Consider the following 114,290-nt stretch of genomic DNA (forward strand, 5'->3'; position numbering starts at 1 on the left):
CACGCAGCCCGTACGTCGCCCGCCCGGACGCCCCGCCGCGGCGCCCGACGAGCTGGAGCCGGGAGGTGGGGGGCAGCACCCGGCGCTCGATGAGCTGGGTGCACACCTGACGGCCCACGTCCCCGGTCGCTCCCAGCACGGCGATGTCCACCCCGTGAGCCTAAGGGCCGGGCCGCAGCACCCCGCTCGGACGACGTCGAGTGCGCGTCGGCCGGGGCGCACCCACGGGGCTGGAGGGCTTCAGCTCCCGAGCGCGTCCCGGACGTGATCGACGATCGCGTCGGCAGCGGCCTCGATCTCGGCGAGCGTCTGCTCGAAGACCTCCTGCGGGCCGTACCAGGGGTCGTCCACGTCCAGCAGGTGCTCGGGACCTCCGGTGGGCGCCGAGGGGTCGAACGAGCGGTACAGCCGCACGTCGACGTCAGTGCCGGCGATGCGGCGCAGCGCACGCGCATGCCCACTGGTCATGGCCAGCACGAGGTCCCGTTCGGCAAGCTCGGCGGCCGTGACGCGGCGCGCCCGGTGCTCGGGTACGCGGTAGCCGTGCGCGCTCAGGGTGCGGCGCGCCCGCCGGTCGATCGGGTTGCCGCGCTCCTCGTCGCTCACCCCGGTGGATTCCACGGTCACGCGGTCGCCCAGGCCGGCGGACTCGAACCGGTCGCGGAGCACGACCTCGGCCATCGGGGACCGGCAGATGTTGCCGGTGCACACGGTCATCACGCGGTAGGTCATCGGACCATTGTGGCGGGCCCGCGAGCACCGCTCACGTGATGCCACGGGACGTCGCGGGCACGGAACAGCCCGTGGGCTGCCGGTCTGCGACCGACGTGTCGCGCTGGACGAGGCGCGACCCCCACGGGCTGCGGTGACTGCCGGGAATTCGCTGCCGCCGGTGCGGCAACCCGGAGCCGGTCCGTCCGTTGCTGGCGGCGACTAGCGGACAGCCACCTCACGCGTCCTGGAAGACTTCACTTCTGGACCACCTCCTTTCCCGTGTCCGCAGACCGTACGTCGCGCCGAGGCCCGGTGCCAAGGGTTAAGTCACGTATCGTCGACGGATGCTTCGACGACACCGGCGGCTTGCCGCCGCGGTCGCACTCGCAGGACTGACGATCGCAGTGGCCGCGTGCACCGCGAACGAGCCCCCCGTCACCGAGCGCTCGAGTACGACCCGCTCGACCACGCCACCGCCGCAGCAGCCGGACCTCCAGCTCCCCTCGGCCCCCACCACGGTGCTGGACGACGCGACCGGCGTCGCCGCCAGCCGGGCGCTGTTCGCCGACGCCCCCGTGGTGGTGCTGGCTCCGGCCGACGACACGGCGGCCCAGCTCTGGGCCGCGTCGGCCGCGGTAGCGCTCGGGGCACCGATGCTGCTGGTCCAGCCGGAGCCGAGCTCGACCGGGACGGTCGGCCCGTCGGCCGCCACACCTGCGGACGGCACGTCCTCGGCCGGCACGTCCTCGGCCGGCGCGTCCTCGGCCGGCGCGTCCTCGGCTGGCACGTCCTCGGCCGCTACCCCCTCCGCGTCGCGGCAGGCAGCGGAGGCGCCGTGGCGCGCGGAGGTCCGCCGCCTCGGCGCCAAGGCCGTGCTGGCGGTGGGCGACCTGCGCCCGTCCCTCGCCGGGCTGACCGTGGTGCACGCACCGGATCCCACGGCGTTCGACCCGTCGCTCGGGCTCGGGTCAGGGACCGCCCTGCGGGTGCCGGTCGGCGACGCGGTGGCGGCGGTGGCCGGGCTGGACCGGGCGCACCCCGCCCTCCTGGTCCCCGCAGGCCCCACAGGGGGGCCGAGCGTGAGCCCGAGTGCCCCCACCTCGGGCGCTCCCACCCCCAGCGCCCCCACCTCGGGCACCCCCACCTCGGGCACCCCCACACCCAGCGCCGCAGCCGGGCCCGCCCTGCCTCGAACCACGCCCGCTCCAGCCCCCGGCGACGGGGTGCTCCTGACGGACGGCGACGCGAGCACGCTCGCCGCCGTGGCGACAGCGCGTGCGGCCGGGCTGCCGGTCGCGACCGTGCCCGGCGGCGACCCCCGCGCGAGCAGCGCGACGGTTCGGGCCGTCGCCTCCGTCACCGACCGGAGCAGCCATGTCCTGGCGGTGGGCCCGGCCTTCTCGGCGCTCGGTGGGGCAACACAGGTGGACTGGCGGGTCCGCACCGCCGCGACCGGCACCGAGCTGCCCGGCGGCGGCCAGCTGGTGTTCTCCCACCGCAGGCTCGTCGCGCTGTACGGCACGCCGGGCGACCCGAGACTCGGCGTCCTGGGTGAGCAGGACCTGCCGGCCACCCTTGAGCGCGCCGACGACCTGGCGGGCACGTACCAGGGGCTCACGAAGGACAGGGTCGAGCCCAGCCTGGAGATCATCGCCACCATCGCCTCGCGCGGGGCTGGGCCGGACGGGAACTACTCGGACGAGCGGCCTGCCGCTGACCTGCTCCCGTGGGTCAAGGCAGCCCAGGAGCACGGCGAGTTCGTCATCCTCGACCTGCAGCCAGGGCGTACCGACTTCCTCACCCAGGCCAAGGAGTACGAGGAGCTCCTGTCCTACCCGAACGTCGGTCTCGCGCTCGACCCGGAATGGCGGCTGAAGCCGGACCAGGTGCACCTGCGTCAGATCGGCTCGGTGGGTATCGACGAGGTCAACGCGGTGGTCACGTGGCTGGCGGACCTGACCCGGCGCGAGCAGCTGCCGCAGAAGGCGCTGGTGCTGCACCAGTTCTCGCTGTCGATGATCCACGACCGCGAGAAGCTGGACACCTCGCGCCCCGAGCTGGCGATCGTCGTCCACGCCGACGGCCAGGGCGGCCAGCCGGCCAAGGCCGGGACCTGGCGCGCACTGCAGCGCAACGCGCCGAGCGGGCTGCACTGGGGATGGAAGAACTTCCTCGACGAGGACCACCCGGTCCTCACACCGGAACAGACCTACCAGGTCACGCCCGCCCCGGTGCTCGTCACCTATCAGTGACGCGCGACCTCACGCAGCGGGCTGCCGGGGGACGTAGCCGGCGGTCGCGAGCTGTCCGGCCATCGCGGCCCAGCGGGCGAGCGTGGCAGGCGGGACGGAGAGGTCGTGGAGACCCGCGGTGATCTCGTCGAAGCTGGACTGGGTTCCCGTGAAACCGTTCTCCGGCATGGCTCGCGCCTCTCGTTCGGCAGCCCGGCTGACCCCAGGGGCCCCGTGGCTTTGCGTCCCCGCCTCTCGACGGGTTTGCCTTGTCGCTGACGTGCCAAGGTTAGCCACCTGACCTGGGAAGACGTCTGTCGCGGCGGCCGACCACCCGTTCGGAGCACACATTTCACCCACGCGTCTCCGCGCGGTTCACCCGACCGGACGTAGCGGCGGTACGGCACAGCCACCCGTCCCCACCTCTCACACCGGGCCCGCACCTGCCGATGGGAACCCTGTCGAGAGGGGGCACGTGGACGCCATCACCGCGATCAACCAGCGCATCGCCGAGATCCAGGCCACGATCGACGGCCTCGCCGCACGCCCGGTGGGCGCCGTGGCGACGTCCTCGGCCAGCTTCGCCGACGCGCTCAGCGCGGTGAACGCCACCGACTCCGTCGCCGGCCTCGCCCCCGTGGGTGCTGCCTCCCTGACCGACGTCGGTGCCGGCGGGTCGCGGGTCAACGCCGACAACGTGCCACTCGCCTACCTCCCGTACGGCAACGGGAAGGTCCCGCTGTCCCAGCTGAGCCCTGTCGAGGGGACCTCGGCGCGGCTGTGGCCGCCGGCGGCGCGCTCGTTCGAGGCGATGCGGGCCGCCGCCGGCGCGGACGGGATGTCGATCGGCGTCACCGACTCCTACCGCCCCTACGACGCGCAGGTGGACGTCGCCGCGCGCAAGGGCCTGTACTCCCAGGGCGGCCTCGCCGCCGTGCCGGGAACCAGTCGGCACGGGTGGGGCATGGCGCTGGACCTGAAGCTGGATGCGGACGCGCAGGCGTGGATGAGCCGGCACGGCACCGAGTACGGCTTCGTCCAGGACGTCCCGCGCGAGCCGTGGCACTGGGAGTACCAGCCGAACCACTGAGCGGACCGGTCACGGCCACTCGGACGGCAGCGCACCGGGATCGGCGCGTCGGGGGCTGTCAGAGGACCAGGACGGAGACCCTGCCCTTGCCGTAGCCGCTGATCGAGAGCTCCATGTCGACGCGGCGCACGAACGCCAGCACCCACTTGGACACGTCGGCCGGGAGCTGCTCCCCGGGCCGGTAGGACTGGTAGAGCTTCACGTGCGGCGCGTCGTCCGCGTTGAACACCGACGCCGCGACGTTCAGGACCTCGGCGACGTTCTCGTACAGCGTGTCCGGCAGAACGCCGTCGTCGGCGGCCACCTCGGCCTGCACGACCGGGATGAGTGCGATGGCGGCGCCGGCGTGCGCCGCCAGGGACAGCTCGAGCAGGACGATCGCCCGCAACGCCATCCGGTCGTCGGTGTACACGCCGACGACGGCGCCCGGGGCGGTGCCAGGGTTGACCGCCCCCGTGCCGATGGTCGCCTCGACCTCGCGGCCCAGCAGGCCCTCGAACAGCTCACGCACCGCCGGCGCGGAGGGCAGTGGTGTTCCCGTCATGGTGCTCATCGCCGTCTCACGCGAGGAAGGGGTCGATCGTCTCGCGGAACGTGTCCGCCGTGAAGGGCTTGGCGATGAGGAACAGCGCCCCGGCTGCCTCGGCCTGCTCCCGCATCTCCGGCGAGCCCTCCGAGGTGACGAAGCCGAGCGGGATGTCCATCCCGGCTGCACGCATCGCGCGGAGCATGTCGATCCCCGTCATCTCGGGCATGTTCCAGTCCGAGAGCACGAGGTCCGGATCCACGTCCCTGGCGAGCTGGAGCGACTCGGCGCCGTCCGACGCCTCGGTGATGTCCCACTCGTACCCCGCCTGGCGCAGGGTGCGGATGACGATCTGCCGCATCACACGGCTGTCGTCGGCGACGACCACTCTCATGCTGACCACCCGTTCCTGATCGGCCCCACCTCGTGGGCGGGGGTCCCAGCGTCGATCACGGCAGGCTCCACAACGAGATGCCGAGAGGCCGGCCGCGCCACGCGAACTGCGCGTCGTGGAGCAGCACCGCGCCGTCGGCCGGCGGCTCCGCCGCGACCTGCGGAAGCGTGAGTGGACCCGGATCCGGGACCAGTGCCTTGACGTTGCCTCCCACGACGTTGGCGATCTCGCCCACGGCGTCGACGAAGTCCGCGTCCGAGACCTCCTCGTCCTGCGCCATCATGAGGAGCGCCCGGGTGAGCAGCATCGCCGTCTCGTGCTCGGTGCCGAGCATCACCCGTCCGGGATGCTCCCCGTGGACGTCGACCCACGCGTACGTCGCGTCGGCCGGGGCCTCGACGTCCTCGACGGACGGCTGGAGTGCGCCGGGCTCCGGGTCGATCATCGCCGAGAACACCTCCTCGGCGATGGCGAAGACCGTCTCGGAGAACACGCTCATGTCGATCGCGGCGCTCATGCCGACTCCTCGTATTCGACCAGCCCGAGCAGCTGGAGCTTGTCCCGGATGGCGTCCGGGGTGAACGGCTTGATGAGGTACTCGTGCGCTCCGGCGGCGAGTGCCTTGACGATCTGGCTGTGCTCGCTCTCGGTCGTCACCATCATCAGCGTGATGTCCCGCCAGTCCGGGTTCTCCCGGGCCGCGACCACGAACTCGTAGCCCGTCATGACCGGCATGTTCCAGTCGATGCAGGCCAGCTCGACCGGGCCCTCCTCCTCCAGGACGTCGAGGGCCGCCTGTCCGTGCTCCGCCTCGAGCGTCTCGAATCCCAGCGCCCGCAGCGCGGCCACGACGATGCGCCGCATCGTGCGCGAGTCGTCGATCACCAGTGCTCTCATGCTGCCCTCCTGGCTGCGAGTCGGTAGACGGAACCACGCTCGTGGCTGACCCGCTCCCAACCGTCGTCGATCCCGATGGTCGTCTCGGCCGCCCCCAGCAGCAGGTAGCCGCCCGGTCTGATCGCCTGACTCACCCGGCGCAGCACGTCGCGCTTGGTGGCCAGGTCGAAGTAGATGAGCACGTTGCGCAGGAACACCACGTCGAAGGGGCCACCGCCGGGCGGGGCCTCGAGCAGGTTGTGCCGCGCGAACGTGGTGGCGGCGCGCAGCGCGGCGGCGACCTCCCAGTCCGCGCCCTGCCGGGTGAAGTGCTTGACCAGCATCGGCGCCGGCACCCCACGGTTGACCTCGAGCTGGTTGTACCGGCCAGCCCTGGCCCGGTCGACCATCTTCTGGTTCAGGTCCGTGCCCAGGATCTGCACTCGCCTCGTGGTCACCAGGTCCTCGAGGGTCATCGCGATGGAGTAGGGCTCCTGGCCGCTCGAGCACGCGGCGGACCAGATCTTGAGCACGGCACCGGGCCGCTGCGCGAGCAGCTCGGGCACGATGTGCCTGCTCAGCGTCGTGAAGGGTTGGGCGTCGCGAAACCAGGACGTCTCGTTGGTCGTCAACGCCTCCACCACCGCCTCGAGCGAGGCGGGGCTGGCGACCTGCCGCACGCCGCGCACGTAGGCGTCCACGTCCATCGATCCGGTGGCCCGCGCCAGCGGCATCAGGCGACTCTCGACCAGATACTCCTTGCCGGCCTCCAGCTGGATGGCACTGCGCCTGCGCACCAGGTCCGCGACCCAGGCGAAGGTGTCCGGAGCCAGGGTCATCGCGGGCCTCCCACGTGCTGCTGATCGGGGAGCCCGACGCCGCGCAGCACGGCCTGGGCGATCTCGGTGATGGGCAGCACGGCGTGGGCGAGCCCCGCAGTGGCGACCGCTCCCGGCATGCCCCACACCACGCTGGTGGGCTCGTCCTGCACGATCACCGAGCCGCCGGCGGCCACCAGCGCCTGGCTGCCCGTGCGACCGTCGGAGCCCATGCCGGTGAGCACCACGCCCAGCAGGTCGCCACCGAAGACCACGACCGCGGACCTGAACATCACGTCCACGGCCGGGCGGCAGAAGTTGACCGGGGGATCCTGCTGCAGGTGCGTCCGGGCACCCGACGCGGTGCGCCGTACCTCCAGGTGCTGGTCGCCCGGGGCGACGTACACCCAGCCGGGCTGCAGGTCCATCCCCTCGGTCGCCTCGACGACGCGGTTCGGACCCAGCCGGTCCAGACGGGCGGCGAGCTGTCGGGTGAACACCGGCGGCATGTGCTGGACCACGAGCATGGGCACCGGCAGCGGCCGGTTGAGCCCGGTCAGGACGGTGGACAGCGCCTCCGGGCCCCCCGTCGAGGAACCCAGGACGACGGCCCGCGGCCGGGACGGCCGCGCCGGCGCCGGACGCAGCCGGACGGCGCGCTGCACGGCCGGGTGCGGGACGGGAACGGCTGACTGCCGGGGGGCCGCTGCCCGCGGGAGGCCGGGTTTGCGCACCAGGGCCTTGAGACGGGGGATCAGCTCGTCGGCGACCCGGGCCAGGGACTCCTGCACGCTCCCGACGTTCGCCGGCTTGGTGACGTAGTCCGTCGCACCTGCGGCCAGGGCGTCCAGTGTGGCCGCCGCGCCGCGCTCGGTGAGCGTGGAGAACATGATGATGGGCATCCGATGGCCGTCACGGCGCAGGGCGCGCACCGCCTCGATGCCCGTCATGACCGGCATCTCGATGTCCATGGTCACGGCGTCCGGCTTGAGCTGGGCCACCTTGCTCAGCGCGATCTGGCCGTTCGCCGCGACGCCCACGACGTCGATGGCAGGGTCCGAGGACAGGGCGTCGGTGACGAGGCGGCGCACGACGACGGAGTCGTCGACGACCAGCACCGTGATGCGTGACACGCGCGCCTCCTCGTGAACGCCGCGGCTGGTCCGCGGCAGGGATCCGATCGGCCGTGACGGGCCGGTGTTGAGTGGTGGGTCAGAAGCGGAAGCTGGCCACCTCGGACCGCAGCGCGTCGGACATCGCCGCCACGCCCGCAGCGTCGTCGTGCAGCCGTGCGGCGACGCCGCTGGACTCCTCCGCGCCCTCCGCGAGCCCCCCGACGGCGCCCGCGATCGCGACGAAGCCCTCGGCCGCGTCGTTGATCTGGCGGGACATCTCGATGGCGGTCGCGCTCTGCTGGTCGACCGCCGCGGCGATCGCGCTCTGGTACTCGTCGATCCGCCGCACGACCTGTGCGATCTCCTCGATCACGCTCACCGCGGCCACCGTCTGCGTACGGTTCGCGTCGATCCTGCGGGCGATGTCCTCGGTGGCCTTGGCGGTCTCCTGGGCGAGCTCCTTGACCTCCCCCGCCACCACCGCGAAGCCCTTGCCGGCCTCCCCGGCCCGCGCAGCCTCGATCGTGGCGTTCAACGCCAGCAGGTTGGTCTGCTCGGCGATCTGGGTGATCGCCGTGACGACGTTGCCGATCTCCGCGGCGCTGTCACCGAGGGCGCTCACGGTCCCGGCGGCATTCCTGGACGCCTCGACCGCCCGGGCGGCGTACCCGGCGGCCTCGGTCGCCGAGCGCTGGATGTCCTCGATCGAGGAGGCCATCTCGCCGGCCTGGGCGGACAGCTGCTCCACGGTGGTCGAGGCCTCGGTCGCCGCGCCCGCGACCAGCTCGGCCCCGGACGTCGCATCCTGGGACTGCGCGGCCACCTGCGCCGAGCCCTCGTCCAGGTTCCGGGCCGTGCCGGCCAGCTCGGACGCGCGCTCGAGGACCCCGGTCAGCGCTGCGCGCAGCGCCCGCTGCGCGCTCGTCAGGGCCTGAGCCATCTGGCCGATCTCGTCCCGGGAGGCCAGGTCCGCCTGCACGGTGAGGTCGCCCCGCGCCATCGCGTCGAGCGACCCCTTCACCACGGCGACCGCCCGCCGGATCGACCGGGCCGTGAGCAGCCCGAACCCGGCCAGCACCAGGACGCCCAGGCCGATCAGCGCGAGGACGAGACGCAACGCCTCCGCCGAACGCGTGGCCGCCACGGCCGCCGCGTCCCCCATCCGGGTGGTCACGTCGTCCAGGGCCTTGGCGATCGCCTCCGTGTACGCCCGGGAGAGCGGTTCCGCGGCGCTGCCGAGCACCGTCCCGTAGGCCGCCATGTCGTCCGACTTCGCTGCGGGAAGGAGGTACGTGTCCCGGACCTGCAGCCACTGCTGGTGCGCCTCGACGAAGTCGGACCACCCTTGGAGGTCGCCGGCGCCGGCCTTCTCGGCCGCGGCGATCTCGGCCGCGATCGTGGTGTCCATCGTCTGGAGCCTGGTCAGCCAGGGGCTCTGCAGCGTCGCGCTCTGCGTCGCGGCGATCTGGGCGACGATGCCCTCCGAGGTGGCGAGGTCGACCCGGATCTGTGCGACCCGGGCCGCCACGTCCCGCTGGAGCGCGGCGAGGGACGCCGTCCGCGCGGCCTGGTCCTGCATCGCGGCAACCGTCGCGACGCCGACGCCGATGGCCAGCAGAGCGACGACCGCGACCAGCACCAGGATGCGCGCCTGGATCGAGCCGCGGGCCGTCACGCCGCGCGCGGCCCGGAGCGCGGTCCCCAGAACGCGGCGCAGGTGACTCGGACCCGCCTCGCCGTCCGGTGACTTCCTCGGTCCACGCATCGTCGCGTCCCTCTCCTCGTTCGTCGGGGAGGCGGCGACGTGGGCCGGCAACGCGCCGCGGGACACGGGGACTCCTGGGCGCCGTGCAGGGCCGTTGTCGCGGCCTCCGGTGGGGATCAAGCGGCCTGCGCGGTCGCCTTCTGGACGTCGAGCGCCATGAGCAGACTGGTGGGCAGCTTGTAGGCGCCCACGATGAGCTCGCGCAGCGCGGGGTCGAGCGTGTCCGGCGGGGTCTCGAACTGGGACTCGGCGACGTCGATGACGTCGCCGACCTCGTCGACGAGCAGGCTGATCGGCTCGCCGTCCACCTGGACGACGACCATCATCGGCTCGGCGTCCTCCGCGAGCGGCGCCAGCCCGAGGCGGTGGCGCAGGTCGATCGAGAGCACCACCTCCCCGCGCAGGTTCACCAGTCCGGCGACACCGGACGGGGCGAGCGGGACCGGGGTGCGGTCCTGGGACCGCAGCGCCTCCTGGACCAGGAGGACGTCGACGCCGTAGTGGGCGCCGCCGAGGACGAAGGTCGCGAGCTGTCGGCTCATGTCACACCTCCACGAGGGCGAACGCGTCGGCCGCCTCGTCGTCGAAGAACATCGGGTCGGCCGCAGCCACCGCGGCTCGGACGTCCAGCAGCTCGGTGACGCGGTCCTTGAGGACGGTCGAGCCGACCAGGCCCATGTCCCCGAGCTCGCTGTGCTGGGTGACGGTGTCGTCGACGATGTCGACGATCTCGTCCACCACGATCGCCACGGCACGATCGCCGCGCGTGTAGACCACCACGACGATCTCGTCGCGCTGGTCGGACATCGAGCCCAGCACCCGGTCCAGCCGCACCACCGGCGTGATGGAACCGCGGTACTGCATGACCTCCCGGCTGCCCACGTGCTCGAGCACGTCGACCGGCAGCCGCTCCAGGCGGGTGACCGCGGACAGCGGGATCGCCACACGGCGCCCGTCGCCGATGCCCGCCACGAGCACCTGCTCGACCTCGGCACGCACCGCGTGCTCGTCCTCGCTCGACCGCCGCGCCTGCTCGACGCTCTCGGAGGCGAGGCTGCGCCGGGCCAGGCCCTGGATGTCCAGGATCAGGGCGACCTGGCCGTCGCCCATCAGCGTCGCACCGGCGTACAGGCCGATCGCCTTGAGCCGGCCGGACAGCGGCTTGACGACGATCTCCTCGGTGTTCAGCACGCGGTCCACGAGCAACCCGAAGCGCACCGTGTCGGTCTGGAGCACCGCGATGGTCGCGTGCGAGCCCTCCCGGCCGGGGCGGCCGAACACCTCGCGCAGGTCGACCAGCGGCAGCAGGTCCCCCCGCAGCCGGTAGACCGGGGCCGAGCGGATGTACTCCACCCCGCCCTGCTCCGCCTCGACGTCGAGGGCCACCAGCTCCAGCAGGCTGACCTGCGGGATCGCATAGGTCTGCCGGTCGCACTCGACCGTGACCGCAGGCATGATCGCCAAGGTCAGGGGGATGCGCAGCCGCCACGTGGTGCCACGTCCGGGAGTCGAGTCGACGTCCACCGCGCCGCCGATCGCCTCGATCTTGGTCCGCACGACGTCCATGCCCACCCCGCGGCCGGACACGTTGGTCACGGTGGCGGCGGTGGAGAAGCCGGGCAGGAACAGCAGCTGGAGGAGATCGGCCGGAGCCATCTGGTCCACCTGGGCGACGGTGCGCAGGCCCTTCTCGACGGCCTTGGCGGCCACGACGTCCGGGTCGATGCCCTTGCCGTCGTCGTTCACCTCGACGATCACCTGCCCGCCGGCGTGGTACGCCCGCAGGGACAGCACGCCCTGGGCGGGCTTGCCCGCAGCGGTGCGGTCGGCAGCCGCCTCGATGCCGTGGTCGACGGCGTTGCGGATGAGGTGGGTCAGCGGGTCCTTGATCGCCTCGAGCAGGCTGCGGTCCAGCTCGGTGTCCCCCCCGATCATCTCCAGCCTGACCTGCTTGTGGCAGGCGGCAGCGAGGTCACGCACCATGCGCGGGACCTTGGACCACACGTGCTCGATGGGCTGCATGCGCGTCTTCATGACGCCCTCCTGCAGCTCCGAGGCGATCAGGCTGAGCCGCTGGGACGCGCGAGCGAGGTCGATGTCGCCCTCGTTGGCCAGCCGCGCGATCGCGTTGCGAGCCAGGACGAGCTCGCTGACCTGACGCATCAGCGCGTCCAGCAGGTCCACGTCCACCCGGATCGACGTGTCGGTCGCGGTCCGGGCCGCGTGCTCGGACTCGCCCGACGGCGTGATCGGCTCCGACGCCTCGTGGGGGTGCGGCACCTCGGGAGCCGGGGGCGCCGGATCCTCGGTCAGGACGGTCGTCCCGGGCATCTCGGCGGACGCGCTCGGCGCCGCACGCTTGGTCGCGCGCTTGGCGGCGGGCTTGGTGGCGGCCTTGACGGCACGCTCGGGGGCTGCGGCGCGCTCGGACTCCATCTGCTCCTCCTCAGCAGGCGCGGCCTCAGACGCGGTCTCGGCCACGGGCTCGACGACGGGCTGGGCGACGGGCTGGGCGCTCCCGTCGGTGGTAGGCGCCTCGGACACGTGCTCACCGGCGAGCACCGCCTCCAGCAGGCGGACCGTCGGTGCGACATCCACGGAGCCTTCGCCACCGCTGCGCTCGATCTCGCGCAGCAGCTCACGCACGCCGTCAACCATGCGCAGCAGCACGTCAGTGGTCGGCTGGTCCATGGACCGCTTGCCGTCCCGGAGCTCGACCAGCAGGTTCTCCCCGACGTGCGTGAGGCTCTCGAGCTTGCCGAACGCCAGGAACCCACTGGTCCCCTTGATCGTGTGGATCGTGCGGAAGACACTTCCGAGCAGCTCACGCGAGCCCGGCGCGCTCTCGAGGGCGACCAGGTCCGAGTCGAGCTGGTCCAGGTTCTCGTGGCTCTCCACGAGGAACTCGTGGACGATCTCGTCCAAGTCCTCCACGTCCGCCTCCCAGACACCGCTGACGGGTTCTCCCGTCGTTCGGTGGCCTGATCGGTCGCCGGGGCGCCGTGATGAGGCGTCGTCCGCGGTGGGCGCTCAGGGACCTGCCCGGCGCCGCGACAAGACGGCACGAAACGGACGCCGGGCGCCCGGCTGCTCACCCGGATGCCGCAACCCGGCGGCGTCGCTCAGGTCGTCGGCGGCCGCAGCGCTCGAAGTGACTCCACCGTCGCCTCGTCGCCCCCGGAGCGGGCGGCTTCCTCGTTGGCCCGCTTGACGGCCTCGAGGACCTCGGCCCGGTTCACCCGGACCGACCGGGGCGCGTCGATCCCGATGCGGACCCCGTCGCTGCGCACGTCGATCACGGTGATGACGATGTCGTCACCGATGATCAGGCGCTCACCGACGCGGCGCGACAGGACCAGCATGCACGGGAGACTATCTGCTCAGGTGCGTGACGTCGCCGTTCGCGCCCGATCAGTCCCAGCGGGCGTCGTCCGCGAGACGCTCGCCGAGGACCGCCGCCCACACCACGGGGGAGGCGGGCAGGCCGTCGAGCCAGCCCACCGGGACGCCGAGGTTGAGCACCGTGCCGGGCGCCTGGGCGTCGAACGTGTGGGCCGCGGCCACCGCGTCGAACGGCCTGCGGGCCCCCACGGCGCGCAGCCACCGCCGGATCTGCACGCCGCGCAGCCGCGCGTCGACCGCCGCCCACGCCTCGTCCGGTGCGAGCGAGTCCAGCAGCAGAGCGCCCGCAGCCGTGCCCGCGACTCCGAGGGCGACCACGAGCGGAGCGTCCTGCGGGACGCGCTCACGCAGCCGGCCGGCCGCCGCCGTCGTCTGGACGCGGCGCCCGTGCCCCGGCAGGGCGTCGACCTCGCCTGCCAGCACCACGTCGTGGGGGGCCAGCCCGGCGCGCTGCGCCATCTGCGTCGCGGTCCGCACCGCGAGCTCGGCAGGCCCGGCCACCACCACCATGGTGCCAGGCACGAGGTGCGTGCCCCGGGGCCGGTCGAAGGTCCGCACCAGGCCGGAGAGTGGGACGTCGGCGTTCGGGTCGAACGCAGCGAGCAGCCGGGTCGGGATTCCGAGCTCGAGCAGCGCCGCGACGCTCGCCCCGGGCCGGACCTCGTCCGGGACGGTCGGACCCGCGTCCCAGGTCTCGGCGGCGTCGGAGGGTCCGGCCCCGGCGGTCTCACCGGGACCGGGCTCCGGGGGCGAGGAGGGCGCGGAGGCGGCTGCGGAGCCTCCTGGCCGGGCGATCCGGGGGGGCGCAGGCGCCGGGGCCCAGGCAGGACCCGGGTCGACCCGCTCGGCGCTGCCCGACCCGGTCCCCGCGTCGGGCGTAGCCGGCCCGGTCCCCGCGTCGGGCGTGGCCGGCCCGGTCCCTGCGTCGGGCGTAGCCGGAGCGGCCGGCGCGTCGGAGGCTGCCGGCGCGTCGGCCTGCGGCTCGGCCGTGATGCGCTGGACCGAGGCGAGCACCTCGGCGAAGGCAGACCCGGCCGTGGAGACCCGGGGGTCGGCCTCAACCGCGTCGGCGGCCGCGAGCAGGGCGTCGAGCCCGACCGGCTCGGCCGTTGTTCCGGTGGGGCGGTGCGCCTGCTCGGGTGCGGGGCGGGCGCGAGTACCTCGCCGCGGCTTGTCGGGCACCTCGACCGTCAGCTCGTAGTGCTCGCGTGCGAAGAACCCGGCGATGCCGCCCGTCCGGACACGCTCGGCACGCACGATCTGGGCGTCCGGGCCCATCTCGTCCCGGACCCGGAGCATGAGGGAACGCAGATCCTGCCCGTCAAGCAGCAATCGCGTGGACATCGGTCACCACACCCACCGTCTCGATCCGCAGCCCCGCCCCCGTCACCTCGCTGTAGGACAGCACAGGAAGGGTGGGAAGCGACAGCACCACGGTACGGCGCAGCGCGGGACGCAGGGCGGGGGCGCACACCAGGACCGCCTGACGGCCCCCGGACTCCGCCTGAGAGACCTGGGTGCGCAGCGAGGACAGCAGGCTGTCGACCCGCGCGGGGGGGAGCAGCAGCTGCGCGCCGCCGTCCGCCGGCCTGATCGCCTCGACCAGGCTGTGCTCGAGCGTCGGGTCCAGGGTGATCACCCGCAGCACCCCGTCGCTCGCGTACGGCGCGGCGAGCGCCGGACCAAGACCGCCCCGGGCGGCCTCCACCAGGCCCTCGGGGTCCGTGGAGACCTTGGCGCGCAGGGTCAGGGCCTCGTAGATCCGGCCCAGGTCCCGCACGGGGACGCGCTCGACCAGCAGTCCCTGCAGGACACGCTGCACCTCGCCCAGGGTCAGGAGGTTGGGCACCAGCTCGTCCACCACGGAGGGGTTGACCTGCTTGACGCCCTCGGTGAGCACCCGCACGTCCTCGCGGGACAGCAGCCGCGGCGCGTGCGCGTCCACGATCGCACCCAGGTGGGTGATGAGCACGGAGACCCGGTCCACCACGGTGGCGCCCACCAGCTCCGCGGAGTGCCGCAGCTCGGCCGGGATCCACTTGCCCGCCAGCCCGAAGACCGGCTCGACCACCGAGGTCCCCGGTAGCCCGTCGAGGCTGTCGCCCAGCGCGAGCAGCCGGCCGGACGGCGCCTCGCCGCGACCCACCTCGACGCCGGAAATCTTGACCACGTACGTCGAGTGCGGCAGGTCCACGGAGTCCCTGGTGCGCACCGGGGGGACCACCACGCCCAGCTCGAGCGCGATCTTGCGGCGCAGTCCGCGGACCCGGGCGAGGAGGTCACCGTCCCCGCCGCCGCCGACCAGGTCCACCAGGTCGGGCGCGAGGAGGATCTCCAGCGCCGGGACCCGCATCTGCTCGATCAGCTGCTCGGGGCTGTCCGAGGACGGCGTGGTGGCGACCTCGAGCTCCTGGGACTGCGCGGCAGCCGTCTCCCTGGCCTTGGCCGCCTTGATCCGCTGCGCAACGATCAGGAGCAGGCTGCCGACCAGCACGAACGGCACCTTGGGCATGCCCGGCACGATGGCGAGCCCGATCGCCGCCGCACCTGCGATCAGCAGCGCGGTGCGGCTCTGGGTCAGCTGGGAGCTCGCTGCGGTCCCCATGTCCGACTCGGCCGTCGCCCGCGTCACGATCAGACCGGTGGACACCGACATCAGCAGGGCCGGGATCTGGGAGACCAGGCCGTCGCCCACGGTCAGCAGGCTGAAGCGGTTGATCGCGTCGCCCGCGGACATGCCCATCTGGAGCATGCCGACCGCGAAGCCACCCAGCAGGTTGATGACCGTGATGATGATCCCCGCGATCGCGTCGCCCTTGACGAACTTGGAGCCGCCGTCCATCGCCCCGTAGAAGTCGGCCTCGGCGGCGACCTCCTTGCGGCGCCGACGGGCCTCGTCCTCGTCGATGAGGCCCGAGTTGAGGTCCGCGTCGATGGCCATCTGCTTGCCGGGCATCGCGTCGAGGGTGAACCGGGCGCCGACCTCGGCCACCCGCCCGGCACCGTTCGTGATCACCGCGAACTGGATGACCACCAGGATGAGGAAGATCACCAGGCCGATCACGAGCGAGCCGCCCACCACGTAGTGCCCGAACGCGTCGATCACGTGGCCGGCGTAGCCGTCCTTGAGGACCAGGCGGGTCGAGGCCACGTTCAGCCCCAGCCGGAACAGCGTGAGCACCAGCAGCAGGGACGGGAACACCGAGAAGTCCAGCGGCTTGGTGACGTACATGCTGGTCAGCAGCACCACGAGGGACAAGGCGATGTTGGTGACGATGAGGACGTCGAGCACGTAGGCCGGCAGCGGCACCACGAGAAGCAGCACGATGCCGACCACGCCTGCGGGCACGGACAGCTGGGTGAGGTTGGTGAGCTTCATCGTCGGGCTCCTGGGTCGAGGGCCGGGCTGGTGAGGCGGGCGGTGGTCATGCGGCCACCGCCCCGTCGAGCGTGGTCGGGCCGCCCGGGGCTCGGTGGATGCCCTGGGCGGAGCCGCGGCGGCGCAGCGCCATGACGAAGGCGAGCACCCGCGCGACGGCGACGTACAGGTGCGCCGGGATCTCGTGGCCGATCTCGCACGCCGCGTGCAGGGCCCGCGCGAGCGGCACGTCCTCGACCATCGGGACCCGCTTGTCCGCGGCCTCCTTGCGGATGCGCGCCGCCACGTGGCCGGCACCCTTGGCGACCACCTTCGGGGCGCCGCTTCCCGGCTGGTAACGCAGCGCGACGGCGACGTGCGTGGGGTTGACCAGGACGACGTCGGCGTCCGCTACTGACGCGATCATCCGGTTGCGGCTCATGGCGAGCTGCCTCGACCGGATCTGACCCTTGACCAGCGGGTCACCGTCGGACTGCTTCTGCTCGTCCTTGATCTCCTTCTTGGACATCCGGGTCTTCTTGCGGTTCCGCTTGGCGATGACGAACACGTCGAACGCCGCGAGCACGAGACCCGCCAGGACGGCGGTGCGCACCAGGCCCGAGACGCCGCCGGACGCGGCAGTCAGTACCGAGGACAACGAGTGCGTGCCGGAGCCGAGCATGAGCGGCACCATGCCCTGGACCACCGACCAGAGCACCGCGCCGATCGCCGCGGTCTTCAGCGCGGCCTTGGCGCCCTGCCACAGGGACTGCATCCCGAACACCCGCTTGGCGCCCTTGGCGATGTTGAACTGCTCGAACTTCGGCTTGAGGCGCTTGCCCGAGACGTGCACGCCGCCCTGCGCCGCGGAAGCCACCACCGCCGCGAGGACGACCGCCCCGAGCAGCGGCGCCAGGGTCGAGATGATCGATCCCAGCCCGTCGCTCAGCGCCTTCGTCGCCGACCCCACGTCCGGGTTCGCGATCACGTCCCGAACCGTCTCGAGCTGGCGCCGGCCGGCGCTCGACGCCGAGGACGCCACCATCGGCAGCACGAGGGCGCCGACCCCCACGCCGAGCCAGGCGGACAGGTCCTGCGACTTCTGCAGCGCACCGTCCCGCCGCAGCTCCTTCATCCGCTTCGGGGTGGCCTTCTCGGTGCGCTCCTGAGCGTCGTTGCTCACCGGCCCACCCCCATGAGGTCGGACACCGAGGTGTCGGTGAGCGCCTCGACCACGTGCGGCAGGGCCAGGTAGGCCGTGACGCCCAAGGTCAGGGTGAGCAGGATCTTCAGCGGGAAGCCCAGCGCGAAGGCGTTCAGCGCCGGGGCGACCCTGGTCAGCAGGCCCAGGCCCACGTCGGCCAGGAAGAGCACTGCGATCAGCGGGCCGGCGATCTGCAGCGCGGACACGAACAGCTGCGTCACCCCCGTCGTCAGGGCGTGGGCGAGGACCGACAGGTCCAGCCCGGCCCCCAGGGGCAGCGCGTCGAACGTGCGCGCCAGGCCCGCGAGCACCACCTGGTACGCGTTCGACGCGAACAGGAGTGCCAGCGTGGTCAGCTGGTAGAGGCGGGACCACTGCGCGCCGGAGGTCATGGACATCGGGTCGAACGCACTGGCGAGCTGGAAGCCGCCGAACAGGTCGATCGCGGCCCCCGCGGCCTGCACGGCCGCGAACACCATCGCGACGACGAACCCGAGCGCGGCCCCGGTCACGACCTGGAGCACCACGTCGCCCAGGAAGGTCGCGGTCCCCGACGCGATCTCGGTGCCGGCCGGCGCGCCCGCCGCTGCCGCCGCACGCGCCGCCCGGGGCGCCATCGCGAGAGCGAGGCCCATCGCAAGCATGGCCTTGACGGTGCCCGGCACCGCGCGGTGCGCAAACGGCGGGGCGATCACCAGGAACGCCGCGATCCGCACCCCGGCGAGCATGACGACCTCGACGGTGGCCAGCGGGAAGACGAGCTGCACGGCTCAGCCCCCCAGCAGGGTCGGGATCCGGCCGAACATCTGGGTGGTGAAGGACACCACCTCGCCGATCATCCAGTGCCCCGCGATCAGCAACGCGATCGCCACCGCGATCGCCTTCGGCACGAACGACAGCGTCACCTCCTGCACCTGCGTGATCGACTGCAGCAGGGAGACCGCGAAGCCCACCACGAGCGCGGTGATGAGGATGGGCGCGGCGAGCTTGCCCGCCAGGATCAGTGCCTGGAGACCGATGTCGAGAACGGCGGAGGTGTCCATCAGCCGAAGCTCCCCAGCAGCGACGTGACGACCAGGCCCCAGCCGTCCACCAGCACGAACAGCAGCAGCTTGAACGGCAGCGACACCATCACCGGCGGCAGCATCATCATGCCCATGCTCATCAGGGACGCCGAGACGACCAGGTCGATGACCAGGAACGGCACGAAGATCACGAACCCGATGAGGAACGCCGACCGCAGCTCGGAGAGCATGAACGCCGGGATCAGGGTGGTCATCTCCACGTCGGCGGGCGTGTCCGGGTTCGGCCGGTCCGCGGCCCGCTCGATCAGGGCGATGTCCGACTCGCGGGTCTGCCCGAGCATGAAGGTCCGCAGCGGACCCTGACCGACGTCGACGGCCTCGGAGAACGTCATCTCACCGTGCAGGTAGGGCTGCACCGCGGTCGAGTTCACCTCGCTGAGCACGGGAGCCATCACGAACAGGGACAGGAAGAGCGCGAGCCCGGCGATCACCTGGTTGGGGGGCACGCCCTGCAGCCCCAGCGCGTTCCGGGTCAGGGCGAGGACGACGAAGATCTTGGTGAAGCCCGTCATCATCAGCAGCAGCGACGGCGCCACCGACAGCAGGGTGATGGTCAGCAGGACCACGACGGGGCTGCTGGGCTGGCCGTCGATGCCGTTGATGTCCACGCTCACGGTCGGGCCAGGCGCGCTCGGGTCTGCCGGCGCGGTCGGCGCGGCGGGATCCGTGGGCGGCGCGGCGGCGTAGGCGACCTGCGTGCTCAGGACGGCGAAGCCGATCGCGAGCAGCAGGATGAGGCCGAGCACCGTCAGGCTCGGGCGCCGTCGTGCGGCGGAGGGCCGCCCGGGGCGAGCGACCTGCTGGGCAGTCAACGCCGGATGGTCCGTTCCTGCACCGCAGCCACCGCCTGACGCCAGGTGGCCGGCGCCAGGATCGATCCCTCGAGGGGGCTGCGGGGCGTGGGAACCGCGGGCGTCCGTGCCGCGGGGGTCGACGGGTGGATGGCGCGCGCGGCGGGCCGCGTGCTGGACGCTCTCGACGACGTCGCGAGCGCGAGGACGGACGTGGCCGGCTCGTCGTCGGTGACGTCGTCCGCGAGGACCTCGTCGAGGTCGACCAGCCGTGCGAGGTCGGCGGGGTCGATCTCGGTGCGCGCGTCGGGCTCGACGTCCTGGACCGCGGTGAGCTCGGTGAGCAGCGAGACCCCCTGGTCGGTGACCCCCAGCAGGAGCCGGCGGCCCTCGACCTCGACCACCGTGACGCCCGCGTGCCGGCCCAGGCTCTGCCGGCCGACCACGCGCACGGTCGCGGCCTTGATGCGCGTGCCGCCGGAGGTCTTGCGGGCCAGCCACCACAGCAGGCCGAGCACGACCGCCAGCGCGAGCAGCACGCGCAGGCCGAGGACGAGTCCGGAGGAATCCATCAGGAGGCGCTCTCCGTGACGATCTCGGTGATCCGGATGCCGTAGTCCTCGTCCACGACGACGACCTCACCGCGAGCGACGAGGCGGCCGTTGACCAGGACGTCGGCGGGGGCCCCGGCCGCGCGGTCCAGCTCGAGGATCGTGCCGGGCACCAGGTCCAGCACCTGGCGGACCGGGAGCTTGGTGCGCCCGATCTCCGCCGTGAGCGTCATCTCGACGTCGTGCAGCAGGCGCATGCCGTACGAGTCGGCGCGCGAGCCGGCGGCGGGGGCGGCGGCGGGGGCGGCGTCGCGCTGGTGCGGGACGTCGGAGACCGTCTGACGGATCCGCAGACCGAACCACGCGACGGCGGTGCCCAAGGTGTCCACGAGGGCGAAGGTGCGCACGTCGGGCGCCGCGAGCGCGTCGGCGACCGGGGCTTCGACGGCCTCGTCGAGCACGCCCGTCCCGAGGGTCCGGCCCGCGGCCTCCAGCGCAGGCCGCACGGCGTCGGCCAGCGAGAGGCCGACGGCCGTGGCCAGCGCCGCCGCGACCGCCTCCCCGGCGACGGCGACCAGGTCGGCGCTCGTGGCGCCCACGAACCCGGCTCGCACGGAGGCGGCGTCGGGCTCCGGCATCCCGGCCTGGGTCGCGTCGACGACCTCGAGCGGAACCGGCGAGGGCAGCGCGGTGGCGAACGCCTGGGCGGCCGCCTCGGCGGTCGCGACGTCGGTGGGGACGGACATGGTGCTCCTCAGTGCTCCTTGCGGTCTGCGGCCACGACCAGGCAGGCCAGCCGCTTGCCGTTGCTCCCGATGGCCGCCTTGGCCAGCACGACGTCGTCCACGACGACGTCCAGCGGCGTGTCGGACCGGTGCTGCAGCCCGATGACGTCGCCGACCTGCAGCTCGCCGATCTCGTCGGTGGTCACCGTCAGCGGCTGGAACCGCACGGCGACGCCCACCGGGACGTCGCGTACCTGGGCGGACAGCGCACGGACCGCCGCGTCGTGGTCGCGCAGCTCGTCGGGTGTGCGCGCATCCGTGCCGTCGGCTTCACGCAGCGCGGCGAGCACCGCGTCGGCGGGCAGCATCAAGGTGGCCTCGTCGTGCCGGTTGCCCAGCTCGATGACGAACGTGGCGACCAGCACCGTCTCCTGGGCGGCGGCGGCCTGGACGAACTGCGGTGCGTACTGCACCGACTTCGCGGTGAGCTCGAGGCGGGTGACGGACGTGAACGCGTAGGCCAGCTCGTGCAGGCCGGTCTGCACCAGCTCACGCAGCAGCTGCCACTCGATCTCTGTCATCTCGCGGTCGGCGGGACCGATGGGCTGGCCCGGGCCGCCGAGCAGGTAGTCGACCCAGACCATCCCCGCGTCGACGGGAAGCTGCAGCACGCCCGTGGCGCGAGCCGGCTCCACGCCGCACAGGATCATCAGGCTGGTCGACGGGAGCGGCCGGATGTACTCGTCATAGGTGCGCAGCTCGACCCCGTCCAGGGCGATCTGGGCGACCACGCGGGTGCGGGACGTCAGCAGCGTGCCCCACTGGCGCGCGAAGGTCTCCATCGCGACTTCGAGGATCCGCGCGTGCTCGCGCGCGAGCGTCATGGGACGCCGGAAGTCGTAGAGCTCCGGCTCCGCCGAACGCTGGCGGCGCTTCGCAGGGGCTGCGTTCACGCGCTGCCCATCGGCCGGTTGCGGGCAGGCATGAGGCGTCGCGAGCCACAGGTTCGGCGCAGGCGTCGAATCACCCGGCAAGGTGCCCCACCGGCGTACCGTCGGGGCGGGACCGGTCACGGTGGACCGGTGATCGGACCCGGGCGTCGTGCCCGGTAGCGGGCCCGGGCCTCCTGCCCGGGACGTGGGTGGCCGACCGGTGGGGCCGGCCGCGCGAGGGCCGCTCAGCCCCCGCGCGTCGTCGTCACTGCGTGACGAAGTCCGTGAAGTAGACGTCCATCACCTCGCCCTCGTAGGCGTGCTCGAGCTCGGCGCGCAGCTCCGCCTTCAGGGCAGCGCGCTTGGCGACGTCGTTGACCGCGTCGAGCGGCTTCTGGGAGAACAGCGCGATCGCGAGGTCCAGGGCCTTGGCGGTCTCGGGGTCCTGGTGGACGCTGTCGGTGAGCTGTAGCGCGATGCCCAGTCGCAGGTAGTGCCCACCGGCCAGGTTGATGCTCACCGAGTCGATGACGAGCACCTTCCCCGGCTTGTACGTGGGAGCCGCCGATGCGGCCGGCGTCCCGTGCGCGGAGGCTCCGGCGGACTTCGGCTTCAGGACGAACCAGTAGCCGGCGCCGGCCGCGAGCAGCACCACGACGAGGATGATCGCGATCAGCGCCTTCTTGCCCTTCTTGGCGGGCACCTCGTCGGCGCCACCGGCCACGGCGCCGGATCCGCCCTTGGCACCGATCTTCTTCTTGTCGGAGACCACGCGCGTCTCGGTAGCCATCGGTGTCACCCCTTCTTCGCTGCGATCTCGGGCAGGTACTTGCGGATCTCGTCCGAGACCGAGGTCAGGATCACGAGGTCCACCCTGCGGTTGGCGCTGTTCGGGTCGCCGTGGTCGTGGGAGACCGGTCGCTGGTCGCTGAAGCCGGTCGCGGAGATTCGGGCGCCCGGCACGCCGCCCGTCTCGACCAGGCGGCGCAGGACCTTGACGGCGCGGTCGGCGGAGAGCTCCCAGTTGGTCGCGTAGAGGCGCCCGTCGGTCGGGTTGGAGTTGGTGTGGCCCTCGACCGAGAGCTCGTCGCCGATGCCGCGCAGCACGGGGGCCATCGAGTCGAGCACCGCCTGGGCGGTCGCTGTGAGGGTGGCCGAGCCCTCGGAGAAGAACACGTCGTCCGCCTTGAGACCGACGACCAGGCCGCGGGCAGTGACCTGGTAGGACACCCGGTCGCTCAGTCCCTCCTTGGCGAGCCGGGCGGCGATCGCGTCGGCGATCGTGGACAGCCGGCCGTACTCGGTGACGGCCAGGTCGTAGTTCTTCTGCTCCTGCGTCAGGTCGGTGGTCGGGGTGGGCGGCTGGGTGGCCTGGGCGTCCACGACCGACGACGTGAAGTCCGGGGAGATCTGATACGTGTCCAGGCCGCTGAGCACGCCGCTGCCGCCGGCCATCATGGACGGCGCCTTGTGCCCGAAGCCGATCGCCAGGGACTGCTTGAGCTGCTCGAACTTGATCACGTCGACCTTGCTCATCGCGAACAGCACGATGAACAGGCCCACGAGCACCGTCATCATGTCGGCGTAGGAGACCGCCCACCGTTCGTGGTTCTCGTGCTCCTCATGCTCCTCGCGCTTCGTGCGGGAGCGCCCGTGGCTGCCGTGTCCGTGGCCGGAGCTCATGCGGCCTCCTTGACGGTGCCGGGCGGCATGAGGCTGCGCAGCCGCTGCCCGACCAGCCGCGGGTTGGCACCGGCCTGGATGGCCAGCAGGCCCTCGACGGCCATCTCCATGTGCGCGACCTCGAGCTCCGAGACGCGCGCGATCCGGGAGGAGATCGGCAACCAGATCAGGTTGGCGGTCAGCAGGCCCCACAGGGTCGCGACGAACGCAGAGCCGATCATCTCGCCGAGCTGCTCGGGGTTGGACAGGTTGCCGAGCACGTGCACCAGGGCCACGACGGTGCCGATGATGCCGATCGTCGGCGCGTAGCCGCCCATGTTCGAGAAGAACTTGGCGCTGACCTTGTCGGCCGCCTTCTTGGACTGGATCTTGGCCTCGAGCATGTCCCGCAGGTCGTCCGGGTCGGTCCCGTCGATGGCCGACTGCAGGCCCTCGCGCAGGAACTCGTCCTCGACGCCCCTGGCCGCCTCCTCGAGGGCCAGCAGACCCTCACGACGAGCCTTGTCCGCGAGCTTGACGATCGCATCGACCGTCTCGTCGCCGTCCGGGAACTTGTACATCAGCCAGGTGTTCAGGCTCTTGACCGTGCGGAGCACGTCCTTGATGGTGCTGCTGGCCAGGCCGGCACCGATCGTGCCCCCGAGCACGAGCACCATGGGCGGGATGAGGATCACCGAGGTGGGGCTGGATCCCTCGAGGATGATCGAGAGGATCACCATGCCGAACGCGAGCGCGATCCCTGCGAAGGTTGCCGGATCCATCAGTCACCGTCCGGCACGGGGCTCAATCCGCGGGAGCCGGGCCGGAGCTCGGTCACGGCGGCGACCTGCTCCGCGTCGGACTCGTGGGCGAGGACCATGGTCTGGGCCACGACGCGCGCGCGGTAGGCGACGACGAGCTCGGTGACCTCCTCCATCGACTCCGCGACGATGTACTTCGTCCCGTCGATGAGGGTCAGGATCGTGTCCGGGGTGCTCTCCACACGTTGGAGCAGGTCCGGGTTCACCGCGAAGCGCGGTCCGTTGAGTCGCGTGACGACGATCATCGTGTCCATCCCTGGTCTGCATCCGGGCCCTTCCATGAGCCCTTCGGAGGTCTGATCGGCCGGGGGGCGCGACCCCTGAGGGTTTGCCGACGGCCGCCTTGGCGCCCCACGCCCCACCACGCCCCACGCCCCACGCCCCACGCCCCCACGCCCCCACGCCCCCAGAGCGTGAAGCGATTCCGTCGGATAGCGACGGTTTCGCTTCACCCCCTGCCCACGCCGCAGCCAGCGCCGCACGGGTGAGGGGTGCCCGCCCAGCCACGCGCCGCGAGCGCGGTAGCGACCTGGGCCGCGGTCCGGCACGGGGCGACGGCCACGTGTCGCCAGCGGTACCGCAGCGTCAGGTCGCCACGGGCGATCAATACGGCGTTGTCCCGCCAGACGTCGGCGTCGCGGCGTGCTGCTGCGTGCCAGAGGGCACCGTCGAGTTCGACAACGACGCCGAAGTCGCGATAGCGCGTGTCAGCACGGACCCACTGGCCGTCGACGACGTCACGCACCTGGAGGTCGGCGGTCGGCAGCCGGTGACGCCGCTCGACGTCGCGGTGGTACCGCAGCTCGAGGGGCGACTCGACGCCTGCCTCCGCGAGCCCGCACAGCTCGAGGGCCAGAGCGCGCCCGCGGACCGTCGGCCGATCCAGGAGCGCCTCACGGACCTGCGCAGGCGGGGCACCGGCCCGCGAGGCGTCCGTGAGGAGCCCGACGACGTCGTCCGTCGAGTCCGCCCCCGCGATCAGGTCCACGATCGTGTGGACCAGCTCGACCGTGCGCAGGCGGCCGAACGCGGGGGGCATCGGTTCCCGGCGGTAGATCCGAACCCCGGCCGAGGGGCGCACGGCGCGCGAGCGCGGGATGCTGAGCTCGATCGGCCGCGGCGGACGGTCGAGCATCTCGTGGCGATAGGCCGCGCTCCGGTGGCTCAGCGCAGCCCCGGCACCCGCGTACAGGAGCGCTGCTCGCGCCGAGGCCTGCCAGCCCACGGGTCCGCTGAACGTCGCCAGCACTCCGTGGTGCAGGCGCTGCCAGTGGCCGGCACGAACCCGCCGGTCGAGCCACGAGCCCGAGAAGCCAAGGCTGAGCGCCTGCCCCGTCGTCACGACGCCGTCCTGCCGAGCCGCCAGCCTCGCCAGCGCGTCGTCCGTCCTCGCCACCCCCCGAGCCAACCGCCGTTCGCCGGATCGCGGGGGTGCCTGTGGACAACGCGCCCCGGAGCGTGCAGCAAGAGCGTCGGATAGCGACGGTTTCGCTGCACCCTTCGCAGCCGAGGCATGGGCGGGTGGGGGTGCGATCGCACGGCGCAAGCACGGCCCGGCACCCGGGTCTCGGGTGCCGGGCCGGCGTCCGTGGCGCGCGGCCTGCGGCTGCGCAGGTCAGCGCTTGAGGTTGACGAGCTCCTGGAGGACCTCGTCGGACGTGGTGATCACGCGGGAGTTCGCCTGGAAGCCGCGCTGGGCGATGATGAGGCTGGTGAACTCGGCCGAGAGGTCGACGTTGGACATCTCCAGGGCGCCGCCCGTGAGGGTGCCGCGGCCGTTCGACCCCGGCGTCCCCACCTGCGCCGCGCCGGAGTTGACCGTGGTCCGGTAGCTCGACCCCCCGGCCTTCTCCAGGCCGCCCGGGTTCGAGAACGCCGCGAGCGCGATCCGGCCGATGGGCTGCTTGAGGCCGTTCGAGAACGAGCCGAGCAGCGTGCCGTCGGCCCCGATGGTGAACGACTGGAGCGTGCCCGCGGCACGGCCGTCCTGGGTCTTGGACTCCACGGAGGTGATGCCGGCGTAGCCGGTCAGGGTGGACAGGTCCACCGTCATCCCACCGGCCAGCGCCAGGGTGCCCCCGGACGCGAGCGTGCCGTCGGCGTTGAACGTGAGCGAGCCGGTGCCGGCGTCCGCGCCGGTCGCGGCCACGTCCCACCCCGCAGCCGTCCGGGTGAAGGCCAGGTTGAGCTGTGCCTTGTTGCCGGCCGCGTCGTAGGTGTCGATGGACCGGTTGAGCACCGTGCCGGCCGGCGCGTCGGCAGGGAGGTTGCCCTCGAACGAGGCGTTCAGCGTCGGCGCCGCCCCCATGAGCGTGGCGATCGGCAGCCGCAGGTCCGTCAGGGGACCGTTCGTGTCGACGGCGCCCGCAGCGTCGGCCGCCCAGCCCTGCACCAGCCCACCCTCCGGGGTCACCAGCTGACCGTTGGCGTCGAAGCTGAACGACCCGGCTCGGGTGTAGAGCGTCTCCGTGCCCGAGCGGACCGCGAAGAACCCGTCACCGGAGATCATCATGTCGGTCGAGCGGTTGGTGAGCTGGGCCGCCCCCTGCTGGAAGTTGGTCGCGATGCCCGCGGTGCGCACGCCGAGACCGATCTGCGCGGGGTTGGTGCCGCCGGTGCCGTTCTGCGGGGCGCCGGCGGCGGCGACCAGCTGCGACAGCGTGTCGGAGAACATCGCCTGCGACGACTTGTAGCCCGTGGTGTTGACGTTCGCGATGTTGTTGCCCGTGACGTCGAGCATCGTCTGGTGCGCGCGCAGGCCGCTGATGCCGGAGAAGAGCGAGCGGAGCATGTCAGTTCCCTTCGATGGTGGCCGGCGTCAGGCGGCCGGGGTGGAGGTCTGGGTGTCGGAGGAGCCCGAGGAGCTCGAGCCGGACGTGGACTCCGGTGCGACGGTGCCGATCGAGCGCACTGAGTCCAGCGGCACCGTGGCGTCGCCCACGGTCACCATGGGGGTCTTCCCCGCGAACGAGACACCGGAGGCGACATCGGTGTGCGTCACACCGTCGGAGTCCGTGTAGCTCACCTGCTGGCCCACGAGGCCGGTCGCGGCGATCCTCATCTGCAGCGCGAAGCTCTCGCGCGTCGTGTCCGCCAGGGTGGTGAGCTGCTCCATGGAGGCCAGCTGGGTGGACTGCGCCATCATCTCGTTCGTGTCGAGCGGCGACGACGGATCCTGGTTCTTCAGCTGGGCGACCAGCAGGGTGAGGAAGCTCTGCTGGTCCATCTGGGTCTTGGGCGCAGCGGCCGGCGTGGAGCCGGCGTAGAGGCTCGTGCTCGCCGAGGTCGCGGCGGTGGCGCCGTCGATCATGGACGTCTCCTAGAGCTCGAGGTCGAGGCCGCCGAGGGAGCGGCCGGGGCGGATGGTGGCGACGCGCGGTGCGCCGACGGGGATCGGCTCCCGGCGCGGGGCGCCGAAGCCCCGCGACTCGGCACCGGCACCGCCCCCGGAGTGGTCGCCGAGGTCGAGATCGGCGGACATCCCGGTGGCGGCCAGGTCGCGACGCAGGTCGGGAAGGGCCTGCCGCAGCGCGTTCCGGGCCTGGTCGGTGGCTCCGAGGAGCTCGATGCGCACGCCGTCGTGCGCGATGTGCGCCACCACGCGCACCGGGCCGATGCTGTCCGGCTCGACACGCATCGTGAGCACGTGGTCTCCGAGCGGCGCGGTGCGCAGGGCGCCCAGCCGGACACCGAGCTGGTCGGCCAGCGGCGGCGGGATGGCCGCGCCGGCGGGCGGTGCCGCCGGTGCGGTGGCCGGCGGCTGGGTCGTCGGCTGCACGTGCTGCACGGGTGCCGCCGCCTGGACCTGGGTCGCGTCCGGCTGCACCGGCCCCTGCGGTGTCGACGGCACGGGCTGCTGTCCGGGGACCTGCGGCCCCGGGGCCTGGGCGGGCGCGGCCTGCTGGGTCGGCACGGCCGCTCCGTCGGCGCCGGAGGTCGAGTCATGGTGCTGGGCGGCGACGGGGTGGCCGGGGCCGCCCGTCGGCGCCGCGTCTCCCGGACCGGCCGCGGCCTGCCCGACGGCCTTGTCCTGCGCCCCGACGCCCGGGTTCGGGCCGGGTGCGCCCTGGGTCGCCGGGGCCTGGGTCGCCGAAGCCTGGGTCGCCACGGTCTGGGTCGCCGAGGCCTGGGTCGCGCCGTGGGTCGCCGAAGCCTGGGTCGCCGCGGTCTGGGTCGCCGCGCCATGGGTCGCCACGGTCTGGGTCGCCGCGCCATGGGTCGCCGCGGCCGGTACCGACGTCCCCGTCCCGGCAGCCGACGCGTGTCCGGCTGCCGCCGGGACCGCAGCCGCCGCCGCGCCGGCGGCACCTGCCTTGCCGGCGGTCGGCGTTCCGGCCGTCACGGCGGACGTGCCCGAGCCGACCTTCGAGCCCGCCGCGACGCTCGTGCCACTCCCGGCGGAGGCAACCGCGGCGCCACTCGCGGCACCCGCCAAGGTCGCCGCGGCAGCGCGGACCACATCCGCACCCTGCACCGTCGCCCCGACCTGGGTCGGGACCGCCGTCGCCCCGGCCTCGGAGCCGTGCTCCGGGTGGGTGCCCGCACCGTCGGACGAGCCGCCCGCCGCGTCGCCGTGCTTCGCGTCCTTGGAGGCACCGTGGGCCGAGCCGTGCGCCTGGTCCGTCCGCGACCGGTTCGCGGGCTCGTCGGCCCCCGAGCCGGCCGCCTTGTCGGGCGCGTGCTTCGGGCCCCGGTCGGCACGATCCGTGGCCGGTCCGCGGGTGTCGCCACGCGGTCCCTGCACCGCGTGCGCGGCGCTCGGCGGGTCGTCGTGCGTCCGACCGCCGTGGTCGGCGCTCATCGCGGCCATGGTCGCGTCGAACGCCCCGGGGTCACCGGCGGGCGCCGGCGTGCGCGGGGCGCGAGGGGGGGCCGCCGCCGGGGCGGCTCCGCACGTGGCGATCATCGATCCTCCTGGTCGGTCAGGTCGTCCGGGCGGCGCCGGGCCGCGGCCTCGTCGAGCGCCTGCTGCTCGACCCGCTCGTCGTCGGCCCGCACCAGCTCCTCGTGACGTTCGGCGAGCTTGTCGAGCATCGAGACCTTCGTGCGCGACACGGTCCACGCGTCGGCCGCGAGCTCCGCACGACGGGACGCGACGTCGAGCGCGACCGTCGCCTCGTCCACCAGCCCCACGAGAGCCGCGCGGGCCGCGACGGCGCTGCGCCAGACCAGCTCGTCGCCGTGCCGGGGGAACACCGTCCCCGCCATCAACGAGCCGAGCTCGTCGCGCTCCTCCTCGGCCTGCCGCGCCGACGCGTTCGCGCGGGCCAGATCGGCCGCGGCCTGCTCCTCCTGGAGCCGGCGGAGCCGCAGCAGGCCGGCCAGCCGGAATCGGCGCTGCATCAGCGGCCTCCCATCGCGGCGACGAGCCGGTCGAGTCGCGCCCACGAGTCCCCGGCGTCGGCGATCTCGTCCATGCCCTGGCGCAGGAACGCGTCGATCGCGTCGGCGTTCGCCACGGCGGCGTCGACCAGGGGGTTGCTGCCGGCGACGTAGGCACCCACGTCCAGCAGGTCCTGCGCGCGACGGCGAGCGGCCAGCACCTGGCGCAGGCGGACGGCGAGCTCACGCTGCGCAGGCGCCGTGACGCGGGAGGCCACCCGGGAGACGGACCCGAGCACGTCCACCGAGGGGAAGTGCCCGGCGGTGGCCAGCTCGCGGGTGAGAACCACGTGCCCGTCCAGGATCGACCGGGCCGCGTCGGCGATCGGCTCGTTGTGGTCGTCGCCGTCCACCAGCACCGTGTAGATCCCGGTGACCGAACCGCGCTCCGCGGTGCCGGCGCGCTCCAGGAGCTGGGCGAGCAGCGAGAACGTGGACGGCGGGTAGCCGCGGGTGGCGGGGGGCTCGCCCACCGAGAGGCCGATCTCCCGCTGAGCCATCGCGACGCGGGTCAACGAGTCCATCATCAGTACGACGTCACGACCCGCGGAGCGGAACTCCTCCGCGATGCGGGTGGCGACGTACGCGGCGCGCAGTCGCACGAGCGGTGGCTCGTCGGACGTCGCCACGACGACCACGGACCGGGCGAGGCCCTCGGGGCCGAGGTCGTCCTCGAGGAACTCGCGCACCTCACGTCCGCGTTCGCCGACGAGCGCGATCACGGACACCTCCGCCTCCGTGCCGCGGGCGATCATGGACAGCAGGCTCGACTTGCCGACCCCGGAGCCGGCGAACAGGCCGATGCGCTGTCCGCGGCCGACGGTGGTCATGGTGTCCAGGGCGCGCACACCCAGGCTCAGCGGGGTGTCCACCCGGGCGCGTGCCAGCGCGCTCGGCGCCTGACCGGTGATCGGCTCGCGGCGGGCGGTGGCCAGCGGCCCCAGCCCGTCGGCCGGACGTCCGAGGCCGTCGAGCACCCGGCCCAGCAGCCCGTCGCCCACCGGTGCCGTCAGGGCGCGCCCCGTGCCGCGGACGGGCAGGCCGGTCCGCAACCCGTGCACCGCCCCCAAAGGCATGCAGCGCAGCGTCGTCGCGGTCGAGGCGACCACCTCGACCGGCACGGACGCGCCCGGCTCACCGACCTCGAGCATGTCGCCCACCGCTCCGGACAGGCCCGTGACGTCCACGGAGAGCCCCACCACGGCCTGCACGCGGCCCACCCGCTCGGGCGCGGCGACAGCGCAGGCACGGTCCAGCGCGCCGGCGCCGAGCACGGCGTCGAGCAGGGAGCGCGACGGTGCGAGGAGGCTCACGAGTCCTCCCCCAGCAGCGCACGCCGTGCGCGATCCAACGCGGTGGCGACCTGGGCGTCCAGGAAGCCGTCGGCCAGCTCGCTGACGGCGTCGCCCGCAGCGACCCGCGGGTCCGCGACCAGAGTCACGTCCTCGGGAAGGGCGACGCCGGCGGCCAGCAGCGCCGCATGGTCGGCCGGCGCGAGGCGCACGGCCTGAACGCCCAGCGAGGGCTCGGCGGACAGCGCGCGGTCCAGTGCGGCCCGCGCCGACGTGGGACCGTCCGAGAGCTCGCGGCCCAGCACGGCCTCGGCGAGCTCGAGCGCCGCGTGGGCGAGCACCCGCCGCGCGTCGGTCACCACCGGGATCACGCGGTCGTCGGCTGCCCGGGCGGCCAGGCTCAGCCGCTGGACCGCGGCCCGGACCTCGTCGTCGCGACGCTGCTCGGCCGCCTGGTGCTCGGCCGTCAGCCGAGCGCGGACCTGCTCGCCCTGCTCGGCGGCCACGCGCGCACCCGCCGCCCAGCCGGCGGCATACCCGGCCGCGCGCTCCTGCTCGCGCGTTCCGCGGGAAGCCGCCGCGAGCGGCGCGAGGCGGAAGCTGGTGGCGTCAGGAGACATACTCGTCCTCGCCCTCGCGGCGGATGACGATCTGGCCGGTCTCCTCGAGCTGGCGGATCGCCTGCACGACGGAGGCCCGCGCCTCCTCCACGACGGACATCCGCACCGGACCGAGCAGGTCGATCTCCTCGACGAGGTTCTCCCGCGCGCGCTCGGACAGGTTGGCCAGGATCTTGTCCCGGACCTCGTCCGACGCACCCTTGAGGGCGGTGGCGAGCGAGGACATCTCCACGCCGCGCAGCACGAGCTGGATGGCCCGGTCCTCGAGCATGGTGATGTCCGCGAACACGAACATCCGGCTGCGGACCTCCTCCGCGAGGTCCTTGTCCCGCTGCTCGAGGCCCTCGAGGATCGCCTTCTCCGTGGTGGGGTCGGCACGGTTGATGATCTCGACCAGGGGCTGCACGCCGCCGATCGCCGACGCCTCGGTGGGTGTGAGCACCGCAGAGGCCTTGCGCTGCAGGGTCTCGGCGACCACGCTCACCACGTCCGGCGAGGCGCGCTCCATCAACGCGATCCGGTGCGCGACCTCGGCCTGCACGTCCGGCGGCAGACCGGTCATGATCTGCGAGGCGTGCTCGGCGCGCAGGTGCGCCATCACGAGGGCGATGGTCTGCGGGTGCTCGCCGTTGAGCAGGCCGACGATCTGGCGTGCGTCGGCGTACTGCAGGAACTCGAACGGCTGTCCCTGGAGCGAGGACGCCAGGCGCTCGATCATGTCGGCTGCCCGATCCCGGCCCACCGACGCCTCGAGGAGCTGCTGGGCGAACGTCAGGCCGCCGCGGCCCACCAGCCCGCGCGGGCCCATCGAGGCCTTGTAGAACTCCTCGATCACGGACTCCGCGGCGCTCGCGTCGATGCGCTCGAGCCGCGCGATCTCGGTGGTCAGCTCCTCGATCTCGGACTCGTCGAGCTGGGCCATCACGCGGGCCGCCTGCTCCTTGCCGAGCTGGACCAGCAGCAGCGCAGCCTTCTGGGTGCCCGTCATCAGGGCCGCGGACATCACGACCTCCCTGCCGTGAGCCAGCCGCGCAGGACCTCGGCGACCTCGGCCGGCTGCTCGGCGGCCATGGCCAGGACGTCGTCGCGCTTCGAGTCGGGAACCACCGGGGCCTGCGGGAGGGCCCGTGCCTCGCCGGCCGCCTCGAGCGCCTCGGCCTTGGCCGCCTCGAGCAGCTGAAGGTCGCCGAGGTCGATGGCCTCGCGCCTGGTCTGCCGGCTGCGCCGCATGCCCATGACGATCAGCAGGATCAGCGAGATCAGTACGACGCCCGCGATCGCCCCGGTCTTGACGAGCTCGGTCTGCCGGTCTGCCGTCGCCTGCTTGTCGGCCGCGGCGAGCGCCTGCTGCGCCTGGGCGGCCGCGGTGGTGTCGAACGGCATCTGGGTGACCGAGACGACGTCGCCGCGGGTGGTGTCCACGCCGGCTGCGGCCGCGATGGACGTCTGCAGGTCGGTCAGGTTCAGGCCGGTGAGCTTGTCGGACACGATCACGGAGACGGACTGGCGACGGACGGTGCCCGGTGCCGTGACCATCTTCTCCGTCACCTTGTTGAGCGGGTTGTTCACCGTCGCCGACTCCTTGTGATAGGTGCCGGAGCTCCCCGTGCCGGTCGCTGTGCCGGTCCCCGTGCCCGTCGCCGACCCCGTGCCGGTGCTCGGGGTGGTCACGGCGCCGGTCTGGCCGAGCACGCCGCCGACGACCTGGCCGTTCCCGGCGTAGTCCTCGACGGTGGTGGAGGAGTTGATGGGCGGCAGGGTCGGGCTCGGCGCCGAGTAGGACTCGGTGGTCCGCTGGGTCTGGTCGAAGTTGAGGTCCGCCGTGACGCTGACGACGGCGTTGCCCGGGCCGAGCACCGTGTCCAGCATCTGCTGGACGCTGTCCTGGACGCGCGCCTCGTAGTCCGAGACCTGACCGTTCTGCAGCACGCTGCCGCCCTCGCCGCCCACCGCGGACAGCACGTGCCCGGCCGCGTCCACCACGGAGACGTCGGACGGCTTCATGTTCTCGATGCCGGCGGAGACCAGGTGCACGATGGACTGGACCTGGTCGGCCCCGAGCGTCGCGCCGGGGGCGGTCTTGACGAACACCGACGCCGTCGGGTCGGACGTCGTGGACACGAACACGCTCTTCTCCGGCAGCGCCAGGTGCACCGACGCGGTCGTCACGCCGTCGATCGCCGCGATCGTCTTGGCCAGCTCGCCCTCGAGCGCGCGCTGGTAGGTCACCTGCTGCTGGAACTCCGAGGAGGTCATGCCCATCGAGTCCAGCAGCGAGTAGCCGCCGCCGTCGGAGCCGGTGGGCAGGCCCGCCGCCGCGGCCGAGAGCCGCAGCTGGTAGACCTGGTTGGCCGGCACCATGATCGTCGAGCCGCCGTCGGTGAGCTGGTAGCTCACGCCCTTGGAGGTGAGCTGATCCACGATCGCGGACGCGTCCGACGCGGACAGGTTGGCGAACAAGGGCGCCATCGTCGGCTTGGACAGCCACGCGGACAGCGCGAGGCCCCCGAGCAGCAGCACGGCCACGCCGATCACGGCAAGGGTGCGCTGCGCGACGGAGAACTCCCGCGCGGTCCTGGTGAGGCGGCCCAGCAGGCCGCTGATCGGGGCGGGCATCAGGCCTGCATCCTCATGATCTCGGTGAACGCCTCGATGGCCTTGTTGCGCAACGCGCTGGTCAGCTCCATCGCCACCGACGCCTCGGAGGCCGCGATGGTGTAGTCGTGGATGTCGTTCAGGTCACCCGTGACCGCCTTGACGGCGAGGCCGTCGGCCGTGGACTGCATCGCCTGCAGGTGGTCCACCTGACCGGCCAGGGTGCCGCCGAACACGGCTCCCGACGTCGGGTCGGTCGGGGTCGTCGCGGTGGCGCCCCCGACTGCCCCCGGGCCCGGCAGACCGCCGAGCGCACCGATCGCCTGGATGCTCATCGTCAACGTCCGATCTGCAGTGCTGCGGTGTAGGACTCCTTGGCCCGGTCGATGACGGCCGCGTTCGCCTGGTAGGCGCGCTGGGCCATGATCAGCTGGGTCATCTGGGTCGACAGGTCGATGTCCGGGTAGCGCACGTAGCCCTTGGCGTCCGCGAACGGGTTGTCCGGCTCGTAGACCAGGCGTCCCGCGGCGGAGCCGAGCACCATGCCGTCGACCTGGGCGCCAGCGGGCCGGCCGTAGTCCACGGCCGAGGCCTCGACGTAGCGGGCCCGGAACGCCTCCTGGCTGGTGGGGCGCACCGTGTTGAGGTTCGCCAGGTTGTCGGAGATCGCGTTGAGCCACGTCTGGTAGACGCTCATGCCCGACCCGGCGATGCCGATCGCGTCGAAGGTGCCCATCAGATGCTCTTCATCGCCGCGCGCATCAGGCTGAACTCCTGGTTCACGGCCTGGGTGGCCAGCTGGTAGCGCAGCTGGGTCTGGATGTTCAGCACCGTCTCGGTCTGCAGGTCGACGTTGTTGCCGTCCTGGCGGGGGGCGGCCAGCGACTGGCTGGTGGTGATGTCACCGACCCCGGAGCCGTCGGCGACGGCAGCGGCGAGCGAGTCCTCGAAGGTGACCCGGCCGGCCAGGAAGCCGGGGGTCTGGATGTTGGCGACGTTGTCCGCGATGACACGCTGGCGCAGCGCCAAGCCGTCCAGGGCGGTGTTCATCGCCACGAAGGAGACCGAGTCGAACACGGCCGCCACCTCTCGAGGTGCGCAAGGGCGGCCGTTCCATGGCCTCCGGGGCGAGCGATCCGTGCTCGCCGGGACCATCGGCGCCGCTGCGGCGGCGTTGAGGGGTTTGCCGACGCCGAATCACGAGGTCACGGTGACATCACCCGAAGGGGGCACCAAGATCCGCCCGACCCGGACACCTCGGGCACCCGGCGATCAGGGGGTCCTGTCAGGCGGGGAGGTCGACGTAGACCGGAGCCGACTCGGCGCGGCCGCGCAGGGTGCGGGTCGCCGCGAGCTGGCGGCGGCTGAGGGCAGCGGCCTCGGCCAGGCGGCGGGAGACCTCGAGTTGACGGTTGAGGATCGCGCGGGCCCGGTCCGCCAGGGCGGCGGGCATCGGTCCCAGGTGGCTCGGCGGGGCCCAGCGGTCCGGCGGGTTCTCCGCGATGCGGTCGAGGGTGAGCATCTCCTCCGCGACCACCAGGTCCAGCTCGAGCGCGTCCAGGGCCTCGCGCCAGGCGTCGTCGAAGGTCACGTCAGCCGACCCCGAGCACGCCACCGGCGGCGGCGTAGGCGCCGCGCTGCGCCGGGACGGTGGGCGTCAGGGACGCGGCCGCGTCGTGCCACGCGTCACGCAGGGGCTCCACGACGCGCCGGCACCCGGCGGTGCGCTCCGGGTCGCCGGACATGTTCGCCCCGACCAGCTCGGTGAGCAGGAAGGAGTACACGCTCATGAGCTGCTGGCCCCCGTCCCACGCGTCGGTGTCCAGGGTCCCGGAGAGCTCGCTGACGATGTCCTGCGCGTGCACCAGCTGCTGGCCCGCGCCGGGCCGGTCGCCGGCGCGCTGGAGCTCCTCGGCCCGCTGCAGGTCCAGGACCAGGCGGTCGTAGAGCATCGTGAGCAGGGTGGCCGGGCTCGCGGTGCGCACGGTGTCATCCAGGTACCGGGCCCGCACTGCTGCGTAGTTCATCGTGTCCCCTCCATGGTTCACGCGGACGCGCCGGACGACGCGCTGAGCGAGCTCAGCTGCGAGGCCAGCCAGGTGGACTGCGACTTGAGGTTCGACAGGGCCGACTCCATCGCGGTGTACGTCGTCTCCAGGGTCGACCGGCGCAGCGCCAGGCGGTCGTCCCAGCTGCTGATCTGGTCCGAGAGGTCCTTGACCATGGACTGCTGCGACTGGATCTCCAGGGTCAGGGACCCGTAACCAGAGTTGGAGGCCTGGTCGCCGACCTGCTGGACCCGGCCGGCCATGCCCGAGAGCAGGTCCTGGACCTTGCCGGGGTCCGCCGCGAGCGCGGAGGAGAACGTGCCCGAGTCGAGTGCGAACGTGCCGTCCTGGCTGAGGGTGATGCCGATCTGGGCGAGCGACATGCCGTTGACCGACGTCGAGCCCGCGTCCATCAGGTCCTGCTGGAGCAGCATGGTGGTCGAGTCCCCGGCGAACAGGCCACCGGTGACGACGGTCCGGCCCGTGGCGTCGGTGGTCGTCTTGGACGCCCGCCGCGACTGGATCTCCGAGAGTGTGGCGTTCAGGTTGTTCACCAGCCCGGACGCGAGCTTGGTGAGCGCGTCGTCGTCCCGCGCGACGGTCACGGTCACCGGGTTCGTCTCGACCGCGCTCACGGTCAGGTCCACGCCCCCGAGCACGCCGGAGAACGTGTTGGAGGCCTGGGTGACCGTCTGCGCTGCCGGCGTCCCGGCGAACAGCGTGATGCTGGCGTCCGACGCCGCCCGGATCTGGGTGGTGGTCAGGTCGGTCCACGTGCCGGTGGAGTCCTGGGACTGCACGGTGAACGCGTTCGCCTGCCCGGTGTCGGTGCCGGTGAGCTGGAGGTAGGTGGTGCCGTTCGCGCTCACGGTCGTGGCCGTCACGCCGGCGCCGGCACCGTTGAACGCCGCGACGATGTCCGCCATCGAGGTCGACTGCGCCGTGACGTTGTACGTCTGGCCGCCGCGGATCACCTGGAAGGTGGGCGGGATGGTGTAGAAGCTCGCCGGCATCTGCACCAGGGACGACTGCGACTGGGCGACGGAGTCCACGGTGAACGTCACGGACGACGGCGTCGCATTCGAGGTGGTCGTCGCGGTGACGGAGCTGGCGCTCGACGTCGCGCTGACGGCCTTCCACGAGTCGGGGTCCGCCGCGGTCCTGGCGGCGGTGGTCAGGGACGCGACCTTGGTGTTCAGCGACTGGAGCGCCGAGACGAGCGAGGTCGCGGTGGACTGCTTGTGCTTCAGGAGCGTCTGGGGCGCCGCCTCGACCTGCATCAGCTGGTTGATGATGGACGTGGTGTCCATCCCGCTGACGATCCCCGAGATCGACGTGCTGCCTGCCACGGGGCTCTCCCTTCCGACGTTGAGCGCGACCGGCGGTGGACGGGGTCGTCCACCGCCGGTCGTGCGGGCTATGCCCTGCGGTGGATCACCGGAGCAGCTGCAGCACGCTCTGCGGCAGCGACTTGGCCTGGGCCAGCATCGCGGTGCCGGCCTGGGACAGGATCTGCGCCCGCGTGAACTGCACCATCTCGGCAGCCATGTCGGTGTCGCGGATCCGGCTCTCCGACGCCGTGAGGTTCTCGTTGGCGACGTTGAGGTTGTTGATGGTGTGGTCGAAACGGTTCTGGATCGCACCGAGGTTGGACCGCTGGGTCGAGACCTTGGTGATGGCCGAGTCGATCAGGTTGATCGCCTGGGTCGCACCGGAGGCCTGCTGGAAGACCGGCTCCGTAGCTGCCGCTTCAGTGGCAGAGGCACCCGCGGCCGGGGTGGCCCCCGTGAAGGTCAGGCCCGTGGCGGTTGCTGCCACCGTGACGGCACCCGAACCGAGCGCCGCGTCAGCGGCCGACTGGATCGCGGCGACGGATGACGCCGTGTCCGTGGCGCTGGAGAAGTCCACCGAGGTCAGATCGAACGACTTCGAGCCGACCGACACCGTGCCGTTGAGCGCCGTGAACTTCGAAGCGTCGTAGGCGGTGAAGTCAACTGTCGCCCCACCAGGGCCGTTGACCGTCAGAACGGCCGGAGTCCCCCCCGCCGCCGCGGTCGTCAGGACTGCGGTGCTGGCGTTGCTCGCCGCCGTGGTGACGTCGACGCCGGCGACCCCGAGAGCGGTGGCGCTCATGTTGCCGATGGTCACGCCGATCTTGTCGTCCGCCGAGGTGTTGGCGCCGACCTGGAAGGACCCGGTGTAGGAGCCGTCCAGGAGCTTGGAGCCGTTGAACTGCGTGGTGGACGCGATGCGGTCGAGCTCCTTGTTGAGCTCCGTCATCTCGGACTGGATCGACGCCTTGGCGTCCGTGGACAGGCCACCGTCGTTCGCGGCCTGGACGGACAGGGTGCGCATGCGCTGGAGGATCGAGTGCGTCTCGGTGAGGGCACCCTCAGCCGTCTGGACGACGCTGATGCCGTCCTGGGCGTTGCGCACGGCCTGCTGGGTGCCGTTGATCTGCGAGCGCAGACCCTCGGAGATCGACAGGCCGGCCGCGTCGTCCGCAGCGCGGTTGATCCGCAGACCCGAGGACAGCTTCTCCAGGGAGCTGTTCAGCGAGTTCTGCGTGTTGGACAGGTTGCGGTACGCGTTGAGCGCCGCGATGTTGGTGTTGACCGAGAGACCCATGGTGGAACTCCTCCTTGATTCGGGTCGAATACCTGCCGCCCCTCCATGGGCGAGCACCGGGATGATCGGCGCGGCGGGTGCGGTGTTGAGGGATTCGCGTTGATCAGATCGGGTGATCCGAGACGGCGAGACGCCCGCCGGATGGGCTACCGGCGGGCGTCCGGCGGTGCTGGGATCAGCACACCGCCCGCTCGACCTCGGGGACCGAGGTCGAGTAGGAGTCGTAGGCCGCCGCGGCGACCGACCGCTGCGTCGGCACCGTCGTGACGGTGCTGACCTGGGCGCTGGTCGCGGCGCGCGCGGCGACCTCGGCGAAGTAGGCGCGGCGCCGGCGGGCGGCCACTCCGTCCGGGCGGGAGCCCTCGGCCACCAGGTCGGGGTCGAGCGAGGCGTTGATGCCGTCCTTGAGCAGGCCGAGCGCCTCGGTGCGCAGCTGGCTGATCCGGGACTGGGTCACGCCCAGCTCCTCGGCCAGCTCGGCGACCGGACGGTCGCGGAAGAACAGCTCGGTGACGACGTACCGCAGCCGGTCGGGCAGCGAGTCGACGCCGGCCCGCAGGTACTGCATCTTCTCGTCCACCAGGAGGCTCTCCTCGGGCCCGACCGCCGCGGAGACCACGGTCTCCGCGATCGAGCCGTCGAAGCCGTCCATGCTCAGCACACGCGTCTCGCCGTCGGACCGGGCCGCGTCGATCTCCTCGACCGGCATGCCCATCGCCTCGGCGAGCTCGTCGCGGCTCGGGGCGCGGCCGAGCGAGGCCGTCAGCTCGTCCGTGACCTCCGAGAGCTGGCGCGCGCGGCGACGGGCGCCGCGCGAGACCCAGTCCATCCCCCGCAGCTCGTCGATCAGCGCGCCCTTGATGCGCAGCGCGGCGTAGCGGGCGAAGGGGACACCCGTCGACGCGTCGTAGGCCCGGGCGGCGCGGACCAGGGCGAGGTGACCGGCCGACACGAGGTCGGCACGGGACACGTGCGCCGGCACGCGGCCGAGCATCGCGTTGACGTGGTAGCCGACGAGCGCCATGTGCTCGACGACCAGCGCGTTGGTGGGGTTCTCGTTCACGGGGTGTGATTCGGGGGGCGGCGTGAAGCACTTGAGACCGTCCGCGGGTGACGTCGCTACGCTGCTCCGTTCGGTGGACAACCGGGGCGCGGGTGAGTCGCCACCCTTGAACCCAGATGTCCGGTTCCGAATCCGGACAGACCCTGCCCGGTCCGACTTGTCGGCTGTGACGAGCGCCACATCCCGAACCCCTCATGCGCCCCCGGCCTTCTCATCAGGTGAGCAGGTGAACGCTCACAGAGCGCTCGGGGGACTCCTTCCGGCAGAAGTCCTCCGAAAACCGTCACATCGGCCCGTCGACAGCCGATGGGCGGTGCGACAGACACTCCGCACGCGTGGCGGGTCGCCGCCGAGCGACGGGACGAAGGGTGGTCCGATGGGCCTGAACGAGCTCTCCGGGGTGCTCTGGCGCGAGCGCCAGCTCCTCGAGCTCCTGCTCTTCAAGCTGGAGGAGGAGCAGCTCATCCTGACCAGCGGGCGCACGCAGTGGCTCGGCCACGCCACCCGCGAGGTCGAGTCCGTGCTCGAGCAGATCCGCACGGCCGAGCTCGGCCGGTCGATGGAGGCCGACGAGGCCGCGCTCGAGGTCGGCGTCCCGGTCGGCAGCGGGCTGCGCGCCATCGCGGGCGCGGCACCGGCTCCGTGGGACACCCTGCTCGCCGAGCACCACGCGGCGTTCGTCTCCCTCACCGATCAGATCAACGAGCTGGCCCAGGGCAACCGGGAGCTGCTCGCGGCGTCACACCGCGCCACGCGCGAGACCCTGATGAGCCTGCAGGAGACCGTGGACACCTACGACCCCCGCGGCGGCGCCGCCACGGCCGTGGCGGGCACCAGCCACCTGCTCGACCAGGCACTGTGAACGGGGCCAGATGAGCACCTTCTCCGGGATCTCCACCGCCCTGTCCTCGCTGATCGCCCAGCGCCAGGCGCTGGACGTGTCGGGGCAGAACATCGCCAACGCCAACACGCCCGGCTACACGCGCCAGCGCGCGGACATGTCGCCGGTGCAGGGGTCCAGCGTGCCCAGCCTGTGGTCGAGCTCCCCGGCCGCCGGCAACGGCGTGCGGATCGACCAGATCGCCCGGCTCGGCGACGTGTTCCTGGACACCCGGCTGCGCTCGGAGACCTCCGCGTCCTCCTACGCCGCTGCCCACGCCGACACGCTCGGCCGTCTGGAGGCCACCCTGAACGAGCCGTCCGACACGGGGCTGTCGAGCGCGCTGCAGACCTTCTGGGCGGACTGGCAGGACGTCGGCAACGCTCCGGACGACACCGCAGCGCGCAAGGTGCTGCTCGGCGACGCCGAGGCCCTGGTCAGCCAGGTTCACGCCGGCTACCGCACCGTGCAGACCCAGTGGTCGCAGCTGCGGACGAGCACCGCGACCCTGGTCGACCAGGTCAACACGACCGCGGCGCAGATCGCGGACCTGAACTCCCAGATCCGCTCGATCACCGTCTCCGGCGGCAACGCCAACGAGCTGATGGACCAGCGCAGCACGCTCGTGACCTCGCTGTCCGGGCTCGTGGGCGCGACGGCACGCGAACGGTCGGACGGCACCATGGACGTCATGGTCGCCGGCAACGCCCTGGTGCGCGCCGACCACGCGAACACGATCTCGATGACCGGGTCGTTCACGATGGCGGGTGGTCTCACCGCCGCGGGTCAGGTCGGGTTGCAGTGGGACACGGTCCCCCCGACGGCCCTCACGCTCGACGGCGGCACGATCGGCGCCAACATGGACGACCTCGCACCGGCCGGCGTGCTCGGGAACGCCGCCTCGACCTGGGACACCCTGGCGACGCAGCTCGCCTCGACCGTCAACGCGGTGCACAGCACGGGGAGCACGATCCAGACGCCCCCGACCACCGGGGTGGACTTCTTCGCCGTGGACTCCACGGTGCCGGCGGCCCTGGGGCTCTCGGTGGCCATCACGGACCCCAAGGACGTGGCGGCGGCCGGCCCGATGCCGGCGACCGTGACGGACCCGTCGTCGTGGGCGCTGGACGGCTCCGGGGCGGACACGATCAGCGCGCTGGCCGACGACCCGAACGGCGCGGACGCCATCTGGCACGGGTTCGTCGTGGACCTGGGTGTGCAGTCCCGCTCGGCCACCCAGCGCTCCACGGTTCTGGAGACCTCGCGCGCGAGCGCGGAGAACCTTCAACTGTCGGCCAGCTCGGTCGATCTCGACGAGGAGTCCACCAACATGCTCGCCTACCAGCGGGCCTACGAGGGAGCGGCTCGCGTCATGACCGCGATCGACCAGATGCTCGACACGCTGATCAACCGCACCGGCGTGGTGGGGAGGTAACCCGTGATCGGACGCGTCACCCAGCAGACGCTGCAACGCTCGACGCTGGCCAACCTGCAGCTCAACCTGAGCAAGATGTCCGACCTGCAGGCCCAGATGTCCAGCGGCAAGAAGATCACCAAGCCGTCGGACGACCCGGCAGGCACCGCCCAGGCCCTGAGCCTGCGGGCGCAGAACCGCGCCACCACGCAGTACCAGCGCAACGCGCAGGACGGCGAGGCCTGGCTGACCACGATCGACACCGCGATGCAGACGTCCGTGACCACGCTGCGCCGGGTGCGCGACCTCGTGGTCCAGTCCGGCTCGGGTGCGCTGAACGCGACCGGTCGCGAGGCGCTCGCCACCGAGATCGAGGGCCTGCGCGACAGCCTGCTCGGCCAGGCGAACACCAGCTACCTCGGGCGCTCGGTGTTCGCGGGGTCCTCGAATGCCGGTGCCGCGTTCAGAGTCGACTCCACGACGACGCCACCCACCTACACGTGGACCGGCAGCCCCGACGCCTCGGTGCAGCGGCGGCTCGCCCCCGACACCACGGTGCGAGCCGACGCCGACGGGTCTGCGTTCTTCGGCGACGGGGCGACCTCCGTCTTCACCATGCTGGACGACATCGCCGCGGGACTGCGGGCCGGGACCGACGTGACCAGCAAGCTGGACGACATCGACACCCGCACGTCGTCGATGCTGGGCGAGCTGTCGAACGTCGGTACGCGGACCAATCAGATCAAGGCCGCGCAGAGCAACAACGCGCTGGCGCTGCAGGACGTCAGCACCCGGCTGTCGGGGGTCGAGGACATCGACCTCGCCCAGACCGTCGTAGAGCTGCAGATGCAGGAGGTCGCGTACAAGGGTGCACTCGGAGCCACGGCGCGCGTGCTGCAGCCAACCCTGATGGACTTCCTGCGATGAGCGCCCCGACCACCGAGCTAAGGATCGGCATGGCCACCCGGACCGACACCGACGCACCCGCGATCGAGTTCTGCGAGGCCCCCCTGGGCCTGATGGGGCTGCGGCACTTCCGGCTGCACGCCCTGGACGACGCGGGCTACCTGTTCGCGCTGCGCAGCGTCGAGGCGGAGGGCGTCAGGCTGTTCGTCGTGCCGCCGGAGGTCTACTTCCCGACCTACGCGCCCCGGATCCCGGCCGACGCGCTCACCGCGCTCGAGCTCGGGGACCAGGAGCCGGCGGTGCTGACCGTGGTCACGCCCGGCGACGGGGAGCACGCCCCCACCGCCAACCTGCTGGCGCCCGTCGTGGTCAACCCCACCACGGGCGCGGCGCTGCAGGTGGTCCTGGACTCCGACGAGTGGCCCCTACGGGCGCAGTTCACCGTCCAGGGCTGACGAGGCTCAGCGAGCGACGGGCGGCGCCGGTCGAGCAGTGGGGAGGAGGTGACGAGAGTGACGGGCACGAGCACCGCGTCCGCGGCTCCCGCCGCCCCGTGGCGACCGACCTGGACACCCGGTCCTGAGCTCGGACCGCCCCACCGGAGCCAGCGGGCGCTCGTGCCCGTCCAGCGCGCCGGGGGTGTCGCCGGCACGAGCACGCCACCCACGCCGACCCTGCGCGGCCTCGGCGTGGACACTCGGTCGCTCGCGGTCCCGCGGCGGAGCAACCGCCGACCCCGCACCACGGTGCTCAGCTGCTCCGCGGTGGCCCTGCATGCCGCGGGACACGTGCTGACCGGCCGGACGCCGGACGTCGACGCGCTCGCGGAGGTCGTGGAGTCGGACCCGATGTTCGTGCTGCGTGTGCTGCACCTGGCGAACCAGCTCACCGCCCGCGGGCACACGGCGGACACCGTGCCTGCGGCGCTCACGGTGCTCGGGCGCGACCGGTTCGGCTGGCTGCTCGGCGATCTGCGGCACGATGCGGCGCGCCGGCCGATCGCCGGCGTGTGGCGGGCCCTGGCCCGTGGACTGGCCGCCGAGGTGCTGTCCGGCGGCGACCGCGAGGCCTTCACCGCGGGCCTGCTCACCGGACTCGCCGACGCACTCGGCGTCCCCGTGCCGCTGGTCCTGGAGGTGTCTGGGGTCTCCCGGGAGATGGTCGCAGCCGTGACCACGGGCGCGGGGAGCTGGGCCCGCGGTCTGCACGCGGCCATCGCTTTCGAGAGGCACAGCTCGGCCGGCGCCCGCCGGTCGGGACTCGAGCTCGTCGATGTGTACGACATCTGCCAGCGGGCGACGTCGGAGGCCAAGGCCACCGCGCGGGCGCTGGGCTCACGATGAGAGGAACGACGTGAACCACACCGCGCCGCAGACCGGGCTCGGCCCCCGTCTCGAGGCCCGCCACCGCACCACGGTGCACCGCGAGACGATCGTTGCCGTCGACAACTCGGTGCTCGGGTACCGCATCACCGTGACGCTCGAGGACGGCCTGTCGCTGACGAGCTCGTCCCCGCAGGTCCGCGACGAGATCCTGCACGAGCAGTACCTCGCGCTCGACCTCGCCTCCCTGGTCGCCGATCGGGACGTGTTCCTCCCGGCGGTGGGCGCGATGCTGGACGGCTTCCTCCCCTCTCCCCCCGGCGGCAGCCGCCTGGTGCTGGACCTGCCGCACGGCTTCGAGCTGCGCGAGGACGCGAGCCGTCGGGCCACAGCGCTGCGCGGCCTCGGCGTCGAGCTGGGGCTGCAGGCCTTCGCCGCCACCCCCCAGCAGATCGCGCTCCTGCCTGCCCTGGACTACGTCACGGTGGACCCCGAGGTGCTGGTCCAGCCGCTCGAGGACGTGGTCCGTGCGGCCCACGCCGGAGGCGTCCGGGTCCTGGCCACGCACGTCCACGACGTGCACGTCCAGGCCCGCTGCCTGGTGGCCGGTGTCGACGCGCTGCGCGGTGGCGTGGCCGAACGCGCGGCCTCGGCGCGACAGCTCCAGGGACCCAAGGTGCTCAGCCCCGGACAGCTGCAGTGCATGGCCGTGCTCCACCTGCTGCACCAGCCCGAGGTGGACCTGTCCGAGGTGGCGCAGGTGATCGACACCGACCCGGTGCTGACGCTGCGGGTCCTGCACCTGGTCAACTCCGGCGCGTTCGCCCTGGTGTCGCGGGTGGACACGGTGCAGCGGGCGGTGGTGCTGCTGGGCGTCCGCGAGGTGACCGCGCTGATCGCCGCCCTGGCGATCGACGCTCGCACCGGCGCCATGGACAGCCTGTGGCAGATCCTGGCCCGCGCGCTCACCTGCGAGGCGCTCGCCGGCGACGCCGCGGCCTACACGGTCGGCATGCTCTCGGCCCTGATCGAGCAGCTCGGCGTCCCGGCCGAGGTCGTGCTGGAGAAGGTCGGGGTCTCGGAGGTCGTCACCGACGCTGTGCAGGACCAGGCGGGTGAGCTGGGCCCGGTGCTGCGCGCGGTCATCGCGCACGAGGCGTGCGACACCGAGGGCGTCGTGGACGCCGGCTACCGTCCCGCGGACGTCTCGGACACGTACGTCACCTGCCTGGCCGACGCCCTTCAGACCGCCCGAGCCGCAGGAGCCTGAGCCGCCCCTGCGCGGGGGAGGGTGTAGAGGTGGGCGGCCGGGATCGGGGGGAGGAGGACCCGCCCCGCCTCGGTGCGCGGCGGGGTGCCGGCAAGAGTGCGTGGCTCGCCAGCGCCGGCCAGGCCCAGTGCCGCAAGCGGGATGGCCACGGCCTCGTCCGGGTCGCGGACGACGTGCACCAGCAGCCGTTCCTCGGGATGCTCGCGCAGGTAGGTGAGCGAACCGGGTCGCACGTCCAGCCAGCGCAGTCCCCCGCGCCGCAGCGCGACGTGGTCGCGCCGCAGGGCTGTCCAGCTCAGGTAGGCCTCGAGGGTCTCGGCGTCCCACGCTGCACGCCGGTCCCAAGGGAAGGGAGTGCGTGAGTGCTCGCCGTTCACGCCGGTCAGCCCCAGCTCGTCCCCGGCGAACACAGCCGGGACCCCGGGCAGGGTCATCTGCAGGGCCAGGCCGAGCAGGTGCCGCTCACGGCCGAGCCCGTCGCGGTCGACCCAGCCGTGGGTCCCGCCGCCCGTCACGGTCCGGAACCGCGGCGTGTCGTGCGTGTCCAGGTGGGCCGTCGACGCCGTCCACGCGCGCCATCCCATCGCCGCGTGCACCTGCCGGATCGTGGCCGCCAGGTCGTCGCCGCCGAGCACCGGGACGTCCACCGGCGCGCCCAGGAAGGGCAGCCCGTGGCGCACCCCGGGACCCGCCTCCGAGCCGCCGTTCAACCAGGCCCAGACCGGGCGGGTGAAGCCGTTGTAGTCCATCGTGCCGTGCCAGCCGTCACCGACGAGGTCGTCGGTCGCGTCGTGGCCGTGCTCGGCCAGCAGCCAGCCGGGATCGGCGCCGGACTCCGCCGCGACATCGGCCATGGTCCGCCGCACGGCCGTCGCGACCTGGTGCGTCAGGTCGATCGTGCCGAGCCGCCCGGTCATGTTGGCGACGTCGATCCGCCACCCGTCCAGCCCGTCGCGCAGCCCCCGGGCGACCACCGACGCGTCCCCGTCGTACAACCGTCGCGCGAGCTCCGCGGACCGGTGGTCGAGCTTGGGCAGGCTCTTGATCCCCCACCACGCCTGGTACTCGTGGGGGTGCTCGTCGAAGTAGTAGAAGGCGGCCTCGGGACTCGCCGCGTCGGCCTGGGCGCGGCGGAACCACTCGTGGCCGACGCCGGTGTGGTTGAGGGTGAGGTCCCCGACCACCCGGATTCCCCGGTCGTGCGCGGCGTCGATGAGCCGGCGCCACGCGGCGTCCCCGCCGAGCGCCGGGTCCACCCGGTCGAAGGTCACCGCGTCGTAGCGGTGGACCGAGCGCGCCTCGAACACCGGCGTGAGGTAGAGGACTGTCGCGCCCAGCCGTTCGAGGTGATCCAGGTGCGCTGCGACGCCGTCCAGGTCGCCGCCGTACCACTGGACCGGGCTGTGCGGACCTTCCCAGATGACCGGGTCGTCCCAGCCGGCCGGTTCGGCCCAGGACGGCACGTCACGTCCGGCCACCCCGCGCGCGAAGCGATCCGGGAACACCTGGTAGACCAGCTGGTCGGCCACCCAGTCGGGCGGCCCGGGGTGCGCGATCAGCCGGAAGTCGTGCGCGTCGGTGACGTCGTGGTCGTGCACGCCCGCCGCGTTCAGCCACGTGTAGCCACCGGCCGCACCACCGGTTCCGATGAGGAACCGGTACCTCGTCACGTCGCCCTCGGTCGGGATCTGCGCGCGCCACCAGGTGCCGCCGACGTCGGTTCGTTCGACCTCGGCCTGCGTCCACGCGGGCTCGGCGTCCCGCAGCCGTCGGACCGCCACGCGCGCCTCGGCCCCGGAACGCCCCTGCGTGTGCGGCACGAGCACCCGCAGGACGGCGCTGCCGTCGCGCTGCTCGAGGTAGTGCGCGGAGCCGTCGTGGTGGGGCTGCGCCCACAGCGGGGCCCTCACCCCTTCACCGCGCCCGCGGTGATCCCGCCGACGATGTACTTCTGCAGGTACTGGAACAGGGCCACCACGGGTATCGACGCGAGCACCGCGGCGGCCGCGAACCAACCGAGGTTGTTCGAGCGGTCCCCGTCCAGCACGGTGTACATCCCCACTGCGAGGGTCTTGACCGCGGTCTGGCGCAGGAAGATCGACGCGAGCAGGAACTCGCCGATCACGCTGACGAACGCGAGCAGGCCGGTGACGGCAAGGATCGGGCGCACCAGCGGAAGGATGATCTGGAAGTACACCTGGGCGTGGCCCGCCCCGTCGATCTTCGCCGCCTCGTCGAGCTCCTTGGGCACCGAGTCGAAGAAGCCCTTGATGAGCCACACCTGACCGAGCGAGCCGCCCATGAGCAGCACGATGTAGCCGAGCAGCGTGTCCAGCCCCAGCGCGGGTACCACCTTGCCGACCTCGCTGAACAGCTGGAACAGCGCCACCACGGCGAGGAACTGCGGGAACATCTGGATCAGCAGCAGGGTCAGCAGGCCGCCGCGGCGTCCCCGGAACCGGAACCGGGAGAAGGCGTAGGCGGCCATCGCGGAGAAGAAGACCTGCGCGGTCACGACCACCGCGGCGACCAGGATCGTGTTGAGGTACCACCGGGCGTACGGCCGGTTGGGGTTGGTGAACAGCGACTCGTAGTGCGTGAAGGAGAAGTCCGTCGGGATCAGGCTCGTCGAGGAGACCGAGCCGATCGGGTTGAACGACGCGGACAGCACGTACAGCACCGGGACGAGCGCGTAGACGATCGCGACGACCCCCACCACGTGCCGCCAGCCGATCTCGCGCCACCAGCGCGCACCGTGCGGGCGGACGTCGTTCGGGTCACGCCGCAGCGGGGGGCCGCCCACCGGTGCTCGCGTGGGGGTGGAGGTCGGGGCGGCGACGGAGGGCCTGGCCGAGGTGCTCATCAGTTCACGTCCTCCAGCACTCGGGTCCCGCGGAACTGGATGGCGGCCAGCACCCCGGTCAGGATGAACAGGATCACCGAGATCGCCGAGGCGAACCCGATCTGCTGCGCGCTCGTGCCGAACGCCAGCCGGTAGGTGAAGCTGATGAGGATGTCCGTCCCGCCGGCGGTCGGGTCGGACGCGCTGAACGGCCCGCCCTCGGTCAGCAGCTGGATCGCGTTGAAGTTGTTGAAGTTGAACGCGAACGACGCGACGAGCAGCGGTGCCACCGCCACGAGCACCAGCGGGAAGGTCACCTTGCGGAACTGCGTGAACCCGCTCGCGCCGTCGATCGAGGCCGCCTCCTTCAGCTCGGACGGGACCGCCTGGAGGGCGCCGGTGCACACCAGGAACATGTAGGGGAAGCCCATCCACAGGTTGGTGAGGATCACCGCGATCCGCGCGAGCGCCGTGCTGCCCAGCCAGTTGACGTGCGTACCGAGCAGCTCGTTGAACAACCCGAAGTCGGTGTTGTAGAAGCTCGACCACACCATCAGGGAGATGAACCCCGGGATCGCGTAGGGCAGCAGCAGGATGGAGCGGTAGAGCTTCTGACCGCGCATCCGCGCATCGTTGAGGGTGACCGCCAGCACCAGGCCGAGCAGGAAGCTCAGACCGACCGACGCGACGGCGAACAGCACGGTCCACGCGAAGATGCCGAGGAAGTTCTTGCTGATCGTGGCGTCGGTGAAGATCCGCTTGTAGTTGTCCAGCCCGATGGACTCGCCCCAGGACTGCGAGGACAGCCGCGCGCCGTTGGCGTCGGTGAAGTAGGACCGGTCGCCCACCCGCTGGGGGGTGTAGACGTCGCCGGTGCGCGTGTCGGTGAACGAGTCGGTGGCCTGGTCGTAGACCAACGGGCTGGTCAGCTCGACGGCCTGGAACCCCTGCGCCGTGATCACCGAGCTCTCCCCGGTGGGCACCGTGAACCCGGCGAGCGGGCCGCCGGACTGGCTGAGGCGGTTGATCTGCTGCTTGGTCAGCATCGTGTAGCCCGGGACGTCGGTGACGCGGCCGTCGGTGACGGTCGCGTCGGTGGGCAGCGGCTCGAGGCCGTCCTCGGTGCCCGCATAGGCGTCCCCGGAGGCCTGGTCCACGAGGAAGAACGTGTAGGGCCCGGTGTCGACCGTTCCTGTCGTGCCGACCTCGAGGGTGAAGCGTCGCGCGTTGTCGCCCTGGAACGCCGCCGAGGCGATGATCCGGCTGATCGTCACCTCCTTCGGCGTACGGGTGCCGTCGCCGTAGTTGGTGGTCGAGAGCTGGAAGGTCATGAGGATCGGGTAGACCACCAGCAGGGACAGGAACAGCACCCCGGGCACCAGGTACTTGGCCGGGACGGCGCGCTTGGTCGCGTACACGGCTGCCAGCAGCGCGACGACGCCCCAGAACACCCCCAGGAAGCCCCACCGTTGCTGGGCGATCAGTGGCGGGGTGACCAGGACGGCGAGCGCCGCGACGATCCCGAGCCCCAGAACCTTGACCAGGAGCGGCAGCGGGCGGGTGGTCCCTCCCCCGCGGGCCGGTCGTGCAGTACGGGCGGGCGGGTGGGTCTGGGTGGTGTGCGACACGGCGGTGCTCCCGGGTCGTGCTGTGGCCGGGTGGGGGCGCGGTCGCCTGGCCGGTCGTGCGCCGCGCTGCGCGGGGTCGGGGCCCCGCGGCGGTGGGGTCCGGGCACCAGGTGCCCGGACCCCACCGCGTGTGACGACCTCCGACGGTCAGCCCGCGGTGGTCGTCGTCCGACGGGTCACGACCCGGCGATCGCCGTCCGGATCGCGGTGGCGGCGTCCTTCATGGACTGCTCCGGGTCCTTGCCGGCGACGATGTCCGCGTAGGCGACACCCAGCGGCTGCCAGACCTCGGCCATGGCCGGGATCGCGGGCATGGGGTCGGCCTTCTCCGCGGCCTGGGCGATCACGGCGAAGTCCGGGTTGTCCTGCTGGATCGAGTCGCGCACTGCCGTCATGGCGGGCGGCAGGTTGGCCTTCTCGTACAGCGTGGTCATCGCGTCGACGTTGTTGACCCCGTTGATGATGAAGTCCTGTGCGAAGGACTTGTTCTTGCCCTTGGACGCGACGTAGAAGGCCTGCGCACCCATGAACGGCTGAGCGGGGTTCATGCCCTTGAAGCCGGGGATCGGCTGCAGCGTGTAGCCGTCGTTGCCCAGGCCCTTGCGGACGTCGTTGAGCGCCCAAGGTCCGGAGATCATGCAGGCGGCCTTGCCGTCGGCGAACAGCGAGATGTTGTTGTCGCTGGAGATCGACGTGCGCAGCACGTTCTGACCCTTCTCGCCGAGCTCACCGATCTTCTTCGCGGCTGCCAGGCCGCCGGGCGAGTCCAGACCGAGGTCGTTCGGGTTGTAGTTGCCGTCCGCGTCCTTGCCGAACAGGTAGCCACCTGCCGAGGTGAACAGCGGCTCCATGTGGTACGCGTCGCCGTTCTCGCCCACCGGGAGATTGAGCGCGGACTCGACGGTGCCTGCGTCCACGGCCTTCTGGCCCGCGGCGATCGCGTCGTCGAGAGTGGCGAACGTGGTGTCCCCGACCACGGACTTGTTGCAGAACAGCGCGAGCGACTCGACGCCGTAGGGCAGACCGTAGAGCTGCGAGTCGTAGGTCACGGCCTTGATGGCCGTCGGCGAGTACTTGGCGACCTGGTCGGCGGGGAGCTGCAGCGGGTCGATCGCTCCGTTCTGCACCAGCTGGCCGATCCAGTCGTGCGCGCCCACCAGGACGTCCGGCCCGTTGCCGGCCTGGTTGGCGGTGATGAATGCGGCCCGCGTGTCGGTCACGGCCTGCACCCCGACGGTGATGCCGTTGGCCGCGGCGTAGGTGTCGGCCACTGCCTGCATGGCCGCGAGGTGGGTGTCGTCCGTCCAGATCACGAGGTCCTCGTTGCCACGGACCGGGGCGGCGTCGGTCGCCGACTCGGACGGGGTGGCGCTCTCGGTGGCGGTCTCGGTGGCGGGCGAGGTGGCACCCCCGGTCGTCGTGTCCGTCGTTCCTGACGAGCACGCGGCCAGCAGCAGGCCGGCGCCGACGGCGACAGCCATACCGCGAGGGATCCTGCGCATGTCTTTCCTCCATCATCGGTGGTTCGCGCCGTCCGGCGCCCCGATGAGGGGGCACTGGCAGCTGCGGCAGTACGGCGAAGGTAGCAAGCCCTTACATTCACTGCAAGAACTTTCAGTATCACGATTCGGCCACTATGCTCGCTGGGCGTGAGGCTTCGGCTGGTCGACATCGCCCAACGCGCCGGCGTGAGTGAGGCGACGGTCTCACGCGTGCTCAACGAGAAGCAGGTGTCCGACGCCGCCCGCGACAAGGTCCTCACCGCGATCGACGTCCTGGGCTACGAGCGCCCGGCCCGGCTGCGGCGACGCGCGACCGGCCTGGTGGGTCTCGTGGTCCCCGAGCTGACCAACCCGGTGTTCCCGCTGTTCGCCCAGCTCATCGAGACGGCGCTGGCCAAGCACGGGTACGTGCCGCTGCTGTGCACCCAGACACCCAACGGCCTGCACGAGGACGAGTACGTCGAGATGCTGCTCGAGCAGGGCACCTCGGGGATCATCTTCGTCTCCGGGATCCATGCGATCACCGAGGCCGACACCGACCGCTACGCCCGGCTGCGCGCCAGCGGCATCCCCATCGTCCTCATCAACGGCCACCAGCCCGACGTCGACGCACCGAGCCTGTCCCAGGACGACCGGGCGGCGGTCGAGCTCGGCGTGGAGCACCTGCGCCAGCTCGGCCACAACCGGCTCGGCCTCGCGGTCGGCCCCTCCCGTTACACGCCCGCGAGCCGCCGCAGCACCGCGTTCGCCCACGCTGTCGAACGACGCCCGGGGCTGGTGGGTACCGCGGAGCACACCCAGTACACCGTCGAGGGTGGCGCTGCCGCGGCGCACGTCCTGCTCGACGGGGGCGTGACCGGAATCCTGTGCGGCTCCGACGTCATGGCGATGGGCGTCGTGCGCGCCGCGCGCCAGCGGGGCCTGCGCGTCCCGGAGGACGTCTCGGTGATCGGCTCCGACGACGGCATGCTCGCGCAGTACTCCGACCCGCCACTGACCACCATCCGCCAGGACGTGGCCGGCATGTCCGCCGCGGCCGTCAGAGCTCTGCTCGAGGAGATCGGCGGGACGCCCTCGCCACGCCGCGAGCACCTGTTCGCCCCCGAGCTCGTGGTCCGACGGTCCACCGGGCCCGCCCCCGCCCTGCGGTCCGCGGTCGCGGTCGAGAACGGCTGAGGGTCGTCACGACGGTGCTGCGCGGTCCGTCCGCCTCCGGGCGGACAGGGACGGGCCGTCCGGGGGGCGGCGGATAGCATCCGCCGGTGAGGCTCGTCGACCTGGTGCTCCCCGAGCGACTCGGCCGGCCGTTCCGCTGGCTCGTCGCCTCCTCGTGGGTGTCCAACCTGGGCGACGGGATCGCCCTCGCCGCCGGGCCCCTGCTGGTGGCCTCGCTCACCTCGAGCCCGTTCCTCGTCGCCCTCGCCGCCACGTTGCAGTGGCTGCCGGCCATGGTCGTCGGCCTGCTGGCCGGCGTGGTGACCGACCGGCGCGACAGACGCCGCATCGTCGTCCTCGTCGATGGCGCACGGGTCGGGGTGCTCCTCGTGCTGACCGCGACGATCCTGACCAGGCACCTCACCATCGGGCTCGCCCTGGGGACCATGCTCGTGCTGGGCACGGCGGAGGTGTTCGCCGACAACGCCCAGTCCACGATGCTGCCGATGGTGGTGCCGCGCCAGGACCTCGGCGTGGGCAACCAGCGGATCCAGACCGGGCTCCTGACCCTGAACCAGATGGCAGGCCCTCCGCTGGGTGCGGCGCTGTTCGCGCTCGGCTCCGCAGTGCCGTTCGGCACCCAGGCAGCGCTGTCGGCACTGGCCGTTGGCCTGGTCACCAAGGTCGCGCTGCCGCCGCACGCCACGGACACGCCCGCCGGCGCACGGATCCACCAGGACATCGCCGACGGCTTCCGATGGACGGTGCGTCATCCGGCGGTGCGCACCCTCGTCCTGACGATCTTCACGTTCAACATCACGTTCGGCGCCGCATGGTCCGTCCTCGTGCTCTACGCGACCGAGCACCTGGGCCTGGGTGCCGTGGGGTACGGGTTGATCACGACGTTCATCGCGGTCGGCGGACTCGTGGGCACCGCGTCGTACGGCTGGCTGACGCGCCGGCTCACGTTGAGCCAGATCATGCGGATCGGCCTGGTGATCGAGACGCTGACGCACCTGAGCCTCGCCCTGACCACCGTCCCGTGGGTGGCGATGACGGTCTTCGCGGTGTTCGGCGCGCACGCCTTCGTGTGGGGGACGACCTCCGCGACCGTCCGTCAGCGCGCCGTGCCGACGCGGCTGCAGGGGCGGGTGGGGTCGGTGAACCTCGTCGGTTCCACCGGGGGTCTCGTCCTCGGATCGCTGCTGGGCGGCGTGCTCGCGCAACGCTGGGGGCTGACCGCGCCCTTCTGGTTCGCGTTCGGCGGCTCGGCGGTGTTCGTGGTCGCGATCTGGGGCCAGCTGCGCCACGTCGCACACGACGAGCTGCGCGACGTGCAGCCGAGCACCGCCGTGTGACCACGCGCCGTGCGACAGTGTCGCCATGATCCGACCGTGGTGGCCGCGGAGCCTGCGCTGGACCGGTGAACCGTCGAACCTCTCCCCGAGCCAGCGTGCCGGGATCGTGGCCGCAGCGGCCTCGGTCCCCACCAGCCTGGTGCCGCTGCTGCGGCCACGCACGGCGACCGACCAGGGACTCATCACCGGGCTGTCCTCCGCGCTCGACTACGCCCTGACGTCCGGCATGCACGAGGCGGTGCTGAGCACGTCCCGCGGCGTCCTGCGGCTGGTGGGCCGCAGCACTGACGTGCGCACCACGGCCCGCACGACGTTGCTCGTGGACGCGATCGCACTAGCCACGTCGCTCGCCGCCAGGACCTGGCTCGAGCGCGGGAGCGGTGCCGGTACGGCCCGCGCACTGGCGGCTGCGCTGGCTCGGCGCACGGGGTCGGCCGCAGCCTTCGGGCTGGTCGCCGGTGGGCTGGACGCCGTCCCGAACCTCGAAGGCCAGCGTCACCCGCTGACCCGGGTGCTGCACACCGTCCCGGTGGCGGTGGCGGCCGGGGCGACCCTCACCGTCGTGGGTCTCGAGCTGCGTCGACGCCGGGCCCAGGCCGCGGGGGCAGCGCTCGGTCACCGCACGGCCCCGACCGCGCAGTCGCTCGGCGTGGCGGTGCTCGCCGCGACCGGCGCCGCGGCGATCTCTGCGGTCGAGCGCGAGATCGCGACCGGCGCCGAGCGGGTGATCGCGCGCGCCACCGGTACGCCCGGCTACGGGTCGGGCATCAGCCATGTGGTCTCGATCGGCGTGATCGGCGGGGCTCTGGCGGCGGTGGGGGCGCGGGTGATCAGCTCCGTGGAGCGTTCGGTGAGCGCCCCGGACCCCGCCCTGACCGAGGCGCCGAGGTCGGCACAGGTCAGCGGCGGGCCAGGCAGCGTCGTCGACTGGGCTCCCCTGACGCGCGAGCCGCGACGGCACCTGGCCGCCCGCACGTCGGCGGCGCGCATCCAGGAGGTCATGAGCGAGCCGGCCCAGGAGCCGCTGCGCCTGTACGTGGGGCTGACCAGCGCCCCCACCCCCGCCGACCGGGTGGACCTGGCGATGGCCGAGCTCGAGCGCACCGGCGCCCTGGACCGGTCGCTGCTCGTGCTGTGCTCCCCGACCGGCACGGGGTACGTCAACCACGCGGCGGCCGCGGCCTGGGAGTACCTGTCCCGTGGCGACTGCGCGACGCTGACGATGCAGTACTCGATCCGCCCGTCGCTGATGTCGCTCGACAGGGTGGACGACGGGCGGCGGCAGAACCACGCGCTGTGGATGGCGCTTGCCGAGGCCCTGGGGTCCCGGGCCCCGCAGCGCCGGCCCAAGGTCGTGATGTTCGGCGAGAGCCTCGGGGCGCACACCGGCCAGGACCCGTTCCTGCACTCCGGGACCCGGGGGATGCGGGCCCTGTTCATCGAGCGCGCGCTGTGGCTGGGCACGCCGTACATCAGCGAGTGGGCGCGCGAGGCGCTCGAGGCGGCGGACGGCAACGTGCGACCGGGGGAGGTCGTCCGGATCGCGCGGGCTGAGCAGATCGACGATCTCGACGCGCCCGCTCGGGACGCAGCACGGTACGTCCTGCTCGCCCACGACGACGACGGCGTCGCGCTCTTCGGGCTCGAGCTGCTCTACCGGAGCCCGGCGTGGCTCGGCCGGGACCGACCGACCGCCGTGCCGGCACAGGCCGGCTGGTCCGTCCCGACGACGTTCCTGCAGACCGCGATCGACACCAAGAACGCGATGGACGTGGTGCCCGGGAAGTTCACGGCGCTGGGCCACGACTACCGCGCCGACATCGCGCGAGCGGTCCGGTTCGCCTACGACCTGCCGTGCACCGACGCGCAGCTCGAGGCGATCGAGGCCACGCTGCGGCGCGAGGAGCTCGAGCGGGCGGCGGCCTGGGGCTGACGACGGCGCGTCACTCCCCGGCGTCCAGCTGGCGTTCGGTGCGCAGGGACACCCGTGCCACCCGGAAGATGGCCCGGACCAGGACCGCGAGCAGGATGACGTCGAGCAGCATCTGGACCGTCACGATCGCGCGCGCAGCGTCGCTCAGCGCGGCCACGTCGCCGAAGCCGACCGTGGTCGCCGTCGCGACCGTCAGGTACATGGCGGAGACCCTGGTCAGTGGCTCGGAGAAGTTCGCGGGGTCGACCGCGGACATCGTCCAGTAGGTCGACGCGACCACCACCAGGAACACGGCCGTCAGGGAGCCCACGGCCTCGACGGCGCGCAGCTCGGGGAGCTCGGCCCGCAGGATGCGCCGCAGCTGCCAGCCGAGCAGCGCCAGGAAGACCGACGTGCCGACCACGGTCACCACGATCGTCGCGCCGTCCCGCGGCGCCCGGGTGGGCACGGCGAAGTACCCGACGGTCAGGACCGTCCAGGTGAGCAGCACCCTGAGCACCGATCGCGCGAGCTCCCTGCGGCGACGCGGCGCGTCGAGGTCTGCGAGCCTGGTCGGGCCCGTCACGTCTCCACCTCCGCGCCTGCCGACCCGTCCTCCCTCACAGCGACCGGCGGGGGTTCGCCCTCCAGGTCGTGCTTGAGCCGGTACACGACCTGGTAGGTCCTGCCGGAGTTCTTCACCACGGCCGTGACCATCGCGGCCACGGGCAGCGCCATGAACGCGCCCATCGGTCCGGCGATCGCGCCGCCCGCCAGGGCGGAACCGAAGGCGACCGCCCCGTTCAGCTCCATGGTCCGCGCCGAGAGGCGTGGGCTGAGCACCAGGTTCTCGATCTGCTGGTAGACCGTGACCCAGACCAGTAGCACCAGCGCCGCACCCACGCCCCGGACGGCGAGGGTCACGACGATGGGGATCGCCGCCCCGATGAACGTGCCGATCACCGGGATGAACTCCGAGAAGAAGCCCATGAAGACCGCCATCGGAAGGGCGAACACCAGGGGCAGGCCCAGCATCAGCATGACGGCGAGCGCGAGAGTCCCGTTGACCAGCATGAGCAGGAGCCGGGAGTAGAAGTAGCCGCCGGTCTGGTCGATGGAGATGTCCGAGATCCATCCGAGGCGCTGCTGGCGCGCGGGGGGCATCCGGGACATCAGGGCGCGCTCGAGGCGCGGGTAGTCGGCGGCGATGTAGAACGTGAAGGACGCGATGGTGAGCAGGTCGAAGGCTAGCCCGATCCCGGAGGAGACCATGCCGAGCACGTCGTCGCCCCAGGTCACCAGGGCCGCCCGGGCCGCGTCCCCGAGCACCGCGCCGGTCTGCGGGTCAAGGATCGGCACACCCAGCAGCTCCGACCCGAGCGTGTTGAGCTGGGCGACCCACCCCCCGGCCGAGTCCCCCAACGCCTGACCGAAGCGCACGATCGCAGGGATGAGCACGGCGACCATCAGGCCCGCGCCGAGCACGCCGGTGAGGTAGATGACCCCGACGGCTGCACCGCGGCGCCAGCCGAACCGGCGCTGCAGGGCCGCGACGCCGGGGATGATGGCGAGCGCGAAGAAGGCGGACACCACCAGCAGAGCCAACAGGTGACGGGCCTGGTAGGCGACGAGCAGCCCGGCTGCCGTGAGCAGCCCGACGGCGACGACCTTCCACAGCACCCGCCACACCAGTCGGTCCAGGGCGGCCTGGTCGATCACGAGGGGCCGGGTCACGCCGTCGGGCGGGGCCGGCGACGCACCCGACGGGACGAAGGGCGCATCGGCTCGCGGCTGGACGACCGCGCCGTCCGGCTCGGGGTGCGGGGCGTCTGAGACCTGATCCGCCATCTGGGCCTCCCGAGGGGAAACGTAGCGCGGTCGGGTGCCCGGGCGGGAGGGTCGTTCGCAGGACGATGTCCGCGGGTGATGGCACGGTGGGTCCGTGATCCGAGTGCTGCTGATCCGGGCCGTGAACGTGGGCGGCGCGACCATGCCGATGGGGGAGCTGCGCGCGGTGTTGAGCGAGCTGGGCGCTGCGGAGCCGCGCACCTACCTGGCCTCGGGCAACGCGGTCGCCGACGTGCCGGGTGATCCTGCGGCGTTCGACCGGGCACTGGCCGACGCCATCGAGGGCCGGTTCGGCTTCCGGCGCGACGTGGTCTCCCGCACCCCGCACGAGGTGGCGGACGCCCTGGTAGCGCACCCGTTCGAGGTGCTCGACCCGAAGTACTCCTACGTGTCGTTCCTGGTGGGCGCGCCGTCGCCGGACGGGATCGCCGCCGCGGGTGACGTCCCCACGGGGGAGGACCGGTGGCAGGTGGCAGGCCGGGAGCTGCACCTGCGGTTCGCGGTCGGGATGGGCCACGCCACGCTGGACACCGACCGGCTGCACCGCCGCCTGGGCGTGGCCGGCACGGCACGCAACCTGCGAACGGTGCGGGCTCTGGTCGACCTCGCCGGCCACGCCTGAGCCGCATGCCCGGGCCTGAGGGCGTCGGCGGCCCTACGCTCGCTGCCATGTCCGACACCGCGCGGCACGCCGCTGACGCCGAGGCCCCGGCCGAGCACGTCCGTCCCGAGATTGTCATCGACCTCGGTGTCTACGCGGACGGCCGTCGCCTACCGGACGAGCCGTCGCTGCGTGACGCGATCCGGGCCGCGCGCGACGCAGGCGGCTTCGTCTGGCTGGGCCTGGCCAACCCGACCGAGGCCGAGGTCGTCGAGGTGGCCCACGAGCTCGACCTCCCCGAGCTCGCCGTCGAGGACGCGGTGACCGCCCACCAACGCCCCAAGCTCGAGGTGTACGGCGACCAGGTGTTCGTGGTACTTCGACCCGTCCGGTACGTCGACCGCCGGGAGGTGGTCGACGTGGCTGAGGTCGCGCTGTTCCTGGGGCCCGGGTTCGTCGTCACGGTCCGGCACGGGCACAACGACGTGATGCAGCGGGTGCGCCGCGAGCTCGACGCGCCGTCGTCCGAGCTCCTCGCGTTCGGGCCCGCGGGGGTCCTCTACCGCGCGGCGGACCTCGTCGTCGACGACTACGAGTCGGTGGTCACCGACCTGGACGTCGACGTCGACGAGATCGAGGACGAGGTTTTCGGCCCGGACGAGGAGGACCACTCGCAGCGGATCTACCGGCTCAAGGAGGAGGTCGCCTCGTTCCGGCGCGCGATCGCGGGCCTGGCCCGGCCGCTCGAGCTGCTCACCGCGGGCCGCGTCCCGCAGGTGACGGCCGGCGCCGCGGAGTACTTCCGGGACGTGCACGACCACGTGATCCGCGCCCAGGAGTCCATCGACGTCATCGACCGCCAGCTCACGGACGTGCTCGAGGCCAACACGGCCCGCGTGACCATGGTGCAGAACCGGATCGGCCTGCAGCAGAACTCCGACATGCGCAAGATCTCGGCGTGGGCGGCGATGGCCCTGGTGCCGACCCTGATCGCCGGGATCTACGGCATGAACGTGCGCAACCTGCCTGGTGCGGACTCGTCGGCGGGTTTCGTCGTGGTGCTCGCCGTGATGGTCACGGCCTGCGTGGGCCTGTACACGGCGTTCCGCCACAACGGCTGGCTGTAGCGCGGCGCCGCGTGGCCTACGTCCCGGTCGAGAGCCCCGTGCACCCGCAGGACTCGCGGTGCTTGAGCGTGGGCTCGAGCCGCCGATGGCGCGGTGGCAGGTCCCGGTCCGCCAGACGGTCCAGGAGCATGGACACAGCCCCGGCACCAAGCTCGTCGACCGGTTGGGACACGGCGGTGAGCCGCGGGCGGAAGATGTTCGCCCAGGGGAAGTCGTCGAACGCGACCAGGGCCATGTCGCGGGGCGCCTCCATGTGGTGATGCTGGAGAGCCGCCATCGTGCCGATCGTCACCTGGTTGTTGCCCATCACGATGGCCGTCGGGGGCTCGGGCAGGCCCAGCAACGTGGCCACCGCATCGTCGGTGGTCTCCTCACTTCCGCGGACTCCGACCTGGACGAGGTCCTCGTCTCGCGTCAGACCATTCCGCTCTATCCCGTTCCAGTACCCGCTGAGCCGCTCGATCGTCGTCTCGAGCATCGGGTCACTCGTGATCGTCGCGATCCTCGAGTGCCCGATCTGCGCCAGGTGGTCGACCAGCCGTGCCGTGGGCTCTTCGTTCACGACGCCGATCGCGTCGACTCCCGGACGCTCGCGCGTCGGGATGCGGTCGATGAGGACAACAGGGATCCGTCGCTGGACGAGGGCGTCGAGCACGGAGTCGGCCTCGCCACTCGGCGCGATGACCATCGCGTCGACGCGGTGCGAGAGCAGGTCCCGCACGGCACGTCGCTCACGTACGGGGTCGTCATGAGTGTCCGCGAGCAGCAACGAGTACCCCGCCCGGGAGATGCTCCGTTCGATCGCGTGGACCACGGTCCCGAAATAGGGGTTCGAGATGGCGGACATGGCCAGACCGATGGTCTGCGTGGTCCCCGTGCGCAGCGACCTACCGATCCCGTCGCTCAGGTAGCCGGTCGCCTCGATCGCCTCGAGGACTGCTCTCTCGGTCTCGGGATCGACCTTGCGCGTCTTGTTGATGACGTGCGAGACGGTGGTCGCGGAGACCTGAGCGACCCGAGCAACGTCCCGCATCGTCACCATCGAAACTCCTCAATCGCAGCCGGGTGCCATGGCTCAGATCCACTCGATAACCTGGTCGGCCCGGTGCCTCGTCGACGCGATGAGACGCGCGTTGTCCTCGTCCGGTCCCAGAGCCCAGGCAATTGCCTCGTCACGAGCCTTGCCGAATGCCACGTGCCGATCAATGAGACGCTCCAGGCGGACATCGCGCGGCACCTCGACAAACCATACTTCGTCCACGTACTTCCGGACCTTCGTCCACGGGTCCAGGTCCGCGAGAAGGTAGTTGCCCTCCGTCAGCACGACCGGGATTTCACGCGGGATCGGGATGCTGGCAGCAATGGGTTCTTCCAGGCCCCTCCGATAGGAGGGAGCGTAGACGACTTCCTCGTCGCGGGCCCTCAGCCGCTCGAGCAACGCGACGTAGCCGTCCGCGTCGAACGTGTCGATCGCCCCTTTTCGGTCCTCGAGCGGTGTGCCTGCGATCACGCTGCCGGCCAGGTGGAAACCGTCCATCGGAACAGTCACGCACACGTCGCTGCCCAGGTGCTGCGCAACGAGCTCTGCGACGGTCGACTTGCCGGATCCGGGTTCCCCGACGAGACCCACGATGTACCGGGCCGACGTTTGCGCCGCACGGCCGCGAAGGCGTTCGACCAGCGTGCCGAGGTCAGGCACTGATGCGATGTCCACAAGTCTTCCTTCGCGCTCGCCGTCCAGGGGTCCCGTCCGTCCTCTACTGGTGACCGTTTTCACTCATCGGGTACACCACGACCTCCGTGATGCGCGCGTTGGCGGGCTGGTTGATCGCGTACATCACCGACTCGGCGACGGTCTTCGGGCTCAGCCGGTCGAGCTGCTTGGCCGCCTCCGGGTCGATCCCCGTACCGAACGCCCAGGTCGTGTCGATCCCGGCCGGGCAGATCGCGGTGACCTTGATGCCCTGGGGGCTGAGCTCCTTGTCCAGACCGCGAGACAGGCCGACGACCGCCCACTTCGTCGCCGAGTACGCGGACGCGCCGGCGAATCCTGCCAGGCCGGTGATCGACGCGATGTTGACCAGGTTTCCGCCGCCCTGGGCCTCGAGGTGCGGGATGACCGCTCGGGAGTACAGGAACACGCTCCGAAGATTGACACGGACCTGCTCGTCGAAGTCGTCCACGGCCATCTCTGCCAGGGGTCCGAGGATCCCGATCCCGGCGTTGTTGACGAGGATGTCGAGCGTGCCCGACGTCGAGAGGGCTGCAGCCACCACGCGGTCCACGTCCTCCTCGGCGCTCGCGTCACCGGGAACCGCCGTGACGGCGCCCCCACGCTCGACGATCTCCTCGGCGACGGAGTCCAGCGCCGCGGCTCCACGGGCGGTGATCACGACGTGGGCGCCCTCGGCCGCGAGGGCAAGCGCCACCTCGCGTCCCACCCCACGGCTCGCGCCGGTGACGATCGCGGTCCGTCCGGACAGAGTGCTCATCATGGTTGCCTTTCCTAGGAGATCGTTCACGCGGTCTGACGGAGTCCGAGGCTCAGGACGATGCACGACGCGGGGCGCGTGTCCCCCGTCATGATCGCCAGAGCCACGTCGTCGTCGTGGAAAGCGGTCCGGATCTGGGATCCCTTGACGGCCTCCACCTGCACCGACGGCCCCAGGAGCCGCCGGTAGTCCGTCCAGATCTCCGGGAGGCTCCCGTCCTCGAAGACGGCGGCGGCCGCACTCTCGATCGCCACCTGCTCGACGAGCACCTCGAGCACCTGCGTGACGGTCAGAAGGCCGGGCGCCAGGTTCAGGTAGACCTTGGGGACCTTCGGCCCGAGGAAGGTCGTCGAGGGGAAGTGCCCGTCGGCGACGAGCACCTTCGAGGTGTGCCCGGCACGCGCGAGCGCCAGGAGGATGTCGGGGTGGATGATGCTTCCGTTGATCACGGGAGTTCCTTTCACTTCATGACGTCAGTGATCTGGACGAGGCGGCGCACGCGCCACGGGATGCGCCCGTCGCACGCCTGTGCGTTCGGTGCCCGAGCGGCGGGCGCATCCCTGCGGCGAGGGGGGCCGAGAACGCGACCCGGGGCGGCTACTGGTAGAGCAGGGCCGCGATCTTCGGGTCGTCGATGTTGGTCGAGTCGTACCAGTAGGAGCCGGTGTCGGTGAAGTCGTCCACCGTCTTGCCGGTGGCCACGTCGTAGGCGCTCTGCACGACCTGCGCGCCCATCCCGATCGGGTCCTGGGTGATGGCACCCGCCATGAGGCCGCTCTTGATCGCCTCGATCTGCGCAGCGCCCGAGTCGAACCCGACGATGGTGATGTCCCCGGGCTTCATGCCCAGCTCCTTGACACCGTTGACGACGCCGATCGCCGAACCCTCGTTGGTGGCGAAGATGCCCTTGAGGTCCGGGTGAGCCGCGATCATGGTCTTGGCGATGTCGGCCGACTCGAGGTGGTCGCCCTCGCCGTACTGGATGTCGACGATGTTGACGTCCGGGTAGTCCGACTTGATCGTCTCCACGAACCCGTCGCGGCGGTCGATCCCGGTCGTGGTGATCTGGCTGTGACCGACGACCGCGATGTCGCCCTCGCCGCCGATGAGGTCCGCCATGTGCTGGGCGGCGAGCGCCGCGGCCGCGTAGTTGTCGCTGGCCGCCAGGCTCGACGCGTAGTCGGAGTTGCAGGGGGTGTCGAACTCGATGATCGGGACCCCCTTGGCCTTCGCCTCCTCATAGGTGGGGATGCAGGCCTCCGGGTCGAGTGCCGCGAAACCGATCGCGGCCGGCTTCTTGTCGATCGCCGTCTTCAGCATCTGCAGCTGCTTGTCGATCTCGACCTCCGCCGCCGGGCCCTCGAAGGTGATGTCGACGCCCAGCTCCTCGGCCTTCTGCTCCGCACCCTTGCGGACGGCCTGCCAGAACTGGTGCTGATACCCCTTCGAGATCAGCGCGATCTGCATCTTCCCGCTGCCGCCACTGGCCTCCTTCGCCCCTGCGGTCTCGCCTCCCGCACAACCGGACAAGGCCAGTGCGGCCGAGGCGATCAGGGCCGCGAGCGCACCCACACGATGACGTGCCATGACTCTCTCTCCATTCCTCTGGGTCTTCCGTCAGCGGGCGCCGACGGCCCGACATCTCTCTGACTGCGCCTGGCGACTCGCCGTCACCGTGGAGTGGTGGGCGCATGCACCACCGGGTGCGGACGCTCAGGCTCGCGAACGATTGCGGAGCGAGTCGGAGAACACCGCGATCAGGATCACGAAACCCACCACGACGTTCTGCCACTCGGTCTGGATGGACATGATCCGCAGGCCGTTGATCAGCACGCTCATGATCAGGGCTCCGATCACGGTCCCGAGCATCGATCCACGACCCCCGAGGAGCGACGTCCCACCGATGACCACGGCCGCGATCGCCTGGAGCTCGTATCCCAGGCCGAGCTGGGGCTGGGCCGAGTCGAGGCGCGAGGCCATCACCACGCCCGCGGTCCCGGTGAAGACGCCGGACAGCGTGTAGATGGCGATCTTCCAGTTCCGCGTGTTGACGCCCGACAGGCGCGTGGCCTCCTCGTTGGAGCCGATCGCGAACGTGTAGCGGCCGAAGACCGTCTTGGTCAGCAGCAGGTACGCCAGGACCGCCACGACCACCGTGATGAGGACCGCGTTCGGGAGCCCGGGCACCACGGTCCCGAGTGCGATCTGCCTGAAGTTCGGCGCCGCCGTCGAGAAGTAGATCGGACGGATGCCGGAGACGATGAGCGCGAGACCCTGAGCGATCATCATCATCGCGAGGGTGGCGATGAAGGGGGGCAGCTTCAAGAACGTGATGTTTAGTCCGTTCGCCAGCCCCATCGCTGCGCCCGTTGCCACGCCACCGACGATCCCCAGCCACACAGGCAGGCCAAGGTTCACGACCATGACACCGGTGGTCACCGATGCCATCGTCATTCCGGTTCCGATCGACAGATCGATGCCGCCGGTGATGATGACGAACGTCGTCCCCAGGGCCAGGATCGCGACCACCGCGGTGGCGAGCAGAACCCCGGAGATGTTGCTCCAGCTGAAGAAGTTGTTGCCGAAGATGGAGAAGAAGGCGATCAGGACGGCCAGCGTCCCGAAGGCGAGGGACTGCTGCATCTGGCGACGTGCGAAAGCACGGACACGCATCCGACGGTTGTGTTGCCCGGTGGCCGCGCCGACCCCTTCTTCGAGCGGCTCGTTGGTGTCCGTCACAGGCGTACTGCTCTGCGTTGGGGCATTCATCAGTGCTCCTCCCCGTGGGCGGCTAGCTCCATGATCTTCTTCTGACTCGCTTCTTCGTTTCGAAGGGTGCCAACCACCTGACCGTTGGCCATCACGACGATCCTGTTGGCCACGCGGAGAATCTCCGGTAGCTCTGATGAGATGACGATGATGGATTTCCCGGATGCCGCGAGGCGTTGGAGAAGCTGGTAGATCTCCTCCTTCGCACCCACATCGATCCCGCGCGTCGGCTCATCGAAGATGAGGACGTCGCAGTCACGCAGAAGCCATTTCGCGATGACGACCTTCTGCTGATTACCGCCGGACAACAGCTTCACGGTCTGCGTGACGGACGGCGTCTTGATACGCAGGGCCTTGACGTACTCCTCGGCCCGAGCCTTGGTCTGGGAGTCGCGCATCCAGCCGAGCGCGTTCGCGTGACCGGGGAGGGAGGCGAGCACCGTGTTGAAGGTGACGTCCTGCTCGAGCATGAGACCCAGCAGCTTGCGGTCCTCGCTGAGGTAGCCGATGCCCAGCTTCACGGCGTCGGCGGGCTGCTTGATGTCAGCGGCCCGGCCGTTGACGGTGATGGTGCCGCCGTCGCGCGGGTCTGCACCGATCATGGCTCGCGCCGTCTCGGTACGCCCTGCGCCCATGAGGCCCGCGAAGCCCAGGATCTCGCCGCGATGCAGCTCGAAGCTCACGCCTTTGAGGAGGGAGCGGGTCCTCAGCTCCTCCACCTTCAGCACCACCGGATCACCCAGGTGCTCGCGCGCAGCGGGTCGGGCGTTCTCGTCGATGTGCCGGCCGACCATCATCTCGATGATGGTCGGGATGTCGATCTCCGCCTTCTCCAGCGTCCCGATGAACTCGCCGTCGCGCAGCACCGTGACGCGGTCGGCGAGACGCCTCACCTCGTCCATCCGGTGCGAGATGTAGATGATCCCGGTCCCGCGCGCCCGCAGCTGCTCGATCAGGGTGAAGAGGGTCTCGACCTCGCTGTCCGTGAGCGCCGAGGTGGGTTCGTCCATGATCAGCACCTTGGCGTTGAAGGACAGCGCCTTGGCGATCTCGACCATCTGCTGCTTGGCGATCGTCAGCTCGCCGACCAGCTGCTTCGGGTCCAGGTCGATCCCCAGCCGCCCGAGCAGCTCCGCCGTCTTCCTGGTGAGCTGCGCCTCGGAGAGGAAGGGTCCGCGCCGGGGCTCGCGTCGGATGAAGATGTTCTGCGCGACCGTGAGGTCGGGCATGAGGTTCATCTCCTGGTGGATGATGCTGACGCCCATCTCCTGCGCATGCAGCGGGCTGTCCACCTCCACCTCGACGCCGTCGAAGTAGATGCGTCCGGCGTCCCTGGTGTAGATGCCCGACAGGATCTTCATCAGGGTGGACTTGCCCGCGCCGTTCTCGCCGACCAGCGCGAGCACCTCACCGGACCGGACGTCGAGGCTGACGTCCTTGAGTGCCCGGACACCCGGGAACCCCTTGCTGATCCCCGCGAGCTCGAGGCGTGGTGCGGTCGTCATCACATCCGCTCCTTTGACGGCTGAGGTGGGACACGCGAACCAGGACGTTCTGGTCCACGCCACGACGTTCATCGGCTCGTCGCCTGCACTGGCCGGGAGTCTGGCACAGAGGAATACGATTGCGCAATCGTATGCGCGACTGCTGTGCGGCGGTCGTGCGCGCCGGTTCGGATGCGGACCCCGGGCCCCGCGGGGCCTCGCGCGCCCCCGGACCGCGCGCACCACCGGGGTTCGGAGGGCCTCCCGCCCCGTGCTAGCCTTCTGGCTCACGCGCGAGTGGCGAAATGGCAGACGCGCTGGCTTCAGGTGCCAGTGCCCGCAAGGGCGTGGGGGTTCAAGTCCCCCCTCGCGCACACATCGGTGGCGGCTCTCCCATGCCCCGGGGAGTCGCCCAGACCGGGACGTCAGGCATGACGAGCGACGGTCCTGCCGGGGTGCACGCAGCGCAGGGCCTCGAGCCGTGCGGAGCGCGCCGAGGGCACCTGCTGGCGCGGCGCGGACGCCGATGGGCAGGCACCCCTCCCATCGGCGGATACGATCGGGTGGGGACCCCCGGGACCGTCCTCCGTCGCGCGCCGCCGAGCACGCGTCTCTGTCTCGGGTACTCATGGACTCGAAGGCGCGGAGGGAGGTGGCATGGGCATCCTCGACAAGTTCGAGAAGGGCGTGGAGCGCGCCGTCAACTCCGCGTTCGCCAAGACCTCCCGCGGCGACCTGAAACCTGTCGAGATCGCCAGTGCCCTGCGGCGCGAGCTCGACGACCGCGCGGCCGTGGTCGGGCGCGACCGCACCGTCGTCCCGAACGAGTTCACGGTCGAGCTCTCGCCCACGGACCTCGCTCAGGTCGAGGGGTGGGGGGCCGACACCCTCGCCGACGAGCTCGCCACCACCGTCACCGAGCACGCCGGCCGCCAGCGCTACGCCTTCGTGGGCCCCGTCACCGTGACCTTCGTGGAGGGCGACACCCTCGACCCCGGCCGATTCCAGCTCCGCAGCGCGACGGTGCGGGGCGCGGTGGCCCCCGCCACCTCCGCGGCGAGCTCGCGGCACCCGATGGTCGACATCGACGGTCAGCGGTACCTGCTGACCGGCCCGGTCACCGTCATCGGTCGCGGCAGCGACGCGGACATCATCGTCGACGACCCGGGGATCTCCCGGCGCCACCTGGAGATCCGCGTCACCCCGGACGGCGTCATCGCATCCGACCTCGGATCGACGAACGGCACCTACGTCGAGGGTCACCTCGTGCCTGCGGCCACGCTGGTGGACGGCAACACCGTGACCATCGGCCGTACCCAGATCCTGTTCTGGACCGGAGCCGACGACGACGAGGAGGGGTGAGGCCCGCGTGAGCGAGCTGACGATCACTCTCCTCCGACTCGGCTACCTGGTTCTGCTCTGGTTGTTCGTGCTCACCGCGATCGCCGTGCTGCGGCGCGACCTGTACGGCACCCGGGTCGTGCAGCGCCGGCTGCGGGTGCGACCCACCGCACCGCGCCGGACCCCGACGCAGCCCCCGGAGGCTGCCCCTGCACCCCCGCCGGTCCCCGCGCCGCCGGCAGGGCCACGCCGCATCGCGGTGACCGGGGGGCCGCTGCGTGGGACCACCGTGCCGCTCGGGTCGGCGGCGGTGCTGATCGGACGCGCACCCTCGTGCACCCTCGTGCTGGACGACGACTACTCCTCCCAACGTCACGCCCGCCTGTACCAGCAGGGCGGCCAGTGGTACGTCGAGGACCTCGGATCCACCAACGGCACCTTCGTCGGCCGCGAGCGCGTGACCGAGCCGACGCCCGTGGGCCCAGGGACCCAGCTGCGCGTGGGCCAGTCGACCCTGGAGCTGCAGCGATGAGCCGGGTGAGTCGATGACGGTGGCGCTGCGCTACGCCGCCAGGTCCGACGTGGGACTCGTGCGGTCGAACAACCAGGACTCCGCGTATGCCGGCCCACACCTCCTGGTGGTGGCCGACGGCATGGGCGGCCACGCCGGCGGCGACATCGCGTCGTCCGTGGCCGTGGCCCACCTGGCTCCGCTGGACGACGAGGCCCACGGGCCCGACGACGCGCTGGAGGAGCTGAGCCGCGCGCTGTCCGAGGCGCACGACGACCTCCTGGCTCGAGCGGAGGAGAACCCCGAGCTGGCGGGGCTGGGCACCACGGTCACCGCGCTGCTGCGAGCAGGCAACAAGCTCGCGATGGCGCACATCGGCGACTCGCGCGCCTACCTGCTGCGCGCCGGTGAGCTCACCCAGGTCACCACCGACCACTCGTTCGTCCAGCACCTGGTCAACACCGGCAAGATCACACCCGAGGAGGCGGAGCACCACCCGCACCGGTCGGTGCTGCTGCGCGTGCTGGGCGACTTCGACATGGAGCTCCTGCCGGACGTCTCGGTGCGCGAGGCGCGCGCAGGTGACCGGTGGCTGCTGTGCTCGGACGGCCTGTCCGGCGTCGTCAGTCGGGACACCATCGCCGAGACCCTCGCCGAGATCGCCGACGTGGGCGCGTGCGCGGACCAGCTCGTCCAGCTGGCGCTGCGCGGCGGCGCCCCGGACAACGTCACCGTCGTGGTCAGCGACGTCGTCGACGTCGACGACCTCCCGGACGGGGCGGCGCCCCCGACCGGCTCCCAGGTCGTCGGCTCCGCGGCCACCGACCGACACCGCCCCACCCGCGGTGGCGCCGGCGCCGCCGCGCGCGCCGCCGAGCACGCGGCCGCGAGCCGGCCCCCCGTCGAACCGCTGGACGAGGACGAGCCGCCACCGCGACGCACCCTGCGCCGCATCGTGTGGAGTGTCGTGGTGGTCCTCGTGCTCGCCGGACTGGGAGCCGCGGGCCGGTGGGGCTGGGTGTGGACGCAGGACCAGTACTACGTGGGTGTCGCCGACGGCTACGTCGCGATCTACCAGGGCATCGACCAGAACGTGGGGCCGCTCGAGCTGTCGCACGTCGTCGAGAAGTCCCCCCTGCGTCTGACGGACCTCCCGGGCTACATGCAGGACCGGGTCAACCAGACCGTGCAGCTGCCCACCCTGGCCGCCGCCGAGAAGTGGGTGGCGGACCGTGAGCACGAGGCGGTGGTCCCGTGACCGCCGTGACAGCCGGGACCGCCTGATGGCCACCGTGGCCGCCCACCAGGTGCGCCCGGGCCGCGGCACCGAGCTGTGGCTCCTGGTCCTGGCCCTGCTGGTGGGCCTGGGCGCCTACGCCATCGTCGGCCTCGCCACGGCCGATGCCCTGCCACCCGAGCTGCCCTGGCACGCCGCCGTGCTGGTCGGCCTAGCCCTGGGCCTGCACGTGGTGCTGCGCTGGCGTGCGCCGTGGGCGGACCAGGTGCTGCTGCCCGCCACGGTCGCGCTCAACGGCCTGGGCCTGGCGGAGATCCACCGGATCGATCTGGCCTACGCGGCGCGCGACCGCATCACCGACTTCGGTGGCCGTCAGCTCGGCTGGACCGCGCTGGGCATGGTGCTCGCCGCCGCCGTCCTCATCGGCTTGCGCGACCACCGGACCTTGCGACGCTACACCTACACCGCGATGGTCGTGGCGCTGGCCCTCATGGTGCTTCCCCTGGTCCCAGGCCTCGGCACGCAGATCAATGGTGCGCGGATCTGGATCCGTCTGTTCGGCAGCTCCTTCCAACCCGCGGAGGTCGGCAAGATCGCCCTCGCGGTGTTCTTCGCCGGGTACCTGGTGACCAACCGGGACACCCTCGCGCTGGCCGGGCCCAAGGTGCTCGGCCTCCAGCTGCCGCGGGTGCGGGACCTCGGACCGATCCTGCTGGCCTGGCTCGCCTCGCTCGCGGTGCTGGTGTTCGAGCGCGACCTGGGCACGTCGCTGCTGTTCTTCGGCCTCTTCGTCGCCATGCTGTACCTCGCCACCGAGCGCCTGAGCTGGGTCGTGATCGGCCTGCTGCTGTTCGCCGGCGGCGCGACAGTGGCGGCGACGAGCCTCGGGCACGTGCACGCCCGCTTCGTCGCCTGGCTGCACGCGTTCGACCCCGCAGTGTTCAACGCCTCGCCCGGGGGCTCGGGTCAGCTGGTGCGCGGTCTCTTCGGGCTGGCCTCCGGCGGCCTGTTCGGCACCGGTCTGGGCCAGGGTCGCCCGGACCTCGTGCCGTTCGCCGAGTCCGACTTCATCGTCTCCTCCATCGGAGAGGAGCTGGGGCTGACCGGCCTCCTGGCGATCCTCGTGCTGTACCTCGTGATGACCGAGCGCGGCCTGCGCACCGCGGTCGGGGTACGCGACGGGTTCGGCAAGCTGTTCGCCGGCGGCATGGCCGTGGTGGTCGCGCTCCAGTGCTTCGTGGTGGTCGGCGGCGTGACCCGGCTGATCCCGCTGACCGGGCTGACCATGCCGTTCCTCGCCTACGGCGGCTCGTCCCTGCTCGCGAACTGGGTGATCATCGCGCTGCTGCTGCGCATCTCCGACTCCGCGCGCCGGCCCGCTCCCGCACCCGAGGAGCCCCCGGGTCCGACCCCGCACGCGGGGAGCCGCACGGTGCCCGCCAACGCCGACCAGGCCACCGAACGCATCGACGTCGGGCCCGTCCGCGGGGGTGCCGCGTGAACACTCCGCTGCGGCGCCTTGCCGCCGTCGTCATCGTGATGTTCGTCGCCCTGATGGGCAGTGCGACCTGGGTGCAGTACGTCCAGGCCCCCGCCCTCAACAACGACAACCGGAACGTGCGCACCCTGTACCGGGAGTTCGACCACCCCCGTGGTCCGATCGTGGTCGGCGACAAGGCGGTGGCCTCCTCGACCCCGGTCGACGACTCGTTCGGGTACCTGCGCTCGTACGCGGACGGGCCGACCTATGCCCCCGCCACCGGGTACTTCTCGGTGATCTACGGTGCCAGCGGCATCGAGAAGGCCATGAACACCGAGCTCAACGGCACGGCCGACTCGCTGTTCTACTCGAGGGTCCGCGACCTGATCACCGGGAAGCAGCCGGAGGGGGCCTCGGTCGAGCTCACCATCGTCCCCGCCGTGCAGAAGGCGGCGTGGGACGCGCTGGGCAGCCAGACCGGAGCGGTCGTCGCGCTGGACCCGCGAACGGGGGCCATCCTCGCGATGGTCTCCAAGCCGTCCTACGACCCGAACCAGCTCGCCTCGCACGACACGGCTGCCGTACGCCAGGCCTGGGACACGCTGAACGCCGACCCCACCCATCCCCTGGTCAACCGGGCGATCGCTGGTGACACCTACCCGCCCGGCTCGACGTTCAAGATCGTGACCGCCGCCGCGGCGCTGGAGTCGGGCCTCACCCCGGACACACCGATCGCTGCTCCTGACCAGCTGCCCCTGCCGCAGTCCTCCGCGGTGCTGGGCAACTACGGCGGCGAGTCGTGCAGCCCGACCGGCGCGCAGACCCTCGCCGACGCACTGCGGATCTCCTGCAACACGGCGTTCGGGCAGCTCGGCCTCAACCTGGGTGCCGACGCGCTGCGCAAGCAGGCCGAGGCCTTCGGCTTCGACACCCCGCTGCAGATCCCCCTGAGGGTGACGCAGAGCCGGTTCCCCCCCGACGGCCAGATCGACCCACCGCAGACGGCGATGTCCGCGATCGGGCAGTACGACGTGCGGGTGACCCCGCTGCAGGTCGCGATGATCACCGCCACGATCGCCGACGACGGCCGGCGGATGGCCCCCTACCTCGTCAAGGCCGTGCGCAACCAGGACCTCACGGTGGTGGACACCACCCAGCCGCACTCCCTGGGCAGGGCGATCTCCAGCAGGACCGCTGCGCAGCTGACGGCGATGATGACCGAGGTCGTGCAGTCCGGGACCGGGACGGCGGCCCAGATCCCCGGTGTGGCGGTCGCGGGCAAGACGGGCACCGCACAGACCACGTCCGACGCGCCTCCGCACGCCTGGTTCACCGCCTTCGCGCCCGCCGACAACCCGACGGTCGCCGTCGCCGTCGTGGTCGAGCACGGCGGGGACCTGGGCAACGAGGCGACCGGCGGCCGGATCGCGGCACCGATCGCCAAGGCCGTCATCCAGGCGGCGTTGGGAGCCCGGTCGTGAAGCCCGACGTCGACGTCGCGCTGGGCGCGCGCTACCGCCTCACCTCCCGCATCGCCGTGGGGGGCATGGGGGAGGTCTGGGTCGCCCACGACCTCTCGCTGGCCCGGGACGTCGCCGTCAAGGTGCTGCGCGAGGAGTTCGCGGGCGATGCCGGGTTCCTGGAGCGGTTCCGGGCCGAGGCGCGCAACGCCGCCCAGCTGTCCCACCAGAACATCGCCCAGCTCTATGACTATGGCGAGCAGGACGGTTCGGCATTCCTGGTCATGGAGCTGGTGCTCGGCGAGCCGATGTCGGACCTGCTGGACCGCGAGCCGATCCTGCCGCACCGCCGCCTCCTGCCGATCCTGGCGCAGACCGCGAGGGCCCTGCACGCCGCCCACACCGCGGGCGTCGTGCATCGTGACGTCAAGCCGGGCAACATCCTGCTGTCCCGGACCGGACGCGTGAAGATCACCGACTTCGGCATCTCCACGGCGCGCGACCAGGTGCCGATGACGGCGTCCGGGATGGTGATGGGCACCGCCCAGTACCTGTCCCCGGAACAGGCCACCGGCGGCGCCGCCACGCCCGAGTCCGACATCTACTCGCTGGGCATCGTGGCCTACGAGGCGCTGGTCGGACACCGCCCCTTCACCGGACCCACGGCGGTCGACATCGCGATCGCGCACGTCAACGAGCCGCTCCCGCCTCTGCCCGAGAGCGTCGACCCGGCCTTGGCGGACCTGGTCTCACGCATGCTCGCCAAGCGCCCCGAGCAACGGCCGCGGTCCGCCGCGGCCCTGGCACGCCAGCTGGACGCGATGCTGGACAACACCCCCGCGGACGGCGTCCCGCTCGTCACGGGCCGGCACGCGACCCTCGGGCGGCGGCGGGTCGAGCCGACCAGCGACGGCCTGGTCAGCGACCGGATGGTCGAGGAAGGGCTGCTCGAGACCCCGCTGAGGCCGCTGCCGCCCTCGGTACCCGTGGCACGACCGGCCCCGCAGCGACAGGAGCCGGCCGTCGTGCCGGGCCGCAGCATCGACGACGCCGTGGCACCGGCGCCGAGCGAGCCCCCGCCGCGCTTCACGCCGCCCGCGCGATCCGGGCCCGGCGACCCGGGCCGTCAGGGCGCCGGTGCGACGCGCCACGGCACGGCCGCCGCGCGGGACGTGCCCGGGCCGCGCTGGTGGACGGATCTGAGGAGGACACGCTGGGCCGGGATCCCCGGGCCTGTGCTGCTCGCCTTGGCCATGCTTCTCTTCGGTCTACTGGGCGCGATGGTCGCGGATAGGATCTGGGGGCCGTCCGGAGCCTCGGCGGACCATCGGATCGTGATCATCGCTTCACCTGAAGCACAGGCCCGGGATGGGATGATCCCGGGGGACGATTCCGCAGCAGGACAGACGACGACAGCGAAGGACCTGTAGTGGTGGACGACGCACCTCGGATCCTCGGCGGCCGCTACGAGGTCGGCGAGCTCATCGGGCGCGGCGGGATGGCCGAGGTGCACATCGGCCACGACACCCGCCTGGGACGTACGGTCGCGATCAAGATCCTGCGCTCGGACCTGGCACGCGACCCGTCCTTCCAGGCCCGCTTCAGGCGCGAGGCGCAGGCGGCCGCGTCCCTGAACCACCCCGCGGTCGTCGCGGTGTACGACACAGGCGAGGACGTGGTGAACGAGGCCGGGGGCGGCATCGCCCACGTGCCGTTCATCGTCATGGAGTACGTCGAGGGTCACACCGTGCGGGACATCCTGCGCGACGGTGCCGCGGTTCCGATCGACGAGGCCGTGGAGATCACCGCCGGGGTGCTCTCCGCGCTCGAGTACTCCCACCGGGCCGGCATCGTGCACCGGGACATCAAGCCCGCGAACGTCATGCTCACCCCGACCGGCGCGGTCAAGGTGATGGACTTCGGCATCGCGCGGGCGATGGCGGACTCCGCGGGCACCATGACCCAGACGCAGGCCGTGATCGGCACCGCGCAGTACCTGTCGCCGGAGCAGGCCCGCGGCGAGGCCGTGGACTCCCGCTCGGACCTCTACTCCACCGGGTGCCTGCTCTTCGAGCTCCTCACGGGCCGGCCGCCGTTCATCGGTGACTCGCCGGTCGCCGTGGCGTACCAGCACGCCCGGGAGGACCCGCAGCCGCCGAGCACCTACGCCTCCGACGTCCCCGAGACGTTGGACCGGATCACGCTCAAGGCGCTCGCCAAGGACCGCGACCAGCGGTACCGCTCCGCCTCCGAGTTCCGCAACGACCTGGAGTCGGTGCTGCGCGGCGGTCCGGTGTCCGCACCCGCGGTGATGCCGGCGCCCGTGCCCGGCACGATGCCCGATGCCGGGCCACCCACGGCGGCCACCCAGGTCATGACACCGCCACCGGTGGGTCCGGCGCCGACGTCGTTGCCGCCGACCGCGGCATGGGGTCCCACCGGCGCCACCGTGACGGCCGCCCACGTGCCCGCACGAGACGACAACCCACCCGATCGGCGCTGGGTCATGTGGCTGCTCATCGCGGTCGCCCTGCTGGCCATCGGCGGCATCCTGTGGATCCTGCTCAGCGGGCGCCCGCCGGCCACGACCACGGCCTCGGTCCCCGACGTGGTCGGGCTCGCGCAGGCCGACGCCGAAGCGAAGATCCGGGAGGTCGGGCTCGTCCCGGAGATCACCCAGCAGGCGAACCTGGACGTGGAGAAGGGATTCGTCATCAAGACCGATCCCGAGAAGGACACCAAGGTCGAGGACGGCTCGACGGTGAAGGTCTTCGTCTCCAGCGGCGCGGCGGACGTCGAGATCACCGACATGTCCAACTGGTCGCAGGCCCAGGCCGAGAAGTGGCTGAAGGACAACGGGTTCAACGGCTACAAGTTCACCGAGGAGGACAGTCCCGACGTCCCCAAGGACAAGGTGACCCGGACCGACCCCGCCGCCGGGGACTCGGTCAACCCCACCAGCACCGAGGTGACCGTCTACCTGTCCAACGGCCAGGTCACGGTCGACGACTTCCGTGACGGCAAGACTCCGCTGGACGTGGCGACCAAGAAGCTCGAGGACCTGGGCTTGACGGTCCAGACCGTCGAGCAGGAGACCGACCAGGTCGACCCGGGCATCGTCGTGGACCAGAGCGTCGTGGGCAAGGTGGACCAGCACTCGACCGTGGAGCTCACCTACGCCGTCCCGCCGGCGCAGACGGACACCACGGTGCCGGACACCTCCGGGATGACGTACTCCGAGGCGGCGGCCGCGCTCGGCGGCGCGAACCTCAACGCCACCCCAGGACCGGACGAGTTCAGCGACACCGTGCCGGCCGGCCAGGTGATCCGCACCGACCCGGCTGCGGGCACGACGGTCAAGGAGGGCAGCACCGTCACGGTGATCTCCTCGAAGGGACCCAAGCCCGGCGGCTCGACCTCGTCGCCGACCGCCACCAGCGGAAGCGGCGGCTGACCGACACTCCTCGCGCGACGGCGCGGACCCGACCGGGCCCGCGCCGTCGGCACGTCCGGGGCGGCACGTCCGGGGGTGGAAGGGTCGGGCGCGCTCCGTCAGCGTGCGCCGTCGCGCACCAGGGGATGCATGTCCGCGGAGCGCTCCACGGCGCCGGGGAGCCCGCACGTCTCGAGCCAGTTCGCCAGCAGGTGGTGGCCACCCTCGGTGAGCACCGACTCCGGGTGGAACTGGACGCCGTGCAGCGGCAGCTCGCGGTGCTGCAGCCCCATGATCACGCCCTCCGGCACCCCGCCGGGCACCGGCACGGTGCGGGCGGTGACCACCAGCTCGGCGGGGACCGTGTCGTCCTCCACGGCCAGCGAGTGGTAGCGGGTGGCGGTGAAGGGACGCGCGAGACCGTGCAGGACGCCGGTTGACCCGTGGTCGATGAGGCTGGTCTTGCCGTGCATGAGCTCGGGAGCGTGCGAGACCGTCGCGCCGAACACCTCGGCGAGCGCCTGGTGTCCCAGGCACACCCCGAGCATGGGCGTGCCCTGCGCCGCGCAGTCCGCGATCACCTCCATCGAGCGACCGGCGGCGCGCGGGGTCCCGGGTCCGGGGGACACCAGCACACCGTCGAACACCGCCCGCTCGGCGGCCGACGGGACGGCGTCGTTGCGCACCACGACGGTCTGCGCGCCCAGCTGGTTCAGGTACCCGACGATCGTGTAGACGAACGAGTCGTAGTTGTCGATGACGAGGATGCGGGTCATCTCGGCTCCAGTGGCTCGGTCCGCCGCGGCGGCACGGGTCGTCATCCGGCGGTCGGCGCGGACGTGGCGTAACTCAGCTCGGCGGGACCGTCGTAGCCGGGGACGAGCATGTCGTCCTCCTTGGAGGCTGACCACCCCAGCCCGACCGTGTCGACGTAGGCGCGGTAGGTCTGGACGGCGGGCGCGTCGTCCAGCGCCGCCATCATCGTGGCGGGGTTGCCGATGGCACGAACGACGAAGGGTGGGGAGTACACGCGACCCTCGAGGTACAAGACGTTGCCGACGCACCGGAAGGCCGAGGTCGAGATCACCCGCTCACCCTGCAGCGACATGGCCTCCGCCCCGCCGGCCCACAGCGCGTTCATCACGGCCTGCACGTCCTGCTGGTGGACGACGAGGTCGTTGTCGGTGGCCCAGTCCGGCCGGGCGGCTCCGGCGGGGGCATCGCTGAGCTTCACCTCGACGCCGGGGCCGTGCACGGCGGTCCAGCCGGCCGCGCGGGCGAGGTCCGCATCCCCCACGGCGTCGGGCGGCAGGTTCTGGTGGGTCTGCTGGTCGGTCAGCTGGTCCACCTCGGCGCGCAGCTGGGAGACCTCGCCGTCGGCGATCTTCGCGCGGTCGAGCTGCGCCTGCACCAGTCCGGTCAGGTCGCGGCTGTCGCGACCCGTCCCGCCGTGGAGCTGCGCGTTGGCCGCGAACAACCAGCCGGCGAACGCGAGCACACCGCCGATGCCCACCACGCTCCACGCGGGGGATCGACGGTGCCGGTGCGTCATGGCTCTCCTGAGGCTGCTCTCGCGTGCGCGGCCTGCGGCCGTCCCGACGGTGCGCGTGCGGTGCCGGTCGCGCACCCCACTACGCTAATGGACGAACCTCAGGTCGCCCTGAGTGCCGCCGCAGTACAGGAGGAGCAGTGCCCGAGTCGAGGTCGCGCAAGAAGAAGGCGTACACACCGCCGCCCGCCACGCCGCGCGCCAAGCAGGAGGGCAACCCACGGTGGCTCGTCCCTGTCATGGTCGGCCTGCTCGTGCTCGGTTTGCTGTGGGTGGTGGTCACGTACCTCTCCGGGGCCCAGTTCCCGGTTCCCGGCCTCCAGAACTGGAACCTCGCGATCGGCTTCGCGCTCATCATCGCCGGGTTCATCCTGACGACCCGCTGGCGCTGACGACCAGCGTCCTCAACCCAGCGCGGCACTGACGGTCGGCTGCTCGCACGCTCCGCAGCGCCGGCACCCGACGCCGTCTACGCCCGCCGGCGCGAGTTGTCGCACCCTCACACCCCGCCGACCGGCGCACATCCACGCGAGGGGGGCACCTGCAGGCGCACCACTGGCCTGGATGTGCACCACCCGGACGACGACCGCCATCGACGACCCTGTTCTCCCCAGGGGTGCACAAGGTTGTGGATAACTACAGCGGTGTAATTCCACAGTTGTGAGGAATCCTGGGGACAATGGAGCACTGCGGAGCGGGGTAGGAGCCGGCACGACCGCGAGCAAGCGCTCACCGAGCTACGCGAGCGATCGGTCGCGACCACGATGGGGTCAGCGCCGAGCACGACTTCCTCGCCACGTGGCCGGACCGTCCAGGCATGCGCCACATGGCGATCTGGGAGGTCACAGCGAGCGGGCAGGGACCAGAGGCAGCTGGAGGCAGGACCGCCCGGCACGTGCTCGGCTGAGCTGCACCGGAGCGCCCCGGACCTAGGCGGACGCGAGCTTCGTCGTGACGAGCAGCACCAGCACCGCGACGACGACGACGGGTGCGAGCACGGAGGCCAGGGTTCGCAGGTTCTTCGGAGCGTAGGCGTACGCGAGCCCCAGGACGAGACCGGTGAGCAGGCCGCCGAGGTGCGCCTGCCAGGCGATGTTCGGGATCACGAACCCGAGCACCGCGTTGAGCACCAGGATCGCGACGATCCCCGAGGCGCTCCGCCCGAGCCGGCGCAGCACCACGAGGATGATCCCGAACAGCCCGAACACCGCGCCGGAGGCCCCGTAGACCCAGCCACCCCAGGCCCGCGACGCGGGGTCGATCATGACCAGGTACACGACGCTGCCGCCGAGCGCGGAGACCAGGTACGCGGTGAGGAACCGCCATCGCCCAAGCGCGTTCTCCAAGAACTGCCCAAGGATCCACAGGGCGTACATGTTGAAGCCGATGTGCAGCAGCCCGCCGTGCAGGAACGCCGACGTCAGCATCGTCCACGGCTCGCCGGCCGCCCGTGCCGGCACGAGGACCCACTGGTAGGTCCACGCCATGCCCAGGGCCTGCTGCAGGAGGAAGACCACGACATTGATCCCGATGAGGGTGTACGTGATCACGGGTGCGCCCTGCCGGAGCGGGGCCCCGAACGCGGTGCGGGCCTGCGGGGCGCGCTGACCGGCCTCGCGCACGCAGTCGACACAGTGCACCCCGACAGCCGCAGGGCGCTGGCACTCCGGGCACACCGGACGCCCGCACCGCTGGCACCGGACGTAGGAGACCCGGTCGGGGTGGCGCGGGCAGACCGGGACCTCGCCGGGCCCCGGTCCGGTGGGCTGGGTCATCGGGGGCCGGTCACTCCTCGACGTCGACCGACTGCAGCACCACGTCCGACAGCGGCCGGTCCTGCCGTCCGGTGGGTGTGGTGGCGATCGCGTCGACCACGGCACGGCTCTCGTCGTCGGCAACCTTGCCGAAGATGGTGTGCTTGCCGTTCAGGTGCGGGGTGTTCACGACGGTGATGAAGAACTGCGACCCGTTGGTGCCACCGACCTTCCCGGTGACCGGGTCGCGCCGCACCCCGGCGTTGGCCATGGCCAGCAGGTAGGGCTCGGAGAACTGCAGCTCTGGGTGGATCTCGTCGTCGAACGTGTAGCCCGGGCCGCCGATGCCCTGCCCCAGCGGGTCGCCACCCTGGATCATGAAGCCGTCGATCACGCGGTGGAAGATCACGTTGGAGTACAGCGGGTCGGTGCGTGTCTCACCCGTGGAGGGGTCGGTCCACTCCTGGGTCCCGGTGGCCAGACCGACGAAGTTCCGGACGGTCTTGGGCGCGTGGTTGGGGTAGAGCTCGACCCGGATGTCTCCGGCGGACGTGTGCAAGGTGGCGAACATGGCCCAATCCTTGCACGGAGGCCGCGCACGGCCACGCCAGGGGTGGCAGCATGGTCGAAAAGGTCTGGGCGCTGCGCGACCGGACCGCATGACGACAGGAGAGCCGAGATGTTCGCACGCTTCCGCCGCTCCGCTGCCCCGCTCGACTCGGAGCGGCTCAAGGGCCAGGTCGCCGAGATCGGAGCCGCCCTGTCCGACGCGTCCGCGCACGGGGCCCACGTCGCCGGCGAGCTGGCCTGCCAGGCCCGCCGCTGGGCGGCGCCCCGCAGCAAGGACGCCCTCGAGTGGGCAGCACCCCGAGCCAAGGAGGCAGCAGTGCACGCCAAGGACTGGGCCACCCCGCGAGCCAAGGACGCGGCAGCGTGGGCAGCACCCCGAGCCAAGGACGCCGCCGAGCACGCCAAGGACTGGGCCACCCCGCGGGTGGAGACCGCCGTGGAGTGGGCCACCCCGCGAGCCAAGGACGCGGCAGCGTGGGCAGCACCCCGAGCCAAGGACGCCGCGGCGCACGCGGCCGAGGCAGCCGAGAACGCGGCCGAATGGGCGTCCCCCCGCGTCGAGGCCGCCGTCGCCTGGGCCACGCCGCGCGTGGAGAAGGCGCTGCGGGAAGCGGCCGAGAAGGCCGGTCCGCGCGTCGAGCGCGCTGCAGGCAAGGCCGTGCCCCTGGTGGACGTCGCACATGACAGGTTCGTCGACGAGGTCCTGCCCCGCGTGGCCGCGGTGGTGAGCACGGCGATGGCGGCGGCCGCCGAGGAGGCGGACCGGTTCCGCGACGTGGCGACCGGGAAGCTCAGCGAGGTCGCCCACCTGGAGCCGCCGAAGGCACCGAAGTCGCACCGGTTCGCGAAGGTGTTCTGGACGGTGACCGGGATCGCCGCGGCCGGGGCCGCAGTCGCCGCCTGGCAGAAGAGCAAGCCCGCCAGCGACCCGTGGGCGGAGCAGCCGTGGGAGCCGGCCGAGCCGGCCGAGCGGATCAAGCAGCGCACCGCAGAAGCCCGCGGCATGGTCTCGGACGTGCGTCACGAGCTCGAGGACGCCGCCGAGGTCGTCGGCGAGCGCGCCGGCGAGACCGTGGCCCGTACGCGCAGTGCCACGGAGAAGGCCCGCCAGGCGGCCCAGGACGCGACCGAGAAGGCCCGCCACGCGGCACACGACGCCACGGACAAGGCCCGCGGGGCCGCCGACCGCGGCGTGGGCAAGGCCCAGGAGGAGGCGGAGGAAGCCGCCGAGGCAGCCGAGCAGAAGATCGACGAGGCCGCAGACGAGGTCCAGAAGAAGACCGACGGCGACTGACGGACGCACGACGAGGGCCGGTCCCGGGTACCCCGGGACCGGCCCTCGTCGCATGCCGTCGCGGTGGGGGGCGGAACGGCACTGGTGGGCATCGCGGCGGCCGCCTATGCAGAAAGACAGCACCACCAGACGGGGCCGTGGGATTCCTGCGGGGCTTCCCGAGGGCTCGACGGCTCCGATCGTGTCCTGGGGAGGATGAGATGAGGAGATCTCTGAGGCGGGGACTGGGGTTGTTCGCCGGCACGGCGGCGCTGCTCGCCATGACGGTGACCGGGGCCATGGCGGCACAGGGGCCACCACCCGGCAAGGGCCACGGGGGCGGGGAGACCACGCTCAGCAACAACCTGTCGGTGCCGACGATCATGGTCGGCGGCGGGTTCACCAACGTCAGCTGCCCCGCCGGAACGGCCGGTGACCTCGTCGTGCCGACGGGCGAGCCTTCGACCGGCTACCCGATCGATCCCGCCGCGTACTACTACGTGCAAGGCCTCAACGCCTGGCAGGCGCAGTGCATCACGGCAACCTCGGCGAGCGCCAAGGCCGCCTGGGGCGCCAACCTGACCGGGGACGCGTCGCTGACCACCAACAGCCCGATCCGGGTCGAGCTCGGTCTGTACAACGCGGACGTCACCGCGCCGGACCTGGAGGGCTACAGCGTGGTCAAGCTGAACACAAACGCCCTCGACCGCGAGTCCCCGTACGGGACTCTGGCGACGGGCTCGGCCGACACCGGCTTCTCGGCCGTCCCGACCACCTTCACGGCCACCCAGCAGCGGGTGTACGACGCCGGGGTCACGTTCAGCGTCCAGCACGAGGGCACCAGCACCTTCGTGGTCCCGGAGGGGACTCCGGCGACCGCTGAGATCAACGCGACGGGCACGGTGGTGTACGGCTACAACCTGCGTGTGACCGATGAGGGGAAGTACACCATCACCTTCACCGTCCCCACGGTGACCCTGACAGGAACCGACGCGGGCTCCTACACGGACCACTCGGTCTCGTTGTCCATCACCGTCGCCGGTAGCCGCGGCGGCGGCAGCCATGGGGGCCACGGACCGGGCCGCTGACGTCTCGACCGCGCTCACCCAGCGGTGGGGGGACACCTGACGGCACGGGAAGAGCGGCGGCTCGCTGGTCGCGAGACGCCGCCTCGGGTGGAGCCAAGGGGACTCGAACCCCTAACCCCCTGCTTGCAAAGCAGGTGCGCTACCAATTGCGCCATGGCCCCGCTGCGGCGCGTCGCCGCGTCCCGGTCGGTGCGAGCCGCCCGGCCCATGCTCAGCTGACGGGGTCGGTGACCTCGGCCCACAGATCCCGCTCGTCGTGGTCCTCGGCGTAGGTGCGCCACGCGGCGTACAGGGCGCCGGCCACGATGGCGAGAACGAGCAACTTCTTCATGGGTGCGTCCTCCAGGGACGGGGGAGTGGGCCTAAGAGGACTTGAACCTCTGACCTCTTCCTTATCAGGGAAGCGCTCTAACCGTCTGAGCTATAGGCCCGTGCGACGGACGAGACTACCAAGTCCCGGGGAGTGCTCCCAACTTCGACGGCATCAGTCGTCGGTCAAGGTCAGGTGCAGACCCCCGACTAGCGCGGCGACGATGTTGTACAGGAACGCCATGATCGTGCTGAGGGCCGTCAGCAGCACCACGTCGACCACCGCGATGAGGGTCGCCAGGGAGATCACCCGGGAGAACGAGGCGATCTGCAGGACCGAGTCGTAGCTCGGGTTGCTGACCAGCTGGCCGATCATGTCGTTGGCGGTCGTGAAGACCGCCATCTTGTTCAGCGTCTGCCACACCACGGCCGCCGCGATGACGATCATGATCCCCACTGCGACCGAGAGCAGGAACGACAGCTTCATGACGGACCACGGGTCGATGCGGGACACGGACAGTCGCGCCCGCCGCGGTGCAGCGTCCGGGGCCGACTCACGGGCCGGCTCGGGACGATCCGACGCCTCACCGTTCCGGGCCACCGCGCTGCGCGCGGAGCTGGCAGCGGCCCGCATCCGGTCACCGAGACTCGGGGTTCCCGTGGCCTCCTCGACGGGCGCATCGACGGGGACCGGATCGCCGCCAAGGCTGACCCGGCCGATCGTCGCCGAGGTCCGCTGCGGCGCGCCTGCGGGACGCTTCGGAGCGATCGACGGGGGCTTCTCGCTGCTCATGCCTGGTCCTCCGTCGTCTCCTGCTGCGGTTCCACGGTAGCCGCAGCATCAGGGTTCTGGGTCGCCTCGGGCTCAGCGACGCCACCCTCGTCACCGAGCGTGCGCTCGATGTTACGTGCCACGGCGAGAATCCGGTCGTCCGAGTCGGGCTTGGCCAAGATCACGCCCGTCGCGTCGCGACCGTGCACCGGGATCTCCTCGACCAGGGAACGCACCACCTTGCCGCGCTCCATCACCACGAGGATCTCGTCGTGCGCGCCCATGAGGAGGGCTCCGACCAGCTGCCCGCGGTCATCCGGCAGCCGCGCAGCCCGCACGCCGAGCCCGCCACGGTTGGTGCGGCGGTAGTCGAGGTTCCCGTCCGAGGTCACCCGGTGGATGTCGCTGCGCTTCGCAGTGCCGCCGTCGGTGACCGTCACGAGGTAGGAGTCCGCGCCGACCACGCCCATCGCGAGCAGCTCGTCACCCTCCCGGAAGCGCATGCCGGTGACGCCGGACGTCGCTCGCCCCATCGGGCGCAGCTGGTCCGCGTCCGCCAGGAAGCGCACCGCCTGACCCTTGCGCGACACCAGCAGGAGCTCGGAGTCCTCGTCGGCCAGCACGGCCGAGACCAGCTCGTCGGACGCGCCGTCGTCGTCGGTCCGCAGGTTGATGGCGATCAGGCCGCCGGTGCGGTTGGAGTCGTACTCCGACAGTCGGGTCTTCTTCACCAGCCCGCGCCGGGTGGCCAGGACCAGGTACTCCGCCTGCTCGTAGTCGTGCAGGTCGATGACCGTCGCGATCTCCTCACCGGGCTGGAACGCGAGCAGGTTCGCCACGTGCTGGCCCTTGGAGTCCCGGCCGCCTTCGGGCAGCTCGTACGCCTTCGCGCGGTACACCCGGCCGAAGTTCGTGAAGAACAGCAGCCAGTGGTGGGTCGTGGTCACCCCGAAGTGCTCGATCACGTCGTCGGCGCGCAGCTGGGCACCACGCACGCCCTTGCCGCCCCGCTTCTGAACGCGGTACTGGTCCGAGCGGGTTCGCTTGGCGTAACCGCCGCGGGTGATCGTGACGACGACCTCCTCCTCGGCGATGAGGTCCTCCATCGAGACCTCGCCGTCGAAGGGGAGGATCTGCGTACGCCGGTCGTCCCCGTACCGCTGCACGATCTCGTCCAGCTCGGTGCCGACGATCTGGCGCTGCCGGGCGGGGCTCGCCAGGATCGCCTCGAAGTCGGCGATCTTGACCATCAGCTCCTCGTAGTCGTCGAGGATCTTCTGGCGCTCCAGGGCGGCCAGCCGGCGCAGCTGCAGGTTCAGGATCGCGGTCGCCTGGACCTCGTCGACCTCGAGCAGCTCCATCAGGCCGCTCCGTGCCTGGTCGACGTCGGGCGAGCGGCGGATCAGCGCGATGACCTCGTCGAGGGCCTCGAGGGCCTTGAGGTACCCGCGCAGGATGTGCGCTCGCTCCTGGGCCTCACGCAGCCGGTAGCGGGTTCGCCGGACGATGACCTCGATCTGGTGGCTCGTCCAGTGCCGGACGAACGCGTCGAGCGACAGGGTCCGCGGCACCCCGTCAACCAGCGCGAGCATGTTGGCGCCGAACGTGTCCTGCAGCTGCGTGTGCTTGTACAGGTTGTTGAGCACGACCTTGGCCACCGCGTCGCGCTTGAGCACGATGACCAGGCGCTGACCGGTACGACCGGACGTCTCGTCGCGGATGTCGGCGATGCCCGGTACGCGGCCGTCCTTGACCAGGTCGGCGATCTTGGCCGCGAGGTTGTCGGGGTTCACCTGGTAGGGCAGCTCCGTGACCACCAGGCACTGGCGGTTCTGGATCTCCTCGACCGTCACGACTGCCCGCATCGTGATCGAACCACGGCCGGTCCGGTAGGCGTCCTCGATGCCGCGGTGACCGAGGATGGTCGCCGCGGTCGGGAAGTCCGGACCGTGGATCCGGGCGATGAGAGCCTCGAGGAGCTCCTCCTTGGAGGCCTCCGGGTGGGCGAGGTGCCACTGGATCCCGTCGTTGAGCTCGCGCAGGTTGTGCGGCGGGATGTTGGTCGCCATCCCGACGGCGATGCCGGCGCTGCCGTTGGCCAGCAGGTTGGGGAACCGTGAGGGCAGGACAGCCGGCTCCTGCGTGCGACCGTCGTAGTTGTCCCGGAAGTCGACGGTGTCCTCGTCGATGTCCCGGACCATCTCCATGGCCAGGGGAGCCATCTTGCACTCGGTGTAGCGGGGCGCGGCCGCGGGGTCGTTTCCGGGCGAGCCGAAGTTGCCCTGACCGGACACCAGCGGGTACCGCATCGACCAGTCCTGGACGAGGCGGACCAGGGCGTCGTAGATCGCGGTGTCGCCGTGCGGGTGGTACTTGCCCATCACGTCACCGACGACGCGACTGCACTTGGAGAACTGCCGGTCGGGCCGGTACCCGCCGTCGTACATCGCGTACAGCACGCGCTGGTGCACCGGCTTGAGGCCGTCGCGGACGTCGGGCAGGGCGCGCCCGACGATCACGCTCATCGCGTAGTCCAGGTACGACCGCTGCATCTCGAGCTGGAGGTCCACGCTGGTCACGCGCTCGGTGAGCACCTCGGCGATCTCCTCGGGCACGTCGTCCGGCACCTGGGGGCCCTCGGGAGTCTCGGTCACGCTCGTCCTCGTCTCTGCGTCCGGTCAGGGATGGCTGGTGGGTGTGCCGACGGCGGGCCGGCGGGCGCTCGGTCGCGCTAGATGTCCAGGAACCGCACGTCCTTGGCATTGCGCTGGATGAACGAGCGCCGCTGCTCGACGTCCTCGCCCATCAGGACCGCGAAGATCTCGTCCGCAGCCGCAGCGTCGTCCAGCGTCACCTGGATCAGGGTGCGCTGCTCGGGGTCCATCGTGGTGTCCCAGAGCTCGGTGTAGTCCATCTCGCCCAGGCCCTTGTACCGCTGGATCCCGTTCTCCTTGGGCACCCGCTTGCCCTCGGCCTGCCCGGCGGCGAGGAACGCGTCGCGCTCCCGGTCGGAGTACACGTAGTCGTGCTCCGCGTTGGACCACTTGATCCGGTACAGCGGTGGCTGGGCCAGGTAGACGTGCCCGTGCTCGATGAGCGGTCGCATGTACCGGAACAGCAGGGTGAGCAGCAACGTCGCGATGTGCTGTCCGTCGACGTCGGCGTCCGCCATCAGCACGATCTTGTGGTAGCGCAGCTTCGACAGGTCGAAGTCCTCGCCGATCCCGGTGCCGAAGGCTGTGATGAGGGCCTGGACCTCGTTGTTGCTGAGCGCCTTGTCCAACCGGGCCCGCTCGACGTTCAGGATCTTGCCGCGGATGGGCAGGATCGCCTGGGTCCGCGGATTGCGACCACGGACCGCGGAACCGCCCGCGGAGTCGCCCTCGACGATGAAGATCTCGCACTCGTCCGGCTGGTTGGACTGGCAGTCCTTGAGCTTGCCGGGCATGCCGCCGGACTCGAGCAGACCCTTGCGCCGCGTCGCCTCGCGCGCCTTGCGTGCGGCCATCCGCGCCGCAGCGGCCTGGATCGACTTGCGGATCACGTCACGCGCGTCGGACGGATGGGAGTCGAGCCAGTCCGTGAGCTGCTCGTTGACCACCCGCTGGACGAAGGTCTTGGCCTCGGTGTTGCCGAGCTTGGTCTTGGTCTGACCCTCGAACTGCGGCTCACCCAGCTTCACGCTGATCACCGCGGTCAGGCCCTCGCGGATGTCGTCGCCCGTGAGGTTGTCGTCCTTCTCCTTGAGGATCCCCTTGTCCCGGGCGTAGCGGTTGACCAGGGTGGTCAGCGCAGCGCGGAAGCCCTCCTCGTGCGTACCGCCCTCGGTGGTGGAGATCGTGTTCGCGAACGTGTGCACGGACTCGGAGTACGCGGTGGTCCACTGCATCGCGATCTCGACCGAGATGTGCCGGTCGGTGTCCTCGGCCTCGAAGTCGATGACCTCGGGGTGCACGACCTCGGCCTTCTTCGCACCGTTGAGGTGGACGACGTAGTCCACCAGACCGCCGTCGTACTTGTAGGTGACCGTGCGGGCCGTCGCCTCGGTGGGCTCCTCGGCCGTGACCTCGTCCTCGGTGCCGATGTGCTCCGGGCGCTCGTCGACGAGGACGATCTCCAGGCCCTTGTTGAGGAAGGCGTACTGCTGGAACCGGGACCTCAGGGTCTCGAAGTCGAACACGACGGTCTCGAAGACGTTCTCGTTGGGCCAGAAGGTCACCGTCGTGCCCTGCAGGCCCCGGCCTGGCTGCTCCGCCAGCGGTGCCTGAGGAACGCCGTCGCGGTAGTCCTGGGTGTAGGTCCTGCCGTCCCGGTCCACCTGCACCTCGAGCCGGTGCGAGAGCGCGTTGACCACCGAGACGCCGACACCGTGCAGGCCCCCGGAGACGGCGTATCCGCCACCCCCGAACTTGCCGCCGGCGTGCAGCACGGTCAGGACCACCTCGACCGCCGGACGTCCCTCGCTCTCCACGATGTCGACCGGGATGCCGCGGCCGTTGTCGACGACCTGGACCCCGCCGTCGGCACGCAGCGTGACGACGATGCGGTCGCAGTACCCGGCCAGCGCCTCGTCGACGGCGTTGTCGACCACCTCGTAGACCAGGTGGTGCAGACCCCGTGGCCCGGTGGACCCGATGTACATGCCCGGCCGCTTGCGGACCGCCTCGAGGCCCTCGAGGACCGTGATCGCGCTCGCGTCGTAGGTGCTCGCCGAGGCGAGGCTGGGCCCTACGGGTGTTGCGTCGGCGGGAGTGGTCGGATCGTTCTGAGCAGGCTGGTCAGCCACGGGCGAAGGTGCTCCTCACGATGCGGCGGCCGAGGTGAACGCTGGACGTTGCACCTGCGACCGCGGGACCCGGATCTGGCGACCGCGCCGACGACCGGCGATCCGGCCCGCCGACTCGCGAGCGCGCGAGTACCCGGACGTACCCCCGGAGTCTACCCGTTGGCGGCCTTCACAGCCGCCTCGGCGCGTCCTGTGGACGATTCCAGGGGTCGGCGTAACACCAGGGGTGGCGTGGGGTCCCACAACGCGTCTGGAGGCCGTTACTGCCGATCGCGGCTCAGCCGTAGGTGTCGCGCGGACCTCGCCCGCGCACAGCACGGCGCCCGCGGCTCCACCTGGGGGCCGCAGGGCCCAGGACGCGCACCTCACGGACCACGTCCGCACCGAGCTCAGCGGCGAGCGTCGCCATCAGGTCGGGCACCAGGTGGGTGAGGTGGGTCGCCCACGTGGTGGAGTCGGTACGCACGACGAGCACGCCGTCGTCGAACGTCTCGGGGACGCAGTGGTCCGCCACGGCGTCGCCCACGACGTCCCGCCAGCGTCCGATCACGCCCCCGACCGACAGCTCGGTGCTCCAGCCCCGCTCGAGCGCCAGCCGCTCGAGGGTCTCACCCACCGGCACAGGGTCGCGGCCGTCGCGACGAGCACCCGAGCGTTGCTCCCCCACGGTGCGCGCCGGAGCTCCGGGGCTGCCCGGACGTAGCCCGCGGGCCCGGGCAGCTGCCTTCGCCCGGTTCAGAGCCGCGCGTCCCACCTCCGTCGCCGGGGTGAGGCCCAGGCGCTCAGCAACGGGGACGGCACCGAGGTCGTCCTCCGCCGGCGAGCCCTCGTCAGGCCGCATCGATCCGTCCGTCCACGACGGACAGTCTGGCCCCCACGAGCCGGTCGGGGACATCCTCGGACACGGCCGCGGTGACGATCACCTGCTCGGCCCGTGCCACCACGTCGGCGAGCCGGGTGCGGCGCCTGCTGTCCAGCTCGGCGAACACGTCGTCCAGGATGAGCACGGGCTCGCTCCCCTCGTCCCAGCCGGCCATCCCGGGAAGGTCGGAGTCCTGGTCCACGCCGTGCGTCAGGAGCGTGTACGAGGCCAGTCGCAGGGCGAGCGCGAACGACCAGGACTCCCCGTGGCTCGCGTAGCCCTTCGCAGGCAGGGCGCCGAGCTCGAGGACGAGGTCGTCACGGTGCGGCCCCACCAAGGTCACGCCGCGGTCGATCTCCTTGTCGCGCTGCTGGGCCATGCCGGCGATGAGCAGCTCGGTCAGCTCGGGGACCGATGCGCCCTCGTGCGGCACGCCGGCCGTCTCCGGTTCGATCGTGGAGCGATATCCGAGCACTGCCTCCCCAGGGGCATCACTGACCTGGGCATACGCCTCGGCCACGTGCGGGGCGAGCGCTCTGGTCAGGGCGATGCGCATGGCCAGGACCTGCGCGCCGAGCTCCGCCAACCGGGCGTCCCACACGTCGAGGGTGCGCAGGTCCGGCTGGTGGCGACCGCGTCGAGCGGCTGCGGCGGACTTCAGCAGCGCACCTCGCTGGCGGAGCACCCGCTCGTGGTCGGCGAGCACTCCGGCCATCCGGGGTGAGACCTGGACCGCGAGCTCGTCGAGGAATCGCCGCCGCCCGTCCGGGTCGCCCTTGACCAGCGCCAGGTCCTCTGGTGCGAAGGCCACGGTGCGCAGGATGCCGAGGACGTCCCTGGCACGGCGGGCCGGCGCGCGGTTCACCCGCGCCCGGTTCGCCTTGCCCGGGTTGATCTCGAGCTCGACCGTCGTGGATCGCTCTCCCTTGATCGCCTTGAGCCGGATGATCGCGCGCCCGGCACCGGCCCGGACCAGCGCGGAGTCCGAGGCCACCCGATGGGACGACAGGGTGGCGACGTAGCCGATCGCCTCGACCAGGTTCGTCTTTCCCTGGCCGTTCGGCCCCACCAGGGCGGTCACCCCCGGCCCGAGGCTCAGGTCCGCCTGCGGCCACGAGCGGAAGTCGGTGACCGAGAGTGCGCTGACGTGCATGACCGGGCGCGGCTACCCGTCGGCCGCAGGCTGCACGGCGTGGCCGCCGAACTGGTGCCGCAACGCAGCGACCGCCTTCATCGCGGGCGAGTCGCCCTGACGGGAGGCGAACCGGGCGAACAGCGCAGCCGAGATCACGGGGGCCGGGACGGCGTGGTCGATCGCCTCGTCGACGGTCCACCGCCCCTCACCGGAGTCGGAGACGAAGTCGTCGATCGAGTCCAGACCGGGATCCTGCTCGAGGGCGGCGACGAGCAGCTCGAGGAGCCACGACCGGATCACCGTGCCGTGCGTCCAGGCCTTGAGCGTGCCGGTCACGTCGTGCACGAGATCAGCGGCGGTGAGCAGCTCGTACCCTTCGGCGTAGGCCTGCATCACGCCGTACTCGATGCCGTTGTGCACCATCTTCACGTAGTGCCCGGCACCCACCGGGCCGGCATGCACGAATCCGCCGTCCCGGTCGCCCGGCGGGCGGAGCGCATCGAAGATCGGCATCGCCGCGTCGATGTCGGCCGCGTCGCCACCCGCCATGAGGCCGTAACCGTTCTCGAGTCCCCACACGCCGCCCGAGACGCCGACATCCACGTACCGGATACCCCGTTCGGCGAGCGTCGCCGCGTTCGCGGCGTCCTCGCTGTAGTGCGAGTTGCCGCCGTCGATGACGAGGTCGCCCTCGTCGAGGAGGTCGCGGAGCGCCGAGACGGTGCTCCGGGTGGGTTCGCCCGCGGGGACCATGACCCAGATCACCCGGTCCCCGGCCGGCAGGGCCGCGACCAGATCGGACAGCTCCGCGACGTCCGAGACCTCCGGGTTGCGGTCGTACCCGGTGACCTCCAGACCGTGCTCGCGCATGCGGGTGCGCATGTTCGCACCCATCTTCCCCAGACCGACCAGACCGACGTGCACCGTCGGACTCCCCTCAGCTCGCGAATCGGATCGGCACCAGCAGGTACCGGTAGCTACGGTCGTCGTCCGCGTCGAGGGAGGTCTGGCCGGTGAACTCCACCGGCTTGTTCGGGTGGGTGAAGGCCAACCGGACGAACTCGGTGTCCAGGGCACCGAGCCCGTCGAGCAGGTACTGCGGGTTGAACGCGACGGTGATGTCCTCACCGGTCAGTGCCGCCTCGAGCGCTTCGGACGCCTGAGCATCGTCACCCTGCCCGGCGTCCAGCACCACTTGGCCGTCACTGAACGCCAGGCGGATCGGTGTGTTGCGCTCCGCGACCAGGGCGACGCGCCGAGCTGCCTCGATGAGTCCCGCCGTGCCGACCACGGCGTGGATCGGGGTCTCGGTGGGGAACAGGCGTCGCACCGGCGGGTAGTCGCCGTCGACGAGGAGCGAAGTGGTGTGCCGACCGCCGGCCTCGAACCCGATGATGTCGACCCCTGCGCCGGTGGACAGGCCGACCGTGACCTCCGCCGAGCTCCCGAGAGACTTGGCCACATCGGAGAGCGTGCGTGCGCGCACGAGCGCGATCGCCTCACCGCCGGGGCTCGCCGGGGTCCACGTCAGCGTTCGCAGCGCCAGCCGGTACCGGTCCGTGGCCAGCAGCGTGATGGTGTCGCCCTCGATCTCCATGCGCACGCCCGTGAGCAGAGGAAGCGTGTCGTCCCGGCTCGCCGCGACGGTCACCTGGCTGACGGCCTTGGTGAACTCGTCGCCGTGCACGACGCCGACCTCGGTCGGCATCGAGGGCAGCGCGGGGTAGTCCTCCACGGGCATCGTCAGGAGCGTGAACCGGCTCGCTCCGCAGGTGACCACGACCCGCGAACCGTCGACAGCGACGTCGACGGGCTTGGCAGGCAGCGAGCGGGCGATCTCCGCGAGCAGGCGGCCGGACACCAGGACCGTGCCTGCCTCGCTGACATCGGCGGCGATCTCCGAGCGAGCGGAGACCTCGTAGTCGAACGTCGACAGCTGGACGGTGCCCTGCTGGTCAGCCTCGATGCGCACGCCGGCGAGCACCGGCACGGGCGGCCGGGTCGGCAAGGACCGCGCGGTCCAGGTCACGGCCTCTGCGAGGACGTCCCTCTCGACCCTGAACCTCATGTCATTCCCTTCGGAGCTCGACGCGCCCGGGCACGGAATGCGAGGGCGCACATGATCTGGTCAGAACAGTACGCGAGGGGGCTGACCCGTGACGGGAGGCGTGCGGGGCGTCCGCCGGGTCATGACGGTGCTCGGCCTTCCCTGAATGACAAGGACTCGTCGTCATCATCGGTGGTGTGGACGATGTGGACGGCGCGTCCCGATGCAGGTCACCCGGGGTGGGGTGGTGTGGACGGAGATGTCCGTGACCGTGGGGACCGAGCGCTGCCGCCGTGGACGACGGCTCGCAGGAATCGTGTTGTTCACCTGCTGTCCACGATCGCGCGGCCGCGCATACACATCTTCCAGGGCGTTGTCCACGGGGTTCCACAGGGATGTACACAGGTGGGGACAGTCGTCCCATGCCTGGCGACGAGGAATGTGGTCCCGCGGTCAGCCGCGAGCCTGCTGCTTGATGCGGCTGGTGAGCTCGGTGACCTGGTTGTAGATCGATCGGCGTTCCGCCATGAGCTCACGGATCTTCCGGTTCGCGTGCATGACGGTGGTGTGGTCACGACCGCCGAACTGCTGTCCGATCTTGGGCAGGCTCATGTCTGTGAGCTCTCGACACAGGTACATGGCGATCTGGCGGGCAGTGACCAGGACCCGGGACCTGGACTGGCCGCACAGGTCGTCGATCGAGAGGCTGTAGTAGTTCGCCGTCTGGGCGATGATCGCGGCCGCGGTGATCTCGGCGGTGTCCTGGTCGGTGATGAGGTCCTTGAGGACGATCTCGGCGAGCGCGAGGTCCACCTGCTGCCGGTTGAGGCTCGCGAACGCGGTCACCCGGATCAACGCGCCTTCGAGCTCACGGATGTTCGTGGAGATCTTCGAGGCGATGTACGAGAGCACGTCCGGCGGCGCGTGCAGGTTCGAGCTCGCGGCCTTCTTGCGAAGGATCGCGATCCGGGTCTCGAGGTCAGGTGGCTGGATGTCGGTGATCAGTCCCCACTCGAACCTCGAGCGCATCCGGTCCTCGAAGCCGTTCAGCTGCTTGGGCGCCACGTCCGACGTGATGACGACCTGCTTGTTGGCGTTGTGCAGGGTGTTGAAGGTGTGGAAGAACTCCTCCATCGTCTGTTCCTTGCCCTGCAGGAACTGGATGTCGTCGACGAGGAGGACGTCCACCTCGCGGTAACGGCGCTGGAACGCCCCGGCACGACCCTCGCCGATCGAGTTGATGAAGTCGTTGGTGAACTCCTCGGAGTTCACGTAGCGCACCCGGATGCCCGGGAACAGCGAGATCGCGTAGTGCCCGATCGCATGCAGGAGGTGGGTCTTCCCCAGGCCCGAGTCGCCGTAGATGAACAGCGGGTTGTAGGCCTTGGCGGGCGCCTCGGCCACTGCCACGGCCGCAGCGTGGGCGAACCGGTTGGAGGCGCCGATCACGAAGCTGTCGAACAGGTACTTCTCGTGCAGTCGGGCGGGCTCGGCCGCGCCTCGGCCGGCGGCGGGCTGTGCGGGCTCCGACGAGCGACCGATCGAACGTTCCCCGTAGGAACGGCCATCGGGTCGCTCGGGCGACTGCTCGGGCGGTGCGGGCACGGCGGGAGCGAGCTGGGGGTCGATGGCCGGAGCTCTCGAGGTCCCCGCGGCTGCAGGGTCGTCGAGCGCCGGATCCACGGTGACCGCAAAGCGTGCGTCGGCGCCCAGTGCCGAGGAGAGCGCGGACGTGAGCTCGGCGCGCACCCGGGTCTCGAGGTAGTCCTTGGTGAAGGCATTGCCCACGGCCACCAGAAGGGTGCCGTCCAGCAGGCCGAGCGGCTGGGCGAGCCGGACGAACGCGATCTGCTGATGCGTGGTGTCCGGAGCGTCGGCGAGCAGGTCGATGGTGCGTTCCCACAGGTCCGCAACCGGATCGTCCGTACCTGCCACCGGGAGTCCTCCGCGCTACGACTGTTCTCGCCCTGCCGCCGCCGCGTGTCACGACGACCCCGAGAGCCTGGCATCGTCGCAGGAGTCCACACAGTTGTCCACAGGCTGTGGGCTTGCGCGGGGTGCCGTGGAGACGCACCGCACAGCAGTGTGCAGCGCGGTATGCCTCCACCACTCCCCGGGCGTGCGGCGTGTCGCGCAACGATCGGATCGGGTTCTGTGGATCATAGAGGGTTGCACGCCCGTATGGGGACGGTCTGTCGTCCCCCGTCCAGGGGTTTGACCGCTGCGCCGTGCCCGCGTACCGTTGCACAGCCGTCTGGGACGGCTCCTGCTGTCGCGCCCGCGAGCACGTCGTGGAGCGATCGGGCTACTGAGCTTCCGCCACTTCCGGCGGTGACCATGGACTACTTGGAGCAGCTGTGTCGAAGCGCACCTTCCAGCCGAACAACCGGCGCCGGGCCAAGACCCACGGCTTCCGCCTGCGCATGAGGACCCGTGCGGGTCGCGCCATCCTCGCGGCGCGCCGCCGCAAGGGCCGCGCGGAGCTGTCCGCCTGAGTGTTGCCTGCTGCGCTGCGGATGCACAGGTCCGCTGACTTCAGCGAGACCGTGCGGCGTGGCGCCCGCGCCGGCCGGGGCACACTTGTGGTGCACGGCCGTATCGCGCCACGGTCGTCCGGCGTGCACGTCGGTTTCGTCGTCTCCAAGGCGGTCGGCAGTGCCGTGGTCCGCAACAAGGTGCGTCGCAGGTTGAGGGGTCTCGTGATGGAGCACATCGACACGGTGCCTGAGGGTGCCGACCTCGTGGTGCGTGCCCTTCCCCCAGCCGCCGCCGCCGACTATCGGAGCCTGTCCGTCGACTTCTCCTCAGCCCTGGTCGGCGCCGTCAGCCGCGCCCAGGCCCGCGCGGCGGGGCGACCGTGATGGCGCACCGGGTGCTCGGTTGGGTCGCCCGGATCCCACGGCTCCTGCTGATCGGGGCCGTGCGCTTCTACCAGCTCGTGATCTCTCCGTGGACCCCCCCCACCTGCCGCTACTACCCGAGCTGTTCGCGCTACGCGGTCGTGGCGCTAGAACGGCACGGGGCGCTGCGGGGTACCTGGCTCGCCGTCCGGCGCATCGGCCGCTGCCACCCGTGGGCCGCGGGCGGCGTGGATGACGTGCCGCCCGTGGGCCACTGGCGTGACGCCGGTGCCCCCTCGATCCCCTCCCGTGCCGGGCACGTCCACGCCCACCACGGGTAGCACCAAGAGCAGGAGCCCTACTCCATGGACTGGTTCGACAGAATCCTCTGGCCGATCAAGATCGTCGTCGCCTGGATCCTGGTCGGCTTCCACGCGTTCTTCGACTGGTTGGGGTTGCCCCCGACGAGCGGGGCGGCGTGGGCGCTGTCGATCGTGGGTCTGGTGGTGGTGATCCGGACCCTGCTGATCCCGCTGTTCGTGCGCCAGATCCGGGCGTCGCGCGGGCTTCAGCTCATCTCTCCTGAGCTTCAGGCGATCCAGAAGAAGTACAAGGGCAAGACAGACCCGGCCTCCCGTGAGGCGATGAGCCGGGAGACGATGGAGCTGTACCGCAAGCACGGCACGAACCCCTTCGCCTCGTGTCTGCCGATCATCGCCCAGTCGCCCATCTTCTTCGCGCTCTTCCGCGTGCTCTACAACCTGCCCGCCATCGCGGCCGGTACGTACGCGGGCGGCAGCGTGACGTCGATCGGTCCGATCACGCAGGACGTGGCGCGCCAGGCCACGAACGCGACGATGTTCGGTGCGCCGATCTCGTCGAGCTTCCTCAACCCGATCAGTGATGCCGTGACCGCGACACGAGTGGTGACGGTCGTGCTCATCGTGCTGATGTCGGTGACGACGTTCACGACGCAGCGGCAGCTGACGCAGAAGAACATGCCTGCGTCGGCTCTGCAGGGCCCGATGGCCCAGCAGCAGAAGATGCTGCTGTACGTCCTTCCCCTGATCTTCGCCGTGTCCGGCGTGAACTTCCCGATCGGCGTGCTGATCTACTGGACCACGACCAACCTGTGGTCGATGGGCCAGCAGTTCTACGTGATCAGGCGCAACCCGACCCCGGGCTCGGAGGCCGAGCGACAGCTCAAGGAGCGCCGAGCGCGCAAGGCCGCCGCGAAGGGCATGACGATCGAAGAGGCGGACCGTCCGCAGATCGAGGAGCGTCCTCGAGGTCAGCGCCAGCAGCCCAAGCGCAAGGACCGTCAGAAGGCCGCGTCGCGGGACGATGAAGGAACGTCGACCCCGAAGGCGGGTGGCTCCGGGAGTAGTGGCGCATCATCCGGGAGTAGTGGCGCATCAGGTGCGCGTGCCGCGTCCAGCCCGTCCGGCGGGAAGCAGGGCGGCTCAGCGAGAGCCGGTGCGGGTCCGAGGCCGCGCGGCAAGGCGGCGTCCGGGAGTGGCACGGACAGCTCTCCCGGGGAGAAGCAGCGGTCGTCCGGAGCGAAGCCGTCCGCCCAGCGCGGCGCTTCCGGCTCGGGTGGCGCGGACCGGGCGTCCGGTGCGAAGAAGCCTTCTCGGACCGGCGGCGGTGCGAAGAAGCCTCCTGGGACCGGCGCGCCGACCAAAAGGGCTTCGGGGGCGAGCTCCGGTGCGAAGAAGCCCACGGGCACGGGCAGCGGAGACGCGGGATCGGGTGCAGGATCGACGCCTGGTCGGCCAACGGACTCCCCCGCGAAGGCACGTCCCGCCCGACCCCGTCAGTCGCCGGACAGCTCCGGCAGCGACAAGTGACTCGCGGCATGCCGCAGCAGAAGGAGACAGCGATGAGCGACGACGTGTCGCGCACCGACGCGAAGCTCGACGAAGAGGGCGAGATCGCAGCGGACTACCTCGAGGAGTTCCTCGACATCACCGACCTCGACGGTGACATCGACATCGACGTGGACCACGGTCGTGCGTCGGTGGCGATCGTGGCCGACGGGGCGTCGGGTCGCGCGCTGCGGAGGCTGGTGGGACCCGGGGGTGAGGTTTTGGACGCGCTCCAGGAGCTCACTCGGCTGGCGGTGCAGGCGAAGACCGGAGACCGCTCGCGGCTGATGCTGGACGTCGCGGGGTTCCGTGCGCGCCGCCGGGCCGAGCTGGGCGAGGTGGCTCGGACGGCCATCGCTCAGGTGCGGGAGACGGGAGCCCCCGTCGCTCTGGAGCCGATGAACCCCTTCGAGCGGAAGGTCGTGCACGACGTGGTGGCCGAGGCTGGGCTCGTCAGTGACAGCGACGGGGTCGAGCCGGAGCGGCACGTGGTCGTGCGGCCTGCCTGATCCGGTCAGGGAAGGCCGGCATGAGGTCCGGCGTGTCGGGCGGCGACGGTTCCGGGAACGACAGCGGTGGCGTGATGGATCCTTGGTCGGGTGACCCCCGGGTCCAGGCGTATCTCGGCAGTGCGTTCGGGACGGTGCGGGAGTTCCGGGACCTGCTGGTCGCGCAGGGGGTCCGCCGCGGACTGATCGGTCCCCGTGAGGTGGACCGGCTGTGGGAGCGGCACCTGCTGAACTCGGCCGCGGTCGCTCCGCTGCTTCCTGCCGGGACTGTGATCGACGTGGGCTCCGGTGCCGGGCTGCCCGGCATCGTTCTCGCCGTGATGCGTCCGGACGTGCACCTGGTCCTGGTGGAGTCGATGCAGCGACGCGCCCTTTGGCTCGAGGAGATGGTGAAGACTCTGGGGCTCGAGACCGAGGTGGTCCGCGCCCGCGCCGAAGACCTGCACGGGTCGAGGCTCGTTGACGGAGTGACCGCGCGTGCCGTGGCGCGCCTGGATCAGTTGGCGGCCTGGTCTCTCCCGTTGGTGAAGCGGGGGGGCGTGCTGCTCGCGCTCAAGGGCGATCGAGCCAGCGAGGAGCTTGCCGAGGCGCGGGACGAGCTCCGTCGGCTCGGTGGCGACGAGGGCGAGGTCGTCGACGTCGGGACCGTGGAGGGCGTGGCGCCGACGCACGTCGTGCGGGTTCACGTGGTGTCGTCCGGTGCGCGTAGCGGGCAGGGCGCAGTGAGCGGGACGCGCAGGCGGAAGCCTCGGGGCCGACGGTAGGCCCGAGGGGTCGGCACGTACAGCACCCGCTGCTGGTCGCGATGGAGCGGCCGCGCATGTTTCACGTGGAACACGTCCGGGCGGGACCGAGGTTGGGCCGTCGGCGGAGGTCTCGTTTCACGTGAAACATCGCTGCGGCGGGTCGTGGGAACCGGCGTCCGCTGTCGAGCTGCGCAGTGAAGCTGTCAGCCTCTCTAGGACTCGCCGGGAGGGTGGCTGCCCCGCGTGTGTTTCACGTGAAACCGAGTCCCGCAGGCGATCCACCGAACGGTAGGCGCGGCGCACTCGGGGTCGTCGACGGGCGTGGTTCGAGTCGGGTACCCGGCGGGATGGCCCGTCCGGCGAGGTGGGTCGGCCGGTCCGGCGGGCGGGGAGGAGGGTCAGGGTGACGGTCGGCCGTCCTCGCGGGGTTCGGACGCGCAGGCGGAACCCGGTGCGGGATTGTGCGTCGCGGGGCGTGGCGTCGATGGATGCGAGCGGTACCGCGCGTTGGCTCGTCGATCGCCACACACCTGGCAGGATGGGTCGGACGCTAGGGAGGTGTTGTGGTCGAAGCGACCGGCGATGTTCCACGTGGAACATCTGACCCAGACGAGGCTCGTCGTGAAGCCCTGATCCAGAGCATCCCGCTCGTGGACGAGACCACTCCCCTCGCGGCCCAGATCGCGGCGGACGCGCGGCGCCGGATCGACCTCGCCGGCCGTCGCTTCCCGCGTCCCCCACACACGCGGGTGCTCACGATCGCCAACCAGAAGGGCGGGGTCGGCAAGACCAGCACAGCGGTCAACATGGCCGCAGCTCTCGCACAGGCCGGCCTCAACGTCCTCGTGATCGACAACGATCCGCAGGGCAACGCGTCGACCGCGCTCGGTGTGGAGCACCACAGCGGGACGCCGTCGATCTACGAGGTCCTCGTCGAAGATGCGCCCCTCGCCGAGGTCGTCCAGCCGGCGGCCCAGGTCCCACGCCTGTGGTGCGTTCCGGCGACCATCGACCTCTCGGGTGCCGAGATCGAGCTCGTCTCCTTGGTCGCCCGGGAGAACCGCCTGCGCAACGCAGTCGACGCCTACCTCGAGCACCAGGTCCGGGTCGGCGACGAACGGTTGGACTACGTGATCGTCGACTGCCCGCCCAGTCTCGGCCTGCTCACCGTGAACGCCTTTGTGGCGGCGCGTGAGGTGCTGATCCCGATCCAGTGCGAGTACTACGCCCTGGAGGGCCTCAGTCAGCTTCTCAAGAACGTCCAGCTCATCAAGAACCACCTCAACCCACAGCTGCACGTCTCCACGATCCTGCTCACGATGTACGACTCGCGCACCAACCTGGCGCACCAGGTGGCCGAGGAGGTTCGTGAGCACTTCCCCGGTCAGACGCTGCGCACGACGATCCCGCGCTCCGTTCGGATCTCGGAGGCTCCCAGCTACGGACAGACCGTGATGACGTACGATCCCGGCTCGAGCGGCGCGCTGGCCTACCTCGCTGCGGCTCGGGAGATGGCCGAGCGCGCGGTGGCGCGTGTGACGGAGACGGAGGGCTGATGGCCGAGAAGCGGCGTGGACTGGGCCGTGGACTGGGCGCCCTGATCCCGAGCTCGCCAGCGGGCGAGCGCCCGGTGGACGTGTTCTTCCCGGGCGCCCCCGCTGCGCGGGCCGACGTGGACCAGGCCGTGGCTACCGAGGACGACCCGGGTGCCGCGACCGGCCGTGCAGCCACGGGGAACGGTCATGCGGACTTTGCCGGACCTCGCTGGGTGGACGGTGACGGGCCGCACATCGGCCCGTCGAACGGCGCCGGTCGTCGGGACGGCGCCGACGCGCGCTCCGACGGCTCTGAGGACGACGCCCTGGTGCCGGTGCCGGGCGCGCAGTTCGCCGAGCTCCCGGTCGGTGCGGTCGTGCCCAACCCGCGTCAGCCGCGCACCGTCTTCGACGAAGATGCGCTGGACGAGCTGAGCCGCTCCATCGCGGAGATCGGGGTCCTGCAGCCGGTTGTCGTACGACGGGCGAACGGCGACGGCGCGGCGCCCTACGAGCTCATCATGGGTGAGCGGCGGTTGCGGGCGGCGCAGATCGCGGGGCTCGAGACGATCCCCGCGATCATCCGGGACACCGACGACTCGGACCTGCTCCGCGACGCTCTCCTGGAGAACCTCCACCGGGCGCAGCTCAACCCGCTCGAGGAGGCGGCGGCCTACCAGCAGCTCCTCGACGACTTCGGCTGCACCCACGACGAGCTCGCCCGGCGGATCCACCGGTCGCGGCCCCAGATCACCAACACGTTGCGGATGCTCAAGCTCCCCCCGCTCGTGCAGCGCCGGGTCGCCGCGGGTGTCCTGTCGGCCGGCCATGCCCGGGCCCTGCTGGGTCTTGCAGAGGCATCCGCGATGGAGCGGCTGGCCCAACGCATCGTCGCGGAGGGCCTCTCGGTGCGCGCCACGGAGGAGATCGTCGCCCTCGGTGGTGACGAGGACGCCCCGACGCCCAAGGCCCGCAGACCGCGGGCCGGGGGTCGCAACGCCGCCCTGGACGACCTGGCGTCCCGACTCTCGGACCGCTGGGACACCCGGGTCAAGGTCGCTCTCGGGCGAAACAAGGGTCGTCTGACCATCGAGTTCGCCTCCGTCCAGGACCTCAACCGGATCCTCGACCTGGTCTCACCCGATGACCACGGTCTGTTCGAGGACTAGGTCTACCAGGTCCAAGGCTGGTAATTCGGCCATCGGCGCGCGCCACGAGTGCGGTGGTCACGCACCGCCGCGTGGAACGACGAGCGTGGATCAGCTGACGTCGGGGCCCGGCTGGTCGACCGCGTCCTCGTCGTGCCTGCCCTCGACGCCGAACAGCTTGACGAGATCGGCCTCCTCGCTGACCACGGTGCCGAGACGCCTGACGCCTTCACGGATCCGCTCGGGTGTCGGATAGCAGTAGGACAGCCGCATGTACTCGGAGCCCTGACCGTCCGCGTAGAAGGCCGTTCCGGCGACGTAGGCCACCAGGGCGTGCACCGCGCGGGGCAGCATCGCGCGGGCATCGAGGCCGTACGGGAGCTTCACCCAGGTGTAGAATCCTCCCCCGGGAACGGTCCAGGTGGCCTCGGGCAGGTACTCCGCCAGCGCATCGAGCATGGCATCCCGCCGCTCGCGGTACACCTCGCGGAACGCCTTGATCTGGCCCTGCCAGTCGTGCTTGGCGAGGTAGCTCGAGATCGCCAGCTGGGAGGCGTTGGACGGGCACAGGATGGCCGACTCGCTCGCGAGCACGAGCTTCTCGCGGATCCCGGGCGGCGCCACGGCCCAACCCACCCGGTAGCCCGGCGCGAAGGTCTTGGAGAACGAGCCGAGGTAGACCACGCCCTCGTCGTCCATGGACCGCATCGCGGGCAGCGGGTCGCTCTCAAAGCCCAGCAGGCCGTACGGGTTGTCCTCCACGAGCAGCACGCCGTGCCGCCGCGCGATCTCGAGGATCCTCGGCCGACGTTCCAGGGACAGCGTCACGCCGGCGGGGTTGTGGAAGTTCGGCACCGTGTAGATGAGCTTGACCCGGCGGCCGGCGGAACGCAGCAGGGTGAGCGTCTCCTCGAGGGCCTCGGGGATGATCCCGGCGTCGTCGAGCGGGACGTGGTACACGTCGGCCTGGTAGGAGCGGAAGACGCCCAGCGCCCCGACGTAGGACGGCGCCTCAGCGACGACCACGTCACCCGCATCGACGAACATCCTGGTCACCAGGTCGAGCCCCTGCTGGGAACCGGTCGTGATCACGACGTCGTCGGGGTGGGCCGAGATCCCCTCCAGGCGCATGATGTCCAGGATCTGCTCCCGAAGCGTCTGGTCGCCCTGGCCGGAGCCGTACTGCAGCGCCGTGGTCCCGTGCCGCAGGACGAGTTCGTGAGCAGTCTCCGCGAGCGCTTGGAGCGGGAGTCCCTCGAGATAGGGCATCCCGCCGGCGAGGGAGACGACCTCGGGTCGGTTCGCCACGGCGAACAGCGCCCGGATCTCCGATGCTCGCATCCCGTGGGTGCGCGCGGCGTAGGAGCTGAGCCAGGGGTCGAGCGGCCGCACTCCGGGGGAGGCGGCGCTGCCGGTGGCAGGCGTCACCTGCCCGATCGGTGTGGTGCGGTCGTTGTCCATGTCGAGAGTCTGCCACGCGTCAGGCGCTGCCCCCGACCGACGCACGACCGTCCGGGCAGCTCGAGCGGTGCGGCCGTGGCCGAGACAAGGGCGCCACCATGCGAGACACGCAGGGCCCGGACCACGTGCCGTGGTCCGGGCCCGCAGGCGTGAGCGGTCAGCTCAGGACGGCCTCGATCTCCGTCGTGAGGGCGGGCTTGGGCCGTGCGCCGACGACCTGCTTGACCAGCTCGCCGCCGGAGTAGATGTTCAGCGTCGGGATGGCCGTGATGCCGTACCGGGCGGTCACCTGGGGGTTCTCGTCGGAGTTCAGCTTGGCGATCTTGATGCGCCCCGCGTACGTCTCCGAGAGCTCCTCGAGGATGGGCGCGACGGCGCGGCACGGGCCGCACCAGGGTGCCCAGAAGTCCACCAGGACGGGGACGTCGGCGCCGAGGACCTCTTTCTCGAAGGTCGCGTCGGTGACGGGGAAGGTGCTCACAGGGTCTCCTCGATGCTCTCGGGCAGGGTCTCAGGTGCGGGGGGTTCGGCCTGGCCCACGAGCTCGGCCAGGTGGTGCTGGGCGTCCAGGGCGGCGGCGCACCCGCTGCCCGCCGCCGTGATCGCCTGACGATACGTGTGGTCGACGAGGTCGCCGCAGGCGAAGACGCCCTCGATGTTCGTAGCGGTGCCACGTCGGCCGTCGCCGCCGACCAGCACGTATCCGGCGTCGTCCAGGTCGACCTGGCCGAGCAGCAGCTCGTTGCGCGGGATGTGGCCGATGGCGACGAAGACACCCGTCGCGTCCAGGTCGCGCTCGGCCCCGGTGACGGTGTCACGCAGCCGCACTCCCGTGACCTTGGAGTCGCCGTGGATCGCCACGACCTGAGAGTTCCAGGCGAACTCGATCTTCGGGTCGGCGAACGCGCGGTCCGCCATGATCTTGGAGGCGCGGAGCTCGTCGCGCCGGTGGACCATGGTCACCTTCGAGGCGAAGCGCGTGAGGAAGGTCGCCTCCTCCACTGCGGAGTCGCCTCCGCCCACGACGACGATCTCCTGGTTGCGGAAGAAGAACCCGTCACACGTGGCACACCAGGACACGCCGTGGCCGGACAACCGCTTCTCGTCCGCCAGGCCCAGCTCCCGGTACGCCGACCCCGTCGCGAGGATCACCGCGCGCGTCAGGAACGTCTGCCCGTTTCCGGTGACGACCGTCTTGATCGGGTCGGTCAGGCGCAGCTCCACCGCGTCGTCGTAGAGCACCTCGGCGCCGAACCGCTCCGCCTGCTTCTGCATCGTCTCCATGAGCTCGGGGCCCATGACACCCTCGACGAAGCCGGGGAAGTTCTCCACCTCCGTCGTGTTCATCAGGGCACCGCCGGCGGTGACCGCCCCGGCGACCACCACAGGCGCCAGACCGGCTCGGGCAGCGTAGATGGCCGCGGTGTATCCGGCCGGGCCGGACCCCACGATGACGACGTCGCGCACGTCCATGGCTCTTCCTTCGTTCGTGGCTGTTCTGCCAGGCCCAACCGATCCTAGGACGGTTCTGTTCCACGAGTCGGCCGGCTGGGCGGCGGACGCCGCATACCCCCGGGGGTAAGAGGTCTGCGCATAGGACGGTCCGTCCCGCCCAGGGCGCGGCGCTACTGGACCTGGACCTCGTGCAGCTCGACGCGGTTCTTCCCGTCGGCCGTCTGGGGCAGCGCGGTGAACCAGAGCACCAGGGACGAGGTCTTCACCGGTTTGTCGAACGTGAGCTCGGTGGTGGCGGACATCGGACCGGACGCCAGCACGGGGCCGTCCGTGGGCTTGTCCGCCGTGGTCGCCCGGACCTCGACGTTCCCACCCGTGGACGACATGATCAGCGTCACCTTGGAGACCGTCGCCTCCTCCTTCAGCTGGATCGCGAAGCCGATCCCCTTCTTCATCCCGTAGGTGGGCGAGACGTAGGTACGCGAGTACCACATCGTGCTCGGATCCCCGTCGATGGCGCGGTCCACCAGCTCCGGGTGCTCGTTGTTGTTCCCGTCCGGCGGCGGGTCCACCTGCTGTGCCGAGGCGATCACGGGCGCCACCGGTGTCGGCGTCGGGGACGCCGACGGGCTGCTCGTCTCGGAGGTGCTCGTCTCGGAGGTGCTCGGCGTGGGCGTTGACGTCTGCGTGGGGGTCTGCGAAAGGTCCACGAATCCGTCGGTGGAACCGGTCAGGGAGGGCGCCGGCCGGGTCAGTGACTGCCACGCGAGCACCACGCCCATGACGACGGCGACGGCCACCATGAGGAGCACGAGCGGAGTGGGGTTGAACTTCTTGCGTACCAGGACGTCCGCCGAGTGCTCGAGGATCTCGTCGAAGCCGTGGTGCTCCTCCTCGGGTGCCCCCGGTGCCGGGGACGGCGGCTCCTCGGCCTCCGGGAGTGCGTCCGCTGCCGCGAACCACGCTGGTGTGGTGCGGGTACCGCCACCCGCCGCCCCGGCGCCCGGCTCACCGCCGGGCTCCGGGAGCCTCTCGGGCCTGGGCTCGCCGGGCTCGGTGTCCTGCGCGGCAGGAGCCGCGGAGGACTCGTCGCTGGGTTCCTGGGGGGCCATGTCGCTCCCGTCGGGGTCGGCCGGAGTCGACGTGGCGGCCGCGCTCGCTGCGGCCGTGGAGATCCGAGGGTCCGGGCGCCTGATCGCCGGGGGGATGGCGGGTGGCGGTGTGCCGGGCGGGGACGGGGCTGTCGCTGGCACGTCCCAGACGGACTGGCGGGCCACGGTGCGCGTGGTCTGCACGGCGGCCGCGACCGCCGCGACGGTCTCGGGTGCAAGGCCTTCGACCGCGGTGTCCTGCTCGCCGCCTGCACGTGGCGGATGCGCGGGACCGGGCGTCACGGCCCCCCACGGTTCGAGCTCCCGCACGAGCTCCGCGGGGCTGTGCGGGCCGTCCTCGTGCGGCCCCAACGTCACGGTGCACAAGGTGTCCAGGTCGTTCGGTACGCCCGGGGCGATCTCGGCCGGCGCGATGGGACGTCCGGACAGCAGGGGTGCCGCTGGGACCCCATGCCTCGCGGCCCCGTCCGTGGACGGCCAGCGACCCGTCAGCGCAAGGTAGAGCAGCGACACCAGCCCGACCGTGTCGGCCCGGGTGGTCGAGCGCGCGTCGCCCAAGCCGTGCTCACCCAGCTCACCGTCGACCGCGAGGCCGGACACCACCACACCGCCCGAGGACGTCACGTGGATCGCCGAAGGGCGCAGTGCGAGGTGGTGCACGCCGCGCCGCCGCGCCACCTCGAGCGCGACCGCGGCCTCCCCGATGATCGCGCGGGCCTGGTCGGCCTGGAGCGGACCGTGTGCCGTGAGCTGGCGGAGGTCGCGACCGGGGATCTTCGCGGTGACGACATAGGCCATGCCGTCGTGATCGCCCACATCGAGCACCCGTAGCAGTCGCGGGTCGGTGACCAGCGCCGCGCGCCGCGCCGCGTCCTGGGCCTCGTGGACACGGCCCGAGCGCAGGAGCAGCGCGCGCACCGTGCGGTCCAGGATCTGGTCGTGCGCCGTCCAGCACTCCGCACCGGGTAGGTCGCACGGCGCAGGATGGTCGAGCCGGTACCGGCCCGCCAGGACCGTGCCCTGACCGATCTCGACCTCCACCCCGCCCCCTCCCGTGTGCTGCCGCGCCGCGCGCGCCTGAACCGCCCCCATGCTACGGCGCAGCAGGGCGAGCGCCGGTCGGTAGACCGCGACGAGCTCGCCCACGCCCAGGACGTGCAGCGTCCCGGCGTACACGGCGAGCATCACGACACCGACCAGGAGGCACACGCCGAACGCCGGACCGGCCCCCGACTCCGCCAGGTTCCCGAACCGCAGGCTGAGCGGCCATCCCACGACCACCGATGTGCCCATGGCGGCCAGGGCCTTCGTTGCGACGACGACCGTGTCCCGCGACCCCACCGAGCCGATCCGTCGGGCGACCGTCACGCCACCCCACACGGCTCCCAGCACGTACGACACGGCGATCGACGCACTCGCCGCGGCCACCCACCCGGTGGGCGGCAGCAGCTGCCGGCCCAGGATCGTCCCGGCGGCGACCACGCCCGCCATCGCCACCTGGATCCAGAAGAGGCCGCGGGCGTCCTCGTACGCGTAGTGCACGCGTTGCGCCAACGACCACAGCCCCAGCGCCGGGAGCCCCACGCTCAGGGCCACGACGATCGGAGGGAGCGTCGCAGCGACCGTCGGCGTGTTCGCCCAGAACATCACGCGCGTCGCCGGCAGGGCGAGCACGGACACCACGGCTGCGGCGAGCACCGTCAACACCGTGATGAGCCGGATCCCGGTGTCCACGTCCGCGCGCACGTGCGCGCTGTCACCCATGGCGGCGTGTCCGGACATCCGGGTGAACAAGGCCGTGAGGAGCGAGACGGTGATCAACGAGTGCGGCAGCATGACGACCAGGGCGGCCAGGGTGTAGGCGTTGTTCCCCGCGACCTGAGGCAGCTGCAGCGCACCTGCCGTGTTCGCCACCTTGGTGACCACGAGGACGCCGACCTGCCCGGCCGCCAGAGCCGCGAACGTCCAGGCTGCGACGCGCGCGGCGGTCCCCAGCCCAGCTCCCCGCCAGTCCCGGCGGGGACGGAAGGTGATCCCGATCCGGCGCAGCGGTCGGATCAGGACCAGCGCCTGCACCACGATCCCGAGCGTCGCGGACCCGGCCACCAGGAGGACCGGCCCGGCCGTCCAGGAGGTCGGGTCGGCGAGCGTGCCGTCCGCGCGGTAGCGGCCGAAGACAGCGATGAACGTGGCGAAGCCCGCGATCGACACCACGTTGTTCGCCACCGGGGCCCACATGTACGGGCCGAAGCTTCCGCGCGCGTTGAGCAGCTGTCCCAGCAGCGTGTACAGCCCGTAGAAGAACATCTGCGGGATGCACCACCAGGCGAACACCTCGGTCAGGTGCAGCGCTGTCGGCTCCTCGACCCCGCCGAAGAGTCGGATGACTGCAGGCGCCGCCAGGGTCATCAGCACCGTGATCGCTGCCAGCAGCCCGAGTGCCACGGTCAGCAGCCGGTCGGCGTACTCCTGCCCCCGGCCCGCGTGGTAGGCACGAACGATCTGCGGCACCAGGATGGCGTTGACCACCCCGCCCGCGACCAGCATGTACAGGATGTTCGGGAGCACGTTCGCGAACTGGAACTGGTTGCCGATCAGACTGTTCTGGCCGATCGCGGTGACCAGCAGCGAGGCCCGCAGGAATCCCAGGACGCGGGACACCGCCGTCCCGGTGACCATCACGGTGGTGGATCGGCCGAGGCCTGCCCTCACCGGGCGTCCTCCGGCGCCGGAGGTGCTGCCGCCGGGTCGGGTTCGGGGACGGCGTCCGCGTCCGAGGGACTCCCGTCGGGGGTGAGGCCGGCCGCGCGACGCCTGCCGCGGCCGCGCCGAATGGTCCGCACCAGGCCGAGGACCAGTCCGATCGCGAGCAGCACGCCGACGACTGCGGTCCCGATGGTCTCCCACTCGGCCCGCACCCGGACGGTCACCACGGTCGAGTCGTCCAGCAGGACGCCGTCGGGGGTACGCAGCTCCACCGCGGCCCTGACGTCGGCGGTCTGCACTCCGTGCACGGGGATCTGCACCGTGGCCTCCCCGTTCGCGGGGACCTCGACGCGGACCGCCTGGCGCGCCACGAGGCGCGCGTCGGACGGTCGGAGGCGCACGTCCACCGTGACCGGCTGGGCCAAGGCGTTGGCCACCCGCAGGGGCACCTCGCCGGAGCTCGCGAGCAGGTTCACGGCGTCGCTCTTCGGCACGGTCACCGCACCGGCGAGGGTCGCCGTGCGCGCCTCGGCGGCGGCCACCAGGGCCTCCCGGCCGGCCGGGTCGGACCGCCAGGCCAGCGATGTGGGGGCGAGACGCTCTGCCTCCACGTCACCCAGGAGCCGGCTCGGGTCGGGGACGATCGCGGCGAGCGCCTGACGGCGGTCCAGGGTGCTGCTCATCCGGGACAGCAGGGTGCCCGGGACCTCCCCGGTGGCGGTCGACCGGTCCGGGAGCGTGCCGCGGTCGGCGCTCGGCTGGACGTCGGCGAGCGCGGACAGCGGCGCGAGCTGCACCCATGGCGTGTCGGCGAGCGCGGCGAGCTGTGCGCGAGCGACATCGACCTCAGGGTCCCAGTCGCGCGGCGTCACCACGAGCATGGTCCGGCTGTCCGCTGGGCGCTCCCGGGTGATCACCGCGAGCTCCGCCAGCATGTCGGCCACGGCCGTGGCGGCCGTCACGTGGGTGTCGGATCCGAGCACGAGGCCTGTCGTCAGGGCTCTGGACAGGCGGGCATCGGGGATCAGGACGTGGGCGTCGCCGCGCGCGGTCGCGACGTCCGCGCGTCCGGAAGGTGTGTAGGTGAGGAACGGCGGGTAGGGCATCTGGCCGGGGCCGACGACCAGCGACTGGTCGTGAGCGGCCGCCCAGCCGGCGGTCGCGAGGTCCGGCAGTGCGTCCCCGGGGAGCAGGAGGTCGGTGCCACCGGGCAGGCCGAGGTCCGCAGCGGTGCTGCGCGAGCGTCGCTCCGCCGCATCGAGCAGCGTCGTCGCGCCGTCGTGAACCAGCGCGGCGACGTCGGCGTCGGCCCACGGCAGCAGCGCCACCTCCCGTCCGGTCGCGTCGCTCAGGACGTCCTGTCCCCATGCCGGGGCTGCACCCTGCGCTGCCGGTGGAGCGGGTCCTACCGAGCTCCCGGCGGACGGGGTGGCCGAGGCGGCGCCGCTCGGGCTCGCCGACGGGCCCGGTGTCACCTCGATCTCGCTGGGTGCAGGCGATCCTCGTGCCGCGACCTGGAGCAGCCACGGATCCAGGGCCCAGGACACGTCGGGCTGGTCGGCCGTGGCCGCGAGCACGTCGCTCAGTCGCCCCCCGGGGGCGGTGAGATCGGCCACCCGGGCGTCGGCCTGAGGTCCGGGCGCGGGCCCGGTGATCGGCACGAGGACGCTCACCACCGTCGGGCCGACCTGGTCCCGCGGGAACCACACCGTGAAGGTCCGCGCGACGCCCAGGCGGATCCGCGTCGGGTCCGCGGCGTCGACGACCTCGACCCCCACGCCCCGGGCACCCCAGTCGAAAGCCCGGTGCGGCAGGGTCACGCTCGCGGCGGGCACCGTGAGCGTCGCGCTCGCCGACTGCCCGGGGGCCAGAGGTTGGTCGAGGTCCTGGATGAGGACCGTGGAGCCCAGGTCGCCGTAGAACCCGTCCTGGCGCCACAGGTCGAGCGAGCTGCGGCTGATGAAGCCGCGCGATCGCAGGTGCACCAGCACCCGCGGCTGCTGGACCACCGTGCCGCCCTCGTTGGTGACCTGCACCCCGAGCGTCAGGTCGTCCCCCGGGCGCAGCACCGTCGGGTCGATCGACGTCACCGCCACCGCGACCTCCGACGGCGCGTCCGTCCCGCTCGGGACTGTCGCCCGTGCGGGGAGTGCGGCGGGAGGCGCGAGCAGCGTGGCCAGAGCGAGCAGGGCGGTGGCCAGGGCTGCCGCCGCCCCCCCTGCGCGTCGACGCGGAGTGGTCACGTCGGGCCGGCGAGCGCGGCGCGTGCGGCCTCCGCCAGCCGCCTCTCGTTGGGGTAGGAGAGTCTGCTCCGCAGCTCGGCCAGGGGAACCCAGGCCACGTCCTCGGCCTCACCGTCCGGGTCGCCCGCGACCGTCAGCCGACCTCCCACGGCCTCGAGCAGGAAGTGGTGGACGACCTTGTGCACGCGGCGGTCGTCGCCGGTGAACCAGTAGTCGATGCTCCCCAGCCGCTGGATGACGACGCCGGTGATGCCGGTCTCCTCGGCGATCTCCCGGACCGCGGCCTCCTCAGGGGTCTCGGAGCCCTCCAGGTGTCCCTTGGGCAGGCACCACTCGAGGCGGCCGGCACGGTTGCGCCGCGCGATCACCGCGGCCCGACGCCCGTCGTCCACGACCAGGCCGCCCGCGGACGTCTCCTCCACGACGGGGAGCCGCGACACGCGTACCGTGGTCCGCCGCTCGATGTGCAGCCGATGCCCCCCGGGCGGCGGGGGGACCCGGTCGCCGGAGTGGGCTGCGCTGGACATGTCGACACTGTAACGAGCGATGCCCCGCAGGTCGGCCCGGGGCCCGCGGGTCTGGCACGCTGGTGTGCCGTGCCTGACCACCGTCCCACACCAGTCCCGTCGCCCGAGCTGCTCGCGCTGCAGCGCCGCGCGGCCGACGTGCTCACCTCGCTGGCCCCCGAGGCGCTCGAGCTCGGCGCCGCCTTCGAGGCGGCGGGCCACGAGCTCGCGCTGGTCGGCGGACCGGTCCGGGACGCCTTCCTGGGTCGCGCGTCCACCGACCTGGACTTCGCCACCTCCGCCCCTCCGCAGGAGACCGAGCGGCTGCTCGCCGCCTGGGGTGACGCGCACTGGGACATCGGCAAGGAGTTCGGGACCATCGGCGCGCGGCGGTTCGCGCGGCCGGGTGCGCAGGGCCGTCCGGCACGCAGTGACGTCGTCGTCGAGGTCACGACGTACCGCAGCGACGAGTACGACCCTGCTTCGCGCAAGCCCGTCGTGGCGTTCGGCCACACGCTCGAAGGTGACCTGTCCCGCCGCGACTTCACCGTCAACGCTCTCGCGGTGCGCGTGCCGTCGCTGGTCTTCGTGGATCCGTTCGGCGGGCTGGCCGACCTCGCCGCCGGGCTGCTGCGCACGCCGGTGGGCGCGCAGCAGTCCTTCGACGACGACCCGTTGCGGATGATGCGTGCCGCCCGGTTCACCGCACAGCTCGGCATGCGGCTGCACCCCGACGTCGGCGAGGCGATGGTCGCGATGGTCGACCGCATCTCGATCGTGTCGGCGGAGCGGGTGCGCGACGAGCTGGTCAAGCTGATGCTCACGCCGGATCCCCGGCCGGGCCTGGAGGTCCTGGTGGACACCGGCCTGGCGGACCGGGTCCTTCCCGAGCTGCCGGCACTGCGCCTGGAGATCGACGAGCACCACCGCCACAAGGACGTCTACCAGCACTCCCTGACCGTGCTCACGCAGGCGATCGCGATGGAGACCGGCCCGGACGGTCCTGTTCCCGGGCCGGACCTGGTGCTGCGCCTCGCGGCGCTCCTGCACGACATCGGCAAGCCCGCGACGCGGCGCTTCGAGCCCGGCGGCGGGGTCAGCTTCCACCACCACGAGATGGCGGGCGCCAAGCTGGTGGCCAAGCGCCTGCGGGCGCTGCGCTTCGACAAGGAGACCGTGCAGGCGGTGGCCCGTCTCACCGAGCTGCATCTGCGGTTCCACGGCTACGGCGAGCAGGCGTGGACGGACTCAGCGGTGCGGCGCTACGTCACGGACGCGGGGCCGTTGCTCGAGCGTCTGCACCGGCTGACCCGGTCCGACTGCACCACGCGCAACCGCCGCAAGGCGGAGCGGTTGTCCTTCGCGTACGACGACCTCGAGGCCCGGATCGCCGAGCTGCGCGAGCAGGAGGAGCTCGCCGCCATCCGGCCGGACCTGGACGGGCAGCAGATCATGGCGATCCTGGGCATCCCACCGGGTCCCGTGGTCGGCGAGGCGTACCGCTTCCTGCTCGACCTGCGGATGGAGCGCGGACCGCAGGACCCCGAGGAAGCCGAGCGGGCCCTGCGGGAGTGGTGGTCCCGGCACGGCAGCGGCGGGTCCTGACGGTCCCCGGCGTCACCCGGGTCGCCGGACCACCAGCAGGCAGACGTCGTCGTCCTGCTGGGGTCCGAGCAGGGCAGCCACCAGGTGGTCCCGCACCTTCTGGGCGTCGGCGCCGGGGGGGAGCTGGGTGAGCGCCGCGCGCAGCGCCTCGATCCCGTCCCGCAGCGGTCGATCGCGGGACTCCACCAGGCCGTCGGAGTACGCGACCAAGGTGCTGCCCACCGGCATGGTCGCTCGCGCGCCGGCGGTCTCGTCGGTCAACCGGGCCAGGCCCACGGGCGTGCGCAGGCCGCCGTCCAGCTCCCGCACCTCGCCGTCGGGAAGCACGAGCATGGGCGCCGGATGGCCAGCGCGGGTGTACTCGACCTCGCCGTCGAGCAGGCGCAGGTACACGCACGTCGCGACGTCCGCCATCCCGAGTCCGCGGACGAGGTCGTCGAGGCGCTCGATCACCGTTCCGGTGGGCGCCCCGTCCCACGCGTAGGACCGCAGGACCGAGCGCAGCTGACCCATCGACGCCGCGGCGCGCATGTCGTGCCCCACGACGTCGCCGACCGCCAGCCCGGTGCTGCCGTCGCGCAACGGCAGCACGTCGAACCAGTCCCCGCCGACCTCCGCGGGGTGCAGCGCAGGTAGGTACGTCGCGGCGATGTCCAGACCTTCGATCTCCGGCACCTGGGAGAGCAGGCCCTGCTGCAGCGCGAGGGCGCTGGTGCGCTCCCGCTCGTAGAGCCGCGCGTTGTCCAGCCCCAGGCCGGCACGGTGCGCGAGGTGGCCCGCGGTGACCACGTGCTCCGGGTCGAACTCCTCACCCGGGCGGCGCACCAGGGCGGCCACGCCGAGCGACCGCCCGCGGGCGAGGAGCGGGATGACCAGGGCGGTCCCCACACCCAGCCGGTCGAGCAGCTCGAGCTGCTCGGGCGTGGTGCGCTGCGGCAACGAGGCGACGTCCACCCGGTACGGGGTCGGCACCGGATCGGCGTCCGCGCGGCGCGCCGCCTGCACGGCAGGTGCGTGCGTCACCCAGGTCGGGGCGAGCTCCTCGAGCCGCCGGGCGATCTCGATCGTCGCCGGGTCACTGGTCGCGACGTGCAGGCGCTCGACGCGGCCCCGCTCGTCGAAGGCGGCGACCAGGCCCCAGTCCGCCATCTCCGAGACCAGGGTCTCCGCGAGGCGCGACACCGCGGCTGCGTAGTCCAGGCTCCGGGCGAGACCGTCGGAGACGCGCGCCAGCAGCAGCAGGCGCGCCCGGTCCGCCTGCACGGCGTCCATGGCCGCCTCCCGGGCGAGCTCGGCAGTCACTCGGGCGGTGACGTCGGCCTGGATGCCCACGAAGTGGGTCACCTCGCCCGCGGCGTCCGTGATGGGGCTGATCACCACCTGGTTCCAGAACGCGGTGCCGTCCTTGCGGTGGTTGAGCACCGTCTCGGCCACCGTGCGTCCGGTGCGGACCGCCTCGCGCATCCGGGCGATCGCCGCGGGGTCGGTGTCGGGGCCCTGCAGGAACCGGCAGTTGCTGCCAAGGACGTCCTCGGCCCGGTACCCGGTCACCTGCTCGAAGGCCGGGTTGACCCAGACCAGCGGGTTGTCCGGCTGGCGCGGGTCGGAGATGGTGAACGACAGGTCGCTGGCGGCCGCCGCGCGACGCAGCAGGTCCGCCTCCCCGAGCTCGGTGGGCGCAGGGCTCACCTGCGGTGCGTCCACGCCGTCGGAGGGAGCCATGATCGGCACTCTAGGCTCCCTCACCGGGCGCCGTCAGCACCGCGGACGTGTCACGCGGCCTCGGTGGCTGCCGTGCGCGCGAACGCAAGCCGGAACGCCGCCGCCGTCGCCAGGTAGAGCAGCGCGAGGCCGGCGAACACCGCGGGAGCCTCCCCCGTGTTCGGCAGCACCACGGCGCCCAGCGCAGCGGCTCCCACGAACGCCGCGTTGTAGAGCATGTCGTACGTCGCGAACGCGCGACCCCGGAAGTCGTCGTCGGTGTCCCGCTGGACGATCGTGTCCACGGCGATCTTCGCCCCCTCGGCGGTCAGGCCGAGCAGCCCGGCGCTCGCCAGCACCGTCAGGCGGGAGACGTCGACCAGCAGCAGTGACTGCCCCGCCGCCCCCGCGACCAGGCACACCACGATCCACGTCTGCAGCGACATCCGCTGGGTCGCGAGCGGCGTGAGCACCACGGCCACGGCGAACCCGACACCGGACACCGCGAGCACGCTGCCGAACGTCGCGAGGCCCGCGGCGGCGTCCGTCGGGTCGGACAGCACGTTGCGGGAGAGCAGGATGCTGGCGATCAGCATCGCGCCGTAGATGAACCGGTGCACCGCCATGACCCCCAGCGCGTACGCGGGCGTCCGCCGCTCGACCAGGTGCCGCGCACCGTCGACCAGGCCGCGGGCGATGTGCTGCACCTCGTGCCAGAGCTCCGAGGCGGCCGCCCGGTGGGTCGGCCCGAGGTCGTCCGGACCCAACCGCAGCGCGAGGGCGGACGCCGCGCCGAACAGCAGTGCCGCGCCCACCAGGGCGATCGCGTCGTGGGTCGGGCCGTGCGAGGCGATCAGTCCGGCGACGAAACCCGCCCCCGCGCCCACGCCAGCCGCCGCCGCGCCCAGGGTCGGGCTGATCGTGTTCGCGATCAGCAGCTGTTCGCGCGGGACCACGCGAGGCAGGCCGGCGGACAGTGCGGACAGGAGGAACCGGTTGATCCCGAGGGTGACCAGGCTGAGCACGTACACGAGCGGACCGACGCCGACG

General features: G+C 71.6%; 109 protein-coding genes, 3 tRNA genes and 1 riboswitch (2 of these 113 only partly in view). Of the genes, 33 read left to right on the top strand and 79 right to left on the bottom strand.

Going from position 1 to position 114,290, the window contains the following annotated elements; genetic code table 11:
* Together Q6348_RS02620 and Q6348_RS02625 are read right to left on the bottom strand one after the other, a co-directional pair.
* On the bottom strand, positions 1–151 hold the 5' portion of the coding sequence (locus Q6348_RS02620; RefSeq protein WP_304599780.1) for a lactate/malate family dehydrogenase. 914 nt of this gene lie to the left of the window's left edge; only the first 151 of its 1,065 coding nucleotides appear in the window; its start codon is at positions 149–151; its stop codon lies off the left edge, out of view.
* Positions 152–240: 89 nt separating this feature from the next.
* Complete coding sequence (locus tag Q6348_RS02625; protein ID WP_304599781.1) at positions 241–732, bottom strand: low molecular weight protein-tyrosine-phosphatase; 492 nt, start codon at positions 730–732, stop codon at positions 241–243.
* A 326-nt stretch (positions 733–1,058) separates the two neighbouring features.
* On the opposite strand from Q6348_RS02625, the gene Q6348_RS02630 reads away from it, so the two are divergent.
* Positions 1,059–2,966: a hypothetical protein gene (locus Q6348_RS02630; RefSeq protein ID WP_304599782.1), complete on the top strand. Its 1,908-nt coding sequence runs from the start codon at positions 1,059–1,061 to the stop codon at positions 2,964–2,966.
* 9 nt (positions 2,967–2,975) lie between these two features.
* Here the strand turns inward: Q6348_RS02630 and Q6348_RS02635 are convergent, their stop codons facing one another.
* Positions 2,976–3,134, bottom strand: coding sequence for a hypothetical protein (locus Q6348_RS02635; RefSeq protein ID WP_304599783.1), 159 nt, complete (start codon positions 3,132–3,134; stop codon positions 2,976–2,978).
* A gap of 15 nt (positions 3,135–3,149) precedes the next feature.
* Positions 3,150–3,224, bottom strand: a riboswitch (cyclic di-GMP riboswitch).
* A gap of 196 nt (positions 3,225–3,420) precedes the next feature.
* Between Q6348_RS02635 and Q6348_RS02640 the strand changes: the two genes are divergently transcribed.
* A complete protein-coding gene (locus Q6348_RS02640) occupies positions 3,421–4,035 on the top strand; it encodes a M15 family metallopeptidase (RefSeq protein ID WP_304599784.1) in 615 nt (204 codons plus the stop codon).
* Positions 4,036–4,093: 58 nt separating this feature from the next.
* Here Q6348_RS02640 and Q6348_RS02645 read toward each other — a convergent pair whose 3' ends face one another.
* The 40 genes from Q6348_RS02645 to Q6348_RS02840 form a co-directional block, all read right to left on the bottom strand.
* A complete protein-coding gene (locus Q6348_RS02645) occupies positions 4,094–4,588 on the bottom strand; it encodes a hypothetical protein (RefSeq protein WP_304599785.1) in 495 nt (164 codons plus the stop codon).
* Positions 4,589–4,595: 7 nt separating this feature from the next.
* Positions 4,596–4,955: a response regulator gene (locus Q6348_RS02650; protein ID WP_304599786.1), complete on the bottom strand. Its 360-nt coding sequence runs from the start codon at positions 4,953–4,955 to the stop codon at positions 4,596–4,598.
* A 55-nt stretch (positions 4,956–5,010) separates the two neighbouring features.
* A complete protein-coding gene (locus tag Q6348_RS02655; RefSeq protein ID WP_304599787.1) occupies positions 5,011–5,472 on the bottom strand; it encodes a chemotaxis protein CheX in 462 nt (153 codons plus the stop codon).
* Complete coding sequence (locus Q6348_RS02660) at positions 5,469–5,852, bottom strand: response regulator (RefSeq protein WP_304599788.1); 384 nt, start codon at positions 5,850–5,852, stop codon at positions 5,469–5,471. Before Q6348_RS02660 ends, Q6348_RS02655 begins: the two co-directional genes overlap by 4 nt.
* On the bottom strand, positions 5,849–6,670 hold the full coding sequence (locus tag Q6348_RS02665; protein ID WP_304599789.1) for a CheR family methyltransferase: 822 nt from the start codon (positions 6,668–6,670) through the stop codon (positions 5,849–5,851). The genes Q6348_RS02660 and Q6348_RS02665 overlap by 4 nt, the downstream gene beginning before the upstream one ends.
* A complete protein-coding gene (gene cheB / locus Q6348_RS02670) occupies positions 6,667–7,782 on the bottom strand; it encodes a chemotaxis-specific protein-glutamate methyltransferase CheB (protein ID WP_304599790.1) in 1,116 nt (371 codons plus the stop codon). The genes Q6348_RS02665 and cheB overlap by 4 nt, the downstream gene beginning before the upstream one ends.
* 79 nt (positions 7,783–7,861) lie before the next feature.
* A complete protein-coding gene (locus Q6348_RS02675; RefSeq protein ID WP_304599791.1) occupies positions 7,862–9,529 on the bottom strand; it encodes a methyl-accepting chemotaxis protein in 1,668 nt (555 codons plus the stop codon).
* Between the two features lie 116 nt (positions 9,530–9,645).
* Entirely contained in the window at positions 9,646–10,071 is a 426-nt protein-coding gene (locus Q6348_RS02680) for a chemotaxis protein CheW (RefSeq protein ID WP_304599792.1), read from the bottom strand.
* A 1-nt stretch (position 10,072) separates the two neighbouring features.
* Positions 10,073–12,463, bottom strand: coding sequence for a chemotaxis protein CheW (locus tag Q6348_RS02685; protein WP_304599793.1), 2,391 nt, complete (start codon positions 12,461–12,463; stop codon positions 10,073–10,075).
* Positions 12,464–12,651: 188 nt separating this feature from the next.
* Positions 12,652–12,891 carry a carbon storage regulator CsrA gene (gene csrA, locus Q6348_RS02690; protein WP_304599794.1) on the bottom strand — a complete coding sequence of 80 codons (240 nt, stop codon included), beginning with the start codon at positions 12,889–12,891 and terminating at the stop codon, positions 12,652–12,654.
* 49 nt (positions 12,892–12,940) lie between these two features.
* Positions 12,941–14,275 (bottom strand): hypothetical protein, encoded by a 1,335-nt coding sequence (locus Q6348_RS02695; protein ID WP_304599795.1) that lies wholly within the window; start codon positions 14,273–14,275, stop codon positions 12,941–12,943.
* On the bottom strand, positions 14,253–16,310 hold the full coding sequence (locus tag Q6348_RS02700; RefSeq protein WP_304599796.1) for a flagellar biosynthesis protein FlhA: 2,058 nt from the start codon (positions 16,308–16,310) through the stop codon (positions 14,253–14,255). Before Q6348_RS02700 ends, Q6348_RS02695 begins: the two co-directional genes overlap by 23 nt.
* 46 nt (positions 16,311–16,356) lie before the next feature.
* A complete protein-coding gene (locus tag Q6348_RS02705) occupies positions 16,357–17,472 on the bottom strand; it encodes an EscU/YscU/HrcU family type III secretion system export apparatus switch protein (RefSeq protein ID WP_304599797.1) in 1,116 nt (371 codons plus the stop codon).
* A complete protein-coding gene (locus tag Q6348_RS02710; protein ID WP_434062042.1) occupies positions 17,469–18,260 on the bottom strand; it encodes a flagellar biosynthetic protein FliR in 792 nt (263 codons plus the stop codon). Before Q6348_RS02710 ends, Q6348_RS02705 begins: the two co-directional genes overlap by 4 nt.
* Positions 18,261–18,263: 3 nt before the next feature.
* The gene (fliQ, locus tag Q6348_RS02715) at positions 18,264–18,536 is read right to left on the bottom strand and encodes a flagellar biosynthesis protein FliQ (RefSeq protein ID WP_304599798.1); all 273 of its coding nucleotides are present in this window, start codon (positions 18,534–18,536) and stop codon (positions 18,264–18,266) included.
* The gene (gene fliP, locus Q6348_RS02720) at positions 18,536–19,390 is read right to left on the bottom strand and encodes a flagellar type III secretion system pore protein FliP (protein WP_304599799.1); all 855 of its coding nucleotides are present in this window, start codon (positions 19,388–19,390) and stop codon (positions 18,536–18,538) included. The genes fliQ and fliP overlap by 1 nt, the downstream gene beginning before the upstream one ends.
* The gene (gene fliO / locus Q6348_RS02725; protein ID WP_304599800.1) at positions 19,387–19,941 is read right to left on the bottom strand and encodes a flagellar biosynthetic protein FliO; all 555 of its coding nucleotides are present in this window, start codon (positions 19,939–19,941) and stop codon (positions 19,387–19,389) included. Before fliO ends, fliP begins: the two co-directional genes overlap by 4 nt.
* Entirely contained in the window at positions 19,941–20,666 is a 726-nt protein-coding gene (gene fliN / locus Q6348_RS02730) for a flagellar motor switch protein FliN (RefSeq protein WP_304599801.1), read from the bottom strand. Before fliN ends, fliO begins: the two co-directional genes overlap by 1 nt.
* Positions 20,667–20,674: 8 nt before the next feature.
* The gene (locus Q6348_RS02735; protein ID WP_304599802.1) at positions 20,675–21,598 is read right to left on the bottom strand and encodes a FliM/FliN family flagellar motor switch protein; all 924 of its coding nucleotides are present in this window, start codon (positions 21,596–21,598) and stop codon (positions 20,675–20,677) included.
* Positions 21,599–21,842: 244 nt separating this feature from the next.
* Complete coding sequence (locus Q6348_RS02740; RefSeq protein ID WP_304599803.1) at positions 21,843–22,367, bottom strand: flagellar basal body-associated FliL family protein; 525 nt, start codon at positions 22,365–22,367, stop codon at positions 21,843–21,845.
* Between the two features lie 5 nt (positions 22,368–22,372).
* Positions 22,373–23,260, bottom strand: a complete 888-nt coding sequence (locus tag Q6348_RS02745; protein WP_304599804.1) for an OmpA/MotB family protein — start codon at positions 23,258–23,260, stop codon at positions 22,373–22,375.
* On the bottom strand, positions 23,257–24,021 hold the full coding sequence (locus tag Q6348_RS02750) for a motility protein A (protein WP_304599805.1): 765 nt from the start codon (positions 24,019–24,021) through the stop codon (positions 23,257–23,259). The genes Q6348_RS02745 and Q6348_RS02750 overlap by 4 nt, the downstream gene beginning before the upstream one ends.
* Positions 24,021–24,314 carry a flagellar FlbD family protein gene (locus tag Q6348_RS02755; protein WP_350339634.1) on the bottom strand — a complete coding sequence of 98 codons (294 nt, stop codon included), beginning with the start codon at positions 24,312–24,314 and terminating at the stop codon, positions 24,021–24,023. The genes Q6348_RS02750 and Q6348_RS02755 overlap by 1 nt, the downstream gene beginning before the upstream one ends.
* Before the next feature lie 194 nt (positions 24,315–24,508).
* Positions 24,509–25,456 carry a type IV toxin-antitoxin system AbiEi family antitoxin domain-containing protein gene (locus Q6348_RS02760; RefSeq protein WP_304599806.1) on the bottom strand — a complete coding sequence of 316 codons (948 nt, stop codon included), beginning with the start codon at positions 25,454–25,456 and terminating at the stop codon, positions 24,509–24,511.
* A 219-nt stretch (positions 25,457–25,675) separates the two neighbouring features.
* Complete coding sequence (locus Q6348_RS02765; protein WP_304599807.1) at positions 25,676–26,851, bottom strand: flagellar hook protein FlgE; 1,176 nt, start codon at positions 26,849–26,851, stop codon at positions 25,676–25,678.
* Positions 26,852–26,878: 27 nt separating this feature from the next.
* Complete coding sequence (locus Q6348_RS02770; protein WP_304599808.1) at positions 26,879–27,370, bottom strand: flagellar hook assembly protein FlgD; 492 nt, start codon at positions 27,368–27,370, stop codon at positions 26,879–26,881.
* Between the two features lie 9 nt (positions 27,371–27,379).
* Positions 27,380–28,861: a flagellar hook-length control protein FliK gene (locus Q6348_RS02775; protein ID WP_304599809.1), complete on the bottom strand. Its 1,482-nt coding sequence runs from the start codon at positions 28,859–28,861 to the stop codon at positions 27,380–27,382.
* A gap of 101 nt (positions 28,862–28,962) precedes the next feature.
* Positions 28,963–29,403, bottom strand: a complete 441-nt coding sequence (locus tag Q6348_RS02780) for a flagellar FliJ family protein (protein WP_304599810.1) — start codon at positions 29,401–29,403, stop codon at positions 28,963–28,965.
* Entirely contained in the window at positions 29,403–30,755 is a 1,353-nt protein-coding gene (locus Q6348_RS02785) for a FliI/YscN family ATPase (RefSeq protein WP_434062043.1), read from the bottom strand. The genes Q6348_RS02780 and Q6348_RS02785 overlap by 1 nt, the downstream gene beginning before the upstream one ends.
* The gene (locus tag Q6348_RS02790) at positions 30,752–31,354 is read right to left on the bottom strand and encodes a FliH/SctL family protein (RefSeq protein WP_304599811.1); all 603 of its coding nucleotides are present in this window, start codon (positions 31,352–31,354) and stop codon (positions 30,752–30,754) included. Before Q6348_RS02790 ends, Q6348_RS02785 begins: the two co-directional genes overlap by 4 nt.
* Positions 31,344–32,357: a flagellar motor switch protein FliG gene (gene fliG / locus Q6348_RS02795; protein WP_304599812.1), complete on the bottom strand. Its 1,014-nt coding sequence runs from the start codon at positions 32,355–32,357 to the stop codon at positions 31,344–31,346. The genes Q6348_RS02790 and fliG overlap by 11 nt, the downstream gene beginning before the upstream one ends.
* Positions 32,357–33,970, bottom strand: coding sequence for a flagellar basal-body MS-ring/collar protein FliF (fliF, locus tag Q6348_RS02800; protein WP_304599813.1), 1,614 nt, complete (start codon positions 33,968–33,970; stop codon positions 32,357–32,359). The genes fliG and fliF overlap by 1 nt, the downstream gene beginning before the upstream one ends.
* On the bottom strand, positions 33,970–34,284 hold the full coding sequence (gene fliE, locus Q6348_RS02805; protein WP_304599814.1) for a flagellar hook-basal body complex protein FliE: 315 nt from the start codon (positions 34,282–34,284) through the stop codon (positions 33,970–33,972). Before fliE ends, fliF begins: the two co-directional genes overlap by 1 nt.
* 2 nt (positions 34,285–34,286) lie before the next feature.
* On the bottom strand, positions 34,287–34,685 hold the full coding sequence (locus tag Q6348_RS02810; protein ID WP_304599815.1) for a flagellar basal body rod protein FlgC: 399 nt from the start codon (positions 34,683–34,685) through the stop codon (positions 34,287–34,289).
* Positions 34,685–35,026: a flagellar basal body rod protein FlgB gene (locus Q6348_RS02815; RefSeq protein WP_304599816.1), complete on the bottom strand. Its 342-nt coding sequence runs from the start codon at positions 35,024–35,026 to the stop codon at positions 34,685–34,687. The genes Q6348_RS02810 and Q6348_RS02815 overlap by 1 nt, the downstream gene beginning before the upstream one ends.
* A gap of 208 nt (positions 35,027–35,234) precedes the next feature.
* Positions 35,235–35,540 carry a hypothetical protein gene (locus Q6348_RS02820; RefSeq protein WP_304599817.1) on the bottom strand — a complete coding sequence of 102 codons (306 nt, stop codon included), beginning with the start codon at positions 35,538–35,540 and terminating at the stop codon, positions 35,235–35,237.
* Position 35,541: 1 nt separating this feature from the next.
* On the bottom strand, positions 35,542–35,976 hold the full coding sequence (fliS, locus tag Q6348_RS02825; RefSeq protein WP_304599818.1) for a flagellar export chaperone FliS: 435 nt from the start codon (positions 35,974–35,976) through the stop codon (positions 35,542–35,544).
* A gap of 17 nt (positions 35,977–35,993) precedes the next feature.
* Positions 35,994–37,346, bottom strand: a complete 1,353-nt coding sequence (gene fliD, locus Q6348_RS02830) for a flagellar filament capping protein FliD (protein ID WP_304599819.1) — start codon at positions 37,344–37,346, stop codon at positions 35,994–35,996.
* 85 nt (positions 37,347–37,431) lie between these two features.
* Positions 37,432–38,625, bottom strand: a complete 1,194-nt coding sequence (locus Q6348_RS02835) for a flagellin N-terminal helical domain-containing protein (RefSeq protein WP_304599820.1) — start codon at positions 38,623–38,625, stop codon at positions 37,432–37,434.
* A gap of 175 nt (positions 38,626–38,800) precedes the next feature.
* Positions 38,801–39,688, bottom strand: a complete 888-nt coding sequence (locus tag Q6348_RS02840; RefSeq protein ID WP_304599821.1) for a sigma-70 family RNA polymerase sigma factor — start codon at positions 39,686–39,688, stop codon at positions 38,801–38,803.
* Positions 39,689–40,064: 376 nt separating this feature from the next.
* Here Q6348_RS02840 and flgN point away from each other — a divergent pair, with 376 nt between their 5' ends.
* From flgN to Q6348_RS02870, 6 genes are read left to right on the top strand one after another with little or no spacing between them, the layout of a single operon-like run.
* Entirely contained in the window at positions 40,065–40,550 is a 486-nt protein-coding gene (flgN, locus tag Q6348_RS02845; RefSeq protein WP_304599822.1) for a flagellar export chaperone FlgN, read from the top strand.
* A gap of 10 nt (positions 40,551–40,560) precedes the next feature.
* Positions 40,561–42,003 (top strand): flagellar hook-associated protein FlgK, encoded by a 1,443-nt coding sequence (gene flgK, locus Q6348_RS02850; protein ID WP_304599823.1) that lies wholly within the window; start codon positions 40,561–40,563, stop codon positions 42,001–42,003.
* Positions 42,004–42,006: 3 nt separating this feature from the next.
* Positions 42,007–42,909 (top strand): flagellar hook-associated protein FlgL, encoded by a 903-nt coding sequence (gene flgL / locus Q6348_RS02855; RefSeq protein WP_304599824.1) that lies wholly within the window; start codon positions 42,007–42,009, stop codon positions 42,907–42,909.
* Positions 42,906–43,343, top strand: coding sequence for a flagellar assembly protein FliW (locus Q6348_RS02860; protein WP_304599825.1), 438 nt, complete (start codon positions 42,906–42,908; stop codon positions 43,341–43,343). The genes flgL and Q6348_RS02860 overlap by 4 nt, the downstream gene beginning before the upstream one ends.
* A gap of 57 nt (positions 43,344–43,400) precedes the next feature.
* Positions 43,401–44,231 carry a YuxH family protein gene (locus Q6348_RS02865; RefSeq protein ID WP_304599826.1) on the top strand — a complete coding sequence of 277 codons (831 nt, stop codon included), beginning with the start codon at positions 43,401–43,403 and terminating at the stop codon, positions 44,229–44,231.
* A 10-nt stretch (positions 44,232–44,241) separates the two neighbouring features.
* Positions 44,242–45,480 carry an EAL and HDOD domain-containing protein gene (locus tag Q6348_RS02870; protein WP_304599827.1) on the top strand — a complete coding sequence of 413 codons (1,239 nt, stop codon included), beginning with the start codon at positions 44,242–44,244 and terminating at the stop codon, positions 45,478–45,480.
* On the opposite strand, the gene Q6348_RS02875 is transcribed toward Q6348_RS02870, so the two are convergent.
* The 4 genes from Q6348_RS02875 to Q6348_RS02890 form a co-directional block, all read right to left on the bottom strand.
* Positions 45,453–47,390 (bottom strand): glycoside hydrolase family 13 protein, encoded by a 1,938-nt coding sequence (locus Q6348_RS02875; protein ID WP_304599828.1) that lies wholly within the window; start codon positions 47,388–47,390, stop codon positions 45,453–45,455. The genes Q6348_RS02870 and Q6348_RS02875 overlap by 28 nt on opposite strands.
* Positions 47,387–48,343 (bottom strand): sugar ABC transporter permease, encoded by a 957-nt coding sequence (locus Q6348_RS02880; protein WP_304599829.1) that lies wholly within the window; start codon positions 48,341–48,343, stop codon positions 47,387–47,389. The genes Q6348_RS02875 and Q6348_RS02880 overlap by 4 nt, the downstream gene beginning before the upstream one ends.
* On the bottom strand, positions 48,343–49,950 hold the full coding sequence (locus Q6348_RS02885) for an ABC transporter permease subunit (protein WP_304599830.1): 1,608 nt from the start codon (positions 49,948–49,950) through the stop codon (positions 48,343–48,345). Before Q6348_RS02885 ends, Q6348_RS02880 begins: the two co-directional genes overlap by 1 nt.
* 176 nt (positions 49,951–50,126) lie before the next feature.
* Complete coding sequence (locus Q6348_RS02890; protein WP_304599831.1) at positions 50,127–51,452, bottom strand: sugar ABC transporter substrate-binding protein; 1,326 nt, start codon at positions 51,450–51,452, stop codon at positions 50,127–50,129.
* Positions 51,453–51,599: 147 nt separating this feature from the next.
* On the opposite strand from Q6348_RS02890, the gene Q6348_RS02895 reads away from it, so the two are divergent.
* The 3 genes from Q6348_RS02895 (at position 51,600) to Q6348_RS02905 (ending at position 55,898) form a co-directional block, all read left to right on the top strand.
* Positions 51,600–52,628 (top strand): LacI family DNA-binding transcriptional regulator, encoded by a 1,029-nt coding sequence (locus tag Q6348_RS02895; protein WP_304599832.1) that lies wholly within the window; start codon positions 51,600–51,602, stop codon positions 52,626–52,628.
* Between the two features lie 86 nt (positions 52,629–52,714).
* The gene (locus Q6348_RS02900; RefSeq protein WP_304599833.1) at positions 52,715–53,965 is read left to right on the top strand and encodes an MFS transporter; all 1,251 of its coding nucleotides are present in this window, start codon (positions 52,715–52,717) and stop codon (positions 53,963–53,965) included.
* Between the two features lie 25 nt (positions 53,966–53,990).
* A complete protein-coding gene (locus Q6348_RS02905) occupies positions 53,991–55,898 on the top strand; it encodes an alpha/beta-hydrolase family protein (RefSeq protein ID WP_304599834.1) in 1,908 nt (635 codons plus the stop codon).
* A gap of 10 nt (positions 55,899–55,908) precedes the next feature.
* Here the strand turns inward: Q6348_RS02905 and Q6348_RS02910 are convergent, their stop codons facing one another.
* On the bottom strand, positions 55,909–56,463 hold the full coding sequence (locus Q6348_RS02910; RefSeq protein WP_304599835.1) for a potassium channel family protein: 555 nt from the start codon (positions 56,461–56,463) through the stop codon (positions 55,909–55,911).
* Positions 56,460–57,725: an AI-2E family transporter gene (locus Q6348_RS02915; protein WP_304599836.1), complete on the bottom strand. Its 1,266-nt coding sequence runs from the start codon at positions 57,723–57,725 to the stop codon at positions 56,460–56,462. Before Q6348_RS02915 ends, Q6348_RS02910 begins: the two co-directional genes overlap by 4 nt.
* A gap of 94 nt (positions 57,726–57,819) precedes the next feature.
* Between Q6348_RS02915 and Q6348_RS02920 the strand changes: the two genes are divergently transcribed.
* Both Q6348_RS02920 and Q6348_RS02925 read left to right on the top strand, forming a co-directional pair.
* Positions 57,820–58,347 carry a DUF1697 domain-containing protein gene (locus Q6348_RS02920; RefSeq protein WP_304599837.1) on the top strand — a complete coding sequence of 176 codons (528 nt, stop codon included), beginning with the start codon at positions 57,820–57,822 and terminating at the stop codon, positions 58,345–58,347.
* A 47-nt stretch (positions 58,348–58,394) separates the two neighbouring features.
* The gene (locus Q6348_RS02925; protein WP_304599838.1) at positions 58,395–59,453 is read left to right on the top strand and encodes a magnesium and cobalt transport protein CorA; all 1,059 of its coding nucleotides are present in this window, start codon (positions 58,395–58,397) and stop codon (positions 59,451–59,453) included.
* 16 nt (positions 59,454–59,469) lie between these two features.
* Here the strand turns inward: Q6348_RS02925 and Q6348_RS02930 are convergent, their stop codons facing one another.
* The 7 genes from Q6348_RS02930 to Q6348_RS02960 form a co-directional block, all read right to left on the bottom strand.
* On the bottom strand, positions 59,470–60,495 hold the full coding sequence (locus tag Q6348_RS02930; protein ID WP_304599839.1) for a LacI family DNA-binding transcriptional regulator: 1,026 nt from the start codon (positions 60,493–60,495) through the stop codon (positions 59,470–59,472).
* Between the two features lie 33 nt (positions 60,496–60,528).
* The gene (locus Q6348_RS02935; protein WP_304599840.1) at positions 60,529–61,167 is read right to left on the bottom strand and encodes a nucleoside/nucleotide kinase family protein; all 639 of its coding nucleotides are present in this window, start codon (positions 61,165–61,167) and stop codon (positions 60,529–60,531) included.
* 43 nt (positions 61,168–61,210) lie between these two features.
* Positions 61,211–61,948, bottom strand: a complete 738-nt coding sequence (locus Q6348_RS02940) for an SDR family oxidoreductase (RefSeq protein WP_304599841.1) — start codon at positions 61,946–61,948, stop codon at positions 61,211–61,213.
* Between the two features lie 23 nt (positions 61,949–61,971).
* Positions 61,972–62,394 carry an RbsD/FucU domain-containing protein gene (locus tag Q6348_RS02945; RefSeq protein ID WP_304599842.1) on the bottom strand — a complete coding sequence of 141 codons (423 nt, stop codon included), beginning with the start codon at positions 62,392–62,394 and terminating at the stop codon, positions 61,972–61,974.
* A gap of 148 nt (positions 62,395–62,542) precedes the next feature.
* Positions 62,543–63,532, bottom strand: a complete 990-nt coding sequence (locus Q6348_RS02950; RefSeq protein ID WP_304599843.1) for an ABC transporter substrate-binding protein — start codon at positions 63,530–63,532, stop codon at positions 62,543–62,545.
* A 126-nt stretch (positions 63,533–63,658) separates the two neighbouring features.
* Positions 63,659–64,618: an ABC transporter permease gene (locus tag Q6348_RS02955; RefSeq protein WP_304599844.1), complete on the bottom strand. Its 960-nt coding sequence runs from the start codon at positions 64,616–64,618 to the stop codon at positions 63,659–63,661.
* Positions 64,619–64,713: 95 nt separating this feature from the next.
* Positions 64,714–66,219, bottom strand: coding sequence for a sugar ABC transporter ATP-binding protein (locus tag Q6348_RS02960; protein ID WP_304599845.1), 1,506 nt, complete (start codon positions 66,217–66,219; stop codon positions 64,714–64,716).
* 270 nt (positions 66,220–66,489) lie between these two features.
* Here Q6348_RS02960 and Q6348_RS02965 point away from each other — a divergent pair.
* The 8 genes from Q6348_RS02965 (at position 66,490) to pknB (ending at position 75,681) form a co-directional block, all read left to right on the top strand.
* Positions 66,490–66,572 (top strand) — tRNA-Leu (locus Q6348_RS02965).
* A gap of 283 nt (positions 66,573–66,855) precedes the next feature.
* The gene (locus tag Q6348_RS02970; RefSeq protein ID WP_304599846.1) at positions 66,856–67,560 is read left to right on the top strand and encodes an FHA domain-containing protein; all 705 of its coding nucleotides are present in this window, start codon (positions 66,856–66,858) and stop codon (positions 67,558–67,560) included.
* A 7-nt stretch (positions 67,561–67,567) separates the two neighbouring features.
* Positions 67,568–68,071, top strand: a complete 504-nt coding sequence (locus Q6348_RS02975) for an FHA domain-containing protein FhaB/FipA (protein ID WP_304599847.1) — start codon at positions 67,568–67,570, stop codon at positions 68,069–68,071.
* A gap of 13 nt (positions 68,072–68,084) precedes the next feature.
* Complete coding sequence (locus tag Q6348_RS02980; protein ID WP_304599848.1) at positions 68,085–69,308, top strand: PP2C family protein-serine/threonine phosphatase; 1,224 nt, start codon at positions 68,085–68,087, stop codon at positions 69,306–69,308.
* A 25-nt stretch (positions 69,309–69,333) separates the two neighbouring features.
* Positions 69,334–70,788: an FtsW/RodA/SpoVE family cell cycle protein gene (locus tag Q6348_RS02985; protein ID WP_304599849.1), complete on the top strand. Its 1,455-nt coding sequence runs from the start codon at positions 69,334–69,336 to the stop codon at positions 70,786–70,788.
* Entirely contained in the window at positions 70,785–72,248 is a 1,464-nt protein-coding gene (locus Q6348_RS02990; RefSeq protein ID WP_304599850.1) for a peptidoglycan D,D-transpeptidase FtsI family protein, read from the top strand. Before Q6348_RS02985 ends, Q6348_RS02990 begins: the two co-directional genes overlap by 4 nt.
* Positions 72,245–73,657: a serine/threonine-protein kinase gene (locus Q6348_RS02995; protein WP_304599851.1), complete on the top strand. Its 1,413-nt coding sequence runs from the start codon at positions 72,245–72,247 to the stop codon at positions 73,655–73,657. The genes Q6348_RS02990 and Q6348_RS02995 overlap by 4 nt, the downstream gene beginning before the upstream one ends.
* Before the next feature lie 2 nt (positions 73,658–73,659).
* Entirely contained in the window at positions 73,660–75,681 is a 2,022-nt protein-coding gene (gene pknB / locus Q6348_RS03000; protein ID WP_304599852.1) for a Stk1 family PASTA domain-containing Ser/Thr kinase, read from the top strand.
* 98 nt (positions 75,682–75,779) lie between these two features.
* On the opposite strand, the gene Q6348_RS03005 is transcribed toward pknB, so the two are convergent.
* Both Q6348_RS03005 and Q6348_RS03010 read right to left on the bottom strand, forming a co-directional pair.
* Positions 75,780–76,436: an aminodeoxychorismate/anthranilate synthase component II gene (locus tag Q6348_RS03005; RefSeq protein WP_304599853.1), complete on the bottom strand. Its 657-nt coding sequence runs from the start codon at positions 76,434–76,436 to the stop codon at positions 75,780–75,782.
* 41 nt (positions 76,437–76,477) lie between these two features.
* Positions 76,478–77,212, bottom strand: coding sequence for a DUF881 domain-containing protein (locus Q6348_RS03010; protein WP_304599854.1), 735 nt, complete (start codon positions 77,210–77,212; stop codon positions 76,478–76,480).
* A gap of 137 nt (positions 77,213–77,349) precedes the next feature.
* On the opposite strand from Q6348_RS03010, the gene crgA reads away from it, so the two are divergent.
* Complete coding sequence (gene crgA / locus Q6348_RS03015) at positions 77,350–77,601, top strand: cell division protein CrgA (RefSeq protein ID WP_304599855.1); 252 nt, start codon at positions 77,350–77,352, stop codon at positions 77,599–77,601.
* Positions 77,602–78,138: 537 nt separating this feature from the next.
* On the opposite strand, the gene Q6348_RS03020 is transcribed toward crgA, so the two are convergent.
* Entirely contained in the window at positions 78,139–78,984 is an 846-nt protein-coding gene (locus tag Q6348_RS03020; protein ID WP_304599856.1) for a rhomboid family intramembrane serine protease, read from the bottom strand.
* 10 nt (positions 78,985–78,994) lie between these two features.
* The gene (locus Q6348_RS03025; protein WP_304599857.1) at positions 78,995–79,534 is read right to left on the bottom strand and encodes a peptidylprolyl isomerase; all 540 of its coding nucleotides are present in this window, start codon (positions 79,532–79,534) and stop codon (positions 78,995–78,997) included.
* A gap of 108 nt (positions 79,535–79,642) precedes the next feature.
* Between Q6348_RS03025 and Q6348_RS03030 the strand changes: the two genes are divergently transcribed.
* The gene (locus Q6348_RS03030) at positions 79,643–80,827 is read left to right on the top strand and encodes a hypothetical protein (RefSeq protein WP_304599858.1); all 1,185 of its coding nucleotides are present in this window, start codon (positions 79,643–79,645) and stop codon (positions 80,825–80,827) included.
* Positions 80,828–81,027: 200 nt separating this feature from the next.
* Positions 81,028–81,894, top strand: coding sequence for a hypothetical protein (locus Q6348_RS03035; RefSeq protein WP_304599859.1), 867 nt, complete (start codon positions 81,028–81,030; stop codon positions 81,892–81,894).
* 88 nt (positions 81,895–81,982) lie between these two features.
* Here Q6348_RS03035 and Q6348_RS03040 read toward each other — a convergent pair.
* The 11 genes from Q6348_RS03040 to dnaA form a co-directional block, all read right to left on the bottom strand.
* A tRNA-Ala gene (locus tag Q6348_RS03040) sits at positions 81,983–82,055 on the bottom strand.
* A 50-nt stretch (positions 82,056–82,105) separates the two neighbouring features.
* On the bottom strand, positions 82,106–82,225 hold the full coding sequence (locus Q6348_RS03045) for a DLW-39 family protein (protein WP_304599860.1): 120 nt from the start codon (positions 82,223–82,225) through the stop codon (positions 82,106–82,108).
* Between the two features lie 26 nt (positions 82,226–82,251).
* Positions 82,252–82,325 (bottom strand) — tRNA-Ile (locus tag Q6348_RS03050).
* Positions 82,326–82,378: 53 nt separating this feature from the next.
* Positions 82,379–82,996, bottom strand: coding sequence for a DUF3566 domain-containing protein (locus Q6348_RS03055; RefSeq protein WP_304599861.1), 618 nt, complete (start codon positions 82,994–82,996; stop codon positions 82,379–82,381).
* Positions 82,993–85,590 (bottom strand): DNA gyrase subunit A, encoded by a 2,598-nt coding sequence (gyrA, locus tag Q6348_RS03060; protein ID WP_304601892.1) that lies wholly within the window; start codon positions 85,588–85,590, stop codon positions 82,993–82,995. Before gyrA ends, Q6348_RS03055 begins: the two co-directional genes overlap by 4 nt.
* 116 nt (positions 85,591–85,706) lie before the next feature.
* Complete coding sequence (gene gyrB, locus Q6348_RS03065) at positions 85,707–87,761, bottom strand: DNA topoisomerase (ATP-hydrolyzing) subunit B (protein WP_304599862.1); 2,055 nt, start codon at positions 87,759–87,761, stop codon at positions 85,707–85,709.
* A 277-nt stretch (positions 87,762–88,038) separates the two neighbouring features.
* The gene (locus Q6348_RS03070; RefSeq protein ID WP_304599863.1) at positions 88,039–88,377 is read right to left on the bottom strand and encodes a DciA family protein; all 339 of its coding nucleotides are present in this window, start codon (positions 88,375–88,377) and stop codon (positions 88,039–88,041) included.
* A gap of 214 nt (positions 88,378–88,591) precedes the next feature.
* A complete protein-coding gene (recF, locus tag Q6348_RS03075; protein ID WP_304599864.1) occupies positions 88,592–89,776 on the bottom strand; it encodes a DNA replication/repair protein RecF in 1,185 nt (394 codons plus the stop codon).
* Between the two features lie 12 nt (positions 89,777–89,788).
* Positions 89,789–90,682 carry a phosphogluconate dehydrogenase (NAD(+)-dependent, decarboxylating) gene (gnd, locus tag Q6348_RS03080; RefSeq protein ID WP_304599865.1) on the bottom strand — a complete coding sequence of 298 codons (894 nt, stop codon included), beginning with the start codon at positions 90,680–90,682 and terminating at the stop codon, positions 89,789–89,791.
* A 13-nt stretch (positions 90,683–90,695) separates the two neighbouring features.
* Complete coding sequence (gene dnaN, locus Q6348_RS03085; protein ID WP_304599866.1) at positions 90,696–91,826, bottom strand: DNA polymerase III subunit beta; 1,131 nt, start codon at positions 91,824–91,826, stop codon at positions 90,696–90,698.
* Between the two features lie 432 nt (positions 91,827–92,258).
* Positions 92,259–93,740, bottom strand: coding sequence for a chromosomal replication initiator protein DnaA (dnaA, locus tag Q6348_RS03090; protein ID WP_304599867.1), 1,482 nt, complete (start codon positions 93,738–93,740; stop codon positions 92,259–92,261).
* Positions 93,741–94,162: 422 nt separating this feature from the next.
* Here dnaA and rpmH point away from each other — a divergent pair, with 422 nt between their 5' ends.
* The 8 genes from rpmH to Q6348_RS03130 all read left to right on the top strand — a co-directional run bounded on the left by rpmH (position 94,163) and on the right by Q6348_RS03130 (position 100,472).
* Entirely contained in the window at positions 94,163–94,300 is a 138-nt protein-coding gene (gene rpmH / locus Q6348_RS03095) for a 50S ribosomal protein L34 (protein ID WP_010849920.1), read from the top strand.
* Positions 94,301–94,666: a ribonuclease P protein component gene (gene rnpA, locus Q6348_RS03100; protein ID WP_304599868.1), complete on the top strand. Its 366-nt coding sequence runs from the start codon at positions 94,301–94,303 to the stop codon at positions 94,664–94,666.
* On the top strand, positions 94,666–94,986 hold the full coding sequence (gene yidD / locus Q6348_RS03105; protein ID WP_304601893.1) for a membrane protein insertion efficiency factor YidD: 321 nt from the start codon (positions 94,666–94,668) through the stop codon (positions 94,984–94,986). Before rnpA ends, yidD begins: the two co-directional genes overlap by 1 nt.
* Before the next feature lie 24 nt (positions 94,987–95,010).
* Positions 95,011–96,495 (top strand): membrane protein insertase YidC, encoded by a 1,485-nt coding sequence (yidC, locus tag Q6348_RS15675; RefSeq protein ID WP_350339635.1) that lies wholly within the window; start codon positions 95,011–95,013, stop codon positions 96,493–96,495.
* 32 nt (positions 96,496–96,527) lie between these two features.
* A complete protein-coding gene (locus tag Q6348_RS03115) occupies positions 96,528–97,022 on the top strand; it encodes a Jag family protein (protein WP_304599869.1) in 495 nt (164 codons plus the stop codon).
* A 20-nt stretch (positions 97,023–97,042) separates the two neighbouring features.
* Positions 97,043–97,786 carry a 16S rRNA (guanine(527)-N(7))-methyltransferase RsmG gene (gene rsmG / locus Q6348_RS03120; protein ID WP_304599870.1) on the top strand — a complete coding sequence of 248 codons (744 nt, stop codon included), beginning with the start codon at positions 97,043–97,045 and terminating at the stop codon, positions 97,784–97,786.
* 632 nt (positions 97,787–98,418) lie between these two features.
* A complete protein-coding gene (locus tag Q6348_RS03125; RefSeq protein WP_304599871.1) occupies positions 98,419–99,324 on the top strand; it encodes a ParA family protein in 906 nt (301 codons plus the stop codon).
* Positions 99,324–100,472 (top strand): ParB/RepB/Spo0J family partition protein, encoded by a 1,149-nt coding sequence (locus Q6348_RS03130; RefSeq protein ID WP_304599872.1) that lies wholly within the window; start codon positions 99,324–99,326, stop codon positions 100,470–100,472. The genes Q6348_RS03125 and Q6348_RS03130 overlap by 1 nt, the downstream gene beginning before the upstream one ends.
* Positions 100,473–100,562: 90 nt before the next feature.
* Here the strand turns inward: Q6348_RS03130 and Q6348_RS03135 are convergent, their stop codons facing one another.
* The 6 genes from Q6348_RS03135 to Q6348_RS03160 form a co-directional block, all read right to left on the bottom strand.
* The gene (locus Q6348_RS03135) at positions 100,563–101,912 is read right to left on the bottom strand and encodes an aminotransferase-like domain-containing protein (RefSeq protein WP_304599873.1); all 1,350 of its coding nucleotides are present in this window, start codon (positions 101,910–101,912) and stop codon (positions 100,563–100,565) included.
* A 157-nt stretch (positions 101,913–102,069) separates the two neighbouring features.
* Positions 102,070–102,393: a thioredoxin gene (trxA, locus tag Q6348_RS03140; RefSeq protein WP_304599874.1), complete on the bottom strand. Its 324-nt coding sequence runs from the start codon at positions 102,391–102,393 to the stop codon at positions 102,070–102,072.
* Positions 102,390–103,385, bottom strand: a complete 996-nt coding sequence (trxB, locus tag Q6348_RS03145) for a thioredoxin-disulfide reductase (RefSeq protein WP_304599875.1) — start codon at positions 103,383–103,385, stop codon at positions 102,390–102,392. Before trxB ends, trxA begins: the two co-directional genes overlap by 4 nt.
* Positions 103,386–103,537: 152 nt before the next feature.
* A complete protein-coding gene (locus Q6348_RS03150; protein WP_304599876.1) occupies positions 103,538–107,191 on the bottom strand; it encodes a murein biosynthesis integral membrane protein MurJ in 3,654 nt (1,217 codons plus the stop codon).
* Entirely contained in the window at positions 107,188–109,428 is a 2,241-nt protein-coding gene (locus Q6348_RS03155) for a DUF6049 family protein (RefSeq protein WP_304599877.1), read from the bottom strand. Before Q6348_RS03155 ends, Q6348_RS03150 begins: the two co-directional genes overlap by 4 nt.
* Positions 109,425–109,955: an NUDIX hydrolase gene (locus Q6348_RS03160; protein WP_304599878.1), complete on the bottom strand. Its 531-nt coding sequence runs from the start codon at positions 109,953–109,955 to the stop codon at positions 109,425–109,427. The genes Q6348_RS03155 and Q6348_RS03160 overlap by 4 nt, the downstream gene beginning before the upstream one ends.
* A gap of 69 nt (positions 109,956–110,024) precedes the next feature.
* Here Q6348_RS03160 and Q6348_RS03165 point away from each other — a divergent pair, with 69 nt between their 5' ends.
* Positions 110,025–111,539, top strand: coding sequence for a CCA tRNA nucleotidyltransferase (locus Q6348_RS03165; RefSeq protein WP_304599879.1), 1,515 nt, complete (start codon positions 110,025–110,027; stop codon positions 111,537–111,539).
* A gap of 12 nt (positions 111,540–111,551) precedes the next feature.
* Here Q6348_RS03165 and Q6348_RS03170 read toward each other — a convergent pair whose 3' ends face one another.
* Together Q6348_RS03170 and Q6348_RS03175 are read right to left on the bottom strand one after the other, a co-directional pair.
* Complete coding sequence (locus Q6348_RS03170; RefSeq protein WP_304599880.1) at positions 111,552–113,261, bottom strand: SpoIIE family protein phosphatase; 1,710 nt, start codon at positions 113,259–113,261, stop codon at positions 111,552–111,554.
* 50 nt (positions 113,262–113,311) lie between these two features.
* Positions 113,312–114,290, bottom strand: partial view of an MFS transporter gene (locus Q6348_RS03175; protein WP_304599881.1) — the 3' portion only. 314 nt of this gene lie beyond the right edge of the window; the window shows 979 of its 1,293 coding nt (coding positions 315–1,293); the start codon falls outside the window, past its right edge — the gene reads right to left on this strand; the stop codon is at positions 113,312–113,314.

Origin of the sequence: Actinotalea lenta, assembly GCF_030586465.1 — a bacterium.
GTDB lineage: Bacteria > Actinomycetota > Actinomycetes > Actinomycetales > Cellulomonadaceae > Actinotalea > Actinotalea lenta.

Bases quoted from the DNA above. Each gene is read 5' to 3' on its own strand.
- fliN (WP_304599801.1), bottom strand. From the start codon at position 20,666: ATGTCCGTCCCCACCGACGTCGCGACCGCCGAGGCGGCCGCCCAGGCG.
- Q6348_RS02955 (WP_304599844.1), bottom strand. From the start codon at position 64,618: ATGCGTGTCCGTGCTTTCGCACGTCGCCAGATGCAGCAGTCCCTCGCC.
- Q6348_RS03130 (WP_304599872.1), top strand. From the start codon at position 99,324: ATGGCCGAGAAGCGGCGTGGACTGGGCCGTGGACTGGGCGCCCTGATC.
- Q6348_RS02950 (WP_304599843.1), bottom strand. From the start codon at position 63,532: ATGGCACGTCATCGTGTGGGTGCGCTCGCGGCCCTGATCGCCTCGGCC.
- fliQ (WP_304599798.1), bottom strand. From the start codon at position 18,536: ATGGACACCTCCGCCGTTCTCGACATCGGTCTCCAGGCACTGATCCTG.
- Q6348_RS02665 (WP_304599789.1), bottom strand. From the start codon at position 6,670: ATGACCCTGGCTCCGGACACCTTCGCCTGGGTCGCGGACCTGGTGCGC.
- Q6348_RS02985 (WP_304599849.1), top strand. From the start codon at position 69,334: ATGGCCACCGTGGCCGCCCACCAGGTGCGCCCGGGCCGCGGCACCGAG.
- Q6348_RS03170 (WP_304599880.1), bottom strand. From the start codon at position 113,261: ATGGCTCCCTCCGACGGCGTGGACGCACCGCAGGTGAGCCCTGCGCCC.
- Q6348_RS02745 (WP_304599804.1), bottom strand. From the start codon at position 23,260: ATGAGCTCCGGCCACGGACACGGCAGCCACGGGCGCTCCCGCACGAAG.
- Q6348_RS03045 (WP_304599860.1), bottom strand. From the start codon at position 82,225: ATGAAGAAGTTGCTCGTTCTCGCCATCGTGGCCGGCGCCCTGTACGCC.
- flgN (WP_304599822.1), top strand. From the start codon at position 40,065: ATGGGCCTGAACGAGCTCTCCGGGGTGCTCTGGCGCGAGCGCCAGCTC.
- fliE (WP_304599814.1), bottom strand. From the start codon at position 34,284: ATGAGCATCCAGGCGATCGGTGCGCTCGGCGGTCTGCCGGGCCCGGGG.
- Q6348_RS02780 (WP_304599810.1), bottom strand. From the start codon at position 29,403: ATGCAGCGCCGATTCCGGCTGGCCGGCCTGCTGCGGCTCCGCCGGCTC.
- Q6348_RS02630 (WP_304599782.1), top strand. From the start codon at position 1,059: ATGCTTCGACGACACCGGCGGCTTGCCGCCGCGGTCGCACTCGCAGGA.
- Q6348_RS03020 (WP_304599856.1), bottom strand. From the start codon at position 78,984: ATGACCCAGCCCACCGGACCGGGGCCCGGCGAGGTCCCGGTCTGCCCG.
- Q6348_RS03010 (WP_304599854.1), bottom strand. From the start codon at position 77,212: ATGACGCACCGGCACCGTCGATCCCCCGCGTGGAGCGTGGTGGGCATC.
- yidD (WP_304601893.1), top strand. From the start codon at position 94,666: ATGGCGCACCGGGTGCTCGGTTGGGTCGCCCGGATCCCACGGCTCCTG.
- Q6348_RS03025 (WP_304599857.1), bottom strand. From the start codon at position 79,534: ATGTTCGCCACCTTGCACACGTCCGCCGGAGACATCCGGGTCGAGCTC.
- Q6348_RS02810 (WP_304599815.1), bottom strand. From the start codon at position 34,685: ATGGGCACCTTCGACGCGATCGGCATCGCCGGGTCGGGCATGAGCGTC.
- trxB (WP_304599875.1), bottom strand. From the start codon at position 103,385: ATGGACGTGCGCGACGTCGTCATCGTGGGGTCCGGCCCGGCCGGATAC.
- Q6348_RS02680 (WP_304599792.1), bottom strand. From the start codon at position 10,071: ATGAGCCGACAGCTCGCGACCTTCGTCCTCGGCGGCGCCCACTACGGC.
- Q6348_RS02915 (WP_304599836.1), bottom strand. From the start codon at position 57,725: ATGGCGGATCAGGTCTCAGACGCCCCGCACCCCGAGCCGGACGGCGCG.
- Q6348_RS02660 (WP_304599788.1), bottom strand. From the start codon at position 5,852: ATGAGAGCACTGGTGATCGACGACTCGCGCACGATGCGGCGCATCGTC.
- Q6348_RS02905 (WP_304599834.1), top strand. From the start codon at position 53,991: ATGATCCGACCGTGGTGGCCGCGGAGCCTGCGCTGGACCGGTGAACCG.
- Q6348_RS02650 (WP_304599786.1), bottom strand. From the start codon at position 4,955: ATGAGAGTGGTCGTCGCCGACGACAGCCGTGTGATGCGGCAGATCGTC.
- Q6348_RS02695 (WP_304599795.1), bottom strand. From the start codon at position 14,275: ATGTCCACGCGATTGCTGCTTGACGGGCAGGATCTGCGTTCCCTCATG.
- Q6348_RS02890 (WP_304599831.1), bottom strand. From the start codon at position 51,452: ATGCGCAGGATCCCTCGCGGTATGGCTGTCGCCGTCGGCGCCGGCCTG.
- Q6348_RS02755 (WP_350339634.1), bottom strand. From the start codon at position 24,314: ATGGACACGATGATCGTCGTCACGCGACTCAACGGACCGCGCTTCGCG.
- flgK (WP_304599823.1), top strand. From the start codon at position 40,561: ATGAGCACCTTCTCCGGGATCTCCACCGCCCTGTCCTCGCTGATCGCC.
- Q6348_RS02770 (WP_304599808.1), bottom strand. From the start codon at position 27,370: ATGATCGACGGCGCCACCGCCGCGACCTCGGCGAGCACGAGCCTCTAC.
- Q6348_RS03005 (WP_304599853.1), bottom strand. From the start codon at position 76,436: ATGACCCGCATCCTCGTCATCGACAACTACGACTCGTTCGTCTACACG.
- Q6348_RS03115 (WP_304599869.1), top strand. From the start codon at position 96,528: ATGAGCGACGACGTGTCGCGCACCGACGCGAAGCTCGACGAAGAGGGC.
- Q6348_RS02880 (WP_304599829.1), bottom strand. From the start codon at position 48,343: ATGAGCACCTCGGCCAGGCCCTCCGTCGCCGCCCCGACCTCCACCCCC.
- fliF (WP_304599813.1), bottom strand. From the start codon at position 33,970: ATGCCCGCCCCGATCAGCGGCCTGCTGGGCCGCCTCACCAGGACCGCG.
- Q6348_RS03135 (WP_304599873.1), bottom strand. From the start codon at position 101,912: ATGGACAACGACCGCACCACACCGATCGGGCAGGTGACGCCTGCCACC.
- Q6348_RS02765 (WP_304599807.1), bottom strand. From the start codon at position 26,851: ATGCTCCGCTCGCTCTTCTCCGGCATCAGCGGCCTGCGCGCGCACCAG.
- Q6348_RS02775 (WP_304599809.1), bottom strand. From the start codon at position 28,861: ATGAGCGCCGACCACGGCGGTCGGACGCACGACGACCCGCCGAGCGCC.
- Q6348_RS02860 (WP_304599825.1), top strand. From the start codon at position 42,906: ATGAGCGCCCCGACCACCGAGCTAAGGATCGGCATGGCCACCCGGACC.
- Q6348_RS02790 (WP_304599811.1), bottom strand. From the start codon at position 31,354: ATGTCTCCTGACGCCACCAGCTTCCGCCTCGCGCCGCTCGCGGCGGCT.
- Q6348_RS02750 (WP_304599805.1), bottom strand. From the start codon at position 24,021: ATGGATCCGGCAACCTTCGCAGGGATCGCGCTCGCGTTCGGCATGGTG.
- rsmG (WP_304599870.1), top strand. From the start codon at position 97,043: ATGAGGTCCGGCGTGTCGGGCGGCGACGGTTCCGGGAACGACAGCGGT.
- Q6348_RS03035 (WP_304599859.1), top strand. From the start codon at position 81,028: ATGAGGAGATCTCTGAGGCGGGGACTGGGGTTGTTCGCCGGCACGGCG.
- fliS (WP_304599818.1), bottom strand. From the start codon at position 35,976: ATGAACTACGCAGCAGTGCGGGCCCGGTACCTGGATGACACCGTGCGC.
- Q6348_RS02925 (WP_304599838.1), top strand. From the start codon at position 58,395: ATGTCCGACACCGCGCGGCACGCCGCTGACGCCGAGGCCCCGGCCGAG.
- Q6348_RS02960 (WP_304599845.1), bottom strand. From the start codon at position 66,219: ATGACGACCGCACCACGCCTCGAGCTCGCGGGGATCAGCAAGGGGTTC.
- csrA (WP_304599794.1), bottom strand. From the start codon at position 12,891: ATGCTGGTCCTGTCGCGCCGCGTCGGTGAGCGCCTGATCATCGGTGAC.
- Q6348_RS02740 (WP_304599803.1), bottom strand. From the start codon at position 22,367: ATGGCTACCGAGACGCGCGTGGTCTCCGACAAGAAGAAGATCGGTGCC.
- dnaN (WP_304599866.1), bottom strand. From the start codon at position 91,826: ATGAGGTTCAGGGTCGAGAGGGACGTCCTCGCAGAGGCCGTGACCTGG.
- Q6348_RS02940 (WP_304599841.1), bottom strand. From the start codon at position 61,948: ATGATGAGCACTCTGTCCGGACGGACCGCGATCGTCACCGGCGCGAGC.
- Q6348_RS02655 (WP_304599787.1), bottom strand. From the start codon at position 5,472: ATGAGCGCCGCGATCGACATGAGCGTGTTCTCCGAGACGGTCTTCGCC.
- Q6348_RS02930 (WP_304599839.1), bottom strand. From the start codon at position 60,495: ATGGTGACGATGCGGGACGTTGCTCGGGTCGCTCAGGTCTCCGCGACC.
- fliG (WP_304599812.1), bottom strand. From the start codon at position 32,357: ATGTCCGCGGCCCTGATGACGGGCACCCAGAAGGCTGCGCTGCTGCTG.
- recF (WP_304599864.1), bottom strand. From the start codon at position 89,776: ATGCACGTCAGCGCACTCTCGGTCACCGACTTCCGCTCGTGGCCGCAG.
- Q6348_RS02625 (WP_304599781.1), bottom strand. From the start codon at position 732: ATGACCTACCGCGTGATGACCGTGTGCACCGGCAACATCTGCCGGTCC.
- Q6348_RS02970 (WP_304599846.1), top strand. From the start codon at position 66,856: ATGGGCATCCTCGACAAGTTCGAGAAGGGCGTGGAGCGCGCCGTCAAC.
- Q6348_RS02635 (WP_304599783.1), bottom strand. From the start codon at position 3,134: ATGCCGGAGAACGGTTTCACGGGAACCCAGTCCAGCTTCGACGAGATC.
- yidC (WP_350339635.1), top strand. From the start codon at position 95,011: ATGGACTGGTTCGACAGAATCCTCTGGCCGATCAAGATCGTCGTCGCC.
- Q6348_RS03160 (WP_304599878.1), bottom strand. From the start codon at position 109,955: ATGTCCAGCGCAGCCCACTCCGGCGACCGGGTCCCCCCGCCGCCCGGG.
- Q6348_RS02700 (WP_304599796.1), bottom strand. From the start codon at position 16,310: ATGAAGCTCACCAACCTCACCCAGCTGTCCGTGCCCGCAGGCGTGGTC.
- Q6348_RS03055 (WP_304599861.1), bottom strand. From the start codon at position 82,996: ATGAGCAGCGAGAAGCCCCCGTCGATCGCTCCGAAGCGTCCCGCAGGC.
- Q6348_RS02645 (WP_304599785.1), bottom strand. From the start codon at position 4,588: ATGAGCACCATGACGGGAACACCACTGCCCTCCGCGCCGGCGGTGCGT.
- Q6348_RS02675 (WP_304599791.1), bottom strand. From the start codon at position 9,529: ATGCGTGGACCGAGGAAGTCACCGGACGGCGAGGCGGGTCCGAGTCAC.
- Q6348_RS03030 (WP_304599858.1), top strand. From the start codon at position 79,643: ATGTTCGCACGCTTCCGCCGCTCCGCTGCCCCGCTCGACTCGGAGCGG.
- Q6348_RS02835 (WP_304599820.1), bottom strand. From the start codon at position 38,625: ATGGGTCTCTCGGTCAACACCAACATCGCGGCGCTCAACGCGTACCGC.
- fliO (WP_304599800.1), bottom strand. From the start codon at position 19,941: ATGGATTCCTCCGGACTCGTCCTCGGCCTGCGCGTGCTGCTCGCGCTG.
- Q6348_RS02980 (WP_304599848.1), top strand. From the start codon at position 68,085: ATGACGGTGGCGCTGCGCTACGCCGCCAGGTCCGACGTGGGACTCGTG.